This window comes from Marvinbryantia sp., from assembly GCF_047017445.1.
Taxonomy (GTDB): domain Bacteria; phylum Bacillota; class Clostridia; order Lachnospirales; family Lachnospiraceae; genus Marvinbryantia.
The window spans coordinates 115,344-230,686 of the sequence record NZ_JBKXTT010000004.1 but is presented as its reverse complement, the minus strand read 5'-3'; the positions used below and the strand labels follow the sequence as shown (position 1 = coordinate 230,686).

The window sequence follows — 115,343 nt, the reverse complement described above, 5'->3', positions numbered from 1 at the left end:
GGCACTTTACCACTCCGGTATAAAATTTTTTCATCAGACATACCCCTTTTCTCGTTTTCGGGAATAAGCATAACGTAATTTTCCGCCATTTGGAATGGACAGACGGCGCCAAATGTGCATAACCAGACATAATTTGAAATTTGTCTAATAAATTTTTTGTGGATTCTTGAAAATCCATCAGACATCTGTATAATAAATGAGTAGGAGGAAAGTATATGAAGCATTACGAGATCTCACTGAACACAAAAAAAATGCTGGCGGCGTCTCTGAAAAAATTTATGGCAAAGAAGCCGTTTTCCAAAATTACGGTCAGCGAGCTGATCGCCGACTGTGATATCAACCGGAATACCTTCTATTATCATTTTGAGGATATTTATGCGCTGCTGCGCTGGATGCTGGAAACAGAAGCGATCGAAGTGGTAAAGCAGTTTGATTTGATTACAGATTATGAAGAAGCGATTAATTTTGTGATGGATTATGTGGAAGCAAACGATCACATATTAAACTGCGCCTACGATTCCATCGGGCGCGAGGAGATGAAGCGTTTCTTTTATCCGGAATTTACCGGTATCATTTCTTCCCTCATACAGTCCGCGGAAGAGAATTTTCATTTGAAGCTGGAGGATGATTACCGTCAGTTTGTAACAGAGTTTTACACGGAGGCGATTGCCGGAATCCTGATAAACTGGCTGAAGGATGGCTCCTCGCGTAACCGGGAAGCCACCGTCCGTTTTATCTCTGAAACTATGCGGAAATCTCTCAACGGTATCCTGGCGCCTGAGCCGGGCTGATATTTATGTTGCTCCGGCTGCAGCGAGAAGCAAATTCCCCATGCCGGCATCCCTGCCAGCTTGATGCCCCGTATGCCTTCATCACCACCAGCCTGATGCCCCGTATGCCTTCATCACTACCAGCCTGATGCTCCATATGCCTGCATCGTGGCCCCCGACTCCCCGGTCGCTCTTTACAAGTCCACAATTTTCGTGGCGATCCGCTCCCGGAAACGCACATCATGCTCCACGATCAGCATGGTCGGCGCAAATTTCAGAATCAGCTCCTCTATCTGCATTCTTGTGAAAACATCGATATAATTCAGCGGCTCATCCCAGATATAGAGATGCGCCTGCTGAAGCAGGCTTGCCGCAAGCAGTACCTTCTTTTTCTGCCCCTCTGAGAAATCCTCCATATTTTTCGCAAACTGCGCACGCTCCATATCAAGCTGCCGCAATACCGCCTTAAACAGGCTTTCCTCCAGACGCTGCTGTGCGCAGAAGCTGCCGATATCCCCGTGCAGAAAAGACGTATCCTGGCTGACGTAAGAAATGCGCAGTCCGGAGGGGATCTCCAGCAGCCCGTTCTCCCGTATGCCTGCGCAATCCGTTTTCCCGCGCCATTCATCCGCGCGGTCCGTTTTCCCGTGCCATGCATTCGTGCGATCCATCTCCCCACGCCACATATTCTCACCATCTGTTTCCGCGCGGTTCCGTTCTTTCCTTTCATATCCGGCGACCACATTGCCGTTCTTCTGCTCCTGCTGTGCCAGAATTGCCTTCAAAAGGCTTGATTTTCCGCAGCCATTGCTCCCGTTCAGGAAGACCCGCTCGCCCCGTCGCAGCTCAAAGCAGAGCTTGTCGAAAACTATGTGGCAGCTTCCATCACCATTTTCGTAAGCAAGCGTGTAGTCGCGCGCCCGCACGAGCACCTCCCGGCGGAAGGAGAGCGGCATCAGCTTCAGCTCTGCCGGATTTTCCACATCCTGCAGAAGTCCCTCTTTCTGCACGATCTCACTGTCGATCCGCGTCTGCAGATTTTTTACCCGGCGCTGCATTTTTTTCGTTTTTGCCCCGATATACGGGCGCGTGCCGTTGCCGCGGTCGTGCTCCCGGGCCGGGTCGAATCCAATTTTGCTCCTCTCATTCGCCTCCGCCCACCTCTGCGCGCGCTCCGCCGCTCTGCCAAGCGCCTTTATTTCCTTCTGATGCTTCTCATTTTCCGCCCTGCAAAAAGCGTCCCTGCGCTCCCTGTTTTCCCACCAGGTGGAAAAGTTTCCGCTCTGTACCTCAATGGTTCTGCGGTTGAGCGCCAGCACATGATCCACACACGCATCCAGCAGATCGCGGTCATGGGACACCAGAATAAAACCCTTTTTGCTGCGCAGATACGCTTTCACAAGCTCCCGCGCCTTTGCATCCAGATGATTAGTCGGCTCGTCAATCAGCAGAAAATAATTTTCACGCGAAAAGAGGATTGCCAGCATCACCTTTGTGCGCTCCCCGTAGCTTAACGTATAAAACGGCCGGTAAAGCACCTCCGCCGGCGCCTGCAGTCTGTCAAGCTCGCAGATTACCCGCCACAGCTCGCAGTCCGGCCGGATCTCTTCCAGAATTTCACCCCAGCACGCTCTCTGCCGCCGTTCGTCCACCTGGTACGGAAAATAATCGAAGGCGGTGGAAGCGCTGATTGTCCCCCGGTATTCCATTTCTCCCTGCAGCAGCTTCAGAAAAGTGGTTTTTCCTTTTCCGTTGCGCCCGACAAAGCCCAGCTTCCAGTCTGTGTCAATGGAAAAAGATACGTTTTCAAAAATATTGTCAAAGCTTCCTTCATAACAGAAGGTAAGATCTGATACGCTTATCTGTGACATAAAAATCCCTCCCTGGCATAATAGCTGATGCCAGAGGAGGGATGCTCACCGGTATTTTCTTTCTCTGTTTTCATCTGAACAACGCCCCAGCGTGCACTGGAAAGTATGCCAGCGCGGTTTGTCTGTCTGGCAGAAACCCGCCGCACGCATTGTCAGTCGGCAAAGGCTTACCGGCGTGTATATGTTTAACCGCCGGGCGTCTATCCCGCGCTGCGGCGCAGGCGGACGCCTTATCCACGCATGAAAAAAGAGAAGAAATGAACATAACCCCACTTCCGGCAACACCTACAGGACCTGCCACCGGCAGCTCCCTTCGGATGCATGGCAACTAAAAAACGTCCACTGGATGTTTTTGTCGTATGCATGGCAACAAAAAAACATCTGTCTGCAGCAACCTGCAGAACACCCGGACATCTTTTCTGTTACAAAAAGTCTGTTATTTCTTCATTTCTTCTCCTTTCCGATAACCGTTTGTTTCTGCCATTATAATTTCATTTCCGGCAGATGTCAACACCCAACTTCCATTCCCAGACGTGTCCCACCCAACTTCCATTCCCAGACGTGTCATACTGGGTAGTACTGGGTCATTCTTTAAATACACATCCTCCCGCTCCGCAACGCGACTTCCGTAATATGTCTGAATCGCTTCCTTATCCAAACCATTTCCTTCAAAACAAAAAGCAAGATATGAAATTCATTCTTTCATATCCCGCCAAATAAATGCTTAAAAATTCTTCCGCTTTTCCATACTGCTCTTTTGCACTTTCAAGACGGTAATTCATCAATTCTTTTCTATTATCAGGCAACGACTACCACCCCTTCTTGTGCAATATTACGATAATACGGTAAGTCTTCCCTGTACCGCTCAAATTCTTCATATGGAATTACCGTAGGAGAGAGCACCGTATCGTATTCCAGTTCCAGCTCGCTGGACGCATCCCATACCTGCTTTAACTGTTCCTGTAATACCGTCCGCTCACCATGCACGATTGCAACAATATCCACATCCGACTCACTATCGTAGTCTCCCCTTGCATAAGATCCATATAAAATCACCTGGACAAGATTTCTGCCATAAACGGAATGGTATATCTGTGCCAGTTGCTGTATGATGTGCTCCAGTTCATTCTTCGTACACATAGACACCCCTCCTATCGCTTCTGCTACTGTTTTTATTATAACCAATACTCTGACATATCGCAACAGAATTTAAGGGATGCATTCCAAAATCTGAGCTTCTGACGGAACCATAAGCACAGATTTCCAGGCTGCTCCGGTAACATTCCATGCAGGTATCAAATGCCGGCGCAATGCCAAGTGCCCGCCTGACTGCCTATACAACTGTTACGCCTGACCAGGAATTTGAAATTAATTAGTCTTTGACCCTCGCGGCATTCGCCAAATGCTTGTGCAAGCACGGCACTTGGCTCATTGCTCGCGGGAATAAAATTCTGCGTCATAAATAGTTTTACCAACAGGCTATTCACCGCTGACAGGAAATCCTCTGCGTGTAAATTCCCGAGCAAAGGATTTCTCTGTCCCCAGGGCGACCCCATATTATTCCAGATTCTCTGTCGCAAACAGATGAATGGCATTCTCCATATCTTCCGCGTCGTAGTCCGCCGCGATTGCCCCTACATTCCAGTATGCATACGCGCCTTCATACCAGCTTGCCAAATCGCTTAAATCCTCCGAGTAACGGAATTCCAGATGCCAGGTTTCGTCCATCGTGTCCGGCGCGAAGGCGAAATAGGTGAACTGTCCGGCGTCCGCATCCTCGCTCTGATAGAGATAAAATCCGTTTTCATCTGTTTCCAGATAATCGTATGTATGGCTGAAAACCTCGTTTCCTTCTTCGTCAACGCCGCTGATGGTATCCCCGTCTACTGTAAATTCGCTGACGCCGCCAAGGAAGTAGCAGTCAAACGCCATGCTGTCCGGGTCCTCTGCATAAGCGTCGATGGCTTCCTGCCCGTAAATTTCCGCCATACACATGCCAAGCAGCATATCTGTGGTCTCCTCCGCCTTGTCCTCCCCGACAATCGCTCCGGTTTCTTCCAGCCAGATATCGCGGTATTCTTCTTTTGCCATTTCCGGGAACAGCTCGATATAGCTGCCCTGTATCTTACTGAGGAAGTCTGCATCCTGTACCTCCTCCGCCGACTGTTCGCCTTCCGTTTCCCCGGCGCTCTCCGCCTCCACGACAGCTTCTGTCTCCGTCTCTTCTGCGCCTGCCGTAAATCCCGCCGTCGCGGTAAGCATCATTGCGCTGCAAAGTAAATACGCCAGATTTTTCTTTTTCATATATATAATCCGCCTTTCTGCGAAAGGCACCAATGCGTCATGAAACAAATTGGCTACCTTTCACTTTTCTAACCCATCTTCCTTCTGATATATTTACTTTATAAGACTGGCACACTACAGAACACGTGGAGGTGAGTGGCGGGGCTGTATAGCGGCGACCTCGCATTTTTATTTGTTGTCGGTCATCCGTTAAGGCATCAATGAATGGCGCATAACAGTAGCCCGTAAACTTATCTCTTCCAAAGTCGACTCGATTTTGCCGGATGACCAGTCACTGTCAGTTTTATGACTATAAATCTCAGGAGGTTATTTGATTGTCGTTTAAAATTCTTAAAAATAATTGCTGTGGACTTGATGTCCACAAAACATGGATCTTTGCCTGCATCGGTATTACTGATTCCAACAAACGTACTGAATATAAGCAGGCTCGGTTTTCTTCCTTCACGAAAGGATTACAGGAGTTGTGTGACTGGCTTGTCAAGTATAACTGTAATGATGTTTGCATGGAATCTACCGGTAAGTATTGGATCCCTGTTTTTAATATCCTGGAGAAGAATAACATCTGGGTTACTCTTTCTCATCCCAAATATACCAAGCCTCAAAAAGGCAATAAGACAGATCGTAAGGATGCCAAATGGATTTGTGATCTATACATGTGCGGTATGGTAAACGCTTCTTTTATCCCGCCTGCTGACATCCGTGAATTAAGAGATTTGGTAAGATACCGTTTCAAGCTCACCTGCATGATCACCAGTGAGAAGAATCGTGCTCATAACTGCCTTACTGTATCGAACTTAAAATTAGATGATGTCTTCTCTGATATATTTGGTAAATCTTCCCGTTCCATCACGGAACAGATTTTACAACACCCAGGAGAAACTTTTGATGTAACACCGTTCGTAGACGGCAGATGTAAGACTCCTATCGAAGAAATACAGGCTGCTGTCGATGGTGCTATCTCTGCGGAACAAGCCGTAAAACTCAGACAATGCTTAAATCACATCGATGAATTAGAAGTACACAAAGCAGAAATAGAACGGGAAATCTTTCGTCTCAGTGATAAATACGAAGAAATCCTTGCTCTTATTCGAACCGTACCAGGATTCGATAAGAACCCATTGACTGCGATTCAGGTGCTCTCTGAAATCGGAGGTGATATGTCTGTCTTCCCCACAGCTAAAAACCTCGTTTCATGGGCTGGATGTTGTCCCCGCAATGACCAAAGCAATCGTAAAATCAAATCCACCAGGATTTCCCGTGCTGGTTCTTATTTTAAACCAGTTTTGGTGCAAGTTGCAAATGCTTTGATCAAATCGAAAAAACATCCTGAATTTACTACCCGTTATCGACGTATAAAAGCACGACGTGGTCATAAGAAAGCTATCATTGCCATCTGTCGTATGATCCTGACCGCTATCTGGCACATACTGACAGATTTAAAGTCATATACACCAGAGGGTTTCCTCGAATCACGTCCTGTGAACGAATCAAAGATACTGACTACTTCACAGGCACTTAATCTGCTTAAACAACGTGGCTACATCATCAAAGATGAGGCTATTCCTGTTTCTTGATTAGTGTTGTGTCTATATTTAATTTTTCAGCCACCGAAAGATGGCTTGTTTGCTGTATCTTTTTATCTTGTCTATCCACTACTTTTTTGTTTCAAACTTATGTCCTCCTTTTTTGGTTAGTTAATACTAACTTTTGAAGAATATTATACGCAGACGTCTTTCCTTTTTCTACTCCATTTTCACAGAACTATCCCGTTTTCTATTTAAATTATACTGCTTCCGGTATGCGGTGGGCGTCATTTTATACCGCTTCCGGAATCCTTCTGAAAATTTGCTGGCATTGGTAAAGCCTGCGTTTAAAGCAACCTCCATCACCGGATTACTGGTATTTATCAGCTCTACTGCCGCCCGCTCCAGACGGTATTCCTTCAGATACCGGTAAATCGGCATCCCGTAAATCTCCCGGAACAGCTTCTGAAGCTGCGCGGACGTCATCCCGTGCTCTCTGGCGAGCTGTTCCGTGGAAGAGTAACCCTCGCTGTCTGTGATCATGTGGTCCCGGATATGCTTCACCAGTTCCACCTGTCCTCCCGGAAGATAACCGTTTTCCCGCTGCGGCTGCACAGACCGGCACAACAGCAGGAAAAGCTCCGCCGTTTTCAGCCGGATATAGGCGGTCTCTTCGTACGCAATGCTGTCATAAAGCTCCCGGAACACGTGCTCGCAGCGAGTTCCCGCCTCTCCCGCCCAATACCAGTGCGCTTCCAGCAGCCTCTCTCTTAATATCTGCAGATGGATGTCGAAAACCTCCAGATGCTCCTTCAGCCATTCCTCTGCGATATCGCAATCCAGAAGTATGCTGATACCCTCGTAGAAATCCATCGGAAACCGGGAGTATGAGTTTATTCCGTTCTCTCCGTCAAACAGACTGATTGCCATATCGCCCGGCTTTAATATAGCGATGTCCCGTTTTGTAAACTCGCACTCAAACCTGCCGCTTACGCAGAAATTGATTTCCAGCCGGTTGCTTTTTCTGCGCTCCTCTATAAAACCAGGCGCACGCACGGAGACCTTCATCACCTGCACCCCCGGAAATGGCTCATACACCGCCATCTTTATTTTATCGTCCTGCCAGCTCACGCTTCTTGTCTGTGTCACAATCCCGCCCCGTTTCTGTCTCTGCCCGGAACAGCCCGGACATTCTGAGCTGTTCTTCCCTGTTGCATCGTCAATTAGTTATACCTAACTCTTTTTATAATACAAAAGGGACGTGCGGAAGTCAATCGCTTATTTTTCCTGGTACCACTCAGGCATGCAGAAAAAAATGGGAAGGCTGTAAAAAGAATCAAACTCCCATATAAGAATTCCCCTGCTCAGTGCTCTTCACACTTGAGCGGGGGAATTCTTATATGCCTTCAAAATTGAATATTTTCACAGATCACTTTATCAAAAAGCGTCAGAGTCGAAAGATAGTTTCCGTTCACGTCCTGTACATCCTCGTTCGCTCCGACAAATGTATCGTACAGTCCCGCCAAAACCTGCGCGCGCTCTTCCGAAGAAAGTCCGTTAAGATATTTTGCGATTCCTGTATATATGGAATTGGCCAGATCATACTTTTCTCCGGTTATAGTATCATACCAGTGGCCATTCTTGTGTGCCTGAGTGTCCATATCCTCCTCAAAAGCGGGATCCTTCATCTCTACTATCATATCAGCTAGTTCCGTTCGGTCCATTCCAACCGCAAGCGCCGTATTCATGAATACACCTATATCATCTGCTTCGAGAATTGCATCCTCAATCGCCTGCCACATTCTTGCGCTCTCATAAGGATCCTCTCCCGTATAGGTGCCGTCTTGTTCATAGTTTGCCGCATCCTCCATACTGTAAGGCGTAAGCTGAAAATCTGTCTCCGCAATCTGATAGAGATCCAGAAACCCTTCTTTTACCGATGTTTTCACAGACTCCACAAGAGCCTCCTGCTGGGCATCTGTAATCCCATATGCGCCGACCTCCGCAGCTTCTGCCGCCGCACTCTCTGTCTCTGCCGGCGTTTCTTCACCTGCGGCTTCCGCAGGCGCTTCCTCTGCAGCCAGGCATCCAAACGGCGCCGCAAATGTCAGTCCCGCGCACAATACAAGTGTCATTAATTTCTTTTTCACAGTACGTTCCTCCCTCTTTGATCTCGGAAATATCCTGTATTTTTTCATTTCCAAAATCATTATACCCCCCCCCCGAAATATCCGGGTCAACTGTTTTTTGAAATTGCCCATATTTTCAGGCATTGCAGCGATTTTATTTTTCCTCAACTGTCAAAAACAGAATTATAATTCCGCTTCCAGCGGGTATCAACACCCGATTTCCATTCCCAGCCGCTTTGCTTCCTCCAGAAGCTCCCTGTTTTTCTGGTTCAGGGTTCCGAATTCCTGCAGGCAGCAGAGCACCTGACGGCATTTCTTCATGACGGCAAGAGCCCTCTGGTATGTTTCCCCGCTGACCGGTTCGAAGGCTTTTTCACAGACTACCTCTGCCGCCAGCGCTTTCGCCACCTCATAGTCGACATCATTTTCATGAAGAATACCGGCAGCAAACGGCACGCCGTCGCGCGCCAGTCTGCGGTACTGTGCAATACCGCTCCCGTTCCCGCCGATCACAAAGATTTCCGGTCTGCCGTGCGGCGGCTCCATTTCCAGGCAGCCGAAATCCGCGTTATAGCTGCCGCTTGTCAACCCATACAGCTTATGGATATAGCTGTCCGTAAAAATTTCCTCCGGCGTCCCGTATTTATCAATCTTATCCCCATGCACGCAGATGACGGTATCGGATATTTTCTGCGCAAGGTCCAGCTCGTGCAGCGACATGATGACCGCGATCTGCTTCTCACGCACAAGCTTTTTTAAAATAGTCAGCAGCTCCAGCTTATGCCGGATATCCAGAAACGAAGTCGGTTCATCCAGAATGATAATTTCCGGCTCCTGGCAGATTGCCTTGGCAAGCAGAATACGCTGGCGCTGACCGTCACTGATCTGCGTAAAATCGCAGTCTTTTAACTCTTGCGCGTGTACCAGCTCCATAGATTCCTGCACGATTTTCCGGTCATTGTCCGACAGGATCCCCAGCCGTCCCGTGTACGGATAGCGCCCCGCCGCCACCACGTCCTCGCAGGTCATCAGCTCCGGCCGGATGCGGTCCGTCATCACCACCGACAGCTTGCGCGAAAGCTCTTTGTCCGACATCGCTTTCATATTTTTCTGCTCCAGATAAACCGTGCCGCCAATCAGGGAAAGCTGTTTCGTAATGCTCTTTAAAATGGTTGATTTTCCGGCGCCGTTTGGACCAATGAGGGTAAGAATCTCCCCGCGGCGCACCCTGATTTCAATATCGCGGATCAGAGGTCTGCCGTTGTAGCCGACCGTCATGTGGTCTGTATAAATATAGAAATTGTCCATAAAAAACTCCCCTCTGTTGTCTCTTGCGTCTGCAAGCAGCCGCATAGACATCAGTCCATTTTCGCACGGCTTGATTTTTGCGCGAACATCGCATAGATGACGACTGGCGCGCCGAAGATCGCTGTCACGGAGCTGATGGACAGCTCGGTGGGGGCAAATACCGTCCGGGCGATCATGTCGCAGAAAAGGCAAAAGACTGCGCCGCCCAGAAAGCACGCCGGGATCACCAGGATCGGCTTCGCCGTTTTCAGCAGGCTCTTGATGAGATGCGGGACGGCGATCCCCACAAAGGAGATCGGACCTGCAAAGGCGGTAACGCACGCCGACAGAATGCTGGACAGCAAAATCAACTGCACGCGGAATAGCTTGATGTTGACGCCCATATTGCGCGCGTAGACTTCGCCGAGCTGGTATGCCCCGATCGGCTTCGACATCAGAAACGTGATGGCAAGCGACACAAAAACCACTGCCGACATCACGGAGATATTGTCCCATGACATGCCGGAGAAACTGCCCATCGACCAGTTATGCAGATTGACAATGTTGGAATCGTCCGCAAACGTCACCACGAAATCCGTGACTGCGGAGCAGATATAGCCGATCATTACGCCGCCGATCACCAGCATGGACATGCTGTGTATCTTGCGAGAGATCAGCAGGATAAAGCCCATGGAAATCATGGAACCGGCAAAGGCGGCGAGGATCATCACCTGCGAACTCGCCACAAGCCCCCTGCCAAGCAGATAGATCATAACCAGCGCGACCACCAGCTTCGCGCCGGAGGAAATGCCGAGCACGAACGGTCCCGCAATCGGATTATTGAAAAAGGTCTGCAGAAGAAAACCGGACACGGAGAGTGCACCGCCCAGAATAACCGCCGCCAGAATGCGCGGCAGCCGGATTTCCCAGATGATATTATAGGCGGTATCCTCCCCGGTCCGGTGCACGATAATATCCCAGACCTCTTTTGCCGACAGCTGAATGCTGCCGGAATTGATGTTCCAGAAAAACAGCACGGCAAGCAGAACAAATAGTAAAATAAAAGAAATCTGATACCGGATATAAGATTTATGCTTCATGCTTTCCGCGCTCCTTACCGCTGTTAAATCAAATCCTGTCTGTCCCGGCCGGACAGACGTTGTTCTCCCGCAGCAGAACATTCCATCTGAACTGCTGCATTATTTCAGCCTGTGCATATACGTAAATTCATCCGCTCCCGTTTCGCTCGTGAGCATCGTGTGAATGTCGGCGATCATGGTGCCAAGCCCCATCGTCTCCTGGAAAAGATTCTTTCCGGTGCAGTAAACATTCCCGTTCTGTACCGCCTTAAAATCCTTCAGCAGATTGCTTTTCGCAAACAATTCGTCCAGCGTGTAAAGCTCGCCGTCAATCGTGCTGTTGTAGATCAGATAATCGGCGTCCTTCGCCTTCGCGTAAAATTCCTCCATCTGCATGTTCATGGTGGAAAGCGCGTTTTCCGAATCGCCCAGATCGTCAAAAATATATTTTCCGCCCGCCAGTTCGATCATCTTTGCCACGTAATCGCTGCTCTTTCTTACGTTCACATAACCGTTGGAGCTGATATAAAAAAACGCTACCGTTTTCCCGGTATTTTCTTCTGACGACACCGCTTCCAGCTTCTCTGCCTGCTCTGCAAACAGTTCCTCCGCCTGCTCCCCTTTGCCGAGAAGAACGGAGTAAAGCTTCAGCCACTCGGTCCTTCCGAGCGGATGCGTCTCATAGCTGGAACGCTCCACCAGCACCGGGATCCCAAAGCTCTCCAGCTTTTCCTTCACCTCCGGCGAGTGGTAGATCATGGTCGATTCTATCGCCAGGTCGCAGCCCTTCGAGAGGATCAGCTCATAATCGGGCGCGCTGTATTTTCCGGCATAAAGAATATTGCCGTTTTCCATTTCCTCGCGTGCTTTCTCTACGTACCATCCGGAAGCGTCCGTTCCCGACAGGCCGATCGCGTCGGTGCCGTCCAGAGCACAGAAAAGATCCATTGCCGATGTGGCGACAAGATAGATGTTCTGCAAAGGCTTCCGGATCACCGCGATGTCTGCATCCAGATTTTCCGGCACCGGCAGGCCATCCGGCACAACAAGAAAACGGCCGCCCTCTTTGATCGTGATCAAAGCATAGCCGCCCTCATAATAATCTACCGAAAACTGCTCAGCATAGAGAAGCTCCATGCTGCGCTCCGCCTCCATACTGCCAAAATCCGGCACCGTATCTGCCGCCCCGACTGTCGGCGGCGCTAAGACAGCGCCGCCGGACAGCAGAAGCATGGATATCAAAAATGTCCGAAAAAAACAGATAATCTTTTTCATTATTCCGCCTTTTCAATTGTTGCTGAATCAAAACACAGGGTGTATTCAATCTCATGCGGGGTGCTCATCGCGATCGTATCCGCAACCACCGGCATCTTCCAGTCGAAGCCCGTCACCGGGATCTCAAAGGTCGAGTGCTCCTCCATCGTAACCGGCTCAAGCTTTTCATCATTTACGATCATATAATCGTAGGAATTGCTGCTCCAGATGATCGTAGCTGTTGCCGCGCCGTCCGCAACGGTAAGCGCCGCCGGGGATTCCACCGTAGCTCTGCCGGAACCGCCCTCCAGAGAAACCTCGATCTGATAGCTGCCGTCCTCCAGACCTAAATCTGCAAGCGCCGTGATCGTTCCTTCCGCAAAAGCATCCTGCGGCAGGGAGTCCGCACGGAATACCAGCGTGCGATCGTACCATTTTTCTTTCTTCTTGCTGAACGCCGCACAGTCCACGCCCATATCGAGCGCTTCCACCGGCACCTCAAAGGTGTGCGCACCCTCTTCATTTTCCACAAACGGTATGTAATCTTCCTCCGTCGCAGCGACAGCCTCCTCGCCGGTTCCCATGTAGAGATACAGATAGCCAGTTCCGCCCATCGTCATGACAGCGGTCATTTTCCCGTCCGCCACCGTCAGCTCGCATTCCTCAATACTGAACATGGACGAGCTGGAGTCCACCTTAATGCTGTAAACGCCATCTTTGATGCTATCCGCATAGACCGGCACCATGTCGTCGGTCACAATGTCCTCAACCGGAGCCATTTCCTCCTTCGACGCCACCTGGCTCTCCGTGCTGCCCTCCGCTGCTTCTGTCACAGCTTCCGTCACAGCCTCTGTTTCCTCGGCACATCCCAGTGTGCTCATCATACCGGCTGCGAGAACCGCAGCCAGCACCGTTGCCTTAAATTTTTTCATGATGATATCCCTTCTGTTCCTTACTTTGAAAGCCCGTACATCGCCCCGTCACGCTCCCGAACGGAAGCACAGCTTTCATAATCTCTTACTCAGCAAGGCTGTCGATTGCTGCCTGCGCATGTGCAACCAGCAGCTCCTGGATCGCCGGCATCTCGCCGAGACCCTTCAGATTGCAGGTTACTTCGTACCCGGCATCCTCAAATGTCTTTTTCCATGCGCCGTCCTCGTCGCCTGCCATATCGTTGTTTGCGTGGTCGCCCGCAACGATCATCAGCGGCTGAAGAACTACCTTCTTATACTCGCCTGCCTGTACTGCTGCAAGCACATCGTCCAGCGACGGGCTTGCTTCTACCGTACCTACAAAGTAGTTTGCGAAACCTGCTTCTGTCAGCTTTTCCTGCATGGTTGCATAGATCTGGTTGGACTCTGCCTCAGTGCCGTGTCCCATGAATACGATCGCGGTCTCGCCGTCGTCCTGCGCCTTGGTATCTTCTGTGATCGCGTTGATAACAACCTGATAGTCCTCATCGGAGGTAAGAAGCGGTTCACCGACTGCTACCTGCTCAAACTCCTCTGCATACTGCGCAAGCTCGTCGATAACATCGTTGTACTCCAGACCGTTCATCAGATGCGTCGGCTGTACAACCAGCGTCTTTACGCCGTTGTCGATCGCTCTGTTCAGCGCCTCGCCGAAGTTGTCGATCACTTCGCCGTCACGGTTCTTCACATGGTCGATGATGATCTGTGCCGTAAAGCCTCTTCTCACAGAATATTCCGGGAACGCTTCTTCCATAGCGTTCTCGATCGCGCCGATGGTTGCCACACGGTTATCGTTGAAGCTTGTGCCAAAGCTTACGACCAGCAGCTCCTTTTCGCCGATCTCATCCTGGTTTCTCGGATTATCCTTGGAAGCGTCGCCGGTCTCGTAGTTTTCCTCGTCTTCTCCCTCAGCCTCTTCTGCAGCAGCCTCCGTCGCATCCTCCGCTGCTTCTGAAACAGCTTCCGTCACCGCTTCCGTTGCATCCTCTGCCTGTACGCCTACAGCGCCCATCATCAAAGTTGCCGCACCAACACCTGCTGCCAACAGCTTCCATACTTTGTTTTTCATGTTCTTATCCTCCTTGATTTTTTAGACGAAACATCCTGTTCCGTCTCTGATGTATGTAAATTTTTGCATCAGCAATGTAACCCGGCACGGAAGAAGGAGCATACACAACCGCAAAAATGTGCTTTCCACGCTTTCTTATCTGGCAGAAATCTGCGGAAATTTTCCACAAAATAAAAAATCTTTTACATGGAAAAGTAAAAGATTCGTGCGGCTGCAGAACATGCAAAACGGTACAATCAATTACTCGTGATCCGGACCGGTTTTCCCAGGTCCCGTACCAGCAGCAGGCAGGTTTCCTGGCTTGCAGATCCTCATGCAAAAACTGTCTTCCCGGTTGCCCAGTGACTGCGCCAAACGCGCTTTGTTTTGCACTCCCTGCTCACAGTGACGAGATCGTACAGGATTTTCACCTGTTTCCCTTTTAACAGATCGCGGCTTTGCCGTTTTCTGCACCTGTTGCTCTTATGAAGTTACAAACATCATAGCACTCTTTTTTCAAAAGTACAAGTATTTTATGAATATTGATCTGATAGCTTTCACACTTTTTATCCTGTTATTACTCTTGCCAGCATCCCCAATATATGATACAGTCTCTTCAACCGCTCCACCCCTAAAATCCGCCGGAGTCAGCATTTCCCGCAATATCGGACGGATTATTTTGCCTGATTACAAGTGCAGGAAGGAGGTATCTATGAAGCATTCTGACATCACGCCCTTAAAAGAAAACCGTCTGCACGGCACCGCCGCTTTTCCCTGTGCCTGTTACCAGGCGGACAGCGCCGCGCCGCCTGCCGGTATGCCGTTTCTGGTAAAGCATCACTGGCATGAGGAGCTGGAGATTATTTATTTTGAGCAGGGCTGTTTTCATCTGGAAATCAATATGGAAAAATATGAAATCGAAGAGGAGTGCTTCTGTCTGATAAAGAGCGGAGACCTCCACTACATTTATTCAGAAAAGGATTACCGGGAGATGGCGTTCGTCTTTTCTCTGTCCATGCTGCGCACTTTTGCCGCCGACCCGGTGCAGGAAAAGCTTGTGCAGCCGCTGTCGGAGGGCACACTGTCGCTTCCGGGACCGATTTTCCGCCAAAATCCCTGCTTCGCCGTTCTGAAGCGCGAATTTCTGCAGATTGCAGATGCCGCCGGGCTTCCCTCCGATGCTTCCAGCCGCCGCAGCCAATATCGTGTAAGCAGTCTCCCGCAATATATGCGCGCCAAAGCGTCGCTTTTAAATATTTTTGCAGCCTTTTCCGAGCAGAAGCTTCTTGCCGCCTCCCAGATGACAGCAGACAGACGGGTGGACACCGTCAAAAAAACGCTCTCTTACATGCAGGCGCACATGACTGAAAAAGTCACCATGCAGGAGCTTGCCGCCCAGGCAAATATGAACGAGCAGTATTTCTGCCGCTTCTTCAAAAAAATCATCGGCAGACCGCCAATTACCTATTTAAATGAGATGCGTATCCGGTACGCCTGCCGCCTTCTAAAAGAAACCGACCATTCTGTAACAGAAATCGCACTGGAAAGCGGCTTCAATAATCTGGGCAATTTTATGCGTACCTTCCGGCTGGTGTGCGGGTGCACGCCTCTGCAATACCGGAAGGGGAGCGAGAAAGTCAATATTTCGTAATTTTTAGTCATATTTGCAGAAGATTTTTGTCCACAGCGGAATTATACTGTACTCATCATTCAGAACGGGACGCATCCGGTTCTCACCAATTTTGAACGGAGGATTTGATTATGCAGAAAAAATGGTGGCACGGAAAGGTTGCCTATCAGATTTACCCGAAGAGCTTTCGCGATACCAATGGAGATGGTATCGGCGACCTTCGCGGAATTATTGAAAAGCTCGATTATTTAAAGGATCTCGGTGTGGATATCGTCTGGATCTCCCCCTGCTTCTGTTCCCCGCTGGCGGATCAGGGCTACGATATTTCCGACTATTACAACATCGACCCGCGCTTCGGAACCATGGAGGATATGGACGAACTGCTTGCCGAGGCAAAAAAGCGTGATATGTACATCGTCCTTGACCTGGTGGTAAATCACTGCTCAGATGAGCATGAGTGGTTCCAAAAGGCGCTCGCCGATCCGGACGGTCCTTACGGAAAATATTTTTATATTGAAGAATGCAAAGACGGGAAGCTGCCGTGCAACTGGCGCTCTTACTTCGGCGGTCCGGTCTGGGAACAGATTCCGGGAACCGACAAATATTACCTGCATGTGTTCCACAAAAAGCAGCCGGATCTAAACTGGGAAAATCCAAAAGTGCGTCAGGAAATCTACAAGATGATCAACTGGTGGCTGGACAAGGGCGTTGCCGGATTCCGCATCGACGCGATCATCAATATCAAAAAAGCGCTGCCGTTTAAGGATTATCCGGTCGACCGTGAGGACGGACTTTCCTCGATCCACTACATGTTGGAAGACGCGCAGGGCGTTCTCGATTTCCTGCATGAAATGTCGGATAACACCTTCAAGCCGCACAACGCCTTTTCCGTCGGCGAGGTGTTTAACGAAAAGCCGGATGAGTTGCCGGATTTCATCGGCGATAACGGCTGTTTTTCCACCATGTTCGATTTTAACGAGACGATTTTCGGCGGAAGCGCAAAGGGCTGGTATGACAGTCAGGTGATCACGCCAGATGACTACAAGCGCTGCTGCTTTGAGAGTCAGCGCAAAATAGCGGATATCGGTTTTCTTTCCAATATTATTGAGAATCACGACGAGCCGCGCGGTGTCAGCCGCTACATCCCGGAGGGCGACTGCTGCGAGGCGAGCAAAAAGATGCTCGGAACGATTTCCTTCATGCTCAAAGGGCTTCCCTTCCTCTACCAGGGACAGGAGCTTGGCATGGAAAATCTCACATTCGCCTCCATCGACGAGGTGAACGATATCAGCACGCTTGATGAATACCAGGTTGCCTTAAAAGCCGGCCTTTCCCCCAAAGAAGCGCTGAAAGCAGTCAACCGTCTCAGCCGCGACAACGCCCGTACCCCATTCCAGTGGGATGCCAGCGAAAACGCTGGTTTCACAAGCGGTACACCGTGGCTGCGCATAAATCCAAACTACACGCAGATCAACGCCGCCGAGCAGATGAGCCGCGAAGATTCCGTGTTCAACTACTATAAAAAGCTGACGGCGCTGCGCAAAAATCCGCAGTACGCGGACACCATCGTTTGCGGAAACCTGGAACCGGTGTGGGAGGACCGTCACAATCTGATGGCATTCTACCGCCGCGGCGAAGCTCAGACGCTGCTCGTCATCGCAAACTATCAGAAAGAGCCGCAGACCGTCACGCTTGATGCGCCGTATAAAAACGTAGTGCTGAATAATCTAAAGCAGCTTGACACGGACGGCACGACACTGCACCTTGCAGGTTATCAGGCAGTGATATTAGAAATGTAGGATACCGTTGAGATTTCATTCTTTTTATGATAAACTGTCCGAGGGCAATTCCGCACAAACGGGATTCCTGCGGGCAGTTTTTGCTGCCGCGCCCTCTATCATAAAGACGTATAAGGAGAGAAATCATGGATGGAATTATTTTTGATGTAGACGGAACGATCTGGGATTCTACAGATGTGGTTGCCGTTGCCTATAACCGCACGATCAGCGAAAACACTGATCTGCCGGTCCGTGTGACGCCGGATGATCTAAAGCAGCTTTTCGGAAAACCGATGGATGTGATTTTTTCCACGCTGCTCCCGTCCATCCCCTATGAGCGCCAGCGCGCGCTCGCAGAAATGTGTTTCAGGCAGGAGCATGCGGAGCTTGAGAAAAAGCCGGGCACGGTATACGAAGGACTGGAGGAAGCCTTAAAAGCGCTCTCTGCAAAGTACCCGCTCTACATTGTAAGCAACTGTCAGCTCGGCTATATCGAGCTGCTTTTCCGAAAAACCGGTTACGGCAAATATTTTAAAGATCATCTCTGCTTCGGACAGACCGGCACCTCCAAGGGACAGTCCATCCTGCGGCTGATGCGCGAAAATAATCTAACAGATCCGGTGTATGTTGGCGATACCCAGGGCGACGCCGACGCCTGCAGGGAGGCCGGGATTCCCTTCGTCTTTGCAGAATACGGATTTGGCAGTGTGGAAAACCCGGATTTCCGGATCAGACGACCGGCGGATCTCGTAACATTATTTGCACAATAATTATAGAAAACAGTCTACGCTTTCTGAGCACGCTTTCCCGGCGTTTTCTTATTTAAGTATATATAAAATACAATATTTAATAAGATCCCCACGGCTGTAGATGTCGGAGCTGCCAGCCCGATCCAGGTCAGACTGGCGTTGGGCTGGATACTCATAAAATAAGACATTGGCAGCCGTACCAGAAGCGTCTGGACAAGCCCCTGCACCATAACCCAGAGCGTCTTATCGTTTCCGTTAAAATAGCCGATCATGCTGAACAGGACAGCCGTCAGGATCGTTTCCGGCGCAAAGCCTTTCAGATACTCAAATCCCTTCTGAACAACCGCAGCATCCGTGGAGAAGAATCCCGCCAGCACATCGCCTTTCAGCATAACAAGGGCAAATACGGCACAACCAAATACCAGTCCCACGCCAATACCGGTAAACATCGCGCGTTTCGCCCGCTTTGTATTTCCGGCTCCCACATTCTGAGAAACAAAGGACGCCATCGACTGCATCAGCGCGCTTGGAATCAGCATGGCAAAATTTACAATCTTGCAGGCAACACCGTAGCCGGAAGAAGCCTCCAGCCCAAGACGGTTCACAAACGCACACAGGGCCAGGAAAGAAACCTGCGTCAGAAATTCCTGCAGCGCCAGCGGCAGCCCGATGCCCAGAAACTTCCGGCATTGCGGATTCAGCCGGAAATCTTTTTTGGTAATGGTAAACGGAAGCCCTTTTTTCACAAGCATTACCACGGCGCACACCACGCTGACCGCCTGCGCAAAAACTGTCGCAAGCGCCGCGCCGGCCGCATCCATGTGCAGCCCGGCAACCAACGCCAGATCGCCGATCACATTGACCACACAGGCGATCAGTACAAAGAGCAGCGGCGATCTGCTGTCTCCCAGACCTCTGAAAACAGAGGAAAGCAGATTATATGCCACGATAAAGAAAATACCGCTTCCGCAAATGCGCACGTAGCCGGACGTCAGATCGACCGCCTCCGCCGGAGCCTGCATCAGGACCGAGATCGGACGTGCAAAGCATACCATCAGAACAAAAAGCCCCGCAGAGATCAGTGCAAACACAACCTCTGCACCGCCAATGACCGGGCCGATCGCTTCCGAACGCTTTTCTCCCAGATAGCGGGCGATCAGAACGGTAATGCCCATTGCAAGCTGCGTAACCACAAAGGTAACAAGATTCAGTACCTGACTGCCGGTGGAAACCGCGGAAAGCCCGGAGGTGGAACCGAATCTTCCCACCACCAGCAGATCCACCGCCCCATATGCCGCCTGCAGCACCAGCGCACCTAAAATCGGGATCATAAAATATGCCAGCTTTTTCAAAATACTGCCCTGTGTAAAATCTGTTTTCTCATTCATAGAAAGAATCCCTCCACTCACACGTTCCACGATAAAATTTTTCCATAATCCGGATCATACAGTCTGCGTCCTCTTCGGAAATATCGGCAAGATGCGGCGCCAGGACGCCGAAATACTGCTCGTTATATCTGTACGACAACTGTTTCCCGGATTCTGTCATGGAAATATAGATAATGCGCCCATCTTCCGCAGACGCGATTTTCGTCAGATACCCCTTATTTTCCATTTCCTTGACCGTCCTGGTCACGCCCGGTCTTGGAAGTCCCAGCGCACTGCTGATGTCGGAAATCTTTACCCGGACGCCCCGGCATTCCAGCTTTTCAATAACATCAAGATATTGTATGTAAGATGGCGTAACGCCCGCCGGCAGTGGCGGAAGCATATCGCGGATCCGTTTTGCCTGATAACAGGCGTCCAGCATCTCCTTTATTTTCTCAACAGTCATACCAAATCTCCTTAAATTATTATCAAAGATAATTACCATTGGTAATAATAACGCCGGTTCTCTTTTTTGTCAAGTAATTGTTGCGATGAAAACGTCATTGCAAAGACAAAGAAGCGTGATATACTATTTAGGTAGAGACTCTGCTTATATTAGAAAAATCAGATGGAAAGGAAGATCGCAGATGGCAATGAAAACGACAGGTCTGGTTCATATTTACTGCGGGGACGGTAAGGGCAAGACGACCACTGGCATGGGGCTTTGCGTGCGCGCAGCCGGATATGGCTACAGGGTGCTGATCTACCAGTTTATGAAAAACAATCGCACAAGCGAGCGGAAGGTGCTTGAAAAGGTTGAAAATATTACGATCGTGGACGGGCTGGAGGAAGAGAAATTCAGCTTTCAGATGACAGAGGAAGAAAAAAAGGAACGGCGGCAGTTTTATGCGCAGCAGCTAAAGATGGTGACGGAGAAGGCGCGGGATGAGCAGTTTGACGTGCTGTTTCTGGACGAGGTGATCTATACCATCCGGGCGGGGCTTCTGGACGAGGCATTGGTGCTCGATTTTCTGGATCACAAGCCGGAAAAGCTGGAGGTCATTCTCACCGGGCAGGGACCGGACGAGGAGTTGCTTGCGCGGGCGGATTATGTATCGGAAATCTGCATGAGAAAGCATCCGTTCCAGAAGGGGCAGCCTGCCCGGGACGGGATTGAGCGGTAAACATCATAGTTGGGACTTTTGCCCCAACATCATGACAGCGGAAACAGGAGGAAATTATGAAAGCATATGAGAGACTTTTAAATTATGTGAAGGTGCACACAACGAGCTGTGATGAGAGCGAAACCACGCCCTCCACGCAGCGCCAGTTTGATCTTGGAAATCAGCTTGCCAGGGAGATGAAGGCGCTTGGTGTCAGCGATGTGCGTATTGATGAAAAATGCTATGTGTACGGCGTGATCCCGGCCACGGCAGGACTGGAGGGGGCTCCGGCGATCGGCTTTATCGCACACATGGACACGGCACCGGATTTCTCCGGCGAAAATGTAAAGCCGCAGATCATTGAAAATTATGACGGCGGGGACGTTGCGCTTGGCACGGAGCGGGTTCTTGCGGTAAAGGACTTCCCGCATCTTGCAAAGCTTGCCGGACGCACGCTGATCACGACAGACGGTACCACGCTGCTCGGTGCGGACGATAAGGCCGGCGTTGCTGAGATCATGACACTGGCGGAGGAGCTTTTAAAGGGCGATATCCCGCACGGAAAAATCTGCATCGGCTTTACTCCGGATGAGGAGGTCGGACGAGGCGCGGACTTCTTTGATGTGGAAGGCTTTGGCGCGCAGTTTGCCTACACGATGGACGGCGATGCGGAAAATCAGATCGAATACGAAAACTTTAACGCCTGCGGCGCAAACGTCACCTTCAAGGGATTTTCCGTGCATCCGGGCAGCAGCAAGGATACAATGATCAACGCCTCGCTTGTGGCGATGGAATTCAACAATATGCTTCCGTCCGGCGATACGCCGCGCGACACTGAAGGATATGAGGGCTTTTTCCACCTCTGCGGCATGAGCGGCGACGTGTCTGATGCGAAGCTGGAGTACATTGTGCGCGACCACAGTGCTGAAATGTTTGAATGCCGCAAGGAAACGCTGCGCCACATCACAAAGCTTCTGCAGGAAAAATACGGAAGCGACGCGGTGACACTGGAGATCATCGAACAGTACCGCAACATGAAGGAGAAGATCGAGCCGTGTATGCATCTTATTGAAAATGCAAAGCAGGCGATCAGGGACGCCGGGATGGTACCGGTGGAGGTGCCGATCCGCGGCGGCACAGACGGTGCGCGCCTTTCCTATATGGGTCTGCCCTGCCCGAACCTGGGAACCGGCGGACATGCGTTCCACGGTCCTTACGAGCATATTACCGCAGAGGGAATGGATCTTGCCGTGGAAGTGATGAAGGGTATTGTGAAATTATATGCGAAGCATTAGTATACACATGCTTGCGCAGAATGACGATCGCCTGGATGAGACGGCTCCGGGCATCTGAAAGGATACATCGGCAGGACAAAGCGGCGCGGGTGTCTGAAAAGGATATACCGGCAGGACAAAGCGGCGCGGGTATCTGAAAGGATACACCTGCAGGACAAAGCGGCGCGGGTGTCTGAAAAGGGGACGCAGAGAAATGGAAACAGTGGATATCAGAACACATGAAAAATTCATGCGCGAGGCGATCAGGCAGGCGAAAAAGGCGTATGCGCTCGACGAGGTGCCGATCGGCTGCGTGATCGTGCAGGACGGAAAAATTATCGCGCGCGGCTACAACCGGCGGAATACTGACAAAAACACGCTCTCCCACGCCGAGCTGATCGCGATCAGAAAGGCGGCGAAAAAGACGGGCGACTGGCGTCTGGAGGGGTGTACCATGTACATCACTCTGGAGCCGTGCCAGATGTGCGCCGGAGCGATGGTGCAGGCGCGGCTTACGGAGGCGGTCATCGGCAGCATGAACCCGAAGGCGGGCTGCGCGGGAAGCGTTCTCAATATTCTGGAAATGCCGCAGTTTAATCACCAGGTACAGGTGACGCGCGGCGTGCTGGAGACGGAGTGCAGCGAAATGCTCAGCCAGTTTTTCCGGGAGCTGCGGGAGAAGAAAAAAGCAGTTAAGGATTTGCTCCGAAAATCGTAAGCATTTATCATACAAAATTTAAAGAAGTTTTGCCCTCTGCCGGGTTATAATGATACGAAACGGAGGGGTTTATGAAACAGAAGAGGAAGGCAGATATGAAAACACCGATCATTCTCTGCGTGCTGGCTGCGGCGTTTGCAATTTATGCCGGGACATCCATGTCGGAGAAAGATTCTATGGAAACATCCGCCGCCGTGACAGAGGCGGCGGAGATCGAAACTGAAACAGAAATCGTGACGGAAACCGAGACAGAAACGGAAGATCCGCTGAAGGATTACCCGGAAAGTCTGGTCGCGTTTATGGAGAAATATCCGGAGGCGACACAGTTCGTTCTGGATTATCCGAAATATAAGGACGTACATAATGAAATTGACATTACCGGAGAGGTGACGAAGGGCGAGCTGCCGCTGTTTCTGCAGTGGGATGTGCGCTGGGGATATGAGCGGTACGGAAGCGATTTTCTTGCAGTCACCGGCTGCGGACCGACCTGCCTTTCCATGGTGCAGTGCGGTCTGAGCGGGGAGACAGTCTGGAATCCCTATGAAGTGGCAAAAATGGCGGAGCGGGAGGGTTTTTATGTGACCGGGCAGGGTTCCTCCTGGGATCTGATGGGCGCCGGGGCGGAAATGCTTGGGCTGCAGGTAAACGACGTAGTGCTGAGCGCCGAGGATATCACCGACACGCTGCGCGCCGGAATGCCGATCATCTGCTCCGTGGGACCGGGAGATTTTACGGACGCCGGTCATTTTATCGTGCTTGCCGGAGTGAACACGGACGGCAGCATTCAGGTAAACGATCCGAACAGCAGGATAAACAGCGAAAAGGCCTGGGATATCGAGCGGATTCTTCCGCAGATCAAGGGCATGTGGGCATACCGTTTTGATGGAACAAATAAGGAGACGCCTGATGAGATCGAGGAGAGGGAAATCATCCGGGAGGACGGAGGATACTAAAAAATTCAAAAAAAGACAGCGGCAGGTGCGGCGAAGGAAGCTGCTCATTCTGGCGGCGGCCGTGCTGGTCGTTCTGGGAGCGTTTGCTGTGCATTCCCGGAAAAAGCAGCGCACTGTTCCTGCCTGGATACCGATGGACGGCGAATATCCGGTCAGTATGCTGGAATTTATGGAAAAATATCCGCAGGCCACGGATTTCGTCATGGCATTTCCGCAGAAAAAGGATCTTCATCCGAGGATAGACATCACGGAAGATGTGCGATCCGGCGGCGTGCCGCTGTTTCTGCAGTGGGATGAGCGCTGGGGCTACGAGATCTACGGGGACGATTTTCTCGGCGTGAACGGCTGCGGACCAACGAGCCTTTCTATGGTGCAATGCGGTCTGACAGGAGATACAAAATGGAATCCATACGAGGTGGCAAAGCTGGCGGATGAGAACGGCTACTATGTGAGCGGCGTCGGTTCCTCCTGGGAGCTGATGGACACCGGGGCGCGGCAGATGGGGCTGCAGGTATTTGAGGTGCCGTTTACTGCGCAGGGAATTGTGGACACGCTGCAGTCCGGCAAACTGATCATCTGCTCCATGGGACCTGGCGAATTTACTTATTCCGGGCATTTCGTGGTGCTCACCGGAGTGGACAGCGACGGACGGATTTTCATTAACGACTCCAACAGCCGCGAGCGCAGCGCGCAGACGTGGGATGCGGATTATTTGCTGTCGCAGGCGGTCGCAATGTGGGCGTATGATTGCTGAAAATGCGGCGCCTGGCTGAAGCGGCTTTAGATAATTTAACCGCACAGGCGGAAATATTTTTGGTATACCGAATGAGGGAAAGACATGGAAAGAATTAAAAGCTTAAAGGAAAATATCGCAAAGGTGATGATCGGCAACGAGCAGACAACGGAGCTGGTACTTGCCTGTGTGCTTGCAAAGGGGCATGTGCTGCTGCAGGACGTGCCGGGCACCGGCAAGACGATGCTGGCGAAGTCGCTGGCAAAGTCCATCGACGCAGATTTTGGCAGGATCCAGTTCACGCCGGATATGCTGCCGTCGGATGTCACCGGGCTGAATTATTTTGACGCGAAGAGCGGGCAGTTTGTGTTTGCGAAGGGCCCGGTGTTCTGCAATATTCTGCTGGCGGACGAGGTAAACCGGGCGACGCCGAAAACACAGAGCAGCCTTCTCGAATGTATGGCGGAGCGGCAGGTCACAGTGGACGGGACGACGCGTGCCCTGGAGGAGCCGTTTCTGGTAATCGCGACGCAGAACCCGTTGGAAACACTGGGAACATTTCCGCTGCCGGAGGCACAGAAGGACCGCTTTCTCATGCAGATTTCCATGGAGGATCTGACACCGTTTATGGAAAAGAGCCTGCTGGAACGTTTTCTGGCAGGGCATCCGCTTGAGGAGCTGGAACCGGTCTGCGAAAAGAAGGATATCGTGGAGCTTCAGATGCGCTGCAGCGGCGTTTTTATCCACGGAGATCTGCTCAGATATATGATCGGGCTGGTTCATGCGACGCGCAAAAGCGCGCAGATCGAGCACGGTGTCAGCCCAAGAGGTTCGCTTGCGTTCGCACGGGCGGCGCAGGCGTTTGCGATGGTGCAGGGAAGGGACTATGTGGTGCCGGAGGACATTAAAGCGGTCGCAGTCCCCGTTCTGGCGCACCGCCTCGGACTATCGGCCGCGGAGGACAGCGACCGCGCGCGTGAGCAGATCATTCGCGGGCTGCTCTCGAAGGTGCCGCTGCCGACAGAGGAATGGGATAAACGGTAAAGGGACGGTTACGCGATGCTGCTGGTTATGCTGTTTTTGGGTGTGGGGATTGCTTATCTTCTGCAGAAAAATCTATATCGGCGTTTCTGGAACCGGAATCTGACGACAAGCGTTTCCTTCACGCAGAAATCCGCTTTTGAGGGCGAAACCTCTGCGCTGCAGGAAGTGATTGTGAATGACAAGCTGCTGCCGCTTCCGGCTCTTGAAGTGCGCCTTTCCATGGATCGAAATCTGGAATTTGTGAGCGGCGCAAAAGACAATTCAAGTATTTCAGACCTTTCTTATAAAAGAGACATTTTTTCCCTTTTCGGGCGTCAGAAAATTGTGCGGACGCTCCCGTTTGTATGCCGGAAGCGCGGCTTTTACCGCATTCAGAGGGCGGGCGTGATCGGATATGATTTTTTCTTTCATGAGGGCGGCTACCAGGAGGCCAGGCAGGATGCGCAGTTCTTCGTGTATCCGCGTCCGGTGGACACGGCGCGCATCCGTCCCGTCTGCCGTGCGATATCCGGCATGGTTTTGTCCAAAAACCGTTTCTATCCCGATCCGTTTGAATTTTGCGGCATTCGGGAATATCTTCCCACAGACCCCATGCACACAGTCAACTGGAAAGCGTCAGCAAAAAACGGCAGCCTGATGGTGAACCAGTATGATTCCACTACCAGTGTCCATCTGACGATTCTTCTGGATGTGACGGACGAAGGGATCTGGAAATATGAGGCGCTGACGGAGGAGAGCATCCGGATCGCGGCGTCGCTCGCTGCGCGCCTGGCGGCGCAGAATATGGAGCTGGATATCGTAAGCAACGGCGTCTGCAGCTATCCGGGTGAAGCAAAGCGACAGGGCAGCCTTTCCATGCATCTGAAGGCGGGCAGCGGACAGATGCCGGAGCTGAATCGCGCACTGGCGTGCATGGATACCGGAAAAAAGACGCAGCCGATCGCGGAAGTGATTGCCGCGGAGACTGCGAAACATAAAAGAGAGCACATCTATATATTGATCTCCAAAAACCAGGACGAAACGCTGCTGCCCAGGCTTCGCGCGCTGGCTGGCGGAGACAATCAGATCCTCTGGATCGTGCCGCTGCATCCGACAATGGAATTTATGCTTTCGCAGGCGGCAGGCATCCGGGCTGTGCGATGGGAGGTGACGGCGTGAAAATGCGCGGGGAAAACGTGACAGTATGCGTGGCATGGCTGCATGACATCCTTTTGTTTGCGGGATGCTATGTCATCGTGCCTGCACTTCTGGAGATGGAGACTGCGCAGGCGAATCGCTATTTTGCGGGCTGTCTATGGCTTCTGGTCCCGATTATCCTAAGCTGGCTCTGCATCCGGAAAATAAAAATGCTGGCGCTCTATCTTCTGGTCTGCGCGGCGGCAGCCGTGTGCATGAACGCACTCTCCGGATGTCTGCTGACCGGCATCCTGACGGCTCTCATCTTTCTGATCCGCGGTTATGTGCGCATCAAAAGAGGGAAACTTAAAAAGATGCTTCAGGAGATGCCGGGTGAGGCAGGCGCAGAACTGGATAAGGAATTGTGGGAGCTTCCGACGCTTCTCGATGCGCCGGAGGCGCTGCACTGGATGGTATTTGCCGGGTATTATGTGATATTGCTATATCTGCGAAAGGGCAGTCTGCTGAACCGGATTTTCTTTCTGGCAGTAGTCGATGTCTTTCTGGTGTTTATTTTTGAATATTTGTCGGGGCTGCGTATCTTTCTGGAGGATCACGGGAAAATCGCCAATCTTCCAAAGAAAAGCGTAAAAAAGCGGGGCATATGCTCCTTGCGCTTGCGCTGCCGCTTTTGCTTCTGTTTGTGCTTCCGTCTGTGCTCTATCACAGAGAGCCGCTCACAGAGCTGAAATTTGAGCTTCCCGGTGTGCCTGTCATGCCGGAGACGGAAGAAATGGAGCCCATGGACGGCGAAGAAGAGAAAAATCCGCTCGCGGCGCTGATGCAGGAGGAAATGAAAGAACCGCCTGCATGGATACGTATGCTTTCGGAAGCGTTCACATGGATGTTTTCGGCAGCCGTACTTATTTTCTGCATCAGTCTCATTTATCGCCTGTGCAGACATGCGATGCGTTCGTTTGCTGCCGGTGAGGAGGATCGGGTAATCTTTACGGAGGATGAGGAAGAAGAACAGGCACAGCCTGTGCTGCGCAAAAAAAGACACTTCTGGCAGCGCACAGATGAAAAATGGAAAATTCGCAGACAGTATAAAAGAGCGATCCGCAAAAATATGCCGGGTACGCCAGAAGGATGGGAAACACCCAGGGAGCTGGAGGAAAAAGCCAACGCACAGAGCGAGGCTGTGTCGAAAGAATTGCATGAGCTATATGAAAAGGCACGGTATCTGTAAATTTTATATCCACGCGCCGCACTTCGAATTCCCACCACAGACGTTACCTCTACAGTTAGCTCGGCTCAGGCACCCTCGCAACACACAGAAGATTCTGCTTAGTGCTGCTTCATTCCTGACCTGACACGGTTCACAGAGTTCTGTTGTGCAAGACCCAAACGTCAACGCCACTTATAGAGGGCAGCTCCACAATGAAAAACCCTCGGATTGGCATCACCCCTGCTGTAGCGGATTGCAGGTACAGGGCACCGCTATCTCCCCGGCTGCGTGGACTTTCTTACTATACCCGATTTTTTCAAAAATGTCAAGATGCCAGCGTCAAAAGCCAGTGGGATTGCGGCAGCCCTATTTCAATGACGTTTTCGTTTTTGTTTTCCAGCTATTTATATTTACAAAAAAACTTCTTTCGTGTATGATATTTCATATATTATTGCCTGCGAAAGGGGAAGGATAGGAGCAATGATCTTACGAAAATTTCAGAAACTTTACGGCTGTGCCCTGGGTGCGATACTCTTCGCCGCCGGCTCCTGGCAGCCTGCCTTTGCGATAGGAAGCGTTGTCGAAGCTCTGCCCAAAAGCACGCTGACAGAATGGCCAAGCCTGCGCTCCCGGACTGCTGCGGAGACTTCCGATGAGGTAATCGTCGACGAAAAAGCGGACAACACGGCGCACTTTCTCACACGCGAAGAGCTGCTGGAAGCTTTTGGCGGTCTGCCGCCGCTTCTTTACACCGGCTCCTTCTTTTTAAACCATATGAACAGCATCCCGGATTTTGTGCCGGGCGGCGACTATGAGCTGCATTCCTTTAATGGAAATCTGATCATGCGCCGTTCCTGGACATCCCTTAAAGAGGAAATCACAGACATGCTCGCAGGCTACGAGGGTGACTGGTCTGTTTACTTAAAGGATCTCTCACTTGGCCGGACCATGGAGATCAACGAGCACTCCATGGAATCTGCCAGTCTGATCAAGCTTTACATTGCCGGCGCCATCTATGAACAGCTTGCGCTCGGCAATCTAAGTGAAACAGACACGATCCTGTCCGCGCTCAACGACATGATCACAGTCAGCGATAACGAATCGTCGAATGTGCTGGTGCGCCAGATGTGTGATGAAAGCGGCGATTTCCAGACGGGACTTGCAAAGGTGAACGACTTTATTGCGCGCTATGGCTTCACAAATACCCAGCAGGTAAACGGCATCGCCGATCCTTCCCTGTGGGTTTCTGACGGACGCGTCAATATGACTTCTGCCGCGGATTGCGGCCGTCTGTTGGAGATGATCTATAACGGTGAGCTTGCATCGCATTTTTACTCCTTCCGGTTTGAGACGCTTTTAAACAGACAGGAAGTAAATTACAAGATTCCGGCAGGACTGCCGGAGGGTGTTCACATTTCACACAAAACCGGCGAGGTAGACGACACGGAGAACGACGCGGCAATCATTTACACACCATACGGCGATTATATTTTCTGCATTATGTCAACCGATCTGACTGACACAGACGCCGCAGTCGATCACATCCGCGAGATCACCCGGCTGATCTACGACTATTTCTGCGGAAATGCGCTCTATCCGAACGAATATATTCTGGTCGAGACAGTGCCCGAAAGCGACCGCTATGTTCTCGTGGAAACGGATGTGCCCGCTGCAGACCTGCTTGAGGGCGAACTGCTGGTGCCCTATGCGATTCACACCATCTCCAATGAGGTAGAGTGGAGCGTTGCGGCGGATCTGACAGACACCGAATGGGCAGCTTCAGAGACTTTTGCCGAATCGGAAGCAGAGTAAGGAGAGAAAAATATGTTTCGTTTATGGGGAAAAATATGGCAGGATAACCGCCTGCTGAAGGATACGACTATCTGCGACGATTCACAGGATACCCGCACGCACAAGATTTTCCGTGCGCTCGATGAGATCTGCGCACAGTTCGACCTGGGCAAACCTATCTGGCTGGATTCCAACATCCGCGAATTCCAGCGCCACAGCAAGACAAGGTTTACCCAGGACAATTTCATCGAACAGATTCCGTTCGATTTTTTAGAAATACAGGTCATTGAGGAATAAATCGGCGGGGCTTTGAATGCCCCGCCAAAACCTTCCCGACGATACCTTCTCTGCTTCACGTTGCCTTTTGCGCAGTCCCGCTTTCCAAAACTGCCTGCGCACAGGTCGCCTGTGCAACTGCTTTATGTTACCCTTTCCGCAGTTCTGCCTCTTCCAGGAGGTCCTCCTCCGTAATTTCCCGGTCCCGGAAATAATATTTTCTGTCCCGTTCTTCAATCAGGCGGATAACACGGCAGGGATTTCCTGCCGCAACGGAGTTTGCGGGTATATCATGCGTTACCACACTTCCGGCTCCGATTACCGAATTTTCCCCAATCGTCACGCCCGGACATATCACGGCACCGGCGCCAATCCAGCAATTATCCGCTATCTTTACCGGGGCGGCATACATATACTCCCTCATATCCGGGCAGATTGGATGCCCCACCGTGGCAATCGTAACCGCCGGACCGAACATCACCTTTTTCCCGACCGTTATCATTCCATCGTCGATAAAATTGCAATTTACATTAAGGTATGAGCCCTCTCCGATTTCAATATGGCTTCCATAGCAGAAATAAAACGGCGGCTCAATCCATATCCCTTTTCCCTGCTTCAGCATTCTGCCGATAAGCTCACATCTTTTCTCCGGTTCATCCGGCGCGCTGTCATTAAACTCCTTCATGTACCGCTTTCCCTGCAGCCGTTCCTGCGGCAACCCCTCGCACATATCCGTAAACAACTTTCCGTCACGGATTCTCTCATGCATGTTCATGACACATTCTCCTCTACTTTTCGTTAAGTATCCTCTCAACTTCCGTCCAGGCTTCCTCATCAAACTTGCGGTCGCGGAAGTAATATTTCCTGTCTTCCTCCGTGATTTTACGGATGACCCTGCACGGATTTCCCGCCGCAATCACCCATTCAGGAATGTCCTTTGTCACTACGCTTCCGGCTCCGATTACCGTATTGCTCCCGATATGCACGCCCGGACAGATAACGGTATTTCCGCCAATCCAGACGTTGTCCCCAATCGTTACCTCTATTCCGTATTCATACGCAGTATTGCGGGTATCGGGATGCACCGGATGCCCCGCCGTATAAATTGCCACATTCGGCGCCATCTGGCAGTTGTCCCCGATTATCACCTTCGCCACATCCAATATCGTGCAATTATAATTTGCGAAAAAATTCTTTCCGACTTCAATGTGCGTGCCATAATCGCAGTAAAACGGCGGATTGATAAAAGCCCCGTCTGATTTTCCCAGAAGCTCCTTTACAATCTCACTGATTCTGTCAAAATCGGACCTGTCCGCCGTATTCAGCTCCTGCGTCAGCCTCCGCGCCCGTTTTTGTTCCTCAAAAACCTCATTGTCAGAAATATACGGTAACTGTCTGTCTCTTCTTTCTTTGTTTGTCATTTTCTTTACACCTTTCCTTTCTACTTGATTTTCCGCCGCTCTCGCGCGGATGTAAAAACATAGCTATTCCTGCCCGCTGTCCATTCCCGCGTTTTCCACGGTCAGATTTTTTACCCATTTGTATTTTTTATAATGATGATAAACCGCCGGCAGCTTCACAAATTCATCCAGATTCAGCCAGAAATAAACCCAGAGAACCGGCAGCTTCAGCACAAACGCCGCTATTGCTCCGGCCGGTATGATAATCACCCACATCGTCACCGCATCGCAGCACAATCCGAATTTCGTATCTCCCCCGGCGCAGAAGATACCCGCCACCACCGTGGAATTGATGGATTTTCCAATCAGATAATAGCTGCAGATAAGCAGCATCCCTTTTAAATATTCTTTTGCCGAAAGGCTTAAATTCGACGCAAACAGGAAGATCACCGGGCTTAACGCCAGAAGGACGATTCCGGACAGCGCCCCTGCCAAAAGCGCAATCCTGCACAGCTTCCGCCCGTATTCCTTCGCCTTCTCCAGGTTTCCTCTGCCCAGCTCGTTTCCGACAATAATCCCGCTCCCTGCCCCAATGCCAAGACAGAAGCAGGCGATAATATTTTTTACAATATTCGCGATGGAATTGGCTGCGACCGCATCGCTTCCCAGATGTCCCATAATGACGGAAAACATCGTAAAGCCGCATCCCCATACCAGTTCATTTGCCAGAACCGGGGTCGTATAGTGGATGTAATCTTTTCTTAACGCGGAGTCCGGCGCTCTCAGGTACTGCAGGCGGATACGGACAACCTCCTCCTTCCGGTTTTCAGCCAGTACCAGGAGCAGCTCCGCTATCCTCGCAATCAGCGTTGCCAGCGCCGCTCCCCGGATTCCCATCACCGGAAAACCGCACAGCCCGAAGATAAACACCGCATTTAATATCAGATTGATTACAACAGCGGACGAGCCGTATATGGTGCTTCTCATGGTTCTTCCGCTGTTTTTCATAATGCACAGATAAATCTGCGACACGCCCATACAGAGATAAGAGCCGCTCACAATGCGCAGATAAGACGCCCCCGGAGCAATCAGCTCTGTCCCGTTTGTAAATATCCGCATCAGAAGCTCAGGACAGCAGACCGCCGCCAGAAAAAACAAAACGGAAACAAGAACAGACAACCGCAGCGCGATTGCCAGCACCTGCTCCACCGCCCATCGGTCTCCCTTTCCCCAGTACTGCGCCGCCAGGACAGTCGCCCCGATTGTCAGCGCCGCGTAAAACAGATTCAGCACAAACGAAACCTGTGTTGCAAGAGAGACCGCAGAGAGCGCCGTCTGTCCCTGCATTCCCAGCATCAGGGCATCCGAAGCGCTCACGATTGCAGACATAAGATTCTGCATCGCAATAGGCATCACCAGTGCAAACAGCTTTTTATAAAATTCTCCGTTTCTTTTTGCCTTTTCCCTGTATTTCATGCCGTCTCTCCCTTGCCGGTTTATCTTTGCGCTGCTATAATAATAGTAAAGCAGGCAGCGGATATCTAGCATTTTCCGCTTTAATTTTTATAACAATCGTATTCAGGGAAGGGGATACAGATGATAAACACTGATATTATGCAGGATGCGTCAGAAATCGTCCACTATGATAATCCGGGCGTCCCGCTTTACATCCGGACCGGCATTTTGTCAAACTATCCGGACATGAAAGCCCTCTGCCACTGGCATGAGGATATTGAGCTGATTTATGTGATCGAAGGTGAAATGAATTACCGTATAAATGACCGTGATATTCTGCTGAAAGAAAAGGATTGTCTGGTCGTCAACTCCCGGCAGCTTCATTACGGCTATGCCCACCTGCGCCGCGAGTGCCGGTTTATCTGCATTCTTTTTCACCCAGGACTGTTAAACGCCAGCCCGAAGATTTATCAATATTACGTGGCTCCTTTTATCGAAAATAAAAATATCGCGTATTTTCACTATACGGCGGATTCTGCGAATCATGAACAGGTGCAGGCACTGCTAAACCGCATACTTCTGCTGAAAACGGAAGAAAAGGATGCCTATGAGCTGGAAGCTATAAGCACCCTTTATCTTCTGTGGCGTATTCTCTTTCTGCAGCACAAATCCCTGCTGGAACAGGAACCCGCATACGATTACAGCGACCTGGCCCTGCAGAAAAAAATGGTCTCATACATATACGAGCATTACCAGGACACACTGACGCTCGACGCCATAGCCGCCTCCGGAAACATCAGCCGCAGCAAATGCTGCATTATCTTCAAACGCTACCTCCGGCAATCGCCCATCGATTTTGCAAACAAATACCGGCTGGAGGTCAGCCGGTATCTGCTGGCAAACACCCGCTCCAGCATCGCCCAGATTGCGGTATCCTGCGGTTTTAACCATTTAAGCTATTTCTCTAAGCTGTTTTGCCGGGAATACGGATGTACTCCCACAGAGTACCGGAGGAAGACACTCTGATTTTTAAAAATACAAATCATCAAGGAATAATGTATGTTGCAGTTCTTCGAGTTGCCCGTCATCCAGCGGCTGTAACGGTTTTCTTGGAGTTCCTGCATGATACCCGCAGAGATTCATGCAAGCCTTCACCCCTGCTACGCCGTTGCGTGCTCCTGTCTGCCGGATGCGTCCGCACAATGCATGATAATATGAAAGAAACATTTCCTCTCCCGCTTCCTGCCACAATGGAAATAATCTGGCACATGCCTGTGGAAAATAATTTGCTGCAGAAATCACTGCACCTTTTCCGCCTCTTTTCAGACAGCCATACAGAGTATTCACAGAGCCGGACATTATGTGAAAATCGTTTCTTTCTCCTACTGCATCCATATATGTATTCATCATATTCTGAGAAGTATCCTTTATTCCATGAATATTGGGATGCTCTGCCAGCACTTTCAATACCTCGCTTGAAATACATACTGTATTTGCAAACCCCGGTGCACAGTAAAGCAAAACCGGAATCCGACTGAAATCGGCTACAGCGATAAAATATGCAATCAATGCCCTGTCATCCATAGCCTTTTTAAAATAATGCGGTGTCAGTACCGACAAATAGTCCACTTGCAAGCCAGCATTCTGTATTCTGTCGATGAATTTTTTCGTATGATACAGAGATTCTCTTCCCACTCCCGCAATCAGCCCTTTACTTTCTGACCGGCATTCCACAAATGTTTTTATTACACGCAGAGATTCTTCATCATCCAGCATCCGGAATTCCCCATTGCTTCCCAGGCACATATATCCTGCCACATCCGTCTGATTCCATTTCTCAATATTATATGCCATCATTTCCTCAGAAACCGTCTCCCGACAGTCGAATGCAGTAACTGCGGGAATATAAATTCCTTCCAGACTGTTTTTCATATCATTCTCTTTTATCCTTCCACCAGAAATTTTTCAGCTTCCATTGCAATCCCCTGTGCATCCAGCCCGTAATACCTCAGAAGCTCGTCATAAGGTCCGGAAATTGCGTATTCTTTCTTAACCCCGTGCATTTTTACCGGGACCGGACAATGTCTGCCGCACACCTCCGCTACAATGGAACCAAGACCGCCGCTAATATAATGCTCTTCCACTGTCATAATTTTTCCAGTCTTTTTTGCCGCGTCTAAAATCAGTGTTTCATCAGCAGGCGATACCGTAGGCATTCCCACCACCATCGCGGAAATTCCCTTTTCTTCCAACAGATTCGCTGCACAGAGCACATTTGCCGTCGATGTTCCGGTGGTAATAATGGCAAGGTCCGTACCTTCCCGCAGGATACTTCCCTTCCCGATCTCAAATTCCTTTTCCTCCCACAGCTCCTCCATCGGCGGATTACCGATCCGCATATATACCGGACCTTCGAAATCCAGCATTGCTCTTGCTGCCGCCCGGATCTCGCCCGGAGTCTGCGGAGCCAGTATAACCACACCCGGTATCATGCGGATAATCGCAAAATCCTCCAGAGAATGATGTGTCGCTCCCAGGTCTGAATAGGTAAAGCCGCCGTTTCTTCCAACGATCTTCACATTCTGGCGCATATAACCGCAATCGTTGCGAAACATCTCAAAATTACGGCAGGTGACAAACGGCGCGATCGCGCAAAAGACCGGCGTCTTTCCCATCGCAGACAGACCTGCGGCGATACCTGTCACACCCTGCTCCATAATTCCAAATTCAAAATAGCGCTCCGGGTGGTTTTTGGCAAATTCTTTAAACCCGGAGCTTCCTCCGCTGTCGGCAGATAAAATCACAATATCTTCCCTGCTTTCAGCGATCTCCGTCACCGCAGCGCCAAAGGTTTTTCTCGGATCCAGCTTCTCCCCGATCATACTTTCACCTCCAGCTCTGTCCGCATTTCTTCTATTTTATTCTCTACCTCGGCAACCGCGCGCCCAAGCTCTTCCTTCGAGGGGCTCCAGAAATGGCAGGATGCCTTATTTTCCAGAAAAGAAATACCCTTTCCCTTGACCGTATGCGCTATGATAATCGTAGGCTGCGTGCCCTCCGCAGGAATAGCATCCAGCGCGCACATGATTTCCTGCATGTTGTTGCCGTCGATCTCCATCACACGCCATCCAAAAGCTGCAAAACGTTCTCCTGCCGGCATGAAATTCATGATATCCTCCACTTTGCCGCTGATCTGAAGACCATTATTGTCTAAAAACAATACCAGATTTCCCAATTGATGATGCGCGGCAGCCGCCGCTGCCTCCCAGTTGGAGCCTTCCGCCAGCTCACCGTCTCCCATAACGGTGTACACGCGAGATTGCATCTTATCACACTTCATTACCAGCGCCATGCCCGCCGCGATGGCGAGCCCGTGCCCCAAAGCACCGGTATTTGCCTCAATACCGGGAAGCTTATGCATATCCGGATGACCGGGAATCGGTGATTTCAGCGAACCGTAGGTATCGAGAATATCCTTGGAAAAATATCCTCTCTCCGCCAGAACAGCATACTGGCACATGCATTTGTGCCCTGCCGAAAGGATGAAACGGTCGCGCTGCTCCCACCCGGGATCCTCGGGTTTTCCTGCCATCTTGTAAAAATAAAGTGCTGTCACAATGTCAATCGCGGACAGGGCACCGCCCAAATGACCGTGCCCGCCTGCCTCAACCATCCGCAGCACATTTCTCCGGCATTTCCAGGAAATATATGTCAGTTCCTTTGCGTTTTTGGAAAAAGCCATTTATCTCATAGCCCCCTCTTCGTAATCACAGATCTGCTGTACCTTCGGCATCGACCTGGAATGCACGTCAAACGTGCATCCCAGATATTCCTTCAGCATCATCTTGGCAACCTCGATTCCAGTCACCTGCGCTCCCATGGTAATGATGTTTGCACGATTGCTGAGCTGCGCCCGTTGTGCCTGAAATACATCATTTACCAGTGCCGCATAGGCTCCCTTCACCTTGTTTGCCGCAATGCACATGCCGATGCCGGTGCCGCACACCAGAACGCCGCGGTCATGGTTTCCCTGCGCAACATCCTGGGCAACACGTATAGCGACATTTGCGTAGACCGGATCTGTGCTTCCAAAATCATCACATTCATGCCCAAGCTCCCGGATATACTGCGTCAGCGCCTCTTTAAAAGCCTGGGCATTCGGATCACATCCAATCGCTATCCTCATCTTCTGCTCCTTCGTCCGCCTTACTGATTGTATTCGCCAAGAAGCTCGGTAATACGTCCGTCAACCGTTGCGATCGCATCATCAAGGCTGGTGCCTGTCAGCATGGAATTATATGCTTCTCCAAAAATATCCTGCACTTCCGCATATGCCGGGAAGGTGGAGTACGTAAGAGAATACTGCATACAGTCTGAGAATCCGATGTACTCCGGTCCGGTAAATGCTTCATCTTCCAGAGCACTCTTCGTAACCGGAATACGTCCCGTAGCAGAGCCAAAGGATACTGCATTGTCATAGCCCGCCATAAATTCCAGGAAATCCGCCATTTCTTCCGGGTGCTCACACGCCGTCGTGATCGTGTAGCCGGACACCTGCAGGTTCGTTACATGACGGCCGTCTTCTGTCGTTGCTGCCGGAATCGGCACACTGCCAAGCTTGCCTGCCAGCTCCGGATTACGGTTTAAAATTGCTCCCACTGCGTTGCTTCCGGAAATAATAAGACCGGTCTGCTCATTTGCAAAGTAAGTAACTGCATCCTGGTATGCTGTCTCGGATGCGCCCGCAGGAACCACGCCGTCCACCAGATCCAGATCTACAAAGGACTGCAGCGCTGTTTTAAATTTGTCGGAAGTCAGGTCGCTCTCCCAGGTGCCATCCTCGTTCTGCCATACCTCATCTACTCCAAATGCTTTTGCATATATAGAAAAGCGTGCCTCACCGGAACCGTTTCTTGCACCTACCATGGAAAATCCATAGTTACCGGAAATTTCCGTAAACTTCTTCGCTGCATCACGGAAATCATCCATTGTCTCAATTTTTTCAATTCCTGCCTGCTCCAGCCAGTCTGTCCGGTAAATCAGCGCTATCGGAATCTGGAACCACGGAACAAACATCAACGTATCATCCAACGTGCTGTAATTGATAACCTCTTCCGAAAGATCCGCACGGAATTCATCCGAAATATAATCATTTGCATCCGCCACGATTCCCATATCCAGAGCCGTAGACATAAATGCGCAATTCATAAAAAACGCATCCGGAAGATCATTTGACGCCGCCATGGTCGTCACCTGCGCATCCAGATCATTATTTGCCACCGAAATATACTCGATTTTTATATTCGGATGCTCTGCCATATACGCTTCCGCCATCGCGGACTCCAGCTCTGCCTCATCCTCCGTCTGCAGACAGGACATGATCGTCAGGGTAATTTCTTCTTCTGCATTCGCAGCGACTCCCGAAAACAGGGACGCCAGCATAGATACACTAAGTACAGCCGCTAATTTTCTCTTCATAATTTTTCTTCCTTTCTTTACTCGTTTTTAATAATATTGCTTATCTGCCGCACCCTGTAAATTCTTCTCATACACCCCCATTCCTGTATCCACGGCAGATGCTATATCCTTCTTTACTTCACAGCCCCGGCGGTCAGACCGCTGATAAAGCTTTTCTGCATAAAAATAAAAGCAATGATCAGAGGCACCGATGCCACCAGCGAGGCAGCCATCATATCATTCCACGCAATTCTGTAATAGCCATTCATTTCGGCAATTGCCACAGCCGCCGTTTTCATCTTATCGTTCATGATCAGAATTGCCGCAAACATATACTCATTCCAGCATGTGATAAATGCATAAATCGCGGAGGATACCAGTCCCGGCCGCACCAGTGGCAGAGTAATTCTTAGAAACGTCTGTATGCTGGAGGCTCCGTCGATTGCGGCAGATTCATCAATTTCTACCGGAATCGTCCGGTAATACCCCACCATCATCCACGAACAGAAGGGGATCGTGAATGAGATATAAACCACGCAAAGTCCGACCAGAGAGTTATTCAGCCCGTAAATGCTGAGGATTTTGTAAAACGGCACCAACAGCATAATAGACGGGAACATCTGCGTCATCAAAATAAATGACAGAAATGCACTCTTCCCCTTAAAATTAAATCTGGTGGCTCCATATCCTGTGAGCGCTGAAGCAATCAGTGAAACCAGAACTGCGACCACCGTCACAAGCAGGCTGTTTCGGAAATACAGCGCAAAATCATAATCTCTCCAGATTCTCATGAATGACGTAAAGGTAACCTCCAAAGGCAGAATACTGCCATTCATCTGATAAATCTCCGTGTCACTTTTCACCGCAGTGATAAACATCCACAGAACGGGCAGAATTACCATACACGCCCCAAGAACCAATACGATATAGGAGAGCGCACCTTCTGCTTTATTATGCATTGATAAAGACCTGTTCTTTTTACGCATTCTGATCCATCGCCCTCCTCATAATTTTACTGATCAGCCAGCAGATAACGAATACCACGCCCGCACCTGCCGCGGCAACTCCGTAGTTGTGATAGGAAAATGCCTCTTTATATATGGAAATACTAACCGTCGCTGTCGTATTGTTCGGACCTCCGTCTGTCAGCAGCTTAATGATGGTATAATGTTTGAACCACCATACCGTATCCAGGATCACTGCGGTTGAGATAACCGGTTTGATCATCGGAACCGTAATGCGGAAAAATGTCTGTACGGGATTTGCTCCATCCAGCTTTGCCGCTTCATACACATCCTCCGGTACGCTCTGAAAACCCGCCATCATATTTACCATGATCAGCGCGTATCCCTTCCAGATACACACGGCAGCGAGAATGGTAAATGCAAAACCAGTACTCAGCCATGCCTGATTTTTCTCCAGAATTCCGAGGCGGATCAATATATTGTTAAACACACCGTAATTTGCATTAAAAATCCACTTAAACAGCAAAGCAACGACCACATCCGGCAAAAGCCATGGGATGATCAGGATCGTGCGGAATATATTGACGCCCGGACGTTTTTTATTCATAGCAAGCGCAAGGATCGTTCCCAGGATCAGATGTCCCAAAACAACCACTATCGTAAATTTGAAGGTCGTCAGGAGGCTCTTTACCATACTTCCGTCTTTGAAAAGCGACAGGTAATTTTCCAGCCCTACAAATTCCCACTTAGTCGTAAGATTTGTCTGCATGACGCTTAAATACAGCGCATAGCAGATCGGGTATACGACAAGTGCTGCCAGCAGAACAAATGTCGGAAATATAAAAAGATACGGTGTAATGTTGAATTTATTTTTGTTTCGTGTCACCAGCCGGATTCCTCCTTTTTCTACCACTCTCCGAAGGAATGGTCATCTGCAAATGATACGCGTGGTGTCTCCCAGCGCCCGTCATATGCATATTCCTTTAACGCAGTCTCATCTATCTCAATGCCCATGCCCGCGCCCTGCGGAATGTCAATATAACCATCCCTGATCTCAAACGGTTTCTTCAGATACGGACCGCCCAGATCCCATCCGTCCTCAAATGACGGATGCTCCTGCGCCGTAAAGTTTGGGATCACCGTATCCACCTGCAGGCAGGCTGCAAGCGCAAGCGGACCAAGCGGGTTATGCGGCGCCATAGAGCAATAGTAGGTCTCTCCCATCGCAGCAATTTTCATAACCTGCGATATGCCGCCTGCATGACACAGATCCGGCTGCAGCACAGTTGCCGCCTGCTTCTCCAGCACCTCGCGGAATTCATATGTAGTAAATTTCCGTTCTCCCGTAGCGATCGGTATGGTAGTCATCCTCGCCACCCTTGCCATCACATCCACATTTTCCGGAAGCACCGGTTCCTCCACAAACATCAGACCAAACGGCTCCAGCTCTCTGCAAAGCCACGGTGCCATTGCCGGTGAAACCCGTCCGTGAAAGTCGACAGCCAGGTCGATATCATCCCCGATCGCTGCCCGGATTTCTGCTATCCGCTCCACAAAGCGTGTCACCATCGCCGAAGTTTCAATATGCCGGTATGGGCAGATAAACGGTGTTTTCAGGGATTTAAAACCCTTTGCCACTTTCTTTTTCGCATGTTCGACCAACAGGTCACGACACTCCCGTTCTTCCATTTCGGCATAATCAACATTGCCAAAAATATGCGCATACATGCGGATGCGATCTCTGGATTTTCCTCCGAGCAGCTGCCACACCGGAACATTCAGCCATTTTCCTTTGATATCCCAGAGTGCCTGCTCGATTCCGCTGATAGCGCTGAATACGGCGGCGCCGCCCCTGTAAAAACCACCTGCATACATCAGCTTATACAGATATTCAATATTACGCGGGTCTTCTCCGATAATCATATCCTTCAGAGAATCCACGGCAGCCGCTGTAACCAGATTTCTTCCCTCCAGATCGCACTCGCCCCATCCGGTAATTCCTTCATCAGTAGTTACCTTCACAAAAATCCATCTTGGTTTTACATGAAATGTTTCTACGCCTTTGATCTTCATCCCTGTCCTCCTGTTATTTTTATCTCTGCACACGTCCGGAGGCATTGCCCTGCATGAGGCTGTTTACCTCCTCCAGCGTGCTCAGATTAAAATCATATTCCATCGTGTGCTTCAGGCAGGAAGCCGCCGCTGCAAAATTCACTGCCTTCTGCGGTTCATAGCCGCTGTTTAACGCATAGATCAGCGCTCCCGCAAAGGAATCTCCGCCGCCTACCCGGTCTACGATCTGTATCATATACTCGGGCGAAAAGAATGCCTCTCCTCCGGTATAAAGCAGCCCGCCCCAATGATTGATGCTGGCGGAAATACTTTTTCGCAGAGTGATAGCAACAGACTTTATGCCAAAGCGTTCTACAAGCTGCTGCGCCACGCTCACATATCCCTGCCTGTCAAGTTCTCCCTTGCTGATGTCTGAGTTCCCGGCACAGATACCAAACACATCTGCAGCGTCCGCCTCATTTGCAATGCAGACGTCGACATACTTCATCAGTCTGCCCATCACCTCACCGGCTTTTTCTTTACTCCACAGCTTTTTTCGGAAATTCAGATCGCAGCTCACTGTAATATGCTTCTCTTTGCACACGCGCAGCGCATCCTCACAGATTTCTGCACATCCCTCCGAAAGCGCCGGTGTAATGCCGGTAAAATGGAACCAGTTGGCGCCCTCCAGAATATGTTCCCAGTCGAAGTCCGTCCGTTCCGCCAGAGCGATCGCAGAGGCGCCTCTGTCATACAAAACCTTTGACGGACGCTGAGAGGCTCCCTTTTCCACAAAGTAAATCCCCATACGTTCTCCGCCGTATACGATCGCTTCTGTGTCGACGCCATACTTCTGCAGCTCCATCGCTGCCCGCCTGCCAAGCACATTGTCCGGCAGCTTTGTAACAAAAGCGGCCTTCATGCCAAAGTTTGCCACAGATACCGCCACATTTGCCTCGCCGCCCGCAAACGACATCTCCAGCTTCTGAGCCTGCAGCAGCCTGAGATATCCCTCCGGATTCAGCCGCATCATAATTTCACCGAATGTAATCACTTTTTTCATACTGTAAACTCTCCCCTGCAATTTTGAATTGTCCTTCTGGCTGCCTCGCGTATCTTATCAAATTCGCCCGCCGCGATCCATTCACGGTTGACAAGATTCCCGCCAATACCGACTCCTTCTGCTCCTGCGCGCAAAAATTCTGCCGCATTAAGCTCATTTACACCGCCAACGGCCAACAGTGGAATATGGTTCAGCGGTCCCTTTATCGCTTTCAGATATGCTGCCCCCAGACTTGCTGCCGGGAATATTTTTACGAAATCCGCTCCATATTCCGCCGCATCTGTGATCTCAGACGGTGACAATGCACCCGGTATCGAAACCATGCCCTGTCTTACGGTCTCCCCGATCACTCTCTGGTTTACATTCGGAGAAATAATAAATGCACCGCCGGCATTTTTCGTAAGCCTTACCTGTTCCTCCGTGAGCACAGTCCCCGATCCACAGATCATTTCACTGCCATACTCCCTGCATACCATGGATATATTTTCACAGGTACGCTTCCAGTCATCGGGAGTTTTCTGATCAAACGTAAATTCAATCAGTCCGATGCCGCCCTCCTGCAGTGCTTCTGTCAGCTTCCTGCAGTCATCGCCGTATACCCCCCGTACAATGGCAATAATTTTCTTTTCTTTTATTTGTCCGATAATTTTCTTACGCAATTTTTCTCCTCTTTCGCATTCATTCTCTCGTTTTGCTTGTTTCACTGTATAAAACTATATTTTATCTAATAAACTTCTTGCAACTACAATATTATATTTCCAAGTTTTTGTCAAGCGGTTTTTGTTTATTTTGCATATTTTAAATTCCTTTTTTCTTTTTTATTGTTCATTTTTGTGTTATAATTTTTTTGCATAATTTGTAATTTTATATTGCAAATAAACGAGTTTTTGCGTAATATTAAGAAAAAACAGGAAAGAGATTAAGAAATGGAACCAACAAATGTGCGGCTTGTGGACCGCGTACTTGACGTCATGGAAACATTATCCAGACACCCCGAGGGAACTTCTATTGCCGTGCTGACGGCCGAGACAGACATCCATAAATCTACGGTTTACCGTCTGCTTGCAACACTGATGAATCGAGGCTATGTTGTAAAAGATGAGGAGACCAGCCACTACCGTCTGACACTGCGCACCTATCGTATCGGCAGCCGTGCTGTTCCCGATTTTGATCTTTTGAGTCTCTCTGTGGATTATCTGCGTGAATTGTGCAGACTATGCAATGAAGCTGTCCACCTTGCCATTCCCGATGGCGCCTCTATTGTGTATTTGTTTAAAGAAGTGGCTGCTGACAATGTCATCCGGATCGCTTCCCAGACAGGCGCCCGGAACTATATGTATTATACCGGTCTTGGCAAAGCTCTGTTAGCAACAATGTCAGAGAAGGAAGTGCGGGAAATCTGGGAAAAATCTGATGTAAAAAAATACACGCCAACTACTATTATCACCTATCCGCAGCTCCTTGAAGAGCTGGAGACAACCCGCCGGAGAGGATATGCGATCGACAACGAAGAGCATGAAGCCGGTATTGCCTGTATTGCTGATGTTATACGCGATGTAGACAATAAAGCAGTGGCAGCTGTCAGTATTTCTACCCTTGCTGCCCGGATGGATGATAATTTTCTTGCATTGAATGTCCCGCGGCTGCATAAAACCGCTAATAAAATTTCTGCGATCCTTGGAAATGTACTGCCAAAAGGGGATTGACAAACAATCCCCTCAGCGATTATCATAAACATATATTTTATCTAATAATTTCTTCTGACGAACTATTCCGGCATCCTCCGGAAAGTTTTGTCTGCACAAAAACATTACGTCAGAGGAGATTACCTTATGTTATTCTTATCTATTGATTTTGGCACATCGGCTGTAAAATTATCCGTTCTTGATGAAAAAGGCGTCATCAAGTGTCAGTCAACGCAGACTTACCCTTATATTATGCTGCCCGGCGAAAAAGTGGAACTGTCTCCGGAGCGTCTTTTGTCTGCCCTCTGTACAGCCGCATCACAGCTTGACCCGTGCGCATTGTCCCGGATATCCTTTATCTGTTACGATACCTTTTCCCCCTCTCTGGTATTCATGGACAGAAACGGCGAGCTTGTTTACCCTAATATCATTACGCATCTTGACCGCAGAAGCCGCGCACAGTCAGAATATATCCAAAAAGCGATCGGCAAAGATACCTACCTGAAAATAGCCGGTATTTATCCTTTTACCGGCGGCTGCTCTGCTATGACCCTGCTCTGGTTTCAGGAGAATGAACCGGAGGTTCTGCGCAGAGTTTATAAAATCGGCCATCTCACTACATTTTTGCACAAAAAATTAACCGGGCTCTGGATGATCGATCTTGTAAACGCCTCCATGCTCGGATTATATGAAACTACCTCACAGACCGGATGGTCTGCGCAGCTTTTATCTGAATTTCACATGAATCCGGACTGGTTTCCGGACATCCATGTCCCAGGCACGCTATACGGAACCCTGCTTCCCGAAATGGCGCAAAAACTCGGCATTAAACCGGGTATTCCTGTGGCTGTCGGTACAAATGATGTTGCCTCCGCGCAGATGGGTGCCCATAACCTGCATTCCGGTCAGATGATGAACACTGCCGGAAGCAGCGAAATGATTAGTATTCTGACAGACCGTCCCATTCCGGACCCTCATTACTATCTGCGCAATGCCGCTATTCCGGGGCTCTGGCAGATTTACGCAACGACTGCCGGCGGATTTGCACTTGACTGGTACCGCAAACAATTTTGCCGCGAAATCCCCCGGGAAGAATTTTACACACACTATCTGGAGCAGACACTAAAGACCCAGGTGGACCGTTCCGGCGTCTCCTTTGCTCCGTATTTAACCGGCGACCGCCAGAGTCTCACGCCCAAAACCGCTTCCTGGCATGGGCTTACTCTGTCCACCACCCGGGAGGAGATGCTGTATGCCATGCTCAGAAGTATGCAGGGCGTTCTCTACGATACCGTAGAGCTGGCAAAAAATGTAATCCCCCTGGACAATGTTATAAAGATATCTGGCGGTATGGTAACGCCCTCCTATCTGAAGCTTAAAGAAGCATCCTTCCCCGGCTATCAGTTTCAGCGCGTCGACCATTGCCCGCTTCTGGGAAATGCAGCGCTGGTTGCATACCAAAATCAACTTTAACTGTATTGCCCGATGCACAAAAAGCAGGCGGGGCCGTCAATGCCCCGCCACTTCATCATGCCTGTTCTTCCTTCGCCCATCCATAGGCATATTTCACAGCTTTCTTCCAGCCCTTGATGCACTTTTGGCGCTCCTCCCCGGATATTTCCGGCTCGAAGGTGCAGTCGATATTCCAGTTTTTCAGCACGTCTTCCTTAGATTTCCAATAGCCCACAGCAAGCCCCGCCAGGTAAGCCGCGCCCATTGCCGTCGTCTCAACACATTTCGGACGATTTACCGGCGCCCCCGTGATATCCGCCTGCGTCTGCATGAGGAAATTGTTGGAGCTCGCGCCGCCATCCACCTTGAGCGACGTCAGCTCAATGCCAGAATCCGCTTTCATTGCTTCCAGTACATCCTGCACCTGATACGCCAGAGAATCGAGTGTCGCACGGATGATGTGATATTTGTTGACGCCGCGCGTGATGCCGACGATCGTCCCCCTGGCATACTGATCCCAGTAGGGCGCGCCAAGTCCGGTAAACGCCGGAACCACATAGCAGCCGTTGGTGTCCTTCACCTTATTTGCCATATACTCCGAATCCTCGGCGGAATCAATCAGGCGCATCTCATCGCGCAGCCACTGGATCGCCGCGCCTGCCACGAAAATAGACCCTTCCAGCGCATAATTTACCTTGCCATCCAGTCCCCAGGCGATGGTCGTCACCAGACCGTTTTTGGAAAATACCGGCTTTTCCCCGGTGTTCATCAGCAGGAAACAGCCTGTCCCGTAGGTATTTTTCGCCTCTCCGGGCGTAAAACAGGTCTGCCCGAAGAGCGCTGCCTGCTGGTCGCCCGCCGCCCCGGCGATCGGGATCGGCCCGCCGAGAAATACCGGATCCGCCATGCCGTACACCGCGCTGGACGGCATCGGCTTCGGCAGCATACACTTCGGAATATCCAGCTCCCTCAAAATATCGTCATCCCACTGCAGCGTGTTAATATTGAACAGCATCGTGCGGGCAGCGTTTGAATAATCCGTCACATGCACCGCACCCTTCGTCAGCTTCCAGATCAGCCATGTCTCCACCGTGCCGAACAGCAGCTCGCCGTTCTCTGCACGCTCCCTGACACCTTCCACATTATCCAGGATCCATTTGATCTTCGTTGCGGAAAAATAGGCGTCAATAACCAGCCCTGTTTTCTGGCGAAAACTCTCCTCCAGGCCTTTTTCTTTCAGAGAATCGCAGTATTCCGATGTCCGACGGCACTGCCAGACGATTGCGTGATACACCGGAACTCCGGTATTTTTATCCCACACGATCGCCGTCTCGCGCTGATTCGTGATGCCGATTGCGGCGATGTCCTCCGCCTCCGCGCCGATCCTGCTCATCGCCTCCACTGCGACTCCGAGCTGGCTGGACCAGATTTCATCCGCATCGTGCTCCACCCATCCGGGCTTCGGAAAATACTGTGTAAACTCGCGCTGCGCAACGCTGCACATCTCACCCTTTTCATTAAATAGAATGCAGCGGTTGCTGGTAGTCCCCGCATCCAACGCCATAATATACTTACCCATAAGACTTGTCGTTCCTCTCGTTTTTTAATTATAGAATAACCCGGATTGCGCTTCATTGCAACCAGGGATTTTCCGGACCTGCAGGACCTGCCGCCGGCAGCTCTCTTCGGATGCATGGCAACAAAAAAAGACAGCCGCCCCTGCAAAGCAATCTATCTTCTCGCATCCCCGCATTATGCGGAAGCTACCAGCCCACTCTGCAGCAGTTCTGTCCCCGGTATCCGATTATCAAAGCCGACGCCGTTCACCCTGATATTCCCTATGCGCTGAACCGGCTGTCCGAAACCGCTTATGAAAAAGAGACTGACGTACTTCAGCATTCCTATACACAAATCATCCTTGCAAGAGCCATGCCGCATTTCAGTTTTACTGAAAAAAGCTCTGTCGGCAGCAACGATATGATCTATCGTACCGTCGCCTATATTGCAGGACATTTTACAGAGGAAATCACGCTTTCCGGAATGGCAAAAGCGCTTGGATACAGCCCTGCGCGCTTTCCGGCGTATTTTCCAAAACATTTCACACCAATTTCAACGGCTATCTCAACGATGTCCGCCTTGATTACGTATGCCATCTGCTCCGTCACACGGACCAGAGCATCACAGAAGCCTATGAAAACGCCGGTTTTTCCAGCCAGCGTACCTTTAACCGCGTTTTCCAGGAGCGCTTCCGCATGACGCCGCGGGAATACCGGCGGCTGAATCAGGCGGCGCCCTCCGGAGAGCATACAGTATCCCCACAAGGGCAATGGGCGGTGCGCCTTTTATTACATTCGGAGAATTTACAGGGTTGTGCGGACGGAAAAGAAAGTCTATAATATCAGAATAAGGATATTATGCAGCAGAAGGAGGTGTCCGTGTGGCAAAAACAATAGGAATCGGAATCCAGGATTTTGAAAAAATAATTACCCGGAATGTATTTTATATAGACAAAACGCTGTTTATCAAAAAATGGTGGGAATCTATGGACGATGTGACATTAATCACCCGCCCGCGCCGTTTTGGAAAAACACTTACCATGAGCATGGTGGAGCATTTCTTCTCCGTCGAATATGCCGGCAGCAAATTATTCGAAAACACAAATATCTGGAAAGATTGCGCCTGCCGGACACTGCAGGGTACGTATCCGGTGATATCTTTAAGCTTCGCCGATATTAAAGAGGTGTCCTATGAACAGGCGCGGAAAAAAATCTGCGAATCCATAATAGATATCTATAACAAGTATGCTTTTCTTGCCGGAGACGATACCTTAGGGGAAAAGGAAAAAACATACTACAACGCGCTCTCCTCAGACAGCGATGATGCCGCAATTACGATTTCTCTGCGCAGAATGTCCGAATATCTGTATCGCAGATATCGAAAAAAAGCCATCATTCTTCTGGACGAATATGACACTCCCATGCAGGAAGCTTATGTAAATGGATATTGTGAAAAACTGGCGGCTTTTACCCGCAGTTTATTTAATGCCACATTTAAGGGAAACCCTTATCTGGAGCGCGCAATTATGACCGGAATCACGCGGGTCAGCCGGGAGTCTATCTTCTCTGACCTGAACAATCTGGAAATTATAACAACCACTTCCGATAAGTATGAAGACTGCTTTGGTTTTACGGAGGAAGAGGTTTTTTCCGCATTGGACGAATATTGTCTCTCTGACAAAAAAGAAGAAGTGAAAGACTGGTACGACGGTTTTATATTTGGGCATAAAGCAGACATTTACAATCCGTGGTCCATTATCAATTTTCTGGACAAACAGCAGTTTTCTCCCTATTGGGCGAATACCAGCAGCAACAGTCTGGCAGGAAAGCTGATACGCGAAGGTACCAAACAGGTAAAGGACTCTTTTCAGCAGCTACTGGATGGCGGTTCCATCTGGACAGAAATTGATGAACAGATTGTATATAATCAGCTTAATCTGGATGAAAGCGCAATCTGGAGCCTGCTTCTGGCAAGCGGCTATCTCCGGGTAAAAAACCGCAGAACAGAAAAAACGGCATACTCCGGCTGGAGGCAAGTCTACGAGCTGGAAATTACCAATTATGAAACGAAAATCATGTTCCGGAATATGGTAAAAGGATGGTTTGCCTCCTCCGCATCAAATTATAATGATTTTATCAAAAGGCTTCTGGCAGATGATCTGAAGGCGATGAATGCCTACATGAACCGCATCACAAAAACAACCTTCAGCTATTTTGACAGCGGAAACCGCCCCTCGGAGGAAAGTGAACCGGAACGCTTCTATCACGGCTTTGTACTCGGACTGATGGTGACGCTGGAAGACCGTTACATCATTACCTCCAACCGTGAAAGCGGCTTCGGCAGATATGATGTTCTCATGGAACCGCGGAATGCGCAGGACGCCGGCATTATCATGGAATTCAAGGTGCAGGACCCGGAGGATGAAAAAACGTTAGCCGACACCGTAAAAGCTGCTCTGCAGCAGATTGAGGATAAAGAATATACCTCTGTGCTGGAAGCCAGAGGGATACCGCAGAGCCGGATCCGGAAATATGGCTTTGCCTTCAGGGGAAAAACCGTGCTGATTGGAAGCCCGCTTTATTCCCTGTAAAGCAAATATTCGCATTCCACCGCTTAATGCCCTGCGCACCTTAAGCGTGGGAATGCTTATCCGCGTTCAATAAATAGCACGCCCAGCGTTCCCGGTCCGCAGTGGCTGGAAATGACGCTGCCGGCTCTTGTCACAAGTATTTCTTCAAATATTCCCATTTCTTTCAGATGCCGGCAGACCAGCTCCACAATTTCCGCGCTGCATCCGGAGTGGGTAACAAACACCCGGTTTCTTCTGGCATTTAAAAGCTGCGGCTTCAGATCGTCCGTATAGCTCAGCAGAACCTTCTCCATTTTTCCGCGATATTTCCGGTCCGCCTGCATCTCCCCATTGGAAACGACAATCCGGGGATGCAGCTTCAGAGCGCCCCCTGCCAGCGCTGTAACGCTGCCGCACCTGCCGCCTCTCTGCAGATAGATTAACGTATCGACAACGAAGCTTGCCCTCACACACGGTCTCAGCTTCTGAATCTGCGCGACAATTTCTACCGCCGCTCTGCCCTCCAACGCCATAGTTGCCGCTTCCAGTACAAGCAGTCCCACTCCGGTGGACAGATTTTCTGAATCCACCACAAAAACACGCTCCTCCATATCCAGTTCCTTGGCGGCAAGCCGCATCACATTGGCGGTGGTGGACATCTTTTCCGAAATGGAAAAGCAGACTATCTCACTGCCATCCGAGCCGCACTTCTGCAGAAGCTGCATGGTTTCCGTTATGGAAGGCGCCGACGTGCCCGGCACGGAGCGGTTCTCATCCGCCCACCGATAAATTTCATCCGGGCTGATATTAATGCCGTCCAGACATTCCCGCTCTCCCAGAATCACATGCAGCGGCAAAATCTGTATCTTATATTTTTCAATCAGTTCTTTTGATAAATCGCAGGTACTGTCCGATATAATCTTTACACTCATTATTTTCTCCTTAACGTTTTCCTTTCCCGGATGTCTCCGTTTCTATCCTTTATTGTTAATTTCAGGCTTTCGAAATATTTTATTACTGTTCACTCCGTTCGCAGTAACCTTCGCAAATCCATTTAAAATTCGCTTCGCGAATGGGATTTGCTCACACTTGAATCACATTCTCACGCCTCAAACAGCAAGTGTTTGAGGCTGACGTGAGCAGTAACAATTCCCTACGGAACCGGTCACCGGCAGCTCCCTTCGGATACACAGTAACGGAAAAACACCGCACGACAGGTTTCTCTGCCGTGCGGCGCACGCAATATTCCCGGCGCCCTGCTACGGAATCAGATTTCTCTTCTCCCCGTGCAGAAATGCCTGGATATTCAAATATACCTCATCCATCAGACGGCTTCTTGCCTCGCGCGTTGCCCATGCAATATGCGGCGTTACGATCAGCTTTGTGCTGTCCTGTATCTCCAGAAGTGGATTTCCCGCTTTCATAGGCTCCGCCGAGATAACATCCAGCCCGGCTCCTGCAATAAGGTTTTCATTCAGTGCCGTGACAAGATCCCGCTCATTTACAATTGGTCCTCTCGCCACATTAATCAGAATCGCTTCCGGCTTCATTTTGCGGAACCGTTCGATATTCATCATATTTTCCGTTGCTGCGTTCAGCGGCGCGTGGATGGACACCACATCCGCCCGTGCAAGCAGCTCGTCCAAGGATACCGATTCATAGACGCTGTCCCTGTTCTTCCCGGAAGTAGAATAGTATATGATGTTGCAGCCAAACACCTGCGCGATCTGCGCCACACGCTTTCCGATCGCACCAAGCCCGATAATGCCCCAGGTCTTTCCCGCCAGCTCGGAAATTCTCCTGTCCATATGACAGAAAATATCACATTTTACATATTCGCCGGACTTTACATACTTATCATAATAATCCAGCTGTTCCAGCAGATACAGCGCCAGCGCAAAGGTATGCTGTGCAACGGAATCGGTCGAATACCCGCCCACGTTGGCTACCGCGATTCCCCTGCTGTCCGTATAAGCTTTGTCGATGATGTTGTATCCGGTGGCTGTAATGGCAATCATCTTCAGATTGGCAGCGCCCTCCAGCGTTTCCCGGTTCATCGGGACCTTGTTGACAATAATGATATCCGCATCCTTTACCTTTTCCGGCGTGTCTGCTGCGGTTGACTGGTCATACATCACCAGTTCTCCCAGATTCTCAAACTGCGTTAAATCAATATCCTCTCCAAGGGAGCTGCGTTCCAGCATAACGATTTTCATGTTCCTGCGCTCCTTACAGGCGTTTCAGAAGTTCTTCACGCTCTTTTTCGTATCCCGGCTTGCCAAGCAGCGCGAACATGTTCTTCTTGTAGCTCTCTACACCCGGCTGATTGAACGGATTTACGCCGAGGATGTAGCCGCTGACGCCGCAGGCAAACTCAAAGAAATAGAATAATTCGCCAAGTGTGTATTCATCCTGCCGCGGGATGTTTACCATCAGATTCGGCACGTTGCCGTCTGTATGCGCAAGGATCGTTCCGTTCATTGCGCTCTTGTTTACAAAATCTACGGTCTTGCCCGCCAGATAATTCAGACCGTCCAGGTCCACCGGCTCCTCGCCGATCGTAATCTCGCACTGCGATTCCTCCACATTCAGAACCGTCTCAAACATGATGCGCGCGCCATCCTGGATGAACTGTCCCATGGAGTGAAGGTCGGTCGTCAGATCGACGGAAGCAGGGAAGATACCCTTCTGATCTTTTCCTTCGCTCTCGCCGTAGAGCTGTTTCCACCACTCGGAAACATAGTGCAGGCTCGGCTCATAGTTTGCAAGGATTTCCACCGATTTTCCTTTTCTGAGCAGGATGTTGCGTACCGCCGCATATTTCAGCGCGTCATTATCTGCAAAATCAGCCTCCAGCGCATGCTTTCTTCCTGCAGCCGCGCCCTCCATCAATTTATCAATATCCGCTCCGCTCACCGCAATCGGAAGCAGACCAACTGCAGTAAGAACAGAGAAACGTCCTCCTACATCGTCCGGAACCACAAAGCTCTCGTATCCCTCTTCTGTTGCAAGTCCTTTTAACGCTCCTCTGGCTTTATCGGTCGTTGCATAGATACGCTTTGCAGCCTCTGCCTTGCCATATTTCTTTTCCAGCATTTCCTTGAATACACGGAAAGCAATCGCCGGCTCCGTGGTGGTTCCCGATTTTGAAATAATATTTACAGAGAAATCTCTGTCTCCGATCACGTCGATCAGATGCTTCAGATACGTGCTGCTGATGCTGTTGCCCGCGAAATAAATTTCCGGTGTTTTGCGGATTTCCTTCGAAACCGTGTTGTAGAAGCTGTGACGCAAAAATTCGATCGCCGCTCTCGCACCCAGATAAGAACCGCCAATACCGATAACGACCAGCACCTCGCTGTCGCTCTTGATTTTCTCGGCTGCCGCTTTAATTCTGGCAAATTCCTCTTTGTCATAGTCTACCGGAAGGTCGACCCATCCCAGGAAATCGTTGCCCGCGCCGGACTTAGACACCAGTGTCTCCTTCGCAAGCGCAACTGTTTTTTCCATACATGTCATCTCAGCATCGCTGATAAACTTCCCTGCTTTTGAATAATCGAACGTTACTCTGTTTCCCATTGTTATTCGCTCCTTTTCCTCATTTGGGCTTTGCCCTTCAATACGTTTATTTTATCAGACTGTACAAGAAATGTAAAGTGCATACCCATAAAGCCGTGCGCTGCTTTTTCAAACAGACGGTGCAAGTTTACTTGCACACCGGCTGTTTTGAAACAAGCAGCATACTTTCAGGCAAGAAATTCCGCCAGCACATCCCGTATGATCCGCTCCTGCTCTTTGGAATCCATCTGCCGCAGGAGCTCCCTGTTCCGTTCCCGGTCGCTGTCCGAGACTGCCGTTTCCCGCGCACCATCCTTTAATTTTGCCAGATTCGTTTTCAGCTCCCGTTTTTCCCGCTGCGCCTTCGTCTCCACCTGTTCTCCCTTCTTTTTGCGGATGCCGATCACAGACGGCACTTTTGCTTTAACAGGCGCTACAGCAGTTGCAGCCGCCACCTCTGCTTCCGCCTCCTGGTACTCGACCGCCGCTCCGCTGTGGAAGAAATAATCTTCCAGCTCCATCTGCAGGTAGGACGCCTTATACGGAAGGTCTGTCCACAAGCCAAATGCCACGGTCGCCGCCGTTACGCCGCCTGCTGTCCACAGGACGTTCTGTATATATGTATCGGATAATCCCGTCCGGAAACAATAAATAAGCCCCGCCGCGGCTGCCGCCATGCTAATGATATAAAGCCCGCCGGCCAGCCGCTTCCATTGATGGAAGGTCATGCGCATGAAACGGTAATCGCACATGCTCCGCCGTACAAAGACAGGAATGTTTACATTTTCATTGCTCCGCTTTTTGTCCATCCGGAATTTGTACCGCAATTGTTTCATAAAATCCCGCTTTTCCAGTTGTGTGTCCGACGCCTCCCGTATCAGCAGCTTATAGCGCCTGCTAATAATGAGCTGACAAAGTATCCCCAGCATCCCGACTGCCGCCATCGCGTAAAGTAATGTGCCTGTTTCTATGATTGTGCGTATCATAGTGATCCCCCTTTTTAATTTTTATGAAATTTGGTTTCTGACGGTCGTCCCACGCATCATCCCCGGGTAACTGCATGTCCGCCGTCACTTGCAGAGTATAAAGCACAAATCCAGTTTTGAAAAGCATTTCCGCTCGACAAAAAAAGCCTGCAGGCGCCGATTTTACCGGTACATGAACCTGCAGGAATTTTATGTAAAGCTTCATCCATTTGTGTGCTTAAAGCACTTCGAGTAATGCGGTTTTTCATGGAATTTAGGGGGATAACAGCCCTTTCTAAAACATGCCCCGCCGCATGACAGGGCAGCGAAAGCTGTCGAAAAGTTCTTTCCTCACATCCTGCGGAACCGCTGATAGCGCGCCCGCGCGATTTCTTCCCCGGACGTCTCTCGGTACCTCTTTAAGAACCTCAGAATCTCCCTGCGCAGGTCAGCCGCCAACGCTTCCATGTCGTCCTTGTCCGCCGGAACCGGTTCGGGAATCACTTTCTCTATAATACCTGCTCCGGCAAGCTCCGCCGCCGTCATTTTCATGACTGCCGCCGCTTCCCGGGCGCGCTTCCCGTCCTTCCATAGGATCGCCGCAAATCCCTCCGGCGACAAAACAGAGTATACGGCGTTTTCCAGCATCCATACCTCGTTTGCCACGGCAAACGCCAGCGCCCCGCCGGAGCCGCCCTCCCCTGTTATAATAGAAAGCACCGGCACACGCAGATCAGATAACTCACAGAGATTACGCGCGATCGCCTCACCCTGCCCGCGCTCCTCCGCCTCTATGCCGCAGAACGCGCCCGGCGTATCCACCAGAAAGATCACCGGTCTGCCAAACTTCTCCGCCTGCTTTGCCAGACGGAGCGCCTTGCGGTAGCCCTCCGGATTCGGCATTCCAAAATTCCGACGCTTGTTTTCCTTTGCCCCGCGCCCTTTCTGCTGACCGATCACGGTAACGTACTGCCCCTCTATCGAAGCAATACCTCCAATAACCGCGCGGTCGTCTCCAAATACACGGTCACCGTGAAGTTCCATAAAACCGTCGAAAACCTTCGCAATATATTCTCTGGTATGTGGTCGATCCGCACTGCGCGCCCGCTGCACGCGCTCCCATGCATCGCAGTCATTCTCAGACGCGCCGCGCCCGAAGAGTCCTTCTCCGTCTGTCGCAGCGTACATGAAGGTTCCTTCTCCGCATTCTCCACCTGACGTACCGCGCACAGCAGCTTCTTCTCCGCATTCTCCATCTGACGCGTCTCGCACAGCTGCTCCTTCTCCGTCAGATACAACGCACCCGGAAGCTCCCGTCTTTGCAGCAGCCTCCTTCCCGCCGGAGATGTCCTGCCGACGCTCCGTGCTCCGCAGCAGCACCGCGAGCGTTTTCCGCATCTGCTCACGCCCTGCTACCCGATCCACAAATCCGTGTTTCTGCAAAAACTCCGCGCTCTGGAAGCCCGCCGGCAGCTTCTGCCCGATCGTCTGACGTATCACGCGCGATCCGGCAAAACCGATCAGTGCCTCCGGCTCTGCAAGGATCACATCTCCCAACATCGCAAAGCTTGCCGTCACGCCTCCGGTCGTCGGATCTGTCAGTACCGGAACATACAAAAGTCCCGCCTCATCATGCTTTTTCAGGGCCTGCGATGTTTTCGCCATCTGCATCAGCGAAAAAATCCCCTCCTGCATACGCGCCCCGCCGGAGCAGCAGAAGAGAACTACCGGCAACCGTTCCTTCGTCGCGCGCTCGATCATGCGCGTGATTTTTTCCCCGACCGCCGTCCCCATGCTTCCCATCAGAAAATCCGCCGACATCACTCCAATTGCTGTGCGGATACCGCCGATCAGTGCCTCTCCTGTCAACACAGCCTCTTTGATGCCCGTGCTTTCCCGAAGCTGCTGCAGCTTTTCCTCATATCCGTCGAACGCAAGCGGATCATTTCCAACAAGCTCTGCGTCCCACTCCCGGAAGCTCCCGGCGTCCGCCGTAAGACTTATCCTCACGGACGGTTCTATCCGGAAATGTTTTCCACATTCCGGGCAGCAATACCAGTTTTTCTGCACATCTTCCTCATAAAGGATCCTCCGGCAGCCGCTGCATTTGCGGAACATCCCGTCCGGCACCTGCCCTTTCCTGACCGACTGCATTTTCGTTATCTCTGATTGGGATATCTCGTCTGTCTTCCTTTTAAAACGTTCTCTCAGCATCGCAATCTCTGTCCTCCTGTCACCTCAGCCGCGCATTAATCGCTTCCGCATCCCCGGCGGCAAACTCCGCGCTTCCAATCAGCTCATATTGAAAATCCAGGTTTGTCGTCACGCCCTCGATCACAAGCTCGCCAAGCGCGCTTCGCATTCTGCTGATCGCCTCCGCCCGGTCTCTGCCGCGGACGATCACCTTTGCAAGCATCGAATCGTAATAGGGCAATATCTCGCAGCCCCGATACAGCATCGTATCCACGCGGACTCCATTTCCGCCCGGAATATGCAGCTCCGTGACTGTTCCTGTACATGGAAGAAACCCGCGCTTCGGATCCTCCGCCGTGATGCGGCACTCGATCGCATGTCCGCGCGCGCAGATATCACTCTGACAATAAGAGAGCTTTTCGCCCGCCGAAATGCGGATCATTTCTTTGATCAGATCTGTCCCTGTTACCATCTCTGTGACAGGATGCTCTACCTGGATACGCGTATTCATTTCCATAAAATAAAAGTGATTTTCGGCATCTACAAGAAATTCCACCGTTCCCGCACTGTAATACCCGGCAGCTTTTGCAGCGGCAACGGCAGCCTTCCCCGTCCTGGTCCGCAGCTCTTCTGATAAAAGCATTGCCGGGGTTTCCTCTATAAGCTTCTGATGCCTTCGCTGAATGGAGCAGTCGCGCTCCCCAAGATGAATGGTGTTACCCTCCCGGTCGGCAAGTATCTGAAACTCTATGTGACGTACCGGGTGAAGATACTTTTCAATATACATATGATTATCGCCGAAAGCCAGTTCCGTCTCCCGCTGCGCAACCCGAAAGGCTTCCTCAAACTGCTCCGGTTTTTCCACCACGCGCATTCCTTTTCCGCCGCCTCCGGCGGACGCCTTGACGATCACCGGATAGCCGATCCCATCTGCAAAACGGCGGGCGTCCCCGACATCCGTCACTGCAGCTTCCGTTCCCGGAATCACCGGAATACCCGCCTGCATCATCATTCTGCGCGCCTCCGCTTTATCGCCCATGCGTGCAATGCATTCCGGCGACGGACCGATAAAAGCAATTCCACAGCGCGCGCACATTCCGGCAAATCGGGTATTTTCTGACAGAAACCCAAATCCCGGATGCACAGCCTCCGCGCCGGATGCAACCGCGGCGCTTAAAATACTTTCCATATTTAAATAGCTGTCCGCCGGTCTTGCCCCGCCGATGCAGATGCACTCGTCCGCAAGCTGCGCATGCAGCGCCTCCCTGTCCGCCTCTGAGCAGACTGCCACGGTGCAGATTCCCATTTCTCTGCACGCACGTATAATGCGCACAGCGATTTCACCTCTGTTTGCAACTAAAATTTTCTGATACATATGCTTTTCCCTTACTTTTCGCTGTCCTGCTGGATCACAAAGGTCAGCTCCGCCTCCGTGCAGACCTTGCCATCCACATACGCCGTCGCCTTCGCCACGCCGATCATACCGCGCAGCTTTATCAGCTCTGTCTCCAGACGCAGCACATCTCCCGGAATCACCTTCCGGCGGAAACGCGCGTTCCGGATTCCTCCAAAGAGCGCCAGCTTTCCGCGGTGCTCCTCGCAGGACAGCAGCGCGACAGCCCCGACCTGCGCCAGCGCTTCACATATTAAAACGCCAGGCATCACCGGTTCCTGTGGAAAATGTCCGGCAAAAAACGGTTCATTATATGTTACCGCCTTGCAGCCGACCGCCCGCTTTCCCGGCTCCAGTTCGTCAATGCGGTCCACCAGCAGAAACGGCGACCGGTGCGGTAAAATCTCCATAATCTGATTTACATTTAACATATTACTCTCCTCATCCGTGCAGACCACACGCTATTTACTCTCCCCGTCCGCAGCGCGCAAACGGAAAAGCGGCTGTCCAAACTCCACGAGCTGCTCGTTCCTGGCGAGAATTTCCTCTACGATGCCCCCACGCTCCGCTTCCACCTCATTCATCAGCTTCATCGCTTCTATGATTGCAACAACCTGCCCTTTTCTGACGGTATCACCAACGGAAACAAACGGCGCTTTATCTGCTGACGGAGCGGCATAGAAGGTTCCCACCATCGGGGACTCGATGTATACCATATTCTCCGCGCGGTCCACACCTACTTTATCTGCCGCATTGCTGTCCGTACCTTTGGCACCTGTCGCATTGTTGTCCGTACCTGCTTTGTCCGTTGCATCGCTGTCCGCACCTTTGGCGCCTACCGCATCTCCGTCCATACCTTTGATGCCTGCCGCACCCGCTCTGTCTGTCGTATTTTGCATTTTAATATGTAACTTTGTGTCCGCATCCCGGTACGAAAACGAGGCAAGCCCCGCCTGCTGCACCTTATCGATCACATGAAATATCTCATTTAAAGTTAATTCCATATCCTTCACCCCGCAAATTTCTATATCAAAAGGCTGCTCCTGTGCCGTGCCAGCCTGCCGTCCTGTCTGGCATCATTCTGTATACTTCTTCACCAGCAGACTGCCGTTGTGACCGCCGAAGCCAAGTGAATTGCTGATAGCGGCTGTCACCTCGCGTTCCACCGGTTCCTTCGTATAATTCAGATCCATCTCTGCCTCCGCTTCCCGGAAACCAGCCGTGGCATGGATGTAGTTTTCCATCACGCTCTTCACGCAGACAATAAACTCCGCCGCTCCTGCCGCCCCGAGCATATGCCCGGTCATGGATTTCGTGGAATTGACATTCAGCGCATATGCATCCTTCCCGAACGCTTTTTTAATCGCGCGTGTCTCATATAAATCATTGTGATGCGTTCCTGTTCCGTGTGCGTTGATGTACTGCACCTCCCCGGGCGTCAGCCCTGCCTCCTGCATAGCAAGCTGCATCGCGCGCGCCGCACCCTCCCCGTTTTCCTCCGGCGAGGTCATATGAAACGCATCGCAGGTAGCGCCGTATCCGCCGATTTCCGCATAAATCTTCGCGCCGCGCTTCTGAGCATGCTCAAGGGATTCGGCGTCAAATGCCTCCGCGCTCATGCGCACCGCCAGTCCATCTCTGGTAATCCCGGCATTGTTTACCAGAATATCAATTCTTCCAAGCTTCTCTGCTATCTCATGGAACATTGCGGCGCATTCTTCCTCCTTTGTGACATCCGCCCGGATCGCCAGAGCGCGCCTTCCCATCGCTTCTATCTCCGCAGCCGTTTCCTGCGCTGCATCGCGCGAGCCGCTGTAGTTTACCGCCACATCCGCGCCATATCCTGCAAGCGTGAGCGCCGTCTCTCTGCCGATTCCGCGCCCGCCGCCTGTCACCAGTGCAATTTTTCCTTTCAGCATAGCTTCCTCCTGGTTTTTCACTTTTTATCCCGGCTGCATCTGCACAGCCTTCTCCTGCTTCCTTCCGCTCATTTCGTCTGCGCCAGCACAGCGCGCAGATCCTCCGGCTTTTCAATATGATACATTTTCACAGAGCCGTCGATTTTTTTCATAAAATTGCTGAGCGTCTTTCCCGGTCCGATCTCAATGAACGTGTCAACGCCCTCCCCGATCAGACAGCGCATACTCTGCTGCCAGAGTACGGGCGAAAACACCTGCCGCCCCAGCAGCTTTCTTAGCGCCCGCGGGTCATTCTCCGCCTTTGCCGTCACATTGGATACAAAAAGCAGCTCCGGTCTGCGGATATCGACCGTCTCCAGAAATGACTCCAGCTTCTCTCCGGCGCCTTTGAGCATCGGCGAGTGGAACGGTCCGCTGACCTTTAACATCACCGTGCGCGCCGCACCCGCTGCCAGCAGCCGCTCTGCCGCTTCCCGGACAGCCTCTTTTTCGCCGGTAATGACCTGCTGTCCAGGACAGTTATCGTTTGCCAGGCTGACTATGCCCGCCGTTTCCGCGCAGATTTCTTCGATCGGCAGCGGTTTTCTGGAAAGCACTGCGCACATGCAGCCTTCTCCCTCCGGCACTGCGGTGTGCATATAAACGCCGCGTTTGCATACAATTTTCACAGCGTCCGTGAAAGAAAAGCTGCCGGCAGCCGTCAGAGCACAGTATTCGCCAAGGCTCAATCCCGCCGCGGCATCCGCGCGGATTCCTTCCTTTTCCGCCGCGCCCAATATTGCGCAGCACGCTGTCAAAAGCGCCGGCTGCGTGAACGGTGTCTCGTTAATTCTGTCGTTTTCCGTGAAGCAGAGCTGCTCCAGCGAAAAGCCTGCCGCCTGGGACGCCAGCGCAAACACCCGGCGGCTCTCCTCATATTCCTCATAAAACTCCCGCGCCATTCCCACATACTGCGCTCCCTGGCCCGGAAATAAAAATGCTGTCTTCGCCATTATTTCTCCTTTGCCTGTAGCTTCCACTGTTTCCGGGTACCAAAAACCCGTGCATCTTTACCCATGCAGCAGCTCCTCCGCCTGCGCCATGACCTCCTCAAGGATTTCCCGGCAGGTCTGTTCCTTTTTCACCAGCCCGGCAATCTGACCGGACATCATGGAGCCCTGATCGGCGTCGCCCTCCAGCACCGCCCGGCGCAGTCCGCCGATCGTCAGCGCCTCCAGCTCATCAAAGCTGCAGCCCTCCTTCTCCATCCGGAGATATTCCCGTGTCATCTTATTGCGAAGCGTGCGCACCGGATGCCCGGTACTGCGTCCCGTCACAACGGTGTCGATATCCTTCGCCCGCAGAACGCGATCCTTATAATTCTGATGTATCACACATTCCTTTGCAGCCAGAAAGCGCGTGCCCATCTGGACGCCCTGCGCGCCAAGCATCATCGCCGCCGCAAAGCCGCGTCCGTCGCCGATCCCGCCCGCTGCGATCACCGGAATCTCCACAGCATCCGCCACCTGCGGCACCAGCGCCATAGTAGTCGTCTCGCCGACATGACCGCCAGACTCGCAGCCCTCCGCGATCACGGCGTCCGCACCGCTGCGCTGCATCATCTTCGCCATCGCCACCGATGCAACTACCGGGATCACGCGAATGCCCGCATCCTTCCATATCGCCATGTACGGTCCCGGATTACCCGCTCCTGTAGTCACCACCGGAACCCGCTCCTGTACAGCAAGATGCGCAATATCTTCCGCATAGGGGCTGAGCAGCATAATATTTAACCCGAACGGTTTATCCGTCTGCTCCTTTACCTTCTTAATCTGCTCCTTCACATATTCATACGGCGCATTCGCCGCCGCAAGAATCCCAAGACCCTCTGCATTAGAAACGGCGGCCGCAAGGGTGCTTTCCGCTACCCATGCCATGCCGCCCTGGAGAATTGGATACTGTATACCAAGCAATTCCGTGATTGCCGTCTTTCTCATTTCCAGCTCCCCTTTTCCTCCAGATAATCCACAACTGCCTGTACCGTGTTCAGCTTTTCCAGCTCCTCAGACGGTATCTCCACGTCGTATTCTTCCTCAAGCGCGGACACCAGTTCAAAAAGGTCCAGAGAATCCGCTCCGAGGTCTTTTCGAAAATCCGTTTCAGGTCTTACCTCTTCTTCCTCCACATTTAACTGCTCTGCTACGATTGAAATTAATTTTTCTAACATTTTCCTCTCCTTATCTGCACGCTTTTTTATGCCGCGTGCCTGAATAAATCATGCTTTCTGCATACAAACACTGCCACTGCGGTCAGTGCAACGGAAGCGGCAACCCCGGATACGATCACTGTTTTCCGTTTATTCCAGCTATTTTTGTGTTCCGCTGGAAATTCCACCTTTTCAAGATCCCCCTCCGGGATTTCCTCCGCCGCAAGCTCCATATCTATCTGGCTCATAATATCTATCAGACGTGCCTGACTCCACAAGCTCATCCCGCCACCTCCTTTTCATAACGCTTCCGGATTTTTTTCTTTAATCTGGACAGTCTGCTGTCCACCGCATTCTCCGACATCCCCATCGCCTGGGCGATCTGCCGGGTGCTCTGAAGATAGTAGAAACGGCGCAGCACCATTTCCTTATCCTTCTGCTTCATTCCCGCAAGAACCCGGCGCAGCGCGTCCACTTCCTCGCGCATAATTATTTTCTGCTCCGGTCCCTGGCTGTAATCTATGTACTCAGACTGCAGAGTATCCGACTCATCCATTCCTTCCAGCTCCTCCAGCCTGCGCAGCTTTCGCAGATGATTCAGCGCCGTGTTGCGCGTGACCGCCTTCAGGTACGTTTTGAATGAAGCCTTCTGATAATCATAATTCGCCGCATGGTTCCAGAGCTTTAAGTAAACATCGTTAATACACTCCTCCACAACCGTCTCCCTGCTGCGCAGGATCGTCACGGCAATATAGCGGATCAGCTTCTCATAGCGCTACGCGATCAGCTCGACGCCCTGCTGGTCTTTTCGGAGAAGCAGCTCCAGAATATCCTCGTCCATCCGTTTCCTCCCTTCCGCCGCAGCTTCCTTTGCACTCTCATATACTTATACACCGGATTCCGGAAAACCTTGCAAAAAAATATATAAAAAAACTGCCGCCGGGCAGTTTATACTTCATCTGCCCGGCAGCGGTCCTGTTCGGTAGGTTTTTCTTTTTCCACATTAATCGTTTCCCGCACCACATACTGCGGCGTTTTATTGATATTCAGTATCAGCTTTCCGATATACTCCCCGATGATCCCCAGCATCAGGAACGCAAATCCAAACAGGATCATCATGACGCACATCGTCGACGACCAGCCGACCGTGATGGTCGGATCAAGAATCTTGCGCACAAACACGACGATCGCTCCGATGAAGCCCGCAAGCGAAAAGAGCGTACCAGTAATTGTGGCGATCCGCAGCGGGATAACGGTGTAGTTCATAAATGACATGAACAGCTTAAAAGACTTGCGGAAATTGTAGTTTGACTGCCCTTCCTCCCGCGCAAAATGCTCGATCTCAATATTGGCGATATTTCCGGTCGTGCGGTAAAAGAGGATCTGGAGGTACAGATTGTAGCCGTCATACTGAATCAGCTCGTCGCGCACATATTTGCGGCAGCACCAGTAATTGCTCGCCTCCAGCCCCTTCGGGCGCTCCACCATATGCCACATAATAAAGGAGGCGATCCGGCTTGTGAGGTTCTTCATAAAGCCGAACTTGCGCTTCTTAAAGATGCCGAACACCAGATCATAGCCTTCATTCATTTTCTCAATGAACGCCGGGATCTGCGACGGATGCGTCTGCATATCATCGTCCATCCCCATGACGTAATCGCCCTCGGCAGCGTGAAGCCCCGCCATAATCGCGTTGTGCTGACCGAAGTTTTTCGCAAGCGAAATGCCCTTTACATTCGGATATTTTTTTGCAAGTTCCCAGATTGCCCGGCAGGTTTCATCGCGTGAGAAATCATTCACAAGCACAAATTCACACTCCAGACCTTCTATTTTTTCAATCACTTCCATGCTCGTCTCCACCACCTTCCCGATGGTATGCGCCGAATTATAGCACGGAATTACAATCGACAGGAGCATCGTTTTTCCTCCTTCTTATCACAATAAACCTTTATGTGGCTCAACGCCTTCTTTTCTCATAGTAAAAATATAATAATCCCGGCGAAGATCACCAGAAGCCCGAGGATTTTCCGCCTGGAGATTTTTTCCTTCAATATAAAATGTCCCATTACGAACACGAAAAAATATCCGCTGGATTCAATGACCGTCTGCCACGACAGCGGCATTTTTTTCAGCGCCAGCATCGTCAGAATCGTCGACAAAAAAAGCAGCGCATAGCCGGTAATGACGTAGCCGTTCAGATATTCTTTTATTTTTGACGGGTAGGTCTTATTTGCCGATATTTTCAGCAAAATCTGCGACACAGACGCCACAAATACCGAGCAGACCATGATCCCCACATGCATCCATACACTGTTATCCATCTGCCGTCACCACCAAATAAATTCCAATAAAGATCACCAACGAGCCAAGAATCATGTTCCAGGTAATCTCCTCCTGAAAGAAAAGCGCGCCCCAGATCATGCCCCACGCCAATCCGACCGGCTTGTTTGCATAAGCCACCGAGAGCGGCAGATACCGCAAAATTTGCTGCCATACGATCGCATAGAGAAACATGATCAGCAGCATCCCAAAATAAAAAGCGAACCACTCCGGCGAAAAAAAGTCTGCATAGGCTGCCTTTTTGGAAAGCAGACCGCTGATAGAGCTGAACATCAGGCTGATATGCAAAATCACATAAATCCACAGTGATGTTTTTTTCTTTGTGTCCTTACTCATCGCTCACCTTTACCTGTATCCTTTCCAGCACCTCGCCGAGAAATTTTCGGCAAGTCTGCGGAGTATTCCCCTTTACGATCACCTGCCCAATGCGGTCCCTGCCGTTCTCCATCCGCCGAACCGTATCGCCCGCCGATATGTTGAACGACAGATCCACCAGATTGCCTCCGACCTTTGTGCCGGGAATGATCTCCTGCACAATGCCCTGCTTCGATGCCTCTAAAAGACGCACCTCGCTGGGAACGCGCGCGCTTTTTTCCTTCTGAAAAAGCTCTGCCACCGGCTCTCCGATGCAGAGCCGTGCAATCGCCTCGTAATAATCCAGCCCGAAGTGAATGCCGACCTGCTCGGCAATGCAGGTGGCGCCCGCGCGCGCCGTCGCCTCAATCACATATATTTCCCCATCTCGCAGCATCATATCAAAATCCATCGGGCAGTTGTCCGCCCCAAGCGCACGCACCGCGCGCTCGATCTGCGTCCGGATTTTTTCTTCAAACGGCTGACCTTCCGTCCACGGCACGTAATGTCCGATCGGAAACGGCGGATTCGCCTGATGCAGGACATTCCCAAGCGGCAGGAAATAGGCAAGCTTTCCATGCTGTATCATCGCCTCCACGCCGAACATGGTGCCGATCAGAAATTCCTCCAGAATGCAGTAATCCTTTTCGGTAGCCGCCATCGTCTGCGGATAGCGCGCAAACACTTCCTCCCTGGTATCACAGCGGAAAATTCCGCGGCTTCCCATCAGATCCACCGCCTTGATGATCACCGGAAACGAAAGACGGTCGCAGGCATCCTTAAGCTCGTCCTCATTATGTATCTGAAAGAACGCCGCCGTCTGCACGCCCGCCTGCATAAATGCCTGCTTCATTTTATATTTGTCGGTACATTTCTGCACCGTCTCCCAGGACGGTCCCGGCAGACCAAGCTTTGTTGCCGCATAGCCAAGGCTGCGCAGCCCCACATCCATACAGCAGGTAGCGATTCCATCCACCTGTAGCCGCTCTGCCGCCTGCAGCACCTCTTCCGGCTTTGTGATATCGCAGTAACAGCTCTCATCGGCAGCCGTAAAGCCCGGATAATTCCCGGGAATGCTCGCCGCTATCGTATAGCATCCAAGCCGCTGCGCCGCATGAATCAGCGGAATCAGCGAGTAGGATGCCCCTAAAATCATAATTTTTTTCATCGTATGTCACCCTTAATAAACCTGTATCCGGCTTCACTGCCGCCGCTTCCCCTGTTCCCGCTTTCGTCACCTTCCACTTTCCGACGGCAGCGGTCTGCCTTCACAGAACGAGTTCCGCGGTTTGCATGACCGGATAGCTACAATTATAGCATTGCCCTCTTAAAATCTCAATCTCTTTCTATTGTACGGCATAGGGATTTTGTGGTATAATGCTCATTGTTCACGCCGTGAGCAGATCCCATTCGCGATGCGAATTTTAACCGGATCTGCACAGGCAGCATTCCATGATTATTTGGTTCAGGGAGGTCTTTTTCGTGAAGAAGGTTGCTATTTTACAGTCAAATTATATTCCATGGAAGGGTTATTTCGATATGATCCGCATGGTGGACGAATTTATTTTATACGATGATATGCAGTACACGCGCCGCGACTGGCGCAACCGCAACAAGATCAAAACAGCGAACGGACTGCAGTGGCTCACGATCCCGGTGGAAAGCAAAGGAAATTTTTATCAGAAAATCAACGAGACAAAGGTTTCCGGTCACGACTGGATAGACAAGCACTGGCACGCCATCACGCTGAATTATGCACACGCTCCCGCCTTTAAGGAATATGGACCGCAGATTCAGGAAATCTATGAAAAGTGCCGCAATGAAGAATATTTAAGCCGTATCAACTACCTGTTTCTGACGGAAATCTGCCGAATGCTCGGCATTGCCACAAAAATCACCTGGTCGTCCGATTATCAGCTCGTGGACGGCAAGACGGAGCGTCTGGTCGGTCTGGTAAGGGACAGCGGCGGCACGGAATATCTCTCCGGTCCGGCGGCGCAGGATTACATTGCAGAAGATTGCTTTAGGGACGCGGGAATTAAGCTGACCTGGATGGATTACAGCGACTATCCGGAATATCCGCAGCTTTTCGGAGAATTTGAGCACAATGTCTCCATTCTCGATTTACTGTTCAATATGGGGGACCAGGCGATTCAGTACATGAAGCCGCTCTGATTGCCGCCGATTACAATATGCGAATTAAACATCACTCATTATAAGGAATGCACCAGCCTGCTGCCGGTGCATTCCTGCTAAATCAAAGAATACCTTATGTATAATCCGCGTATCGCCTGTTTCCTCTCACAAAAGCTGCGGTACCAGCTCATTTAAGCTGCCGTGAATCACGTAATCCGCATTTGCATCGCCGTAGGTTTCCCGGTTCGTCAGGAGAATAACCTTATTGCCCTTATAATAAGAAAGATTGTGATCGCAAAATTCCGGATCGAGACGTGCGCCAAGCACCAGCAGCACGTCCGCTCTTGAAATTTCATTTGCCATCTTTGTCATCTGGCTGTTATCCACCATTTCCCCAAAAAGGCGGATGCCCGGACGGATCGGAAGCATACAGTCCTCGCAGAGCGGCACCTTTTTGGCATCCTTCAGATATTGCTTCGAGTAGGTTCTGCCGCAGCGCGGACAATGATTATTTCCCACATTTCCTTGCAGCTCCAGTACATTTTTGCAGCCCGCCTCACGGCTCAGTCCGTAAATTTCTCTTGTGATGATCGTCTTTAAAATTCCTTTTCGCTCCAGCTTCGCAAGCGCCTTATAAGCCGGTCCCGGCTTCAGGTCCTGCGAAAGGATCTCCTTTTTGTAGAAATTGTAGAAAGGCTCTGTGCGGGTATTGTAAAACGCGCTGCTGAACATCTCTTCCGGAGAATAACCATATTCCGCCTCAATATTGTACGCACGCTCCTGATCCCTGAGGCTTTGGTGTCCGTCGCATTCCCGCTGCAGGCCGCTCCCCGTAATGACAACCAGATACTTGCTGTCCTGCACCATTCTTCTTACCACACTCATATTCGCTTCTGCCATTCAAATCACCCCTTTGCCGCTATCATGGGGTCAGATTGCTTTTCCCATGACAGTAATGATATATATTAAATTTACCATTACGCACAGGATTCGTCAATCATTTTGCAGGAATTTCCACTCAATTTTGTATTTGCTTTCATCTAATCGAAAAAGACTGACATACTCTTCTTCCGTCAGACAATTTTCCTGTTTTTCCGACACAACCGCTCTGATACAATCGCCAAAAAGCATCTGCGGGAACAACAGGGAACAGGCCGTCGTAGCCGCCAGCAAAGCCAGTGCACGCCTCCATTTGTTTTTCTGGTTTTTTATCCGCATAGTGTCCTCCTGTCAATCAAGGTATTCCAAGTATTGACAGTTTGCAGGAAATTATGCATGAAAATGTATGCCTTTTTACAAACTAACAGTCTCCAAAAAATCCTGAATCATCTTAAATGCAGCTTCCACATCAATTTGTAACCAGTTTCTATCTCCGGCATGCTCTAAATTATTTCTAAACCGCCGATTTGAAAATGTAGCAGATACTCTCTTCCGTATCCCCTTCATATCCTTTTCTCTCATGGATGGTTCATCAATAATATAGGTCTTTATACATTCTGAAAGTCTTAACATGTTTACATGGTCTTTTAAATAACAAAAATCAAATATATCTTTGTATCTTGTTGAAAGGGGACCAAAGCGTAATAACGACCTCAGTTTCTCCGCAAAAATCTGTTCACAGGAATTAATCAGTAGACTTGCTCCCTCTTCGTCCATACAAACATCGAAGCAATATGTATCCTGCTCTATTTCCATATTGGCATGAACGCCAAGGTCAATCTTACTTTCAATGGAATTCCCCTCCTCATCTTCAATGGTAATATATACACGTCTTCCACTATACTCCTGCTGGGAAAGCTGCTCAATTTTGTTTCCTTTAATTTGTATTCTGATTCCATCAAGACAGTTTAATTTTGAAATAAAGTACCTAATAGAATCATCTTCCAATGAATACCTTATGAAATCCAGATCAAGGTCTTCCGTAGCACGTCTCACATTTCCCGTAATACTGCGCATAACAACGCCGCCCTTAATTGTTACATTTCTTCCCAAATCACTTTTCTCAATTGCTTTTAACACTATATCCTGACACACACGTGCCTCCGCATTTCGTTCTGAATAGCCAGCGGCTCTGTATCTTTCTGCCATTTTCTCCAGATTTATCATCAGAACACCTCCAACTGTAAAGTTTCAAGCACCTTATTACTCTTCGGCGCTATCAAAGCATAGTCCTGAATCTTTTGTATATCCAATCGCGGAAGTATTTTCCGATAATTCAGAACAATCTCTTTATAATAATCAAACGGCAGCTTACTTTTATATCGCGCAAGTTCAATAAGCATACGCTCTTTATTGTAGACCCGTATGTCATAACCTTTATAATTAGTAGTTTCAATGCCTTCCTCAAAAAAATCATCCGGAACAAAATATTGCTTTACTCTTTTGTCCTTGATTTTTGTCGCGTCACGTGTTGTCGCAAGGTCACATTCATCTGGTATTACGTCAGTTAAACCGTGAAAGAAAAAAGCACTCTTCATCGTTACAACTGCATTCGGATATTTATATACAAACATCGCAATTTCCGGAACATATTTCTTTTCCGAATATATTCCTTTTCCAACCCTGAATAATACGCCCTCTTCTATTTTTTTCTCAATAAAATAATCCGACCCATATTTTTCAAGACATTCCGCCCGTGTTTTCATCATTTCATTCCTCCTTATTTAAAAATAGCTCCGCATTTTCAAATATTTTGTGGATACTTTTTCAAATTATACTATGAACAAAGTTTTTCGTCAATATTTCTTCTTCAAAAAAACATCCGCATTTTTATTTGTTTTGCGGATGTTTTTCACACACATATTTTTGAAAAATGCTATAAATTCTCAGAATGACATCAGATGTTTTTGCAGTCCTCCCGAAAATAATACAAAATCATGCCCCCGTTATCATCATTCACAGTGTCCCACAGTCCATCAAAGGGGAGCCATGTACTGTTCCCGTAGGTAATCGTTTTTACAAAAAGTCTGTCCTCCTCCCAGCGATAGCCCGCAATCAGGAACCAGTGCCACTTATAATCGCGCCATTCTCCGGAAACCGGATTCAGCAGCAGAAACGGCACAATGTACTTCCGGTCAATCTGACCTGTCAGCACAGCCTGCGCGTCCGCAAGGGGCTGCCCCGCTGGAAAAAGTCTCATTCCCAGCCGTTCGTTTTTCATATCTTTCAGATACGCATTCATTCCATCCTCATAGAGAGAAAGCTTCGACACTCCGCTGTATCTTGGTCTGAGGTACGGCTTCATAATCCCCGCGAAACGCCGGTACAGTGCCTTTGTCAGATGATGCACGTCAAAGGGGCACAGCCTCTTTTCTCCACAAAAAAGCGTAAAATAAATACAACTGTCCACAGCAGCCAGCGCCGCACAGCCGCACAGCCTCATCCAGGGGTCTGTCATCCACTCCTGCGAGCCGCCGATGGCATTCCCGATATGAAAATAAGAAAGTTCTGCATAGGTATTGATACGTCCCACCTCCGGTCTATATTATGAGCCGCATGACAGATTCGACTGTTCTCATCGATTCCGAAAGTGCGCGGCCCAAAAAAATCGATGCAGATTCCCCAGCCCTTGCAAAAAGTCATTGTTCAGTATGCCCCGGTGCTTCCTCCGCGATTTTCTTTCGCGTCCAAGCGTCGATCGTCTGCCTGAATGCGCGCAGATATTCCGAAAACTGCACATTTTCCTGCCCATAGGTGAGCTGCAGGTCGTACTCCAGCGGAAGCCAGGTGGCGATATCCGATTCGTTGTGCGAGATCAGCGCCTCCAGCTTATCCAGCGCCTTGTAGGTTTTCGCCTCCCGCGTCTCCAAACGTTCCATTTCCGCCAGCAGTGACTGCCACTCCTTCCGCTGCGCTTCCGGGAAGCTCTGCACCCAATTTAAAAACAGCTCATCCTCCGTCTGCGTGTCCGCATCCGATTTTTCAAAAGTGGGGATGTCTCCTGTGAAGGATTCCCCAAGATCGTGAATCAGGCACATACGGATTACGCGATCCATATTCACATCCTGAAATTCCTCCTCCCCGGACAGCAGCATCGCCATCAGCGCAATCCTCCAGCTATGATCGGCGACGCTCTCCGCCCGGTCTTTTTCTGTGTAGCAGTGCCGCGGCGTCACCTTCAGCTTCGCCGCCTGTTTTAATATCTCTAAAAATTTCTGTGACGTCATTTGTCTGTACCTCCTCTGATCCGCTTGCCCCAAACACGCAGCCCTTCTTTTTTTCTGCTTGAAAATACTGCGTGAAGCAGGAAAAATCCCGCTGAATACAGTATAGCAATCACCCGCAAAAAAAGAAATACCTCTTCCGAAAAAGAACGCAAAAGAGACTTCCCGTCTCTGTTTTTTTATGATATCATGTTACTGCTCCGCCCATATATGGTGTTTCCTTTGAGATGCCTGGGTGAGTATATTATTCAGGAGGAATCAACATGAAAGAACTTGTGAATTTATTTATGGTTTTCTTTCGGATCGGTGCATTCACCTTCGGGGGAGGCTACGCCATGCTGCCCATGCTCCAGCGGGAGGTCGTGGAAAAACATCACTGGGCAACCGAGGATGAGCTGATGGATTATTTTGCGATCGGGCAGTGTACTCCCGGCATCATTGCCATCAACACAGCTACCTTCGTGGGCTATAAAAATCGTGGCGTTATCGGCGCTGTCGCAGCTACGCTCGGCATGATCACGCCGTCCATCATCATCATCACACTGATCGCCGCATTTTTGACTAACTTTGCCGACCTTGCGGTCGTAAAGCATGCCTTCAACGGCATCCGCGCCTGCGTCTGCATTTTGATCTTTAATGCGGTTGTCAAGCTGGCAAAAAAGTCTGTCGTCGACAAAATCTGTCTTGGCATTTGTATCGCGGTTTTGCTTTTATCACTGTTCACACCGTTATCTCCGGCGCTCATCGTTGTTCTCGCCGGCGCGGCAGGCGTGCTCTTTAAACGTACAGGAATCGCAGGAGGTGCAAAGAAATGACAGGATTGATCCGTTTAGCATATGAATTTTTTAAGACAGGGCTTTTTGCAATCGGCGGCGGTCTGGCTACTCTCCCCTTCCTCTATGAGATGGGAGCTGCTACCGGCTGGTTCAACGCGCAGGACGTCGCAGATATGATCGCGATTTCCGAGTCCACTCCGGGACCTATGGGAGTAAATATGGCAACCTATGTCGGATTTACCTCCTTCGGGCTGCCGGGCGCTATCATCGGACCGCTCTTTCTCGCACTGCCGTCCGTGATCATTATTATTCTGATTTCAAAAATATTAAACAAATTCAAGGAATCTCAGCTTGTGCAGGATATTTTTTACGGACTGCGCCCGGCGTCAACCGGACTGATCATTGCAGCCGGACTTGGCGTTGCCAAAATCGCCCTGCTCTGTCTCGACCAGTTTGAGGTTACAAAAAATATTGCAGATTTGTTTAACTACAAGGCAATTATTCTGGCGGTGGTCATTTATCTTGTTTTAAAGAAAAAAGATTTCCATCCCATCCTCGTGGTAATTGCTTCCGCAATTATCGGAATCATTTTTCAGTTCTGATGGTATTAAAAAATCAGGCAGTATACTGCCTGATTTTTTCGTTCCGGTAAAAACATATACCATGAATTATTCCAGGTTTTCCACATGATAAGGCTTCCCATCCAGCGTTTTCCATACTGCCTCTGTGTTTTCCAGAATCATATACCCATGCGGACTTTCCGCCTTTGGAATGGATACAGAACCCGGATTGAGATACAGATTGTTATCCCCAAAGCGCTCCCACGCCGGAATGTGCGTGTGTCCGTGCAGCAGAATATCGCCCGGCTGCAGCGGCGGAAGTGAACTGATATTATAACGGTGTCCGTGTGTGACATAAATCAGCCGCTCTCCAACCGGCAGGATCCCGTAGTCTGCCATGATCGGAAATTGCAGAACCATCTGATCTACCTCGGTATCGCAGTTTCCCCGCACGCAATATATCTGATTTTTCCTGGCGTTCAGCATTGCAATCACTTCTTTGGGCGCATACTCCTCCGGCAGATCGTTGCGCGGTCCATGGTACAAAATATCACCCAGCAAAAGCAGCCTGTCCGCCTGCTCCCGTTCAAAAGCCGTCAGCATCTCCCGGCAGTAACGCGCCGAGCCGTGAATATCTGAAGCGATCATCAGTTTCATGCTATTTCCTCCCAAGCTTGACTTTGTTTCCGTTTTACCGGCGCTCTGCCGGCAATTATAATTTAAAGCGATATCCCACGCCCCATATCGTCTCGATATACTGCGGTTTTGAGGTATCCTGCTCCACTTTTTCACGGATTTTCTTGATGTGTACCGTCACGGTAGCGATGTCGCCGATGGATTCCATATCCCAGATTTCCCGGAACAGCTCTTCCTTCGTGAATACATGGTTGGGGTTTTCCGCAAGGAAGGTGAGCAGGTCGAATTCCTTCGTCGTAAAATTGCGCTCTTCTCCGTTCACCCATACACGGCGCGCCGTCTTATCAATCTTAATGCCGCGGATTTCCACAATATCGTTTTCTTTCATATTAGAGTGGATCAAACGCTCATAACGCGCCAGATGCGCCTTCACGCGCGCCACAAGCTCGCTCGGACTGAATGGCTTCGTCATATAGTCGTCCGCGCCAAGCCCAAGACCGCGGATCTTGTCGATATCATCTTTCTTTGCTGAAACCATCAGCACCGGAATATCCTTGCGCTCGCGCACGCGGCGGCAGATCTCAAAACCGTCCACCTCCGGGAGCATCAGGTCGAGAATTAACAGATTAATATCTTCCTCCAGCGCTTTTTTCATGCCGACATCGCCGCGCCGTTCCGTCTCCACCTCAAATCCGCTCAGCTCCAGATAGTCCTTCTCCAGCTCGGCAATGCTCTCTTCATCCTCAATAATAAGAATTTTGCTCATAACTGTTTCCTCCTGCTACTACAATGTATTTATGGTTAATACCCCTTACAGCCAGTAAGGAATTACCCATCTTGTTGCTTAAGCTGTTAGAATGAGTAAGGCAATAGGTCTGGCCACCTTCTACTAGGACTTTACGTCCGTAATTTAGTCAGCCAACCAGCCCTCATTCGCAGCATTCGTTTTACGCAGGTTGAACCCACAGGCGTTCGTGTGATACCCAGTAGATTGAACAGGCAATGAGTAAATCTGGTATTGACCATTGCTGATTCATTGTAAAGGAGTATCCATTATGAACGCTGTTGGTATTGATGTTTCCAAAGGCAAGAGCACTGTTACCATCCGCAGGCCTGGCGACGTTGTCCTGATGCCTCCCCGCGACATTCCCCATACACAGTCCGCTATCAACGGACTGATCGGGCAGATAAAGGAGCTTGACGGGGAGACGAAGGTCTGCATGGAGCACACCGGAAGGTACTACGAGCCGGTCGCCATGTGGCTTTCTGACGCCGGTATCTTTGTTAGCGCCGTAAACCCCATTCTCATCAGGAACTTCGGGGATGATTCCCTGCGCACTCCAAAGACCGACAAAGCGGATTCCAAAAAAATCGCACGCTATACTCTTGACCGCTGGGCAAAACTGAAGCAATATGGAATCATGGATAAAACACGCAACCAATTAAAAACCATGAACCGACAGTTCGGCTTCTATATGGCACAGAAAACTGCCATGAAAAACAATCTTATTGCCCTGCTTGACCAGACTTATCCGGGTGCTAATGACTTCTTTGACAGCCCTGCGCGCAGCGATGGCAGCCAGAAATGGGTGGATTTTGTCCATACCTACTGGCATGTGGACTGTGTCCGCTCCAGGTCGCCGGAAGCCTTCAAAAAGCATTACCAGAACTGGTGCAAACGCAAAGGTTATAATTTCAGCGCACAGAAAGCGGAAAATATCTACCATGCCTCTTCTGACCTGATCGCCGTATTTCCAAAAGATGACAACACAAAAATGCTCATCTGGCAGGCTGTGGCAATGCTTAATACTGCTTCCCGGACAGTAGAATCCCTCCGTCTGGAAATGGATAAGGCTGCTTCCGCGCTGCCGGAATATCCGGTTGTTCTGGCTATGGATGGTGTCGGGCCTACCCTCGGTCCCCAGCTCATGTCTGAGATCGGGGATGTGACACGGTTTACACACCGCGGGGCTCTGACTGCTTTTGCCGGCGTTGACCCCGGAAAGGATGATTCCGGGCAGCGCATCCGTAAAAGTGTGCCTACCACAAAGAAAGGCTCGCCGTATCTGCGCAAAACCCTGTTCCAGATCATGGACGGGCTCATCAAACGTTCCCCTGCTGACGATCCCGTTTACGCCTTTATGGATAAAAAACGGGCGCAGGGCAAACCTTATTACGTCTACATGACCGCTGGTGCGAACAAATTTCTCCGTATTTATTACGGGCGGGTAAAGGAATATCTTGCCTCACTGCCCCAGACATCCGACACGGAGGCGGAGAAGGATGGAATATAAAACATATCCCTGCGAGGTAAATTTCAGATATCTCGTCCTCAAAGGCGTGCCTGTTGTGGCTGGTTTTTTCTCCGAGAAAGACGCGGCGGATTATGCCCTGTCCATTGGAGGAACCGTCATAAAAGCGAACGAAAATCCACGCAATGCCGGAAGGATACCGAAATTCTCTGACCGCGAGAAAGATGCTATCAGAGAATGTATCGCACAAGGAATTCCCATGCGTCGTATTGCCCGGGAATTCCGATGTTCTGTAGGCTATGTTCAAAAATTAAAATGTGAACATCCCTTATAGGTGGCACAATATATGGCTTCCTTTTTTCTTAAGCCAGCGTAAACCGGTGGCTTAACGTTTATGCCCTAATTTCAACCTGTATAAAATTTTCAAAGTTCATCAATTTCTGCTTGACTTTTTATTTGCAGACTATTTTAAACGGTTACTCAACCGTTACTTTTCTCAGAACAAAATACATCACGGTTCCGGTGCCAAGCTTGCTGGTCGCCCAGATCTTTCCTCCGTGATCCTCGACAATCTTGCGCACAATGGAAAGACCGATTCCGCTGCCCCCCATCGACGAATTGCGCGATGCGTCCGTGCGGTAAAAGCGGTCAAAAATATACGGCAGCTCCTTTGGTCCGATGCCTTTTCCATTGTCCTCGATCTCAATCTGCACAAAATCCCCGACATCCTTCACGCGGATATTGATGCGTCCCTTCGGCTTATCCATATATTTCACGGAATTGCCGATGATGTTGTTAATCACGCGCTTCATCTGCTCGGCGTCCGCGATGACCTCAACATTTTCATCTACATAATTAAAGTAGGAGAAGTCGATATTCTTGGATTCCAGATCCAGTCCGACCTCCTCGCAGCAGTCCTCAAAATAACTGCTCACATTGATTTTGTTGAAGGTATACGGGATGCGGTTTGTGTCGATCTTCGAATAAAACGTCAGCTCGTTGATGAGCCTGTCCATATCGTTTGCCTTATTGTAAATGGTGCGGATATAGTGATCCATTTTCTCCGGCGTATCCGCGACGCCGTCCATAATTCCCTCTACGTAGCCCTTGATCGCCGTGATCGGCGTCTTCAGGTCATGAGAAATATTACTGATCAGCTCCTTGCTCTCCCGGTCGTACTGGATCTTTTCTTCGTTCGACTCGCATAGTCTGCGGCGCATCTCCTCAAAGTCACGGCAGAGATCGCTGATTTCATCGTTTCCATCCACCTCCAGCGTAAAATCCAGATTCCCCTCGGCAATATTGTGCGTGGCCTTTCGCAGCTTCATAAGCGGTACATTTATCCCGGTGTATATCCATCCGATCAGCAGACAGGCAGTGATGAGCAGTACCAGAATAGCTACGATCGCAATATTTTTCAAAAAGTTGCGAATCTCCGGCACCATCCTTGCTGCTGCCGGAAGTGTCGTGTTTGTCCCCTGCAGCTCCTGTTCCTCTTCCAGATTTATCCCTTCCTCCTGCTGCAGGCGGTTGCCGTACTCCTCCAGATATTGAAGCTGACGGTTTCCTGTCGTCATCATAAAAATCAGCAGCAGCAAAACGGGCACCAGAAGAATCGTGCAGAAAGAAATAACCAGTCTTGTCTTTAGTTTCATACAAACGGCTCCTTCATGGCAAAATATCATATCTAATGAAAGTATACCATAAAGGAGCCGTAATTGCACCTAAACAAACGTCTGCTTTTCTAAACTTTTTATAAATAGTTACTGTTCGCTCCATGCACAGCAGATGTTTGAGGCTGGCGTAAACTTGTAACTATAAATATGCTTTCAGCGCTTCCACCTTGTCAAGCTTTTCCCACGGAAGATCGAGGTCTGATCTCCCGAAATGCCCATAGGAGGACGTCTGCTTGTAGATCGGACGACGCAAATCAAGCATTTTAATGATGCCTGCCGGGCGGAAATCAAAGAGTTCACGTAAAATTTCTGTGATCTTTTCATCTGCAAGCTTTCCGGTGCCGAACGTATCTACCATGATAGAGGTTGGCTTTGCCACGCCGATCGCGTAGGAAAGCTGAATCTCACACTTGTCTGCAAGTCCCGCCGCCACCACATTCTTTGCCGCATAGCGCGCCGCATAAGCCGCTGAGCGGTCTACCTTCGTGCAGTCCTTTCCGGAGAAAGCGCCGCCGCCGTGGCGCGCATAGCCGCCGTAGGTATCCACGATGATTTTTCTGCCGGTAAGTCCGCTGTCCCCGTGCGGTCCGCCGATCACAAAACGTCCGGTCGGGTTTACAAAGAATTTTGTATCATCGTCCACCATCTCCTGCGGAAGAACGGCGTCAAATACATATTTCTTAATGTCCGCATGGATCTGCTCCTGCGTCGCCTCCGGATCGTGCTGTGTGGAAAGCACTACCGCATCCAGACGAACCGGCTTATCATTCTCATCATACTCCACCGTCACCTGCGTCTTTCCATCCGGTCGGAGATACGGAAGTGTTCCGTTTTTGCGCACCTCCGTGAGCTTCAGCGCCAGCTTGTGCGCCAGCCAGATCGGATACGGCATATATTCCTCCGTCTCGTTTGTCGCATAGCCGAACATCATGCCCTGGTCGCCTGCGCCGATCGCCTCAATCTCATCCTCGGACATAGTATTTTCCTTTGCCTCCAGCGCCTTGTCCACGCCGAGAGCAATGTCCTGCGACTGCTCGTCGATCGCTGTAATCACACCGCAGGTATCTGCGTCAAAGCCATATTTTCCTCTGGTGTAGCCGATCTCGCGCACTGTGTCGCGCACGATCTTCTGAATATCCACATATGCCTTTGTGGTGATCTCACCCATCACCAGCACCATGCCGGTCGTTGTGGCAGTCTCGCACGCCACGCGGCTCATCGGATCCTGCTTTAATAATTCGTCTAAAATCGCGTCTGATATCGCATCGCACATTTTATCCGGATGTCCTTCCGTTACTGATTCAGATGTAAACAATTTTCTCTCCATCTTATGTCCTCCTTTAATTTATGAATGTAAAAAAAGAGGTCCGAAGCGGACCCCTATCTTTCTGATAGCAAATCCTCTTATTGTTCGAATAAATCGCTCAGGTTGGCACCTTCCGCCTTCGCGGGGTTGCCGTGGCTTCACAGATCCTTTGTATCTCCACCACTCTGAATAAGAGTATTATATTTTTAACTTACACGCAGCCGGAATTTCTGGATTTCCTTTTCCGTAGAAACCCGCTCGATCTCTGCGCCGAGACTGCGCAGCTTTTCCTCAAAATGTTCGTAACCGCGCTGAATATAAACGATATCATCTACAATCGTGATGCCCTCCGCTGCCAGCCCTGCGATTACCAGCGCTGCGCCAGCCCGCAGATCCGGCGCACTTACGCGCGCTCCTGTCAGCTTCTCTGTTCCGTAGATGACGGCAGTGTTTCCTTCCACTCTGATGTCTGCGCCCATGCGCATCAGTTCATCCACGTATTTAAAACGATTTTCAAAAATGCTCTCCGTCACCAGGCTTGTCCCTCTCGCCAGCGCCAACGCCACACCGATCTGCGGCTGCATGTCTGTGGGATATCCCGGATACGGCAATGTCTTTACATTGGTATTGGTAAGTCTCTTTGTGGCAACCACGCGGACTGCGTCGTCAAATTCCTCCACCTGACATCCGATCTCCACCAGCTTTGCGGTAGTCGCTTCCAGATGCTTTGGAATTACATTCTTTACAATGACGTCTCCCTTTGTGACTGCCGCGGCAAACATAAAGGTACCTGCCTCGATCTGATCCGGAATGATGGAATACTCCGTCGCATGGAGCCGTTCCACGCCGCGGATACGGATGATGTCCGTACCTGCGCCCTTAATGTTGGCCCCCATGCTGTTTAAGAAGTTCGCCACATCTACAACATGCGGTTCCTTCGCAGCATTTTCAATAACGGTGCGTCCCTCTGCCATCGAGGCCGCCATCATGATATTAATAGTAGCTCCTACGGAAACTGTATCGAGATAAATATGGTTTCCTCTCAGATGCTCCGCCTCTGCAATAATAGAACCGTGCGAAATCCTTGTCTTCGCACCGAGCGCCTTAAAGCCCTTTAAATGAAGATCGATCGGCCGGCTCCCGATGTTGCATCCGCCCGGAAGCGGAACCTCTGCCCTCTTGTACTTTCCAAGCAGCGCTCCTAACAGATAATAGGATGCTCTGATCTTCTTAATATATTCATAATCTACACTAACGCTGCCGATGCCGGAGCCATTTATCTGCCAGGCCATTTTACCGACCTTTTCCACCTTCGCGCCAATACCTCTGATTGCTCCAAGCAAAGCATGTATATCCTGCACATCCGGCAGATTATCAATTACAACTGTGTCATCTGTCATAATAGCCGCAGCAAGAATGCCCAGTGCCGCATTCTTGGCGCCGCCGATTTCTACCTCGCCGACGAGAGGATTCCCGCCTTTGATAATATATTGTTCCATTGGACACCTCTGATATTTTATTTACACTCTTCCCCTGTGTATAAAATCTTTTTCCCCTTAAAATGAGCAAGAAGCCCGTCAAATGCCCACAAACACAGAATCTTTCGCAAGCTCGTTCTCTGTGTTTCTGTGCATTCTTTTTTTGCCTGCGGGCAGAGGCTCGGAAAACCTCCGGTTTCCCTCGCTCGCTTCGCTCGTCAAATGCCCACAAACACAGAAAACCGAGCAAGCTCGTTCTCTGTGTTTCTGTGCATTTTCCTCTGCCCTTAACGAACATTATATCACATTCTTTGGATTTGTAAACAAAAATTAATTTATCGACATAATTCTATCAAAATTCGACACGGTTTTGAAACAATATCATGTACCGTTTTTTCTGTTTTTTTCAGACCTGGTACCACATCTTGTTTTTATTTTTTTCTGTTTTCCAGAGGTTTCTTTTTTTCTGACAGAATAGCCGAAGCTGCCAAGCAACTCTCCGACCGCATGGTATTCGCCGTGGGAGTACACCAGAAGCCCGGCCTCGTTCAGATGAAATTTGCCGTTTTTATCAAGATAAGCTTCATCAACATGAACGGCAAGCACCTCCGCAAGAAACATATGGTGGGAGCCAAGCTCCAGCACCTGTTTGACGCGGCATTCGATATTGACCGGGCATTCCCTGATCCCCGGCGCTGCTATATGCTGCGAGGGTTCTTCCGTAAGATGAAGCTGCGCGAATTTATCCATATCCCGCCCGGAACGTACCCCGCACATATCTGTTGCGCGCGCAAGCTTTTCCGTCGTCAGATTCACCACAAATTCCCCGGTCTCCCGCAGAATGGAATAGGAGTGTCTCTCCGGGCGTACGGAAATATAAAGCATGGCAGGATTGGTGCATACTGTTCCTGTCCATGCTACAGTGATAATATTTGCTTTTTCTCCCGGCCGTCTGCAGCTCACCATGACCGCCGGAAGCGGGTAGAGCATATTGCCGGCTTTCCAAATCTGTTTTCCCAAAGCTTCTCCTTCTCCCTGATGATCTTGTGGAGTCAAATAGATGTGCAGGCACATCCGCCTGGCTCGTTGCTTGCAGGAATAAAACACTTTTGCGGACAGCAATAACGTCTGCTTACTGCTGAAGTGCGGAGAACAGCGTCGGTATGAGCTGTTTTTTGCGGGATACGATGCCCGGCAGAATGACAGAACCATTCTCCACGGTTTTGCCGAAGGCTTCCTTGACCAGGTTCTCCGAACCTTTTCCGAAGCACAGCAGCTCGGTAGACTCGTTTAAGATATCTGTCAGCATGAAAAACAGCATAGTGAGACGCTGATTCTCAAACGCGGTCTCCATATAAGCGAGCAGTTTTTCCTTCGCGCCCGCAAGCTCTCCCTCCGTCATGGAAGTGATCTGCGCCACGCCAAAGGTCGTCTCGTCCTGCTCAAATTTTTTGAAATCCTGATAAAATATTTCTTCCGCTGTCTTGCTCTTTAAATTGCTGCCCGCCGCAAACATTTCTGCTGCAAACTCCTTGCAGTCAATTTCGGCGATCTGAGCAAGCGCCTGCGCCGCCGCCTTATCCATCGGCGTGCAGGTAGGAGAACGGAACAGCAGCGTATCGGAAATGATCGCCGCGCACATAAGTCCCGCAATCTTCTTCGGGATCGCTATCCCCTGCTCCTGGTAAAGCTGGTAAATAATCGTTGAGGTACAGCCAACCGGCTGATTGCGGAAGTACACAGGCATCATTGTCTCCAGCGAGCCAAGACGATGATGGTCGATGATCTCCAGAATCTCGGCGCTCTCGATGTTGTCGACCGCCTGGGACGGCTCATTGTGGTCAACCAGGATCAGACGACGTTTCTTGATACCGAGCAGATTCCGGCGGGAAATGGTTCCCACGTAATGACCATTTCTATCAAGGATCGGAAAATCACGATGACGCTTACTCGCCATGATCTCTTTGATGTCATCCGTGAAATCATCCTCAGAAAAAGCGATAATTTCGTTATCCTTCATGAAAAACCGTACCGGCATACTCTGGTTGATCAGATGTGCAACCGTGTAGGTGTCATACGGCGTCGCGATGATCGTGCAGCCCTTTTCCTTTGCAAGGATCTGGATCGTCTTGGTGACGACAGCATCTCCGCAGATGATCAGGCAGCCAGCCTTCATCTCAATTGCGCAGAGCTGCGTCTCATAACGATTGCCCAGGATGACCATGTCGTGTTCCTCGATATAGGATTCCATGACCTCCGGACTGGAAGCTGCCACAACCACCTTGCCCTGGTCAAAAAACGCATTCGGATCGCCCACATAGAGCGTACCGTCCAGTGTCTCCAGAATATTGCAATACTGGGTCTGCGCCTTGGAAAGAATAGCATTGTCCACGACCGCCATATAGGACCGGGCAATATCACCGATGCTGATAAGTCCTTCCAGAACATTGTCCTCTTTGATGATCGGCAGCGTCGTGCCCTTTGTTTCATTCAAAAGCGTCCATGCCTTTTTCAGAGAAATATCGCTGGACACCCCCTGCGTCCGGCGAATCTCCATATCCTTCACCCGCGTTTTTACATTTGGCACATAGCCCGGCGCTTCCATATTGAATTTTTCCAGCACGTACTGCGTTTCCGTGCTCACATGCCCGGCGCGCTTCGCTATGTATTCTCCGGTGCCCGACTGATTTTTCAGATAGGCGTAGGCAATTGCTGAGCAGATGGAATCCGTATCGGGATTTTTATGCCCGATCACATATATTTGATGTTTATCGTAGTGTTCCATAAATACCCCCAATATTTTCGTCTTCTGTTAAATCATAGCAGAAAATACCGGATTAGTAAAGCAGACATTCCAAAGAGATCAGGATCATTCCTCAATATCGGTTTCTTTCTCTTTTTGCTGTAACAGGAACATTGCTTTTTGTGTTTCAATCTCTGCCCTCAGTTCCTCCTCCGTAGGCAGATACAGCTTATATTTGGAGGCAAATAACTGCTCATTTCCATGAAGCACTGAATATCTTGCAATATCTTCATCTGTATCAGAACAAAGGACAATACCAATCGTCGGGTTATCGCCCTCACTGCGCTTCCGTTCATCATACATACGGATATACATATCCATCTGACCGACATCCTGATGTGTGATTTTCTGTGTTTTCAAATCTATCAGGACAAAACATTTGAGAATATAATTGTAAAACACAAGATCGATGAAGTAGTCTTGTTTCTCAGTATGAATACGCTGCTGTCTTGCAACAAACGCATACCCTTTGCCAAGCTCCATTAAAAACTTTTGCAAATTTGTCAAAATACTTTTTTCAAGATCACTTTCCGTAAAGTCCGTATTAGAAGCCAGCCCCAGGAATTCAGCAACAACGGGATTCTTAATGAACTCCAATTTGTCGTTTTGGTATTCGGCGGTCACTTCCCTCATCTCTTTTTCTACAAGTTCCTGTTTCTGTGTCTGAAGCATACGGTAATAATACTGTGAAGAAATATTTCGTTGCAAAGTGCGGACACTCCAAGTCTGTTCGATGGCTTCTTTTTCGTACCAGTCACGGGCAGTTTTATCTCCAACCTGTAATAATGCTCTATAGTGTGACCACGATAGCAGTTTCCCGGATTGTCTACACACTGTGTCGACAATTTCAGGGAAATTCTTGTAAAAGCGCAGACAATGGTAGAGATTACTTCTGTCGTATCCCTTGCCATACCGTTTCGTCAAATTTTTTGAAAGTTTTTTTATAATCTCAAGCCCATAAACAGAGCGTTCTTCCCCGCCAAAGTCTTCCTCTGCGATCCGGTATCCGATCATCCAGTTTCTTTGAACAAGCGCGGTATTAACCGCTTGATATGCCGCCTTTTGTGAGGATTCAATAATCCCGCACATATCTTTTAAGATGTCGTCTGTTTTAACAAAATTATCCATAATGCTATTCTGCCCGACATTTTGCAGTTTATTCTCCATAATACTTTGCTCCTTTTTATTATTCATCTGCAGCATCTTCCATTGCTTTCAGAATCATTTGCCTATATTGCTCTTTGCCTTCCGGCGGAGCAAGTATCTGCACCCTGCTGCCAAATCCAAGCACCCAACCGAAAAGATCTGACTAGCCGGCACTTTTATCGCATCGCAGATCCACTGTTACCTCATCATACATATATAACTCTTTCTGTCTTATAAGACAATGCAAAATTAGTAATTGGCACAAAACCCGCTTTGCCGCTTGCCTCTTACGAGATAAGTCTCCCCGAAGTCCCTGCCAAAGAGATGCCCTAAAATGAGGAGTGCCCCCGGCGTCTGGTACACCGGAGGCAATTATGAAAAAATTTATCTATTAATCGGAGTGGTTTTTTAACTGTCTATATTGTAGCAAGCATATATGAACAAATTATGAACGCATCATAAATTTATTGTAATTTCCTCCAAATTTTTTCTTTATATCTCCTGCTTTTTGTCGTTTTTTACAGTTATTGTTTTTCGCAAATGTACAACTTGCGCACACAAGTGTCTTTGTCCGGCGAACATTCCTGCGTTTTTTACAATTTCAGCTTTGCAAATAAGGAACCGAGATTTGTGGAAACAGACTCAGACTGCGGCAGTTCGATGGTTTCCTCCTGGATTTCCTCTGCTGCAACATCCTGCAGCGCTTTCATGCTGAGGCTCAGCTTGCCGTCCTTCACTGCAATGACCTTTACTCTTACCGTATCGCCCACCTTCAGCACTGCCGCCGGAGACTTGATGCGCTTTTCGGAGATCTGCGATACATGCACCAGACCGCTCAGCCCGTTGCCGAGATTGATAAACGCACCGTAAGGCTGGAGGGATTCTACCGTCCCCTCTGTCACAAGACCCACCTCGACGTTGGAGATTCTCGCCTTTTTCTCCTCAGCCTCGCGCTCGCGAAGGATTTCCCTTGCGGAAAGCACCAGCTTTTTGTCCTCCTCGTCCACATTGATGACGCGCAGCTCAACATCCTTTCCAAGCCATTCTTCCAGATTCTCCACATAGTTCAGCGACAGCTTCGATGCCGGAACAAATCCGCGGATTCCTTCCACATACACAACTACGCCTGCTTTTACCACACCTGCTACCTTTGTCTTGATGATCGTCTGCTTTTCCATGAGCGTCTGCAGCCTGTCCCATGCAAGCACATCGTTCGCTTCCTTGCGTGACAGCATGATCTGTCCCTGTCCGCCGTCTCTTCGTACAACCGTCGCGGAAATTTCGTCTCCGATATGGACCTCTTCCTTTACGTTGAAATTGGGATCGTCGGTAAAGTCCTCAATGCGGATCACGCCCTCTGTGTAGTATTTCAGATCCAGAGTAACCTCCGTGTCTGTCACGCCGATTACCGTACCGGTAAGCACATCCCCCTCATGAATCTGTTTGAGAGAAGCATTCAGCTCCGCCTCGTAATCCGCCATGCTCTCCACAGGCGCTTCCGGCGCTGCTTCTGCCTCCGCTGCCGGCACTTCCGGCGCCTGTACAGCTTCCGTTTCCGCTTTTTCCGCTGCCGGCTCTTCCATCGTCTGCACAGTTTCCACTGCCGCTTCCTCAGCCGCCTGCGCCTGTGTGAGTGTTTCTGTTACTTTTGTTTCTTCTGCCATTGTGTTGACCTCCCTGCATTTTTACCTGGAGTATAACACTTTTCGACCTGCATTTTCAATACCTTTGCACACTTTAAAATTCCAGTTTCGCTTTCTGCCCGAACGATTCTGTTATATCGAACGCGCGAATGATATCTGACGCGGCAATGTAGAAGCTGTCATTGATATAAAGCCCGCGCACGTCGTCGTATGCATACCAGTAAGACTGCTGGCGTTCCCCCTGGGAGAGATTGTAGGTAAGAAGGTTCTCAAAGCCCTTTTCCTCATCATAGGAAAATACCAGGTAATTATCGTCGCATACAAAGCCAAGCAGATTTTTTTCCGGGTTGACCAGAATCGCTTTATAGTTGTCAAACCCCGCGCAGTAGCTGGCGCCCTTGATCACATAGCGGCTAATCTCTGTCACATTGGAAGGATCTGAGATGTCAAACATGGACAGCTTAATCCCCGTCGTCGCTCCGGTGTCTTCATCCGCCTCGTACCCGATGCCGAGAAGCCTGTCCTCCCCGTAAAAATGCAGGTAGGACGAAAAGCCCGTCACTTTCAGCGCTCCAATGATCTGCGGGTTTTCGGGATCCGACAAATCTACCGAAAACAGCGGGTCAGTCTGCTTAAAAGTCACAAAGTATCCGGTATCTCCAAAAAATCTTGCGGAACGGATCGTCTCTCCCGGAGCGATATCAGCAATTTTGCCCACCAGCTCCATTTGTGCATTGTAGATGTACAGGGCGTTGATTTCATCACCGCTGTTCCAGTCGGTCGCCACCACGCGCAGATAACTGTCATACTCATCGAGAGAAAATGTATCGTTCAGATAACCCTGCAGCTCGGCAACGCCGATCCCGCGTATATCCCCGTTTTCATAGGAAAACTTCATGATCTTTGTGACATCGCCGGTGCCTTCTCTCCACTCCCGGCAGCAGATGTAGATGCTCTGCCCGCTCACATAAAACTGCTCTGCACCGGACACGACCGCCTTATGCGCCATCATTTCCGACGGCTGATTCACATTCACGGAACCGATCACCAGGTAGCTAGTACTGCGCAGCTCGTCCGGCACATAAATGTCCGCCGCTTCCATGCGCGCACCATCTACCAGCGGCATGATACCGCTGTCCTCCTGCGTGTCACCGATCACCGGCTGGAACTGCGTGAAAAGATATACATAATCCCCCACCTTCCTGCTGCTGTGATAATAGCCCTCCTGCTCCACGCTTCCGGTCAATATTGGGTTTTCCGGGTTTGAAATATCATAGGTGACTACTTTTGCGTAATCATAATACTCTGTGTAATAGACATCTGATGCATCTTCCTTCATGCTGCTTTTCGTGCCGCTCGTCACAAGATTCAGAATATTTCCGCTGATATACATATCGCGCACAGATTCATCAAGAGATTCCGGTTCGATCGTCTGAATCAGCTCCATCTGCTCCCCATTGGCGCTGATGATCTTCACCGAACTGTTTCGTTTCATTATATAAATATACTTCCCGTCTGTCTTTACAATGTCGCCCTCGTCGACGCCCAGCTCCCGCAGATTCGTCTGTGAAAAGTCCGCTCCCGTCCCCGTATCCGCGGCGGATGCCATGCTGTTCATAGCCACCGAATCCTCCACTGCCATTTCCTGCGTCGCATATGCAATATCCATCTTCGCATAGGAAGCATTTCCCGTACTCTGGTATTCTCTGAGCCGGTTATAGAGGACTTCCTCGCTCTCAACCGGAGCGATGCCCTCCTGCGGAGCGACGTCTCCGGCGGAGTTTTCCTGTACCGCGGCGCTTTCGTTTTCTGCAGAGTCTTCCTGCACTGCAGCGCTTTCGTTTTCTGCGGAGTCTTCCTGCACTGCAATGCTTTCGTTTCCTGCGGAGTCTTCCTGCACTGCAGCGCTTTCGTTTTCTGCGCTCTTCATCTGTACTGCGGCAGCTCCGGTATCCTGTGCGTCTGCGTTTTCTGCGGCGGCTCCGGTATCCTGTGCGTCTGTGTTTCCTGCGACGGCTCCGGTATCCTGTGCGTCTACATTTTCTGCGGCGGCTCCGGCATCCTGTGCGTCTGCGTTTTCTGCGGCGGCTCCGGCATCACTTTCTGTCGCCCGCGCCGCTTCCGTGCCTGTTTCCGACTCCTGCAGAGATGCGGCGGTCATCCCCGGCTGCCCGCTGTCCGTCAGCCGTCCCTCCGTGACGCCGACATTGCGACCGGCAAAAAATACCAGCGCGATAACTGCCGCCTCCGCAAGTGCGATCTGACATTTCTGCGAAAAAGTAAGCAGCTTCCTTTTATCTGGCCCCTTCTTTCCTCCGTCCTCCAGCTTTTTCTGCATGTTTTCCGGGCGGAGCGTCTCCGGCACATCGACCTTCTCCGCCGATCGTCTGATCTGTTCCATTAAATTTTTTTCATCCATCATGTTCCCCTCCTCGTTATGCTAACCAGGCTTCCATTTTTTCCAGCGCCCGCTTCTGTCTGGAGCGCACGGTACTGTCATTCATCTGCAGCGCCTCGCCGATCTCCCGGCTGCTGTAGCCGCCAAAAATATTCATGGACAAAATCAATCGCTCCTCGTCTGCAAGGCGCGCAAACGCCGCCCTTACATCCAGCTGCTCATCTGCGTCCCCTTTTTCTTCACACAGATCCTCCGGCAGCTCTTCTGTCTTTTCCGTATACAGCTTCAGACAGCGGCGGCATTTGTTGGAAAGGATTTTAAAAATCCACGCCTTAAATGATTCTTCTTTCTTCAAAGAACTGATCTGCGCCCATGCATCCGCCACCGTATCACTGACCGCATCCTCCGCGTCATGACTGTTTTTCAGCGTGTAGAGCGCAAAACGAAACAGCTCCTGGTACACGCCGCGGTACAGCTCCGCAAATGCGTGTGTATCCCCTCTTTTTGCCTGTTTTACTAATTTTATCTGTTGATCCATAAGCTTTCCTCTTTTTGTGTGGTATCCCTTTTCGAATTCGAAATATTAACCCATGTGAAGCATCTGAGCTACGGGATGCCCAATGGATTACCTTTACGTATATATAGTGTCTGATTTGCGGTGTTTTGTTGCACAGAAAATAAATTAATTTTATATCGGATCTCATCATCTATCGTTTATCGCCGCAAACAACCTTCATTTAAAAAATGATACCAGTACCCCTCCGGTTCCATGCTTCCGGTGCTTGCCGCCCACAAGCTCTCTTCCGCCGCCCCCAGTTGATCTGCTGCCTCCGGGTGATCCGCTGTCCCCAGGTGATCCGCTGCCGCCATCCATGCCGCCTCTTTATAATAAGGAAAGCCGGACATCCTCGCAAGATGCTTCTCCTGCATATTCCGGAAGCTTCCCGGCACCGCAAGTACAAAACGTCCGCTCGCGTGACAGCCCAGCATCAGATGATGATACTGCGCGAAAGCCTGCCTCAGAAAAGGATTTTTCCCAAACTGCCATTCCTCGCGCGGCAGAAAGGAAAGATCCTTGGGCGCGATGCTGATGCACTGCGTGATTTCCTCATCTGCAAACGGCCGGATCTGCGGATAATGCTGCAAAAAATTGTTCCAGCGCCCGGCAAGGCTTCCCGGCCAGGCCGCCCGCTCCGGCACTGTTCCCGCTACGCTCTGCGCATGTATGCCCTCGCCGCTTTCCTGCCGCCGCGCGTCCCCGCCCGCCGGAGTATCATTTTCCTGCATCTCCTCATCCATCAAAGCGTCACCTGCCCGGGCTTTTTCCACATTCGCCAAAGCACCATCCGTCTGCGTTTTTTCCACATTCGCCAAAGCACCATCCGTCTGCGTTTTTTCCATATTCACCAAAGCATCATCCGCCTGTGTTTTTTCCGCGTTTTCCAAAGCGTCATCCACCTGCACCCTTTCCGCGCCTGTCAAAGCGCCGCCAGCGCGCATTTCTTCCGTACCTGCCAGGGTACTGCCTGCGTGTGGTTCCGCCCCGCCCACGCTCTCCTCAAGCTCCCGGTCGGTAAACTGATCCACCTCCACCGGCTCGTCATCCCAGATGGTTATGTAATTTTCCCCATTGCCCCTCAGCCAGATTCCCCGAAGCTCCCCGGCAGGGTACGCCGAGCCGCCAATACCTGCCGCCTGGCTGACTGCCTGGAAATCGTATGCATGATTTTTCATTTCCACGCTGCCAAGCAGGATGCCGTAAATATGCCCCGGCTTTCTCACAAAGCCATAAACCTGCAGCTCCCCTTTGTCCGTCCCGACCGGCTGAAGATGCAGGCGCAGCCGGAACACGCCGCTGCGGATCTCCACCTTCGCGTAACCGCAGTTATTCTGTTTTCTTCCCCTCTGATATTCATAAATATACGATATAAAACGACGATATTCTGACACGTACTTACTCCACGTTTCCGTTTTCATAAGTATATGCCAGAATATCGTTTTCATGTCATATGTCTGCCACAGACAATAGCAGATTTTTCGTTACTGTTCAGGTCAGGACTTTGCATTCACTGCAAAGTCCGTAAGAAAGTGATACAGGTGTGAGCAAATCCCATTCGCGGAGCGAATTTTAAATGGATTTGCGAATGTTACTGTGAACGACGTGAACAGTAACGATTTTTCCAGATTTACTTTTCCTTCTTCACGCGCGGCTTACGTCCCGCCGTCTTTTTTTCCGCCGGTTTGCCTTCTGCGGTTTTCTTCACCGCCGTTTTCTTTTCCGCCGGTTTGCTTTCTGCGGTTTTCTTCGCCGCCGTTTTCTTTTCCGCCGGTTTGCTTTCTGTGGTTTTCTTCGCCGCCGTTTTCTTTTCCGCCGGCTTGCTTGCTGCAGTTTTCTCTGCCGTCGCTTTCTTTGCTGCCGGTTTGCGCTCTGCATATTTAAATACCGCAACGCCGTAAGGCGGCAGCTTGTACTCCAGATGATACGGCTGTCCGTCGCTCTCGCCCTTCACTGCCTTAAAGGTCGCAGGCTGCTCCTGCCCGGTTCCGCCGAAGCGCTCCTCGTCGCTGTTCAGGACAAGCTTATAGCTTCCGGACTGCGGAACCCCCACCTGGTAATCGTCTCTTGCCACCGGTGTGAAGTTGATCACAAACAGCAGGTTGCTCTTTCTGTCCGCCGAGTGACGGATAAAACTGAAAATACTTCTGCTGGAATCGTTCGCGTTGATCCACTCGAAACCTTCCCACGACTGATCCAGCGTATACATTGCCGGATCGCCTTTGTACAGATGAAGAAGCTCTTTTACGTACTCCTTCAACTGGCAGTGCTTTTCCTCGCCGAGCAGGTACCAGTCAAGCTCCCGCGCCTCGCTCCACTCCTGGAACTGTGCGAACTCCTGCCCCATAAAGAGCAGCTTTTTGCCCGGATGCGCAAACATATACGCATAGCCTGCCCGCAGGTTTGCAAATTTGTCGTCGTAAAGACCAGGCATCTTATTGATCATGGAACATTTCAGATGCACTACCTCATCATGAGACAATACCAGAATGAACTTCTCCGAGAACGCATAGGTCATGGAGAATGTCATCTTGTTGTGGTTATAGCTTCTGAAATACGGGTCGAGCTTCATATAATCAAGAAAATCATGCATCCAGCCCATATTCCATTTCAGGCTGAAGCCAAGACCGCCGTCCTTTGGCTCGCCTGTCACCTGCGGCCACGCCGTCGATTCCTCAGCGATCATCATTACGCCCGGATTTCTTCTGCGGACGATGCTGTTCAGATGACGGAAAAACTCGATCGCCTCCAGATTTTTGTTTTCTCCGTATTTATTCGGCACCCACTGTCCATCAGAGCGTCCGTAATCCAGATACAGCATAGAAGCCACAGCGTCTACGCGCAGACCGTCGACGTGGAAATGCTCCACCCAGTAAAGCGCGTTTGCAATTAAGAAATTGCGCACCTCATTTTTCCCAAAATCAAATACTTTGGTGCCCCAGTCCGGGTGATCGCCCTTTCTCGGATCCGCGTATTCAAACAGCGGCTGCCCGTCGAACTCGGCAAGACCGCACGCGTCCTTCGGAAAGTGCGCCGGTACCCAGTCCAGAATAATGCCAATTCCGTTTTTGTGCAGATAATCTACCATGTACGCAAAGTCCTCCGGGGTGCCGTAACGCGCCGTCGGCGCATAATAGCCCGTCACCTGGTAGCCCCAGGAACCGTCAAACGGATGCTCGGCAATGCCCATCAGCTCCACATGCGTGTAGCCCATATCCTTCACATAGTCTGTGATATGATGTGCAAACTCACGGTAGTTGTAAAAGCCCTCCGGGTTTTCATCCGTCGGCGCATGCTTCATCCAGGAACCCGGATGCACCTCGTAGATCGACATCGGCATCGCATCAATATCCTGCTTTTCGCGCTTCTCCACCCACGTGTTATCACTCCACTTTATATTGAAGATATCCGCCACCTTCGACGCCGTACCCGGACGCAGCTCCGCATGATTTCCAAACGGATCCGCCTTGTAAAGTCTCCGTCCGTCGTGCGTGCAGATCAGGTATTTGTACTGCGTTCCCACCTGTATGCCTTCCACAAATAATTCGTAGATTCCAAGCGGCTCCAGGCGCTTCATTTCATACGCCGGATCCTCAACCCAGTCGCAGAATTCTCCCGTCAGATGAACCTTCGCCGCATGCGGCGCCCACACTGCAAAATGTACGCCTTTTTTTCCGTCGATCACCGTCGGATGCGCGCCGAGTTTTTTGTAGATATCGTAATGCGTTCCCTGCCCGAACAGATATTGGTCAAGCTCGCCAATACGGATATCGAACTGATTTTCTTCTTTTTCTTTCGCTGTTCCCATAATATTCTCCCTGCCCTTTTATATAATAGTGACTATTTCGTCACATAGATCACTGCTCTGCCAGGCTGCACTTCCGTGCGTACCCTTCCGTTTTCCACCGCTTTTTCCTCCCCGGTAAGGAAATCCGTCACCTTATCCGCTCCGACCGGTATCGAAACCTCCATCCACGCAGGCGCGTCGTCGTTGTTCGCGGCAACGATCACCGCCCGCTCGCCAAGGATCCTCGCATACGCGTACTGGCGTGTGGTCAGAGACAGCTCGCGATATTTTCCATCCGCAAGGACCTCATTGTCCTTTCTGAGCTTTCCAAGCATCCGTATATATTCGGTCAGCTCCGGGTGCCGGTTGTTTTCCAGACATTCCCCTACCAGCAGCCGCGGACGCATCGGGTCGTCGTTCGGTCCTTCCTTTTTTCCCTCGACGCCAAATTCACTTCCATAATAAATGGAAGGAATCCCCGGAAGCGTATACAGCAAGGTGTATACGGAAAAAATATGCTCTTTATTATTCAGCTTCGACATAATGCGGTCCACGTCGTGATTATCCACAAAGGAATACAGCTTTCTCCCGCGGTAAATGCCGCCGTTCTCGTCAAATTCACGCCGGATGGTGTGCGCGATCTCAAAATAATTGTGGTCGTTGTGCCCGGAATACAGCCCCTTGTGAAGCTCGTAATTCGTGACGGAATGCAGCACGTCATCATTCGCCCAGCGCGCATAATCGCCGTGGATGACCTCGCCCATCAGCCAGAAATCTTCCTTCTCCTGCGCCGTCATCCAGCGCATTTCCTTCATAAAATCAAAGTCCAGGCAGTCCGCGCAGTCCAGCCGGATGCCGTCGATGTCAAACTCATGGATCCAGAAACGGATAACGTCAAAAAGATAGTCCTTCACCGCCCGCTCGTAAAGATTCAGATTGACAAGCTCAAAGCAGTTTCGCCAGGCCTCGTAACCAAAGCCGTCGTTATAGTGCGTATTCCAGCCAAAGTTGATGCCCTTGTACCAACTGCAGTACGGAGAACGCTCACGGTTCTGCTGGATATCCTTAAATGCAAAAAACTCTCTTCCCGTATGGTTGAACACACCGTCCACCACAACACGGATACCAAGGTCGTGCGCCTTCTGAACAAACTGCTTAAAATCCTCATTGTCTCCGAGGCGTCTGTCCACCAACCGGTAATCCCTGGTATCATATCCATGGGACGTCGATTCGAACAGCGGACCGATGTAGATTGCCGTACAGCCGATATCCTGCAGATGCGGCAGCCAATCCTCCAGCTCGTCAAAGCGGTGCGTTACCTCCTCCTGTGTGTTGTATTTGGGCGCGCCCGTCATTCCAAGCGGATACATATGATAAAAAACCGCCTCTTCATACCATTTACTCATTTCAGTCATAACCTCCAGGTGATGTTTACTGTTTATAATGCCATTTTATGACTTTTCGATACCTTGCATCACGAATTAATGCCGTGCATAAACTGGTGGATCAGACCGCGCTTCGTCTCCTCGGTCACTGTTATGCCGAGCTCCGGAGCCTTCTGATTTCCCATGAACAGAATGTAGTGATTAAAAAGTCCGAGAAACCCAAGCGCAAACTGCTCCTGCCTGCCGTTCATGTTTCCAAGAACCGGCGCCGCCTCATCAAAAAGCTGCACAGCAAGCTGATGGATACGGTTGATATACGGCTTCACCGCCTGATAGGTTTCATTCTCCCGTGCGGAGTAGGAGAGGGACATCATCAGCAGATATGCCCGGTAATTTGCACCGGCGCAGTCTAAAATCACCGACGCAAAATCGTAAAGCGACTGCTCCACGCTTACGCGGTAATGCGCCGCGTGGGAAAGCATCTCCAAAAAACCGCCAAGCTTCTGCGCAAGCAGCGTTTCCAGCAGCCCATATTTACTTCCAAAATAATGATACATCGTCGGCTTCGTCACACCTGCCCGCTGACAGATTTCCTGGATGCCGACCGCATCGTACCCCCTCTGATAAAACAGGTCAAGAGCGCACGCTAAAATCCGTTCTCTGTTCTCCATATCATACCTTCCAATTTATACCGTCACTCAGATGCTGCTCATACACGGACATTTCGTCCGAAAAGGTATGTCCTTTTCTGTCATAATATATATGACTTCTGCCTACAGTATACCGAACGGTATACTCTTTGTCAAGCATAAAAAATCCATGTACCACAGCACTGCGATACATGGATCTTCTCTGCCTTTTTATTTGATTTTTTTGAAATTCTTTCCTTTCAGAATGACGCGGTCGTTCTCGTCGTAGCGCTTGCCGGAAATGCTGGAGGTCAGCTTGCCGACGCCGAAACGGTTGGCATTTTTGATCGCCTTGTCCATGATCTCCTTGACGTCCAGAACCGCCACCGGCTGTTCCGGCGACTGCATCGCGCCAATGCACTCATACAGTGCATCCACAGCGGACACATCCAGAGAGCATCCGTTTTCCAGCGCATAAAACTCGCCGAAATCTACCAGCTCGTCGTTCGTCAGCATCGGAACATTTATCGTCACGTTGAATTTTTCTGCAAATGCCGCATTGCGCGCCAGCAGATCCTGCAGGTAGCGCTGCTCATCCTCCAGAACAACCACCAGGCTGTCTGTCTTAAAGTCCATCGCCATGGTCATCTGAGACACTGCCTCATCACTTAAATCTCCCGCTTCCTCAATGATCAGAACGCCGCCCGCCATTTTATTGACGGTTGCCGCGATATCCTTCTTATTGAGGTCTTCCGCGTAGATTTTGGCAACCTTCACGCTTGTCTGACCTTTGCAGCGGCTGATGATCTTTGCAAGAGAAATTGCCAGCGTTGTTCTGCCGTTTCCGGCATCGCCCACCAGCACAACATTTCCGCTGGAAGAGGTTTTATTTGCGATCACACCGCGCATGATCTGCGTCACTGCGTCGTTGATCTGCTCATTCATGCCGCTGATCTGCGACCAGAAACCGAGCATAGCTTTTTCTTTCTCGTCAAGCCCGTCTCTCGTATAATCTTCCGGAGAAACCGCCGGCTGCTCAAATGTTTCTGGTTTCTGCTGCTCCGGTGCAGACACAGCCTGCGGCTCCGCGCTCTTTGGCTCCATTGCAGGTACTGCCTGACGCTCCGAAGTCTTTGGCTCCATTGCAGGTACTGCCTGACGCTCCGCGCTCTTTGGCTCCATCGCAGGTGCCGCCTGACGCTCCGCGCTCTTTATCTCCATTGCAGGTGCCGCCTGACGCTCCGAAGTCTTTGACTCCATTGCAGGTGATGCCTGACGCTCCGCGCTCTTTATCTCCATCGCAGGTGATGCCTGCGATCCTGTCTCCTGACTCTGCCGTGCCTCAGTTCTCTGAGCTGCCGCCGCATATGCGCGAATCGGCGTATCCCCGATCTCCTGTCGGATCTTCCTAGATATATCAATCGTCGGCGCTGTCATCGGATCTGCCTTTTGCGCCTGTACGGGTGTTTCCACAACTGTACGGACTACCGGCTGCACGCCCTCGCCCGCCTGCTGCCCTGCCGCCGTATCTACAACGGTCCGAACCGCCGGCTTTTCCTGCTGTGGCGGCACGTTTTCCGGCTGCGCGCTCTGCTCATCCGTTTGTACCGCGGTACCTGTCAGAATATCATCAATACTTACATGCTTCGGAAGCTCTTCTTCCTCCGCCGCCGCTGCCTCTGCGGCTGCCGGCTGCACCAGTGTGGGTGCACTCTCCAGCTCATCGGTGGACGATGCCGGGCGGATACCCGATAAAATCTCGCGCATACTGTTTGCGAGCTCGCTCTGCAGATCGATCGTGTTGATATCGTTCACCGGCATTCTCAGTTCCGGCATCCTGATCTCCGGCGCTTTTTCTTCCGGCTCCTCCGGAATCTGCGGCATCACAGGAGCCTGCACCGCCGCTGCGATCTGCCTTTCCGTATCCATGATAATGCTGTCCGCGATCGCATCCTTCTCTGATTTCGGCAGCTCTTTCGTGATAACCTCATCCAACGTCGGCACCGCTTTATCCACTACCTGTTCCTTCGTCTCCATGTCAACGATCTCGCTCGGATTATCATAAACAGTTTGCTGCTCCGGTGTGAGCGGCACATATTTCTTTTTCAGCTCCAGAGCCGCCACCACGTATTTTCCATTGTGGAACCAGAGTGCAAGGTCGTCGCACTCCGCCACGCACTTGTCGACCATCCCGGCTTCGTCGTACAGCCTTGCAAGCTCATACGCCCACTGCTCCGTGTACTCTCTGCTCTTTAACTCCTCCAGAACCGCGATCTGCTCCTCCAGCGATGAGCCGCGTCCCTTATAGATCTCATATTTCAGAATATATTTGCTGTTATCGTTCGGGGAAAGATTCACATACTCTGTGTAATACTCCACTGCATCGTCAAATTCCTGCGTCTGTACGCATGCTTCTGTAAGTCGGTAAAGAATCTGTCTGCTTCCCGGCGAACGACGATAGGCGCGGTACAGGATCGCCTTGCTGTCCTCCGCTCTTCCAACCGCCTCATATATCTCACTGATCAGGCACAATGTACGTACACTGCGCACACGTTTCCATTCTATCGTATCTGCAATCTTTGCAGCTTCCTCGTAATTCTCTTTTTCTACTAATTTATTGATCTCTTCTAACTTTGCCTGGTATTCAAATTTGTCCACTTTCATGCACCTCTTATTTATATGTTCTTCCCCTTTGGTAATATAATTCACATAGTTGTAACAATTTTAGCATAACATATCCTGCTTGTCAAAGGAAACACCGTGTTTTTTCGCGCACAGCCGACACTTTTGTTACTGTTCACGTCGTTCACAGTAACATTCGCAAATCCATTTAAAATTCGCCTCGCAAATAGGATTTTCTCACGCCTGTATCGCCGTTCTGTGTCCATTTACAGTAAATCGGCCAGAAAAATACTGGCAGCGATCCCTGAAAAAGAAGCAAGCAGCGCTCCGGTCAGCGTATATCGTGTTTTCTTTACCTTTGCAGTCATAAAGTAAACGCTCATCGTATAAAAAACCGTTTCCGTACAGCTCATCATAATAGAGGTAATCAGCCCCATCCTTGAATCCGGGCCATACTCTTTAAAGATATCCAGCGCAAGCCCCGTAGCCGCGCTCGAAGAAAACATGCGGATAATTGACAGCGGCACCAGCTCCGGCGGAAAACCGAAAAATGCGACAGCCCTCCCGCAAATATCAGAAAACAGATCGAGGAATCCGGAAGCGCGCAAAATGCCAACTGCAGCCATCAGTCCGACCAGCGTCGGCAAGATCGCCGCAACTGTTTTCAGTCCCTCGGCTGCTCCCTTCACAAAAATCTCATACACATTTTTTCTCATAAGAAGTCCGTATCCCACGATGACAAAAATAACCAGCGGAATCGAACATGCTGAGAGAAACATCAATACTTTCATAAAATTACCCGGAGCCATGCTTTTTTACAGCATATGCTCCGGGCATTTTTTCTATTCACCCGCGTTTATTTCTTCTTTTTTCTGAAGAATACCGCAGCTATCAGAATGATAAGCGCAGCAAGCACCGCTATCACATACGGGATGATCGCCGTCGTGTCGCCGGTCTGCACAGGCGTGCCATTCGCGCCAGCTGCCAGTTCTGCCGCGGCTGCCTGTGAACCGCCGTATCCGGCATATTCCTGCTCGTAGGACTGCTTCAGCTCATCCTGCGAAACAACGGAATAGCCATTTTCCGGAGCCGAAGCGAAGTTGTTTACCACCTCCGCGATCGCGCTTCCGCCTGCGTTCAGGCGAATCTGTTCGCCGACAGAATAGGTAATACTAAATTTCTGTGAATTTCCGCTTGCGGAGAGCAGGTTGCCGTTCGCATCCGTCTCACCCGCGTAGTAGGTACCTGCCGGAAGTCCGTCAAAGTCAACGGTTGCATAAATGTCGGACTGCGTCAGCGTCACCGCTTTCACGCCTGCGTCCGCAAACCGCTGTGTTTTCGCTGCATCCGTAAACAGCGCAAAGTAGAAGGTACCGTTTGTCTTGATCGCAGTTCCCTTATAGGAAACACGCTTTGCCACACGGATCTTTCCGCGCGTCCTTCCGGTCTGCATCGTAACGCTCGGCGTGATCTTTCCATCGTCGCTGATCTTGATCGTCGTGCTGCCCACGCTCTTTCCGACTTCCGTAGAAAAGGTGCCCCTGTTGCCCGGCTCGTAGCCGTCCGGCGTACTCACCTCTGCCAGCGTGTACACCTCGCCGACATTCAGCTTGCCCTCGCACAGATAAGCGCTCTGCGTACTCGTCCACTCATCCACCACATTCCCTGCGGAATCCAGGATCTGCAGTCTTGCGCCTGCAAGCATATAGCGCAGGTCTTTGCCGCTCGCATCCTTCGCAACGCTGTCAAATGCCTTTCTGGAAATGGAGATCTTAGTCGTCACGTTCGTGATCGCCGCGCTCGCCGTTCCATTCTTTTCATCTACCGTGAAATTCGTCTGCGTCGTCTTTGCGTAATGACCGTTCGGATATCTTGTCTGCACCAGCGTATAGCTTCCCGGCTCAAGCTCTCCGGTAATCACCTCGGCTGCAGAACCGCTCGTCCAGCTCTTCAGCGTCTTGCCGCTGCTGTCGCGGATTTCCAGCGCCGCGCCCGCCAGATATCTGCCGGTATTTGACGCAAGCACTGCGCCTGCCTGCACTACCGTCGGTTTATTGCCCGTAGACGCGCTCTGCAGCTTACTGCTGTTTGCCACGGTAAAATCCACGCTGGCCGTGGATATAATATACCCTCTGCGGCGCGTCGTCTGCTTTAACGTATAGGTTTTGCCCGCTTCCAGCTTTCCGGTAAGCACCGCGCCGTTTTTGCCGCTCCAGACGTTTTCCGTACCGCCTTTTTCCGCAACAGTCATTTCCACGCTGTCTTTCGAAAAATCTTTTCCCGTTGAAGTATCCTTTGCAAGCATCTGCACCTGCGTCGGCTGTGTTGCAAACTCCGCCGTACCCGTGTGCGCGTTCGGTTTTTCAGTGCCCGGTTTTGCCAGTTTTATAGCTTTCGGCGTCTCCGCCATCGCCACATAACCGGCCGGAACCGCAAGCTCCGTCCAGCGGTATTCCCCGGAGGTGAGCTGTCCGTCCAGCCCGATCGGAAGTCCCTTTACCGTGATCTCGCCCTTCGAAAGAGCATAATCCTTGCTCCAGGTCTTCTGGTTCTGCGAAAAAGTCAGCCGGAAGGAACCGCCGTCCAGCAGCCTGCCCTCTCCCTTATCCGTCAGCTTTGCCTTTACGACCGTGTAAACATTGGTAATGACAACATTCTGATTATACAGAATTTTTTCATCCGTCGATGGCTCTCCGATCTCAATGGAAACCGGACCATTTTCTGTGATCTGCGGTCCCGATACTGTGCCGTCCTTATTTGCTCCGTTTGTCTGGTAAACCGAAGTATATTCTTTCGCCAGATCAAGCGTAAGCGCACCGCCGCTCTCCACGAAATGGTTTCCGCCTGCATCCACCGTATAGGTCCCGGCGGCAAGCCCCACAAGCTTCACCTTCAGCCCGGCCTTACCCGTGACTGTCAGTGTGTTCTCTTTTATCGTATAGGAGTTCTTCGGCATCGGTGCATCCTTTTCATCCAGCACCGTTACGCCGTCGAAGCTCTTACTGTTCCTGCCTGTGACAGTCACCGCATACTGTGCGTTCCCCGCATTCGCAGTTTCTCCGCTGTGCTGCAGGCTGATCGTCAGCCAGCTGCTCGTATCTTCCGTATTTTGCGGTTCTTCTTCTGTCGATGCTGTTTTTTTCACCGGCGCCAGAGCCTTCGGAATGCTGTTCGTCTCTTTCTCAGCCGGCTCCGTCGCGGGAGCCGTTTCCGTCTCAGTTTCCGTCTCAGTTTCCGTCTGCGTTTCTGTCTCCGTTTCGGTTCCGGTTCCCGCCTGCGTCTCCGTTTCGGTTTCTGTCTGTGTTTCCGTCTCAGTTTCTGTCTGTGTTTCCGTCTCGGTCTCCGGTTCCTGTGCAGTCGCCGCAAAGACGAAATCCGAAAAACCGTCCGTCTTAAATTTCACGGAATGCAGCCCGTCCTGCGCCGGAGTGTATGTCATATCCGCATCCAGAAGAACGGCCTTCTGTCCGTCTATCCCTACAGATGCTTCGGCCGGCGCTGCCTTCTCCTCCCCCGTCATCTCCCGGATATGGAAAAGCTGAACCTTCTCCGTCTGGAAATCCGTTCCCGAAAAAAGCGGACTTTCAAAGGTAAGCTCCACCTCGATCGCATCCGGTAAACGCCCGGACGCATCTTCAAATTCCTTCAGGCTGATCTTCTCTCCTGCCGACGTTTCAAAGTGAAGATCATAAATCCGGTATTCCCCGAAGAAAGTATCCTTTACCGTCTTTTCTACCAGCGCAACGTCTTTTTCATAAGAGCTGTCTTCTGTTTTTACAAGCTCCATCTCAAGCTCGGCATCCTCCGGGAGCGTGATGCTCTCCGGCACCTTCACTTTTGCGGACACGCCGTCCTTCTTCCACGTATACTCTCCGTTTGTTTTCGTCTCTTTTTCCGTTTCTTCTTCCGTCTGCTCCTGCTCCGGCGTTTTCGACGTTGCCTCGGTCTGTGCCTCTGTCGGCGCTTCCGTCGGTGCCTCAGTCGGCGCTTCCGTCGGTGCCTCGGTCGGCGCTTCCGTTGGCGCTTCCGTTGGTGCCTCGGTCGGCGCTTCCGTTGGTGCCTCGGTCGGCGCTTCCGTTGGTGCCTCGGTCGGTGCTTCCGTTGGTGCTTCGGTTGGCGCCTCGGTCGGCGCTTCCGTCGGTGCCTCGGTCAGTACTTCCGTCTGCGCTTCCGCTGCTGCCGCCTGCTCCGCCGGTGCATCCTGAAGCTCCTCCGCCAGAGCTATATGATTTGTAAACAGCATGGATGCCGCCAAAAACATCGCAGCTCCTTTTCTAGTCCATTTTTTCATAATCAGACCCTCCTCTGCTATTTTTCAGTATAGCACAGTTCTCTCTGAATGAAAACTTTATAAAATATAAATAAGGCTAAATTTTTTCTTAAAATCACAGCCGCCCTATTGTTTTCTCAACAAAAACGTGCTATAACGAGTCACGTAAGCAATGGATGTGTTTTATAAAAAATGGGGAGATTTATATGACATCAAAATCCGTAAAAAAGCTGTGGGACAGATATCGTCATCTGGCACCGGTCGTTCTTTATCTGTTGTTTTATCTGGCGGTATTTACCTATGTGGAAAACAGACCGGTTCACAACATGCATCTGCTGGTATCCAAATGGGATCGTCTGATTCCATTCTGTGAATATTTTATTGTCCCATATTTTCTGTGGTTTTTCTATATAGCTGCCGGAGTGCTCTGGTTTGCACTGGCAGAAAAAGACCGCAGTCAGTATTGGGCGCTGATCACAAACCTCGGTATCGGCATGACGCTGTTTCTGATCGTGTCGCTCGTATATCCGAACGGTCACACGCTGCGTCCCACTTATCTGCACCGCGACAATATTTTCATGGACATGGTGCGCTTTCTGTGGTCGATCGACACGCCGACCAACGTGCTGCCGAGTATACACGTGTTCAACTCCGTAGCTGTCCATATCGCAGTGGCCGGAAGTCCCACGCTGCGCGAAAAGCACCCGTGGGTGGTACACTGCTCGCTGCTTCTTTGCATCGCGATCATAGCGGCAACGATGTTCCTTAAACAGCACACAGTCATCGACGTGATCACCGCGCTGGGGCTGAATATCGTATGTTACTATTTCGTTTATCAGCCGTCCTTCTCCCGCAGGGAGACTTCCGCACACGTCAGAGGAAGGCTGCAGTAAAAATTCAGGAGCTGTAAAAAAGTGCATAAAAAAGAGCTTCTCTACACACAGTGGGAAGCTCCTTTTTATGCACTTTTATGTATTTTTCAGCATATCCATTTTCCCGTGCTTCTTCAGCCCATACAGCACCAGCTTTTTCACGATATCGTAGATAACGGCGAACACCGGCACGCCGATCAAAATGCCGACAAATCCGAAAAGCCCGCCGAACACGGTGATGGAAAACAGTACCCAGAAGCCGGAAAGCCCGGTGCTGTTTGCCAAGAGGTGCGGTCCCAGGATGTTTCCGTCAAACTGCTGGAGAATGATGATAAAAACAACGAACCACACGCATTTGACGGGATCGCTCATCAGGATCAGCAGTGCGGACGGCACGGCTCCGATATACGGTCCGAAGTAGGGGATGATGTTTGTGACGCCCACAATGACGCTCACCAGCATCGCGTTCGGGAAGCCGAAGATCAGCGAGAATATATAGCAGAGCAGCCCGATGATCGCGCTGTCAAGAATTTTTCCGCTGAAAAATCCGACAAACATCCGGTCCGCATAATTAATTTCTTCCATGATGCGGTCCGCCCATACCGGTCTGACAAAGCCGTACAATACCAGCTTTGACTGGCGTGCAAAAAGCTTACGCGACTGCAGAAGATAGACGCACACCACAATCCCGATCCCTAAATTTACCAGTGTGCCCACCACCTGCGAAACCGTGCTGGTAAAGCCGCTCATCACGCTCTGCAGCGTCGGGAGCAGATCTCCCCTCGCCCATGCCTGCAGCTTCTGGGTGATGCTCGCGATCGCCGTGTCCGCATAGGTTTTCAGTACCTCGTTATCCTCCAGCGTCTTTTCCAGCCAGACGGAAGCGTCCTCCACCGCCTTCGGCAGATCTGCGATAATGCCGGAAATGCTGACAACCATCTGCGGAATGACCATGCTGAGCAGCAGATAAATTACCAGAACCGCGCTCAGAAAGCTCAGAACGATTGCCGCTGCCGGCGCCCATTTTTTTATCTTTTTCGGAAAAAGCTTCGTCAGATGCTTTTCAAAAAAATTGCACGGCATGCGCAGCGCATACGCCATCACGCCGCCGTAAATGAACGGCATCAGAATCCCTTTTACAGTATGCAGCGCGCTTACCAGATAGTTGAAACGGAAAATACAAAAATAAAATGCTATCGCCAGCGCGAGGATCGAAAATCCCGCGCCGATCCGCAGCCAGTATTTTCTGCGTTCTTCTTTGTCCATTCGTCCATTCCTTTCAAAACTTATGAGACAAGCCTTATAAGACAGGGCTTTCATAGTAAAATCGGGCAGAGAAACCTCTGCCCGACGTTATTCGCAAACCTCTTTTTAAGCCTTGCCTGCGCTTCCAAGTACATACTGGATCTTGTGAGCAACCATATCCTTTACCGCCTGACGAGCCGGTTTCAGATACTGGCGCGGATCGAAGTGATCCGGATGCTCTGCGAAGTACTTGCGGATGTTTCCTGTCATAGCAAGACGGATATCGGAGTCGATGTTGATCTTGCAGACAGCAAGCTCTGCCGCATGACGAAGCTCTGCTTCCGGAATACCGATAGCATCCGGCATATTTCCGCCGTACTCGTTTACCATCTTTACAAATTCCTGCGGAACGGAAGAGGAACCGTGCAGTACGATCGGGAAGCCCGGAAGACGCTTGATGCACTCTTCAAGAACGTCGAAACGCAGTGGCGGCGGAACAAGGATGCCGTCCTCGTTGCGTGTGCACTGGGACGCTTTGAATTTATATGCGCCGTGGCTTGTACCAATAGCGATCGCCAGAGAGTCGCAGCCTGTTCTGGAAACAAACTCCTCTACCTCTTCCGGACGTGTATAGCTCTCGTGACCAGACTCTACAACAACCTCATCCTCAACGCCTGCCAGAGTACCAAGCTCAGCCTCAACTACTACGCCATGTGCGTGAGCGTACTCAACAACCTGCTTTGTGAGCGCGATGTTATCCTCAAAAGATTTGGAGGATGCGTCGATCATAACGGAAGTGAATCCGCCGTCGATACAGCTCTTGCAAAGCTCAAAGCTGTCGCCGTGATCCAGATGCAGAGCGATCGGAATATCCGGGTTCTCTTCAACCGCTGCCTCTACCAGTTTTACAAGGTAGGTGTGGTTAGCGTAAGCGCGTGCTCCTTTGGATACCTGAAGGATAACCGGGCTCTTCAGCTCGCCTGCCGCTTCGGTGATACCCTGTACGATTTCCATGTTGTTTACGTTGAAAGCTCCGATAGCGTATCCGCCGTTGTATGCTTTCGCAAACATGTCCTTAGTTGTTACTAATCCCATTTCGTCCATCTCCTTTTCTTATTTTGAAACCATTGCGGTTCCATAAATTCGTAGGTCGAGTATAGTATACCACAAACCTTTTTTTTCAGCAATAAATAATTACGTGAGCGCAGAAAATTCACGCCAGGGAAACGAGAGACTCAAATTCCTTTAAAACCAAATGTAAATTCCATCTTCTTTGTAACATCCAGCAGATACTCAGGATGCGTCTTTGCGCCCCAGCTATCGTCGCCCGCAATACCCATCTGCTGACCAGATACCCGGACAACGGTGTAGTGCACCTGCGGAAGCTCGAACGGATGCATCGCGTTTTCCAGCTCATGCGGCGTGTACGGCAGCGCCGAAAATTCCATGCAGTCGCCGCTAAAGAGCATTCCTCTGCCCTTACGGTCGGTCACAGTCGCCCAGCGCACGCCCACCTTATTTCCGCACTCCTGCGGCACGAGGTAAGCAGCCATATTATCCTGCACCTTGTTTTTGTAAATGCCGAGCTTCGCTCCCCTGCAGCGATCCACGTATGTCTCCGCCGGACCCATGCCGTACCATGTCACATTGTCGTAGTCGGCATCGAATTTGAACATCACGCCAAATTCCGGCATGTCTCCCAGTTCCTTAACCGGATCGTAGGAAAGCGTCGTCCGGATCGTTCCGTCTCCGTACACCTGATATGTCAGCCTGCACCTGCTCTCCGGCGTCGTCGGCATAACATACGTATAGGTGATCTGCGCGTACTCCTCCGTCACTTTGATCTCGGGAGCCGTTGCGCCCGGATAGCGACCGCCGGTCGGATATTTGTGCGACAGATACATGGAAGCAGTCTTCCACTGTGCATAGCGCATCGGCATCAGGCTTCCGCAGTCGTTGTCGCTCGGCGCGCGCCAGAAATTCGGACGCGGGATCATCTTCATCATCTCCACGCCTCCGTAGCGATAGGATGCCAGGCCGCCGTTCAGATAAGAAAACAGTACGTCAAAGCTCTCACCCTTCACACCAAAATTGTGTGCGGATCTGATGACACGGAATTTTGCCATTTTTTTCGTCTCTGCCGGAGCCTCCACCCTGTATACGCCCTGACCGAACGCAACCTCGTGGCCGCTCTTTGCCCAGAGCGTATCTTTCTTTAAGCGGAAGGATACCGTCACTGCATACTCGCCCGGAAGCGTCTGCACCGGAACCGGCAGCGGATACGTTTTCTCAGATAACGGCTCTGCGTCCGTCTGCATAGCCGCCGTCTTTATCAGCATTCCATCCTTTTCCAGAAGCACCACGCAGTCAAAGTCAGCCGTGTTTACAAACAAATTTCTGTTGATCACCGTCACAAGGTCCTTTTCCACCTTAGCCGTAATGTTCTGATAGTTAAATTTCACTTCCTGCATCTTCGGGGATGCATCGCGGTTTCCGCCGTAGACAATTCCGTTTCCGCTGAAATTGTAATCGCACGGATGATCGTCAAAATCGCCTCCGTATGCCTGATATTCCCTGCCGTAGCGGTCTTTTTTATAAATCGACTGATCGATGTAATCCCAGATAAAGCCGCCCTGATACAGCGGTTCCGTATCGCTCAGATCGGTATATTTGTGCATCGCCCCGCAGGAGTTGCCCATCGCGTGTGCGTACTCACAGCAGATGAACGGCTTGCTGCTGTCTTTTGCCAGAAATGCCCTGATGTCCTCCACCGAGGGGTACATCTGGCTTTCCATATCGCTGGTGTCGTTGTAGCGGCGGTCGTTGCGCACGCCCTCGTAGTGCACAAGGCGGGTAGGGTCAAGCTTTCTGAACAGCTGAGACATTTCAAAAATATCCCTGCCGCCAAACGATTCATTTCCGCAGGACCAGATCAGGATAGCCGGATGATTTTTGTCTCTCTGATAGGTGGAATTTACGCGGTCGAGCATCATATCCTGCCACTCCGGATGATCGCCCGGTATCACCGCGTCATAATTGCGCTCCGTGCTGTGCTCCTGCGTATCCCAGGTTCCGTGGGATTCCATGTTGCACTCTGCGATCATATACAGCCCGTACTCGTCGCACAGATCATAAATGCCTTCCGCATCCGGGTAATGACAGGTGCGGATCGCATTAATATTGTTCTGCTTCATCGTCACGATATCCTTTACCAGCTCTTCCCGTGAAACGCAGCGTCCGGTCACCGAGCTGAACTCGTGACGGTTCACGCCCTTAAAGACAATGCGCCTGCCATTTAAGGTCATAATATTGCCCTTCATCTCAAAACGGCGGAAGCCCACGCGCTGCGGGATCACCTCATTTAACACGCCGTTTTCGTCCGTCACCTCGATCAGCAGATCGTAAAGCTCCGGCGTCTCTGCGCTCCAGAGCTTCGGCGCAGCCACCTTCATCACATAATGAGAGACCTCTTCCAGAGTCTCCTCCAGTGTCTGCAGCTTCCCGCCGTCCTTCGACAGCGTAACGCGCACCCTGCCGCCCTTCGTCGCCTTTAAGGTAATATCCAGCTCCGCGTTTGTAAAGCTTTCGTCAAGCAGCGTCTGCACCTTCAGATCCTGCACATGTACCTCCGGGATCGCATAAAGATAAACGTCCCGGTAAATGCCGGAGAAGCGGAAGAAATCCTGGTCCTCGCACCAGCTGCTGCTCGTCCACTTGAATACCTGCGCCGCCAGCTTGTTTTCGCCCTTCTTCAGATAAGGCGTCAGCTCAAATTCGGACGGGGTAAAGGTGTCCTCGCTGTAGCCCACAAAGCTGCCGTTCAGCCAGAGCGCCAGTCCGCTCTCCGCACCCTGGAAGGAGACAAACACCCGCCTGCCCTGCATTTTTTCCGGCACTTCAAAATATTTCACATAGCTTGCTACCGGATTAAATTCTGTCGGGATCTCGCCCGGTCCGATCTCCTCGCGGCCTTCCCACGGAAACTGTACGTTAGCGTACTGCGGCGCATCGTAGCCCTCCATCTGGATGTGCGCCGGGACGCGGATATCATCCCAGGAATGACAGCAGTACGATTCCGCCTCAAATCCCGGAATTGTATTTCCATAATTTTTCGCATAATGGAACTTCCACAGCCCGTTTAAGCTGCAGCGAAAATCCTCGATTCCCTGCTCCATCTTTTCTGCATTTTCGTAATAGTGGTGATCGGAATGCGCCTCCACCCGGTTATCGCAAAAATAGGTGGGGTCCTTCACCAGTTCATAATGAAATGTTTTCATGAGCATGTCCTCCTCAGATTTCTTCCGTAAGCTGACAGATCTCCCCGATCATCGCCCCGATGGTGTCAATGGTATCGATGAACGGCTGGCTGGTCGTGATATCGACGCCCGCCATTTTGGCAAGCTCCGCCGGGGATTTCGTGCTGCCTGCTGCAAGTACGCGCTTCCAGTCGTCCACTGCCGGCTGCCCTTCCTCCTCGATGCGCCTGCATACCTGCGTGGCAACGGTCAGACCGGCGCTGTAGGTATAGGAGTAAAGTCCCATGTAATAGTGCGGCTGACGCATCCAGGTCAGCTCCGCGCCCTCGCAGATCTCCACGGCATCGCCCCAGAATTTCTGCAGGGTCTCCCGCATAATGCGGTTCAATGTCTCCGCCTGCACGCTTCCGCCCGCATCGATCAGCCGGTAAACCTCTCTCTGATAAACCGCTTCCAGGAAGTGTGTGACAAAATTATGATAATATGTCTTGCCGACCATACAGTCGAGCACCCAGCGGCGGAACCGCTTGTCCGGATTCGTTTTCAGCAGATAATGCGCCATCAAAAGCTCGTTCATGGTGGACGGCGCTTCCACAAAATAGGTAGAGACATCCACATCATACACCGACTGCGCGCCGTTGCACGCTTTGAAATGTCCGGCGTGTCCAAGTTCATGCGCCAGCGTGAAAACATCCGCCATCTGGTTGTGCCAGCTCAGAAGGATAAAAGAGTGTGAGCCATACGGGCTTGCGCAGAAGCCGCCCGTACTCTTTCCCTGGTTCTGCGCAAAATCCACCCAGCGCTCGCGGTAGGCGGTGCGTATCATCTCCACATAATCCTCGCCGAGGATCGCCAGCCCCTTTTCGATATATTCCTTCGACTCCTCGATCGTAACCGACGGCACGTAATCGGGATCAATGCTCAGCTTTAAATCCGCCGACGTCATGCGCTCCAGCCCGTAAACCTTCTGCAGCAGCTTTGCGTATCTGCGCATATGCGGCGCCAGCCTTTCCATAATTAAATCGAGCTGGCGGTCGTACATCTCGCGGCTGACCTCCTGCTCAAACAGCAGGCTGTCAAACACAGAATCAAAGCCGCGCAGCTTCGCCATGATCTTTTCCGACTGCACCTGCGACTGATAGGCAGCCGCCGTCACATTTTCATACTGACGGATCTTATCCGAGAACGCCCGGAAAGCGGCGCGCCGCACCTCCGTGCGCGGATCATATTCGTAAGCATCCTCAAACAGCGAATATCCAAGCGGAAATTCCTCGTCGCCCACCCGGAAGGGATCAAACCGCATGTCCGCAAGCTTCGCCATATTGTAAGTCTGGTAGGGCGCGCCAAACAACGGCTGCAGCGCCGCCAGAACCCGCTCCGTCTCCGGCGCAAGCTGATGCGGCTTTTTGTGGAGCAGACCGCGCAGATAGCAGGCATTTCCCTTTCCGAGCGCGATCGCCTCCCCGATCGTACTCTCATCCTGCATAAGAATCTCGCTCTCGATAAAGCTGATGCGGCTGAGTACCTCCGCGATCAGCGTGTTGATACTTTCACTGAGCGCCTGGTTGTGCGCGTCATAATAATCCACCGAGACAGCCAGCTCCGCGTAATTTGCAAGCAGCCCCGCCTTCTCATAAAGCTCCTGCGTCTCTGTCAGGCAGGCGCTGATCGCCTGTGCATCCGTCAGCTTTCCTTTATATTTCTCCTCCAAAAGACGGCCGAGCTCGTCCACACGCTTCTTATCCGCCTCCAACGCTGTTTCCGTATCATAAATTGCAGACAAATCCCAGGTCATCTCCTCAGGGACGTCCTTTCTCATGAAAAGTTCCATGCAAAATCGCTCCTTTCGAAATTGTTCTCTGGCATTTATCATATCATTTTTTCCCGGTTCAGCACAACCCTTTTCCGGTTAATCCACCATCTTCCCCAGCTCTGCCTTATACTCAAAGAAGTCAAAATCCGCGCACTGCTTATGCCGCACCTTGTCGGCACAGGTGATGCCGACCATCGCCCCGGTGAATTCGCCGTATTTACAGTATTCATCGGAGTATTTTGTAGTATCGAAGATCATGCCGATGCGACTATAGCTCTCTCCGTCATAGCTCCACTCGAACCAGGATCTTCGTCCCCGGATATTAAGCCGCAGATAGATGGGCACATCCTCCACTGGGATACGGGTGTTGAGGAATTCCATCTTCTCCCCGTTCTCCATCTGCAGGACAGACAGGGCGCTCTGTCCGAGCGTTTCGCTGTAGTATTTGCGCAGGTTGACATAATTCATATTGTCGTAATACAAAATCAATCCGGCGCTGTGCTGATGCACCTCCGGCCAAAATTCCATCTTCGTCGTGATGCGCGCGTAAACGCTGGTCAGCTTGCGCGCAAGAATACTCACTTTATTAAGCGAAGTACGCGACTCCTGCCCGCGCAGGCGCACCCAGCCCGGCCTTGCCGTCACATCGGCAAAGCGCTGCGGCATCTGGCGCGGCGCATAGTAGAAATTTCCCAGCGTTCCGCTGTCGAAATCGTCAAAGTCGGACGGCTGCGGCAGTTCACACGGAGGCAGGCTGCTCTCCGGCGTCTCAGACTGCGCAAGATTTCCTCCGTTCGCCATGCGCAGCCAGCCGTCGTCCGTCCACATCATTTTCTGGATCGCCGTCTCGCGTCCGAGCGTGCAGCGCAGCTCCGGCACAAACGGCCTCGCCGTCAGATGTACCAGATAGACCTCGCCGGTCGGCAGCTCCACGTAGCTTCCATGACCGGATTTCTGCAGAACGGAGTCGGGATTGTAATACTTTGGCTTCAGATGGTCGGGATCATGACGCTCGTAGGAATCACCCGGCACACTGGTAACGATCGGATTCTTCGGGTCTCGCTCATATGGTCCCCAGACGTTTTCCGCACGTCCCATTGTCACGCAGTGATTATACCCGGTACCTCCCTCCGCGCACATCAGATAATACCTTCCGTTCTTCTTTGTGAGATGCGGAGCCTCGATGCAGCCACGGTCCGTGCCTCCCCACCAGATGCGCTTCGGGTACCCGATGATCTCCTGCTTTTTTGGCGAATACTCCACCATGCAGATCGCGCCCGGCTTCTCATAGCCCGCACGCGTCTCCCAGTCCAGGGAAACAATATATTTCCGTCCGTCGTCATCATGCAAGATAGAAGCGTCAAAGCCCGCCGAGTGCAGATACACCGGCTCGCTCCACGGTCCGCAGATATCCTTCGCCGTGATCAGAAAATTATCAACGTCAAAGTAGCGCGCATTCATGGAATTCATTACGCCGTACACCACATAAAACAGATCCTCCGCCTCGCAATAGGTTAAGCACGGAGCCCAGATACCTTTCGCCGACGGAAGCTTTTTTAAATTCACCTTCTCGTCGTCCGTCAGAACATGCGTCAGCAGCTCCCAGTGCTTCAGATCGCGCGAGTGGTACACCGGAATGCCCGGAAACCATTCAAAGGTAGAAACCGCGATATAGTAGTCGTCTCCCTTGCGGCAGATGCACGGATCGGGATTAAATCCGGGCAAAATCGGATTATGTATCATATTGTTTTCCTCCTACTCCTCTTCGTCCTCGTCCGCGGCTCCGGTGCGGAACCGGCTGCGGAACACGGTTGGCGAATAACCTGTATATTTCTTAAACGCTACTGAAAAATAATTGGTGTCCCGGTAGCCCACCATCGCAGCGATCTTTCCGGTCTTTAAATTGGTAGATTTGAGCAGCTTCTGCGCCGTCTCTATCCTTCTGCGGACAATGTATTCGTTGCAGCCCTCGCCTGTCACCTTCTTGTACAGCTTCGACAGATAATTCGGCGTGATGTAAAAGCGCGCCGCGATGCTGGATACCGAAAGCTCCTCCTCCAGATGGTCGTCCACATAACGGCGCACCTTCGGGATGAGATCGTTGATGACCTCTTTTTCTTCCCCGAAAAGCTGCTGCAAAAATGCACGGGTGATCTCGCAGGCATTCTGTCCGTCCACATTCATAATGTGACGCATCAGCTCTTCAAGCTGTCCCTGCCGCAGCGAGCCGCCCGTGCTGCTCACATACGCAAAGCTCACGGCATTTGCCAGATCAAAGCAGTACTTTCTCACGCTCGTCTCGGTCACATTATAAGAAACCACCGCCTGGCTAAAGGCGTCAAACACCCGCAGCACGTACTCCGAATTTCCCACGTTTGAGCACATCGCCGTCTTAAATTCCTCGTAGATATCGTGGAACAGCATACCGCGCTTGCCTGTGCGCCCCGACTGCAGCACCTCCTTCGCCCCGTCACCCTTCTCCTTCGAGAGATGCACCGCGTCGTTATAGGAAATATACAGCCGCGAAAAGCCCTTCACGGAGCTGCCGAGCACAATTCTCGGAGCCGCGATCATCTCATCCTTCATGATGCTGATCAGCTCCTGTATTCGCTCGTAGATCTCATTTACATAACCGTGGTTGAAAAACGCCACCAGAATTTTCCCCGTTCCCTCGTCGTCCGGGAAGGTGATGCCCTGTCCGCGCCCGTCCACAAGCCCGATGCAGATTTCCTTGATGGACATCAGCCAGTAGTTGTCCTCCCGCTCGTCACGCCTGCCCGACTGCTGCGGGATCAGGATCGCGATCTGCAGCTCCTGCCCGGGCGACAGTGAGTATTCCTGGTACATCCACTGAAGCTCCGTCTCCTCCGCCTCTCTCTGGTGGACAAGCTGGCGCATCAGGCGCTCCAGGCGCATCTGCTCCGTGTTGCCCCGCACGCGGCGCATGGTATTTTCCATCACCGCGCTCGCCCGCTGCTTTTCGATCGCGTCGATCTGGCGGCGTATCGCCTCCGTCAGCACCTCCTCATCGATCGGCTTCAGATATAAATCCTCGACATGCATCCTTATGCATTCCCGTGCATAATCAAAGCGATCGTACCCCGTGAGTACAATAATCTTCATATCCGCCTGCAGCTCGTTTGCCCGTTGGATCAGCTCAAGTCCCGTCATTTCCGGCATATTGATATCCGTGATCAGAATATCCGGCTGCTTCTCCTTAATGATCTCCAGCGCCTCCGGCGCGCTTCCCGCCTGATAGACCTCCGATACCTTCAATTCCTCCCAGGGAAGTCCCTTACTCATTCCCATCCGGATCATTTTTTCATCATCTACGATCAAAACCTTATACATTTATTCCTCCGCAACCTCCCGCTCCTCTTCCATCGGAAGCAGAATCACCGCCGTCACGCCCTGCCACATATTCACCTCATAGTGAAGCCCGTAGCGCTCTCCAAAGAGAAGCTGGATCCGCCTGTTTACATTGCGCACGCCATAGCCAAAATCGGCCTCGTTTGTTTTCAGGTACTCATTCATCTGCGCAACCCGCGCATCCGTCATGCCGCTTCCGCTGTTTGCCACCCGCAGCAGAAGATCGCCGTCCCCGGTCTCCTCCACCCAGATCGCAATATTGCCGCTCACGCCCTCCCGGCGCTCGATCCCATGCTCCACCGCGTTCTCCACCAGAGGCTGCAGCGTCAGCTTGGGAAGCCTCGTCTGCCGGTACCTTTCCTCCACATTGATGTCAAGATGGAGCCGGTTGTCATAGCGCATATTCTGGATCAGCACGTAATACTCAATATGCTTCAGCTCCTCCGCCAGCGGGATAATATCCTTTCCCTTGCTCAGACAGATGCGGTAATACGACGCCAGCGCCTTCACGAGCGTGGAAATCTCCCGGTTGCCGTCCGCCACCGCCTGCCAGTGGATGCAGTCGAGCGTATTATAGAGGAAATGCGGCTGGATCTGCGACTGCAGGGCATTTAAACGCGTCTGCGAAAGCTGCTCCTGCTTTACGCGGATTTCCTCCATAGAAGCCTCCAGCTTGTCCATCATCGCGTTGAATCCGTCCGCCATCGGCTCAAAGTCTTTCCCCAGAGGCTCAGCGTCGATGCGCACGTCCATCCTGCCCTCAGACACATGCGCCATCTCCCGCACGATATCATCCAGCGGCGCATATACGCGTGAAAACTGTCCGCCTGCGACCGCCGTAAGTATCAGGATCACCAGAACCAGCAGCAGTGCCACCACCAGAATGGTATGCATACTCGACTGATACAGCTCCTTCAGCGGCGTCACGCTCAGCAGATAATAGTTCCAGCTTCCGATCCTGTAATAGCTGATCAGCATCCCGTCCTTCTGGAAGCTTCCATGCGTTCCGTCCAGATTACCCGCGATATCAGAGGACTTCTGCTTTTCCTCCATCTCCTGCCCGGAAATCAGATTGCCGTTTAGATCCACCAGCATCAGCTCGGAATACTCGGTATCGGAAATCTGTTTCTTTACGCTGAGGCTTTCCAAAAATATATCCTGGAAATTAATACACAAAATCCCATAGGCTTTTCCCACGATCTGATTTGAATATGCCGGATAGTACACCGAGAGCGTGTACTGGGAGCCTTTAAAATAATTGTTGCTGTAGGAAAGCCGCATAGCACCGCTGCCCTGCTGGCTCGCCTGCCAGTCTTTTTCCCAGGAATCCTCAAAATCCGCATAGGAAACGCCGCTTCCGCGATACAGATATTCGCCGGTCTCGTCCTTCAGCAGCGCGATAAAATTAATATTGTCATTTGAATTATAAATCTGGGTCAGCATTTCCCGCGCGGACTGCTGATACTCCGCCTTCTGCGCCCTGTCCGTACTCCCTTCCAGAAAATCCTGCACATAGGAATTCATCAGAATTGCCTGGCAGATATTTTTGTACTGCTCCAGAGAAGCGTTATAATTTGTCGCCAGCAGCTCAAGCTGGTTCTCTGCCAGCTTCTCAGTATTTTTCAGCAGATTATTCGCCGAGATCACCGTACTGACCGTAAGCACAAGCGAAGAGACCAGTACAATGCTCGCCAGAAAAAATACCTTCATCCTCTTTGCAAACGCCCAGTTATGTACCAGTCTCTTCATTATATAACTGCCTCCTTTGTTTTCTCATCGCAAAGGCCTGCAAGCAGGCTTTCTCCTGCTTTTACTTTACTTCAAATCAAAGATTTCATCAACCCTTTACTGCACCTGCTGTCATACCTTTGATCAGCTTATCCTGCGCAAAGATAAACATGATCAGCATCGGCAGAAGCGTCAGAACCAGAACCGCCATGATCATCGGCGTGTTCATGGAATATCTTCCGCGGAATTCCCAGACTGCCAGCGGCAGTGTGCGGTTTTCCGATGACTGCGTAAGTGTGTAAGCAAAGCTGAATTCATTCCACATATTCACACCGTTGTAAATAGCCAGCGTAGATAAGCCCGGCTTGGAAAGCGGCAGGATCATCTTAAAGAACATCTGGATCTTATTGCATCCGTCAATTTCTGCCGATTCTTCAATCTCCTTCGGGATACCCTTCATAAATCCGGTGAGAATAAATACGGAAATCGGCACGCCCATTGCCACATACGGTCCGATCAGCGCCCAGATCGTATCATACAGTCCCATAGAACGCGTCATCTTAAAGATCGGGATGAGGGTTACATGAACCGGGATCGACATACAGGCAACGATCAGCGCATAGATCGGTCCGTTCAGTTTAAACTTAAACCGGGACAGCGGATAGGAAGCGCATGCCGCTACCAGCAGAAGCAGTATCAGCGAAACCGCCAGTACGATCACGCTGTTCACAAAGAATCCGGCAAATTTTCCGCTGATCACCTCGGCATAGTTGTCCAGGTAAAGCTTATCCGGTAAAGTGAATACGCCCTTTGTCAGCATCTCGAATTTTTCTTTGAAGGAATTGAGCACCATAAAGATAAACGGCGTAATGGAAATAAGCGCCATAAGTACAGCAAGAATAATCGCGATGGTCCAGCTTATCCTGCTTTTGATCTTACTTTTTTTGTACTGATCCATTTATGCTTCCTCCTTCCCGTTAATCAGACGCATTGTTACCAGTGCGATCGCGGAGATTAAAATAAACATTCCGGCAGCTACCGTGGAGCCGTAGCCCATGTTGAACTCGGAGAACGACAGCTTATACATATAGGTTGCCATCAGCTCGGTGGAACGTCCCGGGCCGCCGTTTGTCATAACGTAGATCAAATCAAAGTATTTCAGAGAGCCTACCATGGACATGATCGCTGCATTTTTCAATGTCGGCATCAGCAGCGGCAGA

104 protein-coding genes, 1 other RNA gene, 1 pseudogene and 2 riboswitches (2 of these 108 cut by a window edge) are annotated in these 115,343 nt (G+C 50.8%); of the genes and pseudogenes, 27 read left to right on the top strand and 79 right to left on the bottom strand.

What is annotated here, in order from left to right:
* Positions 1-34, bottom strand: partial view of an efflux RND transporter permease subunit gene (locus ACLU9Q_RS06425; RefSeq protein WP_296908204.1) — the 5' portion only. Its footprint begins 2,054 nt before the window's first position; the window shows 34 of its 2,088 coding nt (coding positions 1-34); its start codon is at positions 32-34; the stop codon falls past the left edge of the window.
* 181 nt (positions 35-215) lie between these two features.
* Between ACLU9Q_RS06425 and ACLU9Q_RS06420 the strand changes: the two genes are divergently transcribed.
* Positions 216-791: a TetR/AcrR family transcriptional regulator C-terminal domain-containing protein gene (locus ACLU9Q_RS06420; RefSeq protein ID WP_412624789.1), complete on the top strand. Its 576-nt coding sequence runs from the start codon at positions 216-218 to the stop codon at positions 789-791.
* A 173-nt stretch (positions 792-964) separates the two neighbouring features.
* Here ACLU9Q_RS06420 and ACLU9Q_RS06415 read toward each other — a convergent pair whose 3' ends face one another.
* The 3 genes from ACLU9Q_RS06415 to ACLU9Q_RS06405 all read right to left on the bottom strand — a co-directional run bounded on the left by ACLU9Q_RS06415 (position 965) and on the right by ACLU9Q_RS06405 (position 4,945).
* On the bottom strand, positions 965-2,641 hold the full coding sequence (locus ACLU9Q_RS06415) for an ATP-binding cassette domain-containing protein (protein ID WP_412624787.1): 1,677 nt from the start codon (positions 2,639-2,641) through the stop codon (positions 965-967).
* A 798-nt stretch (positions 2,642-3,439) separates the two neighbouring features.
* Entirely contained in the window at positions 3,440-3,781 is a 342-nt protein-coding gene (locus tag ACLU9Q_RS06410) for a nucleotidyltransferase domain-containing protein (RefSeq protein ID WP_296834490.1), read from the bottom strand.
* A 417-nt stretch (positions 3,782-4,198) separates the two neighbouring features.
* Positions 4,199-4,945 (bottom strand): hypothetical protein, encoded by a 747-nt coding sequence (locus ACLU9Q_RS06405; RefSeq protein ID WP_296834492.1) that lies wholly within the window; start codon positions 4,943-4,945, stop codon positions 4,199-4,201.
* A 314-nt stretch (positions 4,946-5,259) separates the two neighbouring features.
* On the opposite strand from ACLU9Q_RS06405, the gene ACLU9Q_RS06400 reads away from it, so the two are divergent.
* Positions 5,260-6,519, top strand: coding sequence for an IS110 family transposase (locus ACLU9Q_RS06400; protein WP_296906396.1), 1,260 nt, complete (start codon positions 5,260-5,262; stop codon positions 6,517-6,519).
* A 168-nt stretch (positions 6,520-6,687) separates the two neighbouring features.
* On the opposite strand, the gene ACLU9Q_RS06395 is transcribed toward ACLU9Q_RS06400, so the two are convergent.
* The 7 genes from ACLU9Q_RS06395 to ACLU9Q_RS06365 all read right to left on the bottom strand — a co-directional run bounded on the left by ACLU9Q_RS06395 (position 6,688) and on the right by ACLU9Q_RS06365 (position 14,203).
* Positions 6,688-7,617: a helix-turn-helix transcriptional regulator gene (locus ACLU9Q_RS06395; protein ID WP_296834494.1), complete on the bottom strand. Its 930-nt coding sequence runs from the start codon at positions 7,615-7,617 to the stop codon at positions 6,688-6,690.
* A gap of 257 nt (positions 7,618-7,874) precedes the next feature.
* Positions 7,875-8,618 (bottom strand): hypothetical protein, encoded by a 744-nt coding sequence (locus ACLU9Q_RS06390; RefSeq protein WP_296834496.1) that lies wholly within the window; start codon positions 8,616-8,618, stop codon positions 7,875-7,877.
* 186 nt (positions 8,619-8,804) lie between these two features.
* Positions 8,805-9,905 carry an ABC transporter ATP-binding protein gene (locus ACLU9Q_RS06385; protein ID WP_296834524.1) on the bottom strand — a complete coding sequence of 367 codons (1,101 nt, stop codon included), beginning with the start codon at positions 9,903-9,905 and terminating at the stop codon, positions 8,805-8,807.
* Positions 9,906-9,955: 50 nt separating this feature from the next.
* Complete coding sequence (locus tag ACLU9Q_RS06380) at positions 9,956-10,984, bottom strand: FecCD family ABC transporter permease (protein ID WP_296834498.1); 1,029 nt, start codon at positions 10,982-10,984, stop codon at positions 9,956-9,958.
* A gap of 99 nt (positions 10,985-11,083) precedes the next feature.
* Positions 11,084-12,238, bottom strand: coding sequence for an ABC transporter substrate-binding protein (locus ACLU9Q_RS06375; protein WP_412624782.1), 1,155 nt, complete (start codon positions 12,236-12,238; stop codon positions 11,084-11,086).
* A complete protein-coding gene (locus ACLU9Q_RS06370; protein WP_412624780.1) occupies positions 12,238-13,149 on the bottom strand; it encodes a hypothetical protein in 912 nt (303 codons plus the stop codon). The genes ACLU9Q_RS06375 and ACLU9Q_RS06370 overlap by 1 nt, the downstream gene beginning before the upstream one ends.
* 85 nt (positions 13,150-13,234) lie before the next feature.
* Positions 13,235-14,203 carry a sirohydrochlorin cobaltochelatase gene (locus ACLU9Q_RS06365; protein WP_412624817.1) on the bottom strand — a complete coding sequence of 323 codons (969 nt, stop codon included), beginning with the start codon at positions 14,201-14,203 and terminating at the stop codon, positions 13,235-13,237.
* Positions 14,204-14,525: 322 nt separating this feature from the next.
* Positions 14,526-14,729, bottom strand: a riboswitch (cobalamin riboswitch).
* A 219-nt stretch (positions 14,730-14,948) separates the two neighbouring features.
* Here ACLU9Q_RS06365 and ACLU9Q_RS06360 point away from each other — a divergent pair.
* The 3 genes from ACLU9Q_RS06360 (at position 14,949) to ACLU9Q_RS06350 (ending at position 18,414) form a co-directional block, all read left to right on the top strand.
* Entirely contained in the window at positions 14,949-15,887 is a 939-nt protein-coding gene (locus ACLU9Q_RS06360; protein ID WP_412624778.1) for an AraC family transcriptional regulator, read from the top strand.
* A gap of 110 nt (positions 15,888-15,997) precedes the next feature.
* The gene (locus ACLU9Q_RS06355) at positions 15,998-17,665 is read left to right on the top strand and encodes a glycoside hydrolase family 13 protein (RefSeq protein ID WP_412624776.1); all 1,668 of its coding nucleotides are present in this window, start codon (positions 15,998-16,000) and stop codon (positions 17,663-17,665) included.
* A gap of 125 nt (positions 17,666-17,790) precedes the next feature.
* Positions 17,791-18,414 carry an HAD family hydrolase gene (locus ACLU9Q_RS06350; protein WP_412624775.1) on the top strand — a complete coding sequence of 208 codons (624 nt, stop codon included), beginning with the start codon at positions 17,791-17,793 and terminating at the stop codon, positions 18,412-18,414.
* A 14-nt stretch (positions 18,415-18,428) separates the two neighbouring features.
* On the opposite strand, the gene ACLU9Q_RS06345 is transcribed toward ACLU9Q_RS06350, so the two are convergent.
* On the bottom strand, positions 18,429-19,781 hold the full coding sequence (locus tag ACLU9Q_RS06345; RefSeq protein WP_412624773.1) for an MATE family efflux transporter: 1,353 nt from the start codon (positions 19,779-19,781) through the stop codon (positions 18,429-18,431).
* The gene (locus tag ACLU9Q_RS06340; protein WP_412624771.1) at positions 19,774-20,226 is read right to left on the bottom strand and encodes a MarR family winged helix-turn-helix transcriptional regulator; all 453 of its coding nucleotides are present in this window, start codon (positions 20,224-20,226) and stop codon (positions 19,774-19,776) included. The genes ACLU9Q_RS06345 and ACLU9Q_RS06340 overlap by 8 nt, the downstream gene beginning before the upstream one ends.
* Before the next feature lie 181 nt (positions 20,227-20,407).
* Here ACLU9Q_RS06340 and ACLU9Q_RS06335 point away from each other — a divergent pair, with 181 nt between their 5' ends.
* The 9 genes from ACLU9Q_RS06335 to ACLU9Q_RS06295 all read left to right on the top strand — a co-directional run bounded on the left by ACLU9Q_RS06335 (position 20,408) and on the right by ACLU9Q_RS06295 (position 28,010).
* Positions 20,408-20,944, top strand: a complete 537-nt coding sequence (locus ACLU9Q_RS06335; RefSeq protein ID WP_308593795.1) for a cob(I)yrinic acid a,c-diamide adenosyltransferase — start codon at positions 20,408-20,410, stop codon at positions 20,942-20,944.
* A 56-nt stretch (positions 20,945-21,000) separates the two neighbouring features.
* The gene (gene pepT, locus ACLU9Q_RS06330; RefSeq protein WP_296834515.1) at positions 21,001-22,218 is read left to right on the top strand and encodes a peptidase T; all 1,218 of its coding nucleotides are present in this window, start codon (positions 21,001-21,003) and stop codon (positions 22,216-22,218) included.
* A gap of 193 nt (positions 22,219-22,411) precedes the next feature.
* Positions 22,412-22,915 (top strand): tRNA adenosine(34) deaminase TadA, encoded by a 504-nt coding sequence (gene tadA, locus ACLU9Q_RS06325; protein ID WP_412624768.1) that lies wholly within the window; start codon positions 22,412-22,414, stop codon positions 22,913-22,915.
* 71 nt (positions 22,916-22,986) lie between these two features.
* On the top strand, positions 22,987-23,868 hold the full coding sequence (locus ACLU9Q_RS06320; RefSeq protein WP_412624766.1) for a C39 family peptidase: 882 nt from the start codon (positions 22,987-22,989) through the stop codon (positions 23,866-23,868).
* Positions 23,822-24,622, top strand: coding sequence for a C39 family peptidase (locus ACLU9Q_RS06315; protein ID WP_296834521.1), 801 nt, complete (start codon positions 23,822-23,824; stop codon positions 24,620-24,622). Before ACLU9Q_RS06320 ends, ACLU9Q_RS06315 begins: the two co-directional genes overlap by 47 nt.
* Positions 24,623-24,706: 84 nt before the next feature.
* On the top strand, positions 24,707-25,645 hold the full coding sequence (locus tag ACLU9Q_RS06310) for an AAA family ATPase (protein WP_412624763.1): 939 nt from the start codon (positions 24,707-24,709) through the stop codon (positions 25,643-25,645).
* 15 nt (positions 25,646-25,660) lie between these two features.
* Positions 25,661-26,803: a DUF58 domain-containing protein gene (locus ACLU9Q_RS06305; protein ID WP_296836061.1), complete on the top strand. Its 1,143-nt coding sequence runs from the start codon at positions 25,661-25,663 to the stop codon at positions 26,801-26,803.
* The gene (locus ACLU9Q_RS06300; RefSeq protein WP_298513216.1) at positions 26,800-27,510 is read left to right on the top strand and encodes a hypothetical protein; all 711 of its coding nucleotides are present in this window, start codon (positions 26,800-26,802) and stop codon (positions 27,508-27,510) included. Before ACLU9Q_RS06305 ends, ACLU9Q_RS06300 begins: the two co-directional genes overlap by 4 nt.
* Positions 27,426-28,010 (top strand): hypothetical protein, encoded by a 585-nt coding sequence (locus ACLU9Q_RS06295; RefSeq protein ID WP_298513219.1) that lies wholly within the window; start codon positions 27,426-27,428, stop codon positions 28,008-28,010. The genes ACLU9Q_RS06300 and ACLU9Q_RS06295 overlap by 85 nt, the downstream gene beginning before the upstream one ends.
* 9 nt (positions 28,011-28,019) lie before the next feature.
* Here ACLU9Q_RS06295 and ffs read toward each other — a convergent pair.
* Positions 28,020-28,281: signal recognition particle sRNA large type (gene ffs, locus ACLU9Q_RS06290), an RNA gene on the bottom strand.
* Positions 28,282-28,469: 188 nt separating this feature from the next.
* Between ffs and ACLU9Q_RS06285 the strand changes: the two genes are divergently transcribed.
* Together ACLU9Q_RS06285 and ACLU9Q_RS06280 are read left to right on the top strand one after the other, a co-directional pair.
* Complete coding sequence (locus ACLU9Q_RS06285) at positions 28,470-29,801, top strand: serine hydrolase (RefSeq protein ID WP_296836055.1); 1,332 nt, start codon at positions 28,470-28,472, stop codon at positions 29,799-29,801.
* A 12-nt stretch (positions 29,802-29,813) separates the two neighbouring features.
* A complete protein-coding gene (locus ACLU9Q_RS06280) occupies positions 29,814-30,077 on the top strand; it encodes a hypothetical protein (protein WP_296836052.1) in 264 nt (87 codons plus the stop codon).
* A gap of 127 nt (positions 30,078-30,204) precedes the next feature.
* Here ACLU9Q_RS06280 and ACLU9Q_RS06275 read toward each other — a convergent pair whose 3' ends face one another.
* From ACLU9Q_RS06275 to ACLU9Q_RS06265, 3 genes are all read right to left on the bottom strand, one after another.
* Positions 30,205-30,831 (bottom strand): DapH/DapD/GlmU-related protein, encoded by a 627-nt coding sequence (locus tag ACLU9Q_RS06275; RefSeq protein WP_296836049.1) that lies wholly within the window; start codon positions 30,829-30,831, stop codon positions 30,205-30,207.
* Between the two features lie 13 nt (positions 30,832-30,844).
* The gene (locus tag ACLU9Q_RS06270; protein WP_296836046.1) at positions 30,845-31,477 is read right to left on the bottom strand and encodes a sugar O-acetyltransferase; all 633 of its coding nucleotides are present in this window, start codon (positions 31,475-31,477) and stop codon (positions 30,845-30,847) included.
* 63 nt (positions 31,478-31,540) lie between these two features.
* Entirely contained in the window at positions 31,541-32,932 is a 1,392-nt protein-coding gene (locus ACLU9Q_RS06265) for an MATE family efflux transporter (protein WP_296836042.1), read from the bottom strand.
* A 120-nt stretch (positions 32,933-33,052) separates the two neighbouring features.
* On the opposite strand from ACLU9Q_RS06265, the gene ACLU9Q_RS06260 reads away from it, so the two are divergent.
* Positions 33,053-33,937, top strand: a complete 885-nt coding sequence (locus ACLU9Q_RS06260; protein ID WP_296836040.1) for a helix-turn-helix transcriptional regulator — start codon at positions 33,053-33,055, stop codon at positions 33,935-33,937.
* 3 nt (positions 33,938-33,940) lie between these two features.
* On the opposite strand, the gene ACLU9Q_RS06255 is transcribed toward ACLU9Q_RS06260, so the two are convergent.
* The 10 genes from ACLU9Q_RS06255 to ACLU9Q_RS06210 all read right to left on the bottom strand — a co-directional run bounded on the left by ACLU9Q_RS06255 (position 33,941) and on the right by ACLU9Q_RS06210 (position 43,107).
* Positions 33,941-34,843: a dihydrodipicolinate synthase family protein gene (locus ACLU9Q_RS06255; protein WP_296836037.1), complete on the bottom strand. Its 903-nt coding sequence runs from the start codon at positions 34,841-34,843 to the stop codon at positions 33,941-33,943.
* An 11-nt stretch (positions 34,844-34,854) separates the two neighbouring features.
* Positions 34,855-35,793, bottom strand: coding sequence for a transketolase family protein (locus ACLU9Q_RS06250; RefSeq protein ID WP_296908218.1), 939 nt, complete (start codon positions 35,791-35,793; stop codon positions 34,855-34,857).
* Positions 35,790-36,653, bottom strand: a complete 864-nt coding sequence (locus ACLU9Q_RS06245; protein WP_296836031.1) for a transketolase — start codon at positions 36,651-36,653, stop codon at positions 35,790-35,792. The genes ACLU9Q_RS06250 and ACLU9Q_RS06245 overlap by 4 nt, the downstream gene beginning before the upstream one ends.
* Complete coding sequence (locus ACLU9Q_RS06240) at positions 36,654-37,097, bottom strand: RpiB/LacA/LacB family sugar-phosphate isomerase (protein WP_296836028.1); 444 nt, start codon at positions 37,095-37,097, stop codon at positions 36,654-36,656. It abuts the gene before it with no gap.
* Between the two features lie 20 nt (positions 37,098-37,117).
* Positions 37,118-38,389 (bottom strand): ABC transporter substrate-binding protein, encoded by a 1,272-nt coding sequence (locus tag ACLU9Q_RS06235; protein ID WP_296836026.1) that lies wholly within the window; start codon positions 38,387-38,389, stop codon positions 37,118-37,120.
* Between the two features lie 113 nt (positions 38,390-38,502).
* The gene (locus ACLU9Q_RS06230; RefSeq protein ID WP_296836024.1) at positions 38,503-39,327 is read right to left on the bottom strand and encodes a carbohydrate ABC transporter permease; all 825 of its coding nucleotides are present in this window, start codon (positions 39,325-39,327) and stop codon (positions 38,503-38,505) included.
* Positions 39,328-39,346: 19 nt separating this feature from the next.
* On the bottom strand, positions 39,347-40,219 hold the full coding sequence (locus ACLU9Q_RS06225) for a carbohydrate ABC transporter permease (protein ID WP_296836021.1): 873 nt from the start codon (positions 40,217-40,219) through the stop codon (positions 39,347-39,349).
* A 20-nt stretch (positions 40,220-40,239) separates the two neighbouring features.
* Positions 40,240-41,406 (bottom strand): galactonate dehydratase, encoded by a 1,167-nt coding sequence (gene dgoD, locus ACLU9Q_RS06220; RefSeq protein WP_296836018.1) that lies wholly within the window; start codon positions 41,404-41,406, stop codon positions 40,240-40,242.
* 19 nt (positions 41,407-41,425) lie between these two features.
* The gene (locus tag ACLU9Q_RS06215; RefSeq protein WP_412624758.1) at positions 41,426-42,448 is read right to left on the bottom strand and encodes a PfkB family carbohydrate kinase; all 1,023 of its coding nucleotides are present in this window, start codon (positions 42,446-42,448) and stop codon (positions 41,426-41,428) included.
* Entirely contained in the window at positions 42,445-43,107 is a 663-nt protein-coding gene (locus tag ACLU9Q_RS06210) for a bifunctional 4-hydroxy-2-oxoglutarate aldolase/2-dehydro-3-deoxy-phosphogluconate aldolase (protein ID WP_296836012.1), read from the bottom strand. Before ACLU9Q_RS06210 ends, ACLU9Q_RS06215 begins: the two co-directional genes overlap by 4 nt.
* 267 nt (positions 43,108-43,374) lie before the next feature.
* On the opposite strand from ACLU9Q_RS06210, the gene ACLU9Q_RS06205 reads away from it, so the two are divergent.
* Positions 43,375-44,154, top strand: coding sequence for an IclR family transcriptional regulator (locus ACLU9Q_RS06205; RefSeq protein WP_296836010.1), 780 nt, complete (start codon positions 43,375-43,377; stop codon positions 44,152-44,154).
* Positions 44,155-44,280: 126 nt separating this feature from the next.
* Positions 44,281-45,606, top strand: a complete 1,326-nt coding sequence (locus ACLU9Q_RS06200) for an FGGY-family carbohydrate kinase (RefSeq protein WP_296836007.1) — start codon at positions 44,281-44,283, stop codon at positions 45,604-45,606.
* A 55-nt stretch (positions 45,607-45,661) separates the two neighbouring features.
* On the opposite strand, the gene glpK is transcribed toward ACLU9Q_RS06200, so the two are convergent.
* A complete protein-coding gene (glpK, locus tag ACLU9Q_RS06195) occupies positions 45,662-47,164 on the bottom strand; it encodes a glycerol kinase GlpK (RefSeq protein ID WP_412624757.1) in 1,503 nt (500 codons plus the stop codon).
* 478 nt (positions 47,165-47,642) lie between these two features.
* On the opposite strand from glpK, the gene ACLU9Q_RS06190 reads away from it, so the two are divergent.
* Both ACLU9Q_RS06190 and ACLU9Q_RS06185 read left to right on the top strand, forming a co-directional pair.
* On the top strand, positions 47,643-47,981 hold the full coding sequence (locus tag ACLU9Q_RS06190; protein ID WP_412624815.1) for a helix-turn-helix transcriptional regulator: 339 nt from the start codon (positions 47,643-47,645) through the stop codon (positions 47,979-47,981).
* A 41-nt stretch (positions 47,982-48,022) separates the two neighbouring features.
* Positions 48,023-49,732 carry an AAA family ATPase gene (locus ACLU9Q_RS06185; protein WP_302591987.1) on the top strand — a complete coding sequence of 570 codons (1,710 nt, stop codon included), beginning with the start codon at positions 48,023-48,025 and terminating at the stop codon, positions 49,730-49,732.
* Between the two features lie 125 nt (positions 49,733-49,857).
* On the opposite strand, the pseudogene ACLU9Q_RS06180 reads toward ACLU9Q_RS06185, so the two are convergent.
* The 18 genes and pseudogenes from ACLU9Q_RS06180 to ACLU9Q_RS06095 form a co-directional block, all read right to left on the bottom strand.
* Positions 49,858-50,643: pseudogene (locus ACLU9Q_RS06180) on the bottom strand (DegV family protein); the annotation flags it as partial.
* A gap of 327 nt (positions 50,644-50,970) precedes the next feature.
* Positions 50,971-51,927, bottom strand: coding sequence for a D-2-hydroxyacid dehydrogenase (locus tag ACLU9Q_RS06175; RefSeq protein ID WP_296840247.1), 957 nt, complete (start codon positions 51,925-51,927; stop codon positions 50,971-50,973).
* Positions 51,928-51,940: 13 nt separating this feature from the next.
* Positions 51,941-53,290, bottom strand: coding sequence for a glucose-6-phosphate isomerase (locus ACLU9Q_RS06170; RefSeq protein WP_412624756.1), 1,350 nt, complete (start codon positions 53,288-53,290; stop codon positions 51,941-51,943).
* 167 nt (positions 53,291-53,457) lie between these two features.
* Complete coding sequence (locus ACLU9Q_RS06165; RefSeq protein WP_302225402.1) at positions 53,458-54,255, bottom strand: hypothetical protein; 798 nt, start codon at positions 54,253-54,255, stop codon at positions 53,458-53,460.
* A gap of 330 nt (positions 54,256-54,585) precedes the next feature.
* The gene (locus tag ACLU9Q_RS06160; RefSeq protein WP_302225403.1) at positions 54,586-56,448 is read right to left on the bottom strand and encodes an acetyl-CoA carboxylase carboxyltransferase subunit alpha; all 1,863 of its coding nucleotides are present in this window, start codon (positions 56,446-56,448) and stop codon (positions 54,586-54,588) included.
* Positions 56,449-56,467: 19 nt separating this feature from the next.
* Positions 56,468-57,802, bottom strand: a complete 1,335-nt coding sequence (gene accC, locus ACLU9Q_RS06155) for an acetyl-CoA carboxylase biotin carboxylase subunit (RefSeq protein ID WP_298513498.1) — start codon at positions 57,800-57,802, stop codon at positions 56,468-56,470.
* 11 nt (positions 57,803-57,813) lie between these two features.
* Complete coding sequence (fabZ, locus tag ACLU9Q_RS06150) at positions 57,814-58,251, bottom strand: 3-hydroxyacyl-ACP dehydratase FabZ (protein WP_296841013.1); 438 nt, start codon at positions 58,249-58,251, stop codon at positions 57,814-57,816.
* 30 nt (positions 58,252-58,281) lie between these two features.
* Entirely contained in the window at positions 58,282-58,824 is a 543-nt protein-coding gene (gene accB, locus ACLU9Q_RS06145) for an acetyl-CoA carboxylase biotin carboxyl carrier protein (protein ID WP_296841016.1), read from the bottom strand.
* A gap of 72 nt (positions 58,825-58,896) precedes the next feature.
* Positions 58,897-59,739, bottom strand: a complete 843-nt coding sequence (locus ACLU9Q_RS06140; RefSeq protein ID WP_330490610.1) for an SDR family NAD(P)-dependent oxidoreductase — start codon at positions 59,737-59,739, stop codon at positions 58,897-58,899.
* Between the two features lie 68 nt (positions 59,740-59,807).
* Complete coding sequence (gene fabD, locus ACLU9Q_RS06135) at positions 59,808-60,731, bottom strand: ACP S-malonyltransferase (RefSeq protein WP_296841020.1); 924 nt, start codon at positions 60,729-60,731, stop codon at positions 59,808-59,810.
* 57 nt (positions 60,732-60,788) lie between these two features.
* Positions 60,789-61,715: an enoyl-[acyl-carrier-protein] reductase FabK gene (gene fabK / locus ACLU9Q_RS06130; protein ID WP_298513503.1), complete on the bottom strand. Its 927-nt coding sequence runs from the start codon at positions 61,713-61,715 to the stop codon at positions 60,789-60,791.
* Positions 61,712-61,945 (bottom strand): acyl carrier protein, encoded by a 234-nt coding sequence (gene acpP / locus ACLU9Q_RS06125; protein WP_296835342.1) that lies wholly within the window; start codon positions 61,943-61,945, stop codon positions 61,712-61,714. The genes fabK and acpP overlap by 4 nt, the downstream gene beginning before the upstream one ends.
* Before the next feature lie 26 nt (positions 61,946-61,971).
* Positions 61,972-62,208, bottom strand: coding sequence for a hypothetical protein (locus tag ACLU9Q_RS06120; RefSeq protein WP_296835344.1), 237 nt, complete (start codon positions 62,206-62,208; stop codon positions 61,972-61,974).
* On the bottom strand, positions 62,205-62,687 hold the full coding sequence (locus tag ACLU9Q_RS06115; protein ID WP_296835396.1) for a sigma-70 family RNA polymerase sigma factor: 483 nt from the start codon (positions 62,685-62,687) through the stop codon (positions 62,205-62,207). The genes ACLU9Q_RS06120 and ACLU9Q_RS06115 overlap by 4 nt, the downstream gene beginning before the upstream one ends.
* A 185-nt stretch (positions 62,688-62,872) precedes the next feature.
* Positions 62,873-63,841, bottom strand: coding sequence for a glycosyltransferase family 2 protein (locus ACLU9Q_RS06110; protein ID WP_296835346.1), 969 nt, complete (start codon positions 63,839-63,841; stop codon positions 62,873-62,875).
* A gap of 56 nt (positions 63,842-63,897) precedes the next feature.
* The gene (locus ACLU9Q_RS06105; RefSeq protein WP_296835348.1) at positions 63,898-64,245 is read right to left on the bottom strand and encodes an EamA family transporter; all 348 of its coding nucleotides are present in this window, start codon (positions 64,243-64,245) and stop codon (positions 63,898-63,900) included.
* Complete coding sequence (locus tag ACLU9Q_RS06100) at positions 64,238-64,600, bottom strand: transporter (RefSeq protein ID WP_296835350.1); 363 nt, start codon at positions 64,598-64,600, stop codon at positions 64,238-64,240. The genes ACLU9Q_RS06105 and ACLU9Q_RS06100 overlap by 8 nt, the downstream gene beginning before the upstream one ends.
* The gene (locus tag ACLU9Q_RS06095; RefSeq protein ID WP_296835352.1) at positions 64,593-65,786 is read right to left on the bottom strand and encodes an ATP-grasp domain-containing protein; all 1,194 of its coding nucleotides are present in this window, start codon (positions 65,784-65,786) and stop codon (positions 64,593-64,595) included. The genes ACLU9Q_RS06100 and ACLU9Q_RS06095 overlap by 8 nt, the downstream gene beginning before the upstream one ends.
* Positions 65,787-66,100: 314 nt before the next feature.
* Here ACLU9Q_RS06095 and ACLU9Q_RS06090 point away from each other — a divergent pair, with 314 nt between their 5' ends.
* Positions 66,101-66,793, top strand: a complete 693-nt coding sequence (locus tag ACLU9Q_RS06090; protein ID WP_296835354.1) for a WbqC family protein — start codon at positions 66,101-66,103, stop codon at positions 66,791-66,793.
* Between the two features lie 126 nt (positions 66,794-66,919).
* Here ACLU9Q_RS06090 and ACLU9Q_RS06085 read toward each other — a convergent pair whose 3' ends face one another.
* From ACLU9Q_RS06085 to ACLU9Q_RS06060, 6 genes are all read right to left on the bottom strand, one after another.
* Positions 66,920-67,654, bottom strand: coding sequence for an SIR2 family NAD-dependent protein deacylase (locus tag ACLU9Q_RS06085; RefSeq protein WP_296835356.1), 735 nt, complete (start codon positions 67,652-67,654; stop codon positions 66,920-66,922).
* Between the two features lie 93 nt (positions 67,655-67,747).
* On the bottom strand, positions 67,748-67,972 hold the full coding sequence (locus tag ACLU9Q_RS06080) for a hypothetical protein (protein WP_296835359.1): 225 nt from the start codon (positions 67,970-67,972) through the stop codon (positions 67,748-67,750).
* A gap of 75 nt (positions 67,973-68,047) precedes the next feature.
* A complete protein-coding gene (locus tag ACLU9Q_RS06075) occupies positions 68,048-68,860 on the bottom strand; it encodes a nucleotidyl transferase AbiEii/AbiGii toxin family protein (RefSeq protein WP_296835361.1) in 813 nt (270 codons plus the stop codon).
* A complete protein-coding gene (locus ACLU9Q_RS06070) occupies positions 68,860-69,402 on the bottom strand; it encodes a type IV toxin-antitoxin system AbiEi family antitoxin domain-containing protein (RefSeq protein ID WP_302225412.1) in 543 nt (180 codons plus the stop codon). Before ACLU9Q_RS06070 ends, ACLU9Q_RS06075 begins: the two co-directional genes overlap by 1 nt.
* Positions 69,403-69,590: 188 nt before the next feature.
* Positions 69,591-70,226 carry a hypothetical protein gene (locus ACLU9Q_RS06065; RefSeq protein ID WP_296835365.1) on the bottom strand — a complete coding sequence of 212 codons (636 nt, stop codon included), beginning with the start codon at positions 70,224-70,226 and terminating at the stop codon, positions 69,591-69,593.
* Positions 70,227-70,332: 106 nt separating this feature from the next.
* A complete protein-coding gene (locus tag ACLU9Q_RS06060; protein ID WP_302225414.1) occupies positions 70,333-70,920 on the bottom strand; it encodes an HD domain-containing protein in 588 nt (195 codons plus the stop codon).
* A 260-nt stretch (positions 70,921-71,180) separates the two neighbouring features.
* On the opposite strand from ACLU9Q_RS06060, the gene ACLU9Q_RS06055 reads away from it, so the two are divergent.
* Positions 71,181-71,732, top strand: coding sequence for a chromate transporter (locus tag ACLU9Q_RS06055; protein WP_302225416.1), 552 nt, complete (start codon positions 71,181-71,183; stop codon positions 71,730-71,732).
* On the top strand, positions 71,729-72,295 hold the full coding sequence (locus ACLU9Q_RS06050) for a chromate transporter (protein ID WP_298514938.1): 567 nt from the start codon (positions 71,729-71,731) through the stop codon (positions 72,293-72,295). Before ACLU9Q_RS06055 ends, ACLU9Q_RS06050 begins: the two co-directional genes overlap by 4 nt.
* Before the next feature lie 66 nt (positions 72,296-72,361).
* Here the strand turns inward: ACLU9Q_RS06050 and yfcE are convergent, their stop codons facing one another.
* Together yfcE and ACLU9Q_RS06040 are read right to left on the bottom strand one after the other, a co-directional pair.
* Entirely contained in the window at positions 72,362-72,910 is a 549-nt protein-coding gene (gene yfcE / locus ACLU9Q_RS06045) for a phosphodiesterase (protein WP_298514935.1), read from the bottom strand.
* 55 nt (positions 72,911-72,965) lie between these two features.
* Entirely contained in the window at positions 72,966-73,655 is a 690-nt protein-coding gene (locus ACLU9Q_RS06040) for a response regulator transcription factor (protein WP_296835377.1), read from the bottom strand.
* A gap of 289 nt (positions 73,656-73,944) precedes the next feature.
* On the opposite strand from ACLU9Q_RS06040, the gene ACLU9Q_RS06035 reads away from it, so the two are divergent.
* Positions 73,945-75,183: an IS110 family transposase gene (locus ACLU9Q_RS06035; RefSeq protein WP_412624635.1), complete on the top strand. Its 1,239-nt coding sequence runs from the start codon at positions 73,945-73,947 to the stop codon at positions 75,181-75,183.
* Positions 75,173-75,475: a hypothetical protein gene (locus ACLU9Q_RS06030; RefSeq protein ID WP_296928017.1), complete on the top strand. Its 303-nt coding sequence runs from the start codon at positions 75,173-75,175 to the stop codon at positions 75,473-75,475. The genes ACLU9Q_RS06035 and ACLU9Q_RS06030 overlap by 11 nt, the downstream gene beginning before the upstream one ends.
* Before the next feature lie 142 nt (positions 75,476-75,617).
* Here ACLU9Q_RS06030 and ACLU9Q_RS06025 read toward each other — a convergent pair whose 3' ends face one another.
* The 16 genes from ACLU9Q_RS06025 to ACLU9Q_RS05950 all read right to left on the bottom strand — a co-directional run bounded on the left by ACLU9Q_RS06025 (position 75,618) and on the right by ACLU9Q_RS05950 (position 100,861).
* Positions 75,618-76,796: a sensor histidine kinase gene (locus ACLU9Q_RS06025; protein ID WP_298514932.1), complete on the bottom strand. Its 1,179-nt coding sequence runs from the start codon at positions 76,794-76,796 to the stop codon at positions 75,618-75,620.
* Between the two features lie 160 nt (positions 76,797-76,956).
* On the bottom strand, positions 76,957-78,144 hold the full coding sequence (metK, locus tag ACLU9Q_RS06020) for a methionine adenosyltransferase (RefSeq protein ID WP_412624754.1): 1,188 nt from the start codon (positions 78,142-78,144) through the stop codon (positions 76,957-76,959).
* A 74-nt stretch (positions 78,145-78,218) separates the two neighbouring features.
* A riboswitch (SAM riboswitch) is annotated at positions 78,219-78,319 on the bottom strand.
* Positions 78,320-78,329: 10 nt separating this feature from the next.
* Positions 78,330-79,622 (bottom strand): UDP-N-acetylglucosamine 1-carboxyvinyltransferase, encoded by a 1,293-nt coding sequence (locus tag ACLU9Q_RS06015; protein WP_412624753.1) that lies wholly within the window; start codon positions 79,620-79,622, stop codon positions 78,330-78,332.
* Between the two features lie 360 nt (positions 79,623-79,982).
* A complete protein-coding gene (locus ACLU9Q_RS06010) occupies positions 79,983-80,621 on the bottom strand; it encodes a flavin reductase family protein (RefSeq protein ID WP_412624752.1) in 639 nt (212 codons plus the stop codon).
* 112 nt (positions 80,622-80,733) lie between these two features.
* Positions 80,734-82,386: a putative manganese-dependent inorganic diphosphatase gene (locus ACLU9Q_RS06005; RefSeq protein ID WP_296835387.1), complete on the bottom strand. Its 1,653-nt coding sequence runs from the start codon at positions 82,384-82,386 to the stop codon at positions 80,734-80,736.
* 84 nt (positions 82,387-82,470) lie between these two features.
* Positions 82,471-83,571 carry a PDDEXK nuclease domain-containing protein gene (locus ACLU9Q_RS06000; protein WP_412624751.1) on the bottom strand — a complete coding sequence of 367 codons (1,101 nt, stop codon included), beginning with the start codon at positions 83,569-83,571 and terminating at the stop codon, positions 82,471-82,473.
* A gap of 572 nt (positions 83,572-84,143) precedes the next feature.
* On the bottom strand, positions 84,144-85,214 hold the full coding sequence (locus tag ACLU9Q_RS05995; RefSeq protein ID WP_412624750.1) for a S1 RNA-binding domain-containing protein: 1,071 nt from the start codon (positions 85,212-85,214) through the stop codon (positions 84,144-84,146).
* Between the two features lie 73 nt (positions 85,215-85,287).
* The gene (locus tag ACLU9Q_RS05990; RefSeq protein ID WP_412624748.1) at positions 85,288-87,615 is read right to left on the bottom strand and encodes a beta-propeller domain-containing protein; all 2,328 of its coding nucleotides are present in this window, start codon (positions 87,613-87,615) and stop codon (positions 85,288-85,290) included.
* Positions 87,616-87,628: 13 nt separating this feature from the next.
* A complete protein-coding gene (locus ACLU9Q_RS05985) occupies positions 87,629-88,129 on the bottom strand; it encodes an RNA polymerase sigma factor (RefSeq protein ID WP_412624747.1) in 501 nt (166 codons plus the stop codon).
* A gap of 176 nt (positions 88,130-88,305) precedes the next feature.
* Positions 88,306-89,595, bottom strand: coding sequence for a hypothetical protein (locus ACLU9Q_RS05980; protein WP_412624745.1), 1,290 nt, complete (start codon positions 89,593-89,595; stop codon positions 88,306-88,308).
* Positions 89,596-89,777: 182 nt separating this feature from the next.
* Positions 89,778-91,955, bottom strand: a complete 2,178-nt coding sequence (gene glgB / locus ACLU9Q_RS05975; protein ID WP_412624744.1) for a 1,4-alpha-glucan branching protein GlgB — start codon at positions 91,953-91,955, stop codon at positions 89,778-89,780.
* Positions 91,956-91,987: 32 nt separating this feature from the next.
* Positions 91,988-93,340 carry an alpha-amylase family glycosyl hydrolase gene (locus tag ACLU9Q_RS05970; RefSeq protein WP_412624743.1) on the bottom strand — a complete coding sequence of 451 codons (1,353 nt, stop codon included), beginning with the start codon at positions 93,338-93,340 and terminating at the stop codon, positions 91,988-91,990.
* A 68-nt stretch (positions 93,341-93,408) separates the two neighbouring features.
* Complete coding sequence (locus tag ACLU9Q_RS05965; protein ID WP_412624742.1) at positions 93,409-93,990, bottom strand: TetR/AcrR family transcriptional regulator; 582 nt, start codon at positions 93,988-93,990, stop codon at positions 93,409-93,411.
* 189 nt (positions 93,991-94,179) lie between these two features.
* Positions 94,180-96,606 (bottom strand): hypothetical protein, encoded by a 2,427-nt coding sequence (locus tag ACLU9Q_RS05960; RefSeq protein ID WP_412624740.1) that lies wholly within the window; start codon positions 96,604-96,606, stop codon positions 94,180-94,182.
* A 230-nt stretch (positions 96,607-96,836) separates the two neighbouring features.
* Complete coding sequence (locus tag ACLU9Q_RS05955; protein WP_412624739.1) at positions 96,837-97,361, bottom strand: spore maturation protein; 525 nt, start codon at positions 97,359-97,361, stop codon at positions 96,837-96,839.
* 65 nt (positions 97,362-97,426) lie between these two features.
* Positions 97,427-100,861, bottom strand: coding sequence for a SpaA isopeptide-forming pilin-related protein (locus tag ACLU9Q_RS05950; protein ID WP_412624738.1), 3,435 nt, complete (start codon positions 100,859-100,861; stop codon positions 97,427-97,429).
* A gap of 185 nt (positions 100,862-101,046) precedes the next feature.
* Between ACLU9Q_RS05950 and ACLU9Q_RS05945 the strand changes: the two genes are divergently transcribed.
* On the top strand, positions 101,047-101,733 hold the full coding sequence (locus ACLU9Q_RS05945; protein WP_412624737.1) for a phosphoesterase: 687 nt from the start codon (positions 101,047-101,049) through the stop codon (positions 101,731-101,733).
* 75 nt (positions 101,734-101,808) lie between these two features.
* On the opposite strand, the gene ACLU9Q_RS05940 is transcribed toward ACLU9Q_RS05945, so the two are convergent.
* The 9 genes from ACLU9Q_RS05940 to ACLU9Q_RS05900 form a co-directional block, all read right to left on the bottom strand.
* Positions 101,809-102,978: an AI-2E family transporter gene (locus ACLU9Q_RS05940; RefSeq protein ID WP_412624736.1), complete on the bottom strand. Its 1,170-nt coding sequence runs from the start codon at positions 102,976-102,978 to the stop codon at positions 101,809-101,811.
* Positions 102,979-103,083: 105 nt separating this feature from the next.
* Positions 103,084-104,052, bottom strand: a complete 969-nt coding sequence (gene fba, locus ACLU9Q_RS05935; protein ID WP_412624734.1) for a class II fructose-1,6-bisphosphate aldolase — start codon at positions 104,050-104,052, stop codon at positions 103,084-103,086.
* A gap of 140 nt (positions 104,053-104,192) precedes the next feature.
* Positions 104,193-107,234 carry a glycoside hydrolase family 2 TIM barrel-domain containing protein gene (locus tag ACLU9Q_RS05930; protein ID WP_412624733.1) on the bottom strand — a complete coding sequence of 1,014 codons (3,042 nt, stop codon included), beginning with the start codon at positions 107,232-107,234 and terminating at the stop codon, positions 104,193-104,195.
* A gap of 13 nt (positions 107,235-107,247) precedes the next feature.
* Positions 107,248-109,044: an oligoendopeptidase F gene (gene pepF / locus ACLU9Q_RS05925; RefSeq protein WP_412624732.1), complete on the bottom strand. Its 1,797-nt coding sequence runs from the start codon at positions 109,042-109,044 to the stop codon at positions 107,248-107,250.
* Between the two features lie 78 nt (positions 109,045-109,122).
* Positions 109,123-110,769, bottom strand: a complete 1,647-nt coding sequence (locus ACLU9Q_RS05920; RefSeq protein ID WP_296839136.1) for a glycoside hydrolase family 43 protein — start codon at positions 110,767-110,769, stop codon at positions 109,123-109,125.
* A 12-nt stretch (positions 110,770-110,781) separates the two neighbouring features.
* Positions 110,782-112,377, bottom strand: a complete 1,596-nt coding sequence (locus ACLU9Q_RS05915; RefSeq protein ID WP_296839134.1) for a response regulator transcription factor — start codon at positions 112,375-112,377, stop codon at positions 110,782-110,784.
* Positions 112,378-114,144, bottom strand: coding sequence for a sensor histidine kinase (locus tag ACLU9Q_RS05910; RefSeq protein WP_296839132.1), 1,767 nt, complete (start codon positions 114,142-114,144; stop codon positions 112,378-112,380).
* Between the two features lie 88 nt (positions 114,145-114,232).
* Complete coding sequence (locus ACLU9Q_RS05905; RefSeq protein ID WP_296839130.1) at positions 114,233-115,081, bottom strand: carbohydrate ABC transporter permease; 849 nt, start codon at positions 115,079-115,081, stop codon at positions 114,233-114,235.
* Positions 115,082-115,343 carry the 3' end of a carbohydrate ABC transporter permease gene (locus ACLU9Q_RS05900; RefSeq protein WP_296839129.1) on the bottom strand. The gene runs 635 nt beyond the window's last position, so only the last 262 of its 897 coding nucleotides appear in the window; its start codon lies beyond the right edge, outside the window; its stop codon occupies positions 115,082-115,084. It lies immediately after the preceding gene.

Excerpts from the sequence above, each read along its gene's own strand:
- ACLU9Q_RS05910 (WP_296839132.1), bottom strand. The coding sequence starts at position 114,144 with ATGAAGAGACTGGTACATAACTGGGCGTTTGCAAAGAGGATGAAGGTA.
- acpP (WP_296835342.1), bottom strand. The coding sequence starts at position 61,945 with ATGTTAGAAAAATTAATTTCAATCGTAGCAGAGCAGTTAAATGTGGAG.
- ACLU9Q_RS06280 (WP_296836052.1), top strand. The coding sequence starts at position 29,814 with ATGTTTCGTTTATGGGGAAAAATATGGCAGGATAACCGCCTGCTGAAG.
- ACLU9Q_RS05940 (WP_412624736.1), bottom strand. The coding sequence starts at position 102,978 with ATGGACAAAGAAGAACGCAGAAAATACTGGCTGCGGATCGGCGCGGGA.
- ACLU9Q_RS06215 (WP_412624758.1), bottom strand. The coding sequence starts at position 42,448 with ATGAAAAAAGTGATTACATTCGGTGAAATTATGATGCGGCTGAATCCG.
- ACLU9Q_RS06420 (WP_412624789.1), top strand. The coding sequence starts at position 216 with ATGAAGCATTACGAGATCTCACTGAACACAAAAAAAATGCTGGCGGCG.
- ACLU9Q_RS06235 (WP_296836026.1), bottom strand. The coding sequence starts at position 38,389 with ATGAAGAGAAAATTAGCGGCTGTACTTAGTGTATCTATGCTGGCGTCC.
- dgoD (WP_296836018.1), bottom strand. The coding sequence starts at position 41,406 with ATGAAGATCAAAGGCGTAGAAACATTTCATGTAAAACCAAGATGGATT.
- accB (WP_296841016.1), bottom strand. The coding sequence starts at position 58,824 with ATGGAATTAACTTTAAATGAGATATTTCATGTGATCGATAAGGTGCAG.
- metK (WP_412624754.1), bottom strand. The coding sequence starts at position 78,144 with ATGGAGAGAAAATTGTTTACATCTGAATCAGTAACGGAAGGACATCCG.
- fba (WP_412624734.1), bottom strand. The coding sequence starts at position 104,052 with ATGGGATTAGTAACAACTAAGGACATGTTTGCGAAAGCATACAACGGC.
- ACLU9Q_RS06405 (WP_296834492.1), bottom strand. The coding sequence starts at position 4,945 with ATGAAAAAGAAAAATCTGGCGTATTTACTTTGCAGCGCAATGATGCTT.
- ACLU9Q_RS06140 (WP_330490610.1), bottom strand. The coding sequence starts at position 59,739 with ATGCTGAAAGGAAAAATTGCACTGGTGACAGGCGGCGGGCGCGGAATC.
- fabZ (WP_296841013.1), bottom strand. The coding sequence starts at position 58,251 with ATGTTAAATGTAAATCAGATTATGGAGATTTTACCGCACCGGTCGCCG.
- ACLU9Q_RS06250 (WP_296908218.1), bottom strand. The coding sequence starts at position 35,793 with ATGATCGGGGAGAAGCTGGATCCGAGAAAAACCTTTGGCGCTGCGGTG.
- ACLU9Q_RS06170 (WP_412624756.1), bottom strand. The coding sequence starts at position 53,290 with ATGGGAAACAGAGTAACGTTCGATTATTCAAAAGCAGGGAAGTTTATC.
- ACLU9Q_RS06320 (WP_412624766.1), top strand. The coding sequence starts at position 22,987 with ATGAAACAGAAGAGGAAGGCAGATATGAAAACACCGATCATTCTCTGC.
- ACLU9Q_RS05965 (WP_412624742.1), bottom strand. The coding sequence starts at position 93,990 with ATGGAGAACAGAGAACGGATTTTAGCGTGCGCTCTTGACCTGTTTTAT.
- ACLU9Q_RS05915 (WP_296839134.1), bottom strand. The coding sequence starts at position 112,377 with ATGTATAAGGTTTTGATCGTAGATGATGAAAAAATGATCCGGATGGGA.
- ACLU9Q_RS06165 (WP_302225402.1), bottom strand. The coding sequence starts at position 54,255 with ATGATACGCACAATCATAGAAACAGGCACATTACTTTACGCGATGGCG.
- ACLU9Q_RS06120 (WP_296835344.1), bottom strand. The coding sequence starts at position 62,208 with ATGAGCTTGTGGAGTCAGGCACGTCTGATAGATATTATGAGCCAGATA.
- ACLU9Q_RS06230 (WP_296836024.1), bottom strand. The coding sequence starts at position 39,327 with ATGCATAATAAAGCAGAAGGTGCGCTCTCCTATATCGTATTGGTTCTT.
- ACLU9Q_RS06200 (WP_296836007.1), top strand. The coding sequence starts at position 44,281 with ATGTTATTCTTATCTATTGATTTTGGCACATCGGCTGTAAAATTATCC.
- ACLU9Q_RS06055 (WP_302225416.1), top strand. The coding sequence starts at position 71,181 with ATGAAAGAACTTGTGAATTTATTTATGGTTTTCTTTCGGATCGGTGCA.
- ACLU9Q_RS06025 (WP_298514932.1), bottom strand. The coding sequence starts at position 76,796 with ATGAAACTAAAGACAAGACTGGTTATTTCTTTCTGCACGATTCTTCTG.
- ACLU9Q_RS06015 (WP_412624753.1), bottom strand. The coding sequence starts at position 79,622 with ATGGAACAATATATTATCAAAGGCGGGAATCCTCTCGTCGGCGAGGTA.
- ACLU9Q_RS06000 (WP_412624751.1), bottom strand. The coding sequence starts at position 83,571 with ATGGAGAATAAACTGCAAAATGTCGGGCAGAATAGCATTATGGATAAT.
- ACLU9Q_RS06415 (WP_412624787.1), bottom strand. The coding sequence starts at position 2,641 with ATGTCACAGATAAGCGTATCAGATCTTACCTTCTGTTATGAAGGAAGC.
- ACLU9Q_RS06265 (WP_296836042.1), bottom strand. The coding sequence starts at position 32,932 with ATGAAATACAGGGAAAAGGCAAAAAGAAACGGAGAATTTTATAAAAAG.
- fabD (WP_296841020.1), bottom strand. The coding sequence starts at position 60,731 with ATGGCGAAGACAGCATTTTTATTTCCGGGCCAGGGAGCGCAGTATGTG.
- ACLU9Q_RS05905 (WP_296839130.1), bottom strand. The coding sequence starts at position 115,081 with ATGGATCAGTACAAAAAAAGTAAGATCAAAAGCAGGATAAGCTGGACC.
- ACLU9Q_RS06295 (WP_298513219.1), top strand. The coding sequence starts at position 27,426 with ATGCTCCTTGCGCTTGCGCTGCCGCTTTTGCTTCTGTTTGTGCTTCCG.
- ACLU9Q_RS06365 (WP_412624817.1), bottom strand. The coding sequence starts at position 14,203 with ATGATGGGCGCTGTAGGCGTACAGGCAGAGGATGCAACGGAAGCGGTG.
- ACLU9Q_RS06380 (WP_296834498.1), bottom strand. The coding sequence starts at position 10,984 with ATGAAGCATAAATCTTATATCCGGTATCAGATTTCTTTTATTTTACTA.
- ACLU9Q_RS06310 (WP_412624763.1), top strand. The coding sequence starts at position 24,707 with ATGGAAAGAATTAAAAGCTTAAAGGAAAATATCGCAAAGGTGATGATC.
- ACLU9Q_RS05980 (WP_412624745.1), bottom strand. The coding sequence starts at position 89,595 with ATGAAAACGATATTCTGGCATATACTTATGAAAACGGAAACGTGGAGT.
- ACLU9Q_RS06375 (WP_412624782.1), bottom strand. The coding sequence starts at position 12,238 with ATGAAAAAGATTATCTGTTTTTTTCGGACATTTTTGATATCCATGCTT.
- ACLU9Q_RS06030 (WP_296928017.1), top strand. The coding sequence starts at position 75,173 with ATGGAATATAAAACATATCCCTGCGAGGTAAATTTCAGATATCTCGTC.
- ACLU9Q_RS06315 (WP_296834521.1), top strand. The coding sequence starts at position 23,822 with ATGAGATCGAGGAGAGGGAAATCATCCGGGAGGACGGAGGATACTAAA.
- ACLU9Q_RS06105 (WP_296835348.1), bottom strand. The coding sequence starts at position 64,245 with ATGGATAACAGTGTATGGATGCATGTGGGGATCATGGTCTGCTCGGTA.
- ACLU9Q_RS06160 (WP_302225403.1), bottom strand. The coding sequence starts at position 56,448 with ATGCTGAGAGAACGTTTTAAAAGGAAGACAGACGAGATATCCCAATCA.
- ACLU9Q_RS06410 (WP_296834490.1), bottom strand. The coding sequence starts at position 3,781 with ATGTGTACGAAGAATGAACTGGAGCACATCATACAGCAACTGGCACAG.
- ACLU9Q_RS06270 (WP_296836046.1), bottom strand. The coding sequence starts at position 31,477 with ATGACAAACAAAGAAAGAAGAGACAGACAGTTACCGTATATTTCTGAC.
- ACLU9Q_RS06100 (WP_296835350.1), bottom strand. The coding sequence starts at position 64,600 with ATGAGTAAGGACACAAAGAAAAAAACATCACTGTGGATTTATGTGATT.
- ACLU9Q_RS05970 (WP_412624743.1), bottom strand. The coding sequence starts at position 93,340 with ATGAGTAAATGGTATGAAGAGGCGGTTTTTTATCATATGTATCCGCTT.
- ACLU9Q_RS06385 (WP_296834524.1), bottom strand. The coding sequence starts at position 9,905 with ATGGACAATTTCTATATTTATACAGACCACATGACGGTCGGCTACAAC.
- ACLU9Q_RS05955 (WP_412624739.1), bottom strand. The coding sequence starts at position 97,361 with ATGAAAGTATTGATGTTTCTCTCAGCATGTTCGATTCCGCTGGTTATT.
- ACLU9Q_RS06245 (WP_296836031.1), bottom strand. The coding sequence starts at position 36,653 with ATGGCTTTTTCCAAAAACGCAAAGGAACTGACATATATTTCCTGGAAA.
- ACLU9Q_RS05920 (WP_296839136.1), bottom strand. The coding sequence starts at position 110,769 with ATGATACATAATCCGATTTTGCCCGGATTTAATCCCGATCCGTGCATC.
- ACLU9Q_RS06335 (WP_308593795.1), top strand. The coding sequence starts at position 20,408 with ATGGCAATGAAAACGACAGGTCTGGTTCATATTTACTGCGGGGACGGT.
- ACLU9Q_RS06370 (WP_412624780.1), bottom strand. The coding sequence starts at position 13,149 with ATGAAAAAATTTAAGGCAACGGTGCTGGCTGCGGTTCTCGCAGCCGGT.
- ACLU9Q_RS06260 (WP_296836040.1), top strand. The coding sequence starts at position 33,053 with ATGATAAACACTGATATTATGCAGGATGCGTCAGAAATCGTCCACTAT.
- ACLU9Q_RS05985 (WP_412624747.1), bottom strand. The coding sequence starts at position 88,129 with ATGGATCAACAGATAAAATTAGTAAAACAGGCAAAAAGAGGGGATACA.
- accC (WP_298513498.1), bottom strand. The coding sequence starts at position 57,802 with ATGTATCAGAAAATTTTAGTTGCAAACAGAGGTGAAATCGCTGTGCGC.
- ACLU9Q_RS06035 (WP_412624635.1), top strand. The coding sequence starts at position 73,945 with ATGAACGCTGTTGGTATTGATGTTTCCAAAGGCAAGAGCACTGTTACC.
- ACLU9Q_RS06175 (WP_296840247.1), bottom strand. The coding sequence starts at position 51,927 with ATGAAAATCGTTATGCTGGAACGCAGCTCCCTTGGAGAGGATATTGAT.
- fabK (WP_298513503.1), bottom strand. The coding sequence starts at position 61,715 with ATGAGAAAGACGGCAATCACGGAATTGCTTGGTATACAGTATCCAATT.
- ACLU9Q_RS06360 (WP_412624778.1), top strand. The coding sequence starts at position 14,949 with ATGAAGCATTCTGACATCACGCCCTTAAAAGAAAACCGTCTGCACGGC.
- ACLU9Q_RS05995 (WP_412624750.1), bottom strand. The coding sequence starts at position 85,214 with ATGGCAGAAGAAACAAAAGTAACAGAAACACTCACACAGGCGCAGGCG.
- ACLU9Q_RS06085 (WP_296835356.1), bottom strand. The coding sequence starts at position 67,654 with ATGGCAGAAGCGAATATGAGTGTGGTAAGAAGAATGGTGCAGGACAGC.
- ACLU9Q_RS06285 (WP_296836055.1), top strand. The coding sequence starts at position 28,470 with ATGATCTTACGAAAATTTCAGAAACTTTACGGCTGTGCCCTGGGTGCG.
- ACLU9Q_RS05950 (WP_412624738.1), bottom strand. The coding sequence starts at position 100,861 with ATGAAAAAATGGACTAGAAAAGGAGCTGCGATGTTTTTGGCGGCATCC.
- ACLU9Q_RS06255 (WP_296836037.1), bottom strand. The coding sequence starts at position 34,843 with ATGAAAAACAGTCTGGAAGGAATTTATATTCCCGCAGTTACTGCATTC.
- glpK (WP_412624757.1), bottom strand. The coding sequence starts at position 47,164 with ATGGGTAAGTATATTATGGCGTTGGATGCGGGGACTACCAGCAACCGC.
- yfcE (WP_298514935.1), bottom strand. The coding sequence starts at position 72,910 with ATGAAACTGATGATCGCTTCAGATATTCACGGCTCGGCGCGTTACTGC.
- ACLU9Q_RS06350 (WP_412624775.1), top strand. The coding sequence starts at position 17,791 with ATGGATGGAATTATTTTTGATGTAGACGGAACGATCTGGGATTCTACA.
- ACLU9Q_RS06110 (WP_296835346.1), bottom strand. The coding sequence starts at position 63,841 with ATGCTCCTGTCGATTGTAATTCCGTGCTATAATTCGGCGCATACCATC.
- ACLU9Q_RS06345 (WP_412624773.1), bottom strand. The coding sequence starts at position 19,781 with ATGAATGAGAAAACAGATTTTACACAGGGCAGTATTTTGAAAAAGCTG.
- ACLU9Q_RS06305 (WP_296836061.1), top strand. The coding sequence starts at position 25,661 with ATGCTGCTGGTTATGCTGTTTTTGGGTGTGGGGATTGCTTATCTTCTG.
- ACLU9Q_RS05930 (WP_412624733.1), bottom strand. The coding sequence starts at position 107,234 with ATGAAAACATTTCATTATGAACTGGTGAAGGACCCCACCTATTTTTGC.
- tadA (WP_412624768.1), top strand. The coding sequence starts at position 22,412 with ATGGAAACAGTGGATATCAGAACACATGAAAAATTCATGCGCGAGGCG.
- ACLU9Q_RS06080 (WP_296835359.1), bottom strand. The coding sequence starts at position 67,972 with ATGCGGATAAAAAACCAGAAAAACAAATGGAGGCGTGCACTGGCTTTG.
- ACLU9Q_RS06050 (WP_298514938.1), top strand. The coding sequence starts at position 71,729 with ATGACAGGATTGATCCGTTTAGCATATGAATTTTTTAAGACAGGGCTT.
- ACLU9Q_RS06005 (WP_296835387.1), bottom strand. The coding sequence starts at position 82,386 with ATGGAACACTACGATAAACATCAAATATATGTGATCGGGCATAAAAAT.
- pepF (WP_412624732.1), bottom strand. The coding sequence starts at position 109,044 with ATGGAACTTTTCATGAGAAAGGACGTCCCTGAGGAGATGACCTGGGAT.
- ACLU9Q_RS05990 (WP_412624748.1), bottom strand. The coding sequence starts at position 87,615 with ATGATGGATGAAAAAAATTTAATGGAACAGATCAGACGATCGGCGGAG.
- ACLU9Q_RS06205 (WP_296836010.1), top strand. The coding sequence starts at position 43,375 with ATGGAACCAACAAATGTGCGGCTTGTGGACCGCGTACTTGACGTCATG.
- ACLU9Q_RS06040 (WP_296835377.1), bottom strand. The coding sequence starts at position 73,655 with ATGAGCAAAATTCTTATTATTGAGGATGAAGAGAGCATTGCCGAGCTG.
- ACLU9Q_RS06355 (WP_412624776.1), top strand. The coding sequence starts at position 15,998 with ATGCAGAAAAAATGGTGGCACGGAAAGGTTGCCTATCAGATTTACCCG.
- pepT (WP_296834515.1), top strand. The coding sequence starts at position 21,001 with ATGAAAGCATATGAGAGACTTTTAAATTATGTGAAGGTGCACACAACG.
- ACLU9Q_RS06340 (WP_412624771.1), bottom strand. The coding sequence starts at position 20,226 with ATGACTGTTGAGAAAATAAAGGAGATGCTGGACGCCTGTTATCAGGCA.
- ACLU9Q_RS06275 (WP_296836049.1), bottom strand. The coding sequence starts at position 30,831 with ATGAACATGCATGAGAGAATCCGTGACGGAAAGTTGTTTACGGATATG.
- ACLU9Q_RS06075 (WP_296835361.1), bottom strand. The coding sequence starts at position 68,860 with ATGATAAATCTGGAGAAAATGGCAGAAAGATACAGAGCCGCTGGCTAT.
- ACLU9Q_RS06095 (WP_296835352.1), bottom strand. The coding sequence starts at position 65,786 with ATGAAAAAAATTATGATTTTAGGGGCATCCTACTCGCTGATTCCGCTG.
- ACLU9Q_RS06070 (WP_302225412.1), bottom strand. The coding sequence starts at position 69,402 with ATGATGAAAACACGGGCGGAATGTCTTGAAAAATATGGGTCGGATTAT.
- ACLU9Q_RS05945 (WP_412624737.1), top strand. The coding sequence starts at position 101,047 with ATGACATCAAAATCCGTAAAAAAGCTGTGGGACAGATATCGTCATCTG.
- glgB (WP_412624744.1), bottom strand. The coding sequence starts at position 91,955 with ATGGGAACAGCGAAAGAAAAAGAAGAAAATCAGTTCGATATCCGTATT.
- ACLU9Q_RS06060 (WP_302225414.1), bottom strand. The coding sequence starts at position 70,920 with ATGACGTCACAGAAATTTTTAGAGATATTAAAACAGGCGGCGAAGCTG.
- ACLU9Q_RS06240 (WP_296836028.1), bottom strand. The coding sequence starts at position 37,097 with ATGAGGATAGCGATTGGATGTGATCCGAATGCCCAGGCTTTTAAAGAG.